This window comes from Arsenicitalea aurantiaca, from assembly GCF_003994485.1.
Lineage (GTDB): Bacteria > Pseudomonadota > Alphaproteobacteria > Rhizobiales > Devosiaceae > Arsenicitalea > Arsenicitalea aurantiaca.
This window is the reverse complement of sequence record NZ_RZNJ01000002.1, coordinates 54,764-169,159: the sequence shown is the minus strand read 5'-3', so window position 1 is coordinate 169,159 and position 114,396 is coordinate 54,764. Positions and strand designations below refer to the sequence as shown.

104 protein-coding genes and 1 pseudogene are annotated in these 114,396 nt (G+C 64.9%); 54 read left to right on the top strand and 51 right to left on the bottom strand.

Translation table 11 applies throughout. The annotated features are described in order from the left end of the window. Positions 1 to 191: 191 nt before the first annotated feature. Positions 192 to 704, bottom strand: a complete 513-nt coding sequence (gene ldtR / locus EMQ25_RS05110) for a transcriptional regulator LdtR (RefSeq protein ID WP_127187493.1) — start codon at positions 702 to 704, stop codon at positions 192 to 194. A 175-nt stretch (positions 705 to 879) separates the two neighbouring features. After that, positions 880 to 1,263: a DUF6163 family protein gene (locus EMQ25_RS05105; RefSeq protein ID WP_127187492.1), complete on the bottom strand. Its 384-nt coding sequence runs from the start codon at positions 1,261 to 1,263 to the stop codon at positions 880 to 882. A gap of 133 nt (positions 1,264 to 1,396) precedes the next feature. Between EMQ25_RS05105 and hemB the strand changes: the two genes are divergently transcribed. The 4 genes from hemB to EMQ25_RS05085 all read left to right on the top strand — a co-directional run bounded on the left by hemB (position 1,397) and on the right by EMQ25_RS05085 (position 4,846). Then, positions 1,397 to 2,410: a porphobilinogen synthase gene (gene hemB / locus EMQ25_RS05100; protein ID WP_127187491.1), complete on the top strand. Its 1,014-nt coding sequence runs from the start codon at positions 1,397 to 1,399 to the stop codon at positions 2,408 to 2,410. Positions 2,411 to 2,480: 70 nt separating this feature from the next. Further along, positions 2,481 to 2,984: an RDD family protein gene (locus tag EMQ25_RS05095; protein WP_127187490.1), complete on the top strand. Its 504-nt coding sequence runs from the start codon at positions 2,481 to 2,483 to the stop codon at positions 2,982 to 2,984. A gap of 106 nt (positions 2,985 to 3,090) precedes the next feature. Continuing rightward, the gene (locus EMQ25_RS05090; protein ID WP_127187489.1) at positions 3,091 to 3,813 is read left to right on the top strand and encodes an arginyltransferase; all 723 of its coding nucleotides are present in this window, start codon (positions 3,091 to 3,093) and stop codon (positions 3,811 to 3,813) included. A 28-nt stretch (positions 3,814 to 3,841) separates the two neighbouring features. Then, on the top strand, positions 3,842 to 4,846 hold the full coding sequence (locus EMQ25_RS05085; protein WP_127187488.1) for an endonuclease/exonuclease/phosphatase family protein: 1,005 nt from the start codon (positions 3,842 to 3,844) through the stop codon (positions 4,844 to 4,846). A 4-nt stretch (positions 4,847 to 4,850) separates the two neighbouring features. Here EMQ25_RS05085 and parC read toward each other — a convergent pair whose 3' ends face one another. The 8 genes from parC to rpoZ all read right to left on the bottom strand — a co-directional run bounded on the left by parC (position 4,851) and on the right by rpoZ (position 13,562). After that, positions 4,851 to 7,151 (bottom strand): DNA topoisomerase IV subunit A, encoded by a 2,301-nt coding sequence (parC, locus tag EMQ25_RS05080; RefSeq protein ID WP_127187487.1) that lies wholly within the window; start codon positions 7,149 to 7,151, stop codon positions 4,851 to 4,853. Between the two features lie 51 nt (positions 7,152 to 7,202). Continuing rightward, positions 7,203 to 7,922 (bottom strand): DNA repair protein RecO, encoded by a 720-nt coding sequence (gene recO, locus EMQ25_RS05075; RefSeq protein ID WP_127187486.1) that lies wholly within the window; start codon positions 7,920 to 7,922, stop codon positions 7,203 to 7,205. A 22-nt stretch (positions 7,923 to 7,944) separates the two neighbouring features. Then, positions 7,945 to 8,862, bottom strand: a complete 918-nt coding sequence (gene era / locus EMQ25_RS05070) for a GTPase Era (RefSeq protein WP_244606494.1) — start codon at positions 8,860 to 8,862, stop codon at positions 7,945 to 7,947. Next, the gene (gene rnc / locus EMQ25_RS05065; RefSeq protein WP_127187485.1) at positions 8,859 to 9,566 is read right to left on the bottom strand and encodes a ribonuclease III; all 708 of its coding nucleotides are present in this window, start codon (positions 9,564 to 9,566) and stop codon (positions 8,859 to 8,861) included. The genes era and rnc overlap by 4 nt, the downstream gene beginning before the upstream one ends. After that, the gene (gene lepB, locus EMQ25_RS05060) at positions 9,566 to 10,324 is read right to left on the bottom strand and encodes a signal peptidase I (RefSeq protein WP_127187484.1); all 759 of its coding nucleotides are present in this window, start codon (positions 10,322 to 10,324) and stop codon (positions 9,566 to 9,568) included. Before lepB ends, rnc begins: the two co-directional genes overlap by 1 nt. Before the next feature lie 68 nt (positions 10,325 to 10,392). After that, positions 10,393 to 10,812, bottom strand: coding sequence for a holo-ACP synthase (gene acpS / locus EMQ25_RS05055; RefSeq protein ID WP_127187483.1), 420 nt, complete (start codon positions 10,810 to 10,812; stop codon positions 10,393 to 10,395). Beyond that, positions 10,809 to 13,088, bottom strand: a complete 2,280-nt coding sequence (locus EMQ25_RS05050; protein WP_127187482.1) for a RelA/SpoT family protein — start codon at positions 13,086 to 13,088, stop codon at positions 10,809 to 10,811. The genes acpS and EMQ25_RS05050 overlap by 4 nt, the downstream gene beginning before the upstream one ends. A gap of 105 nt (positions 13,089 to 13,193) precedes the next feature. After that, a complete protein-coding gene (gene rpoZ / locus EMQ25_RS05045) occupies positions 13,194 to 13,562 on the bottom strand; it encodes a DNA-directed RNA polymerase subunit omega (RefSeq protein WP_127187481.1) in 369 nt (122 codons plus the stop codon). 281 nt (positions 13,563 to 13,843) lie between these two features. Here rpoZ and EMQ25_RS05040 point away from each other — a divergent pair, with 281 nt between their 5' ends. Together EMQ25_RS05040 and EMQ25_RS05035 are read left to right on the top strand one after the other, a co-directional pair. Then, positions 13,844 to 14,413 (top strand): LabA-like NYN domain-containing protein, encoded by a 570-nt coding sequence (locus tag EMQ25_RS05040; protein WP_244606493.1) that lies wholly within the window; start codon positions 13,844 to 13,846, stop codon positions 14,411 to 14,413. 26 nt (positions 14,414 to 14,439) lie between these two features. Then, the gene (locus EMQ25_RS05035) at positions 14,440 to 15,081 is read left to right on the top strand and encodes a uracil-DNA glycosylase (RefSeq protein ID WP_204569896.1); all 642 of its coding nucleotides are present in this window, start codon (positions 14,440 to 14,442) and stop codon (positions 15,079 to 15,081) included. Positions 15,082 to 15,087: 6 nt separating this feature from the next. Here the strand turns inward: EMQ25_RS05035 and smpB are convergent, their stop codons facing one another. Both smpB and dapA read right to left on the bottom strand, forming a co-directional pair. Further along, the gene (gene smpB / locus EMQ25_RS05030) at positions 15,088 to 15,570 is read right to left on the bottom strand and encodes an SsrA-binding protein SmpB (protein WP_127187478.1); all 483 of its coding nucleotides are present in this window, start codon (positions 15,568 to 15,570) and stop codon (positions 15,088 to 15,090) included. Between the two features lie 5 nt (positions 15,571 to 15,575). Further along, a complete protein-coding gene (gene dapA, locus EMQ25_RS05025) occupies positions 15,576 to 16,451 on the bottom strand; it encodes a 4-hydroxy-tetrahydrodipicolinate synthase (RefSeq protein WP_127187477.1) in 876 nt (291 codons plus the stop codon). Between the two features lie 293 nt (positions 16,452 to 16,744). Between dapA and EMQ25_RS05020 the strand changes: the two genes are divergently transcribed. Both EMQ25_RS05020 and EMQ25_RS05015 read left to right on the top strand, forming a co-directional pair. Further along, positions 16,745 to 19,036, top strand: coding sequence for a lytic transglycosylase domain-containing protein (locus tag EMQ25_RS05020; protein ID WP_127187476.1), 2,292 nt, complete (start codon positions 16,745 to 16,747; stop codon positions 19,034 to 19,036). A gap of 42 nt (positions 19,037 to 19,078) precedes the next feature. Further along, on the top strand, positions 19,079 to 20,020 hold the full coding sequence (locus EMQ25_RS05015; protein WP_127187475.1) for an alpha/beta fold hydrolase: 942 nt from the start codon (positions 19,079 to 19,081) through the stop codon (positions 20,018 to 20,020). Positions 20,021 to 20,024: 4 nt separating this feature from the next. Here the strand turns inward: EMQ25_RS05015 and EMQ25_RS05010 are convergent, their stop codons facing one another. Both EMQ25_RS05010 and EMQ25_RS05005 read right to left on the bottom strand, forming a co-directional pair. Further along, positions 20,025 to 20,948 (bottom strand): OmpA family protein, encoded by a 924-nt coding sequence (locus tag EMQ25_RS05010; RefSeq protein ID WP_158625960.1) that lies wholly within the window; start codon positions 20,946 to 20,948, stop codon positions 20,025 to 20,027. Between the two features lie 344 nt (positions 20,949 to 21,292). Continuing rightward, complete coding sequence (locus tag EMQ25_RS05005) at positions 21,293 to 22,828, bottom strand: hypothetical protein (RefSeq protein ID WP_127187473.1); 1,536 nt, start codon at positions 22,826 to 22,828, stop codon at positions 21,293 to 21,295. 402 nt (positions 22,829 to 23,230) lie between these two features. On the opposite strand from EMQ25_RS05005, the gene EMQ25_RS05000 reads away from it, so the two are divergent. Then, positions 23,231 to 23,974, top strand: a complete 744-nt coding sequence (locus EMQ25_RS05000) for an SDR family oxidoreductase (RefSeq protein ID WP_127187472.1) — start codon at positions 23,231 to 23,233, stop codon at positions 23,972 to 23,974. Positions 23,975 to 24,511: 537 nt separating this feature from the next. Here the strand turns inward: EMQ25_RS05000 and nagA are convergent. The 3 genes from nagA to EMQ25_RS04985 are packed head-to-tail and all read right to left on the bottom strand — an operon-like array spanning position 24,512 to position 27,476. Beyond that, complete coding sequence (nagA, locus tag EMQ25_RS04995; RefSeq protein ID WP_127187471.1) at positions 24,512 to 25,672, bottom strand: N-acetylglucosamine-6-phosphate deacetylase; 1,161 nt, start codon at positions 25,670 to 25,672, stop codon at positions 24,512 to 24,514. Continuing rightward, positions 25,669 to 26,697, bottom strand: coding sequence for an SIS domain-containing protein (locus tag EMQ25_RS04990; RefSeq protein ID WP_192895636.1), 1,029 nt, complete (start codon positions 26,695 to 26,697; stop codon positions 25,669 to 25,671). Before EMQ25_RS04990 ends, nagA begins: the two co-directional genes overlap by 4 nt. Further along, entirely contained in the window at positions 26,694 to 27,476 is a 783-nt protein-coding gene (locus EMQ25_RS04985; RefSeq protein ID WP_244606492.1) for a GntR family transcriptional regulator, read from the bottom strand. Before EMQ25_RS04985 ends, EMQ25_RS04990 begins: the two co-directional genes overlap by 4 nt. A gap of 247 nt (positions 27,477 to 27,723) precedes the next feature. On the opposite strand from EMQ25_RS04985, the gene EMQ25_RS04980 reads away from it, so the two are divergent. The 6 genes from EMQ25_RS04980 to EMQ25_RS04955 all read left to right on the top strand — a co-directional run bounded on the left by EMQ25_RS04980 (position 27,724) and on the right by EMQ25_RS04955 (position 33,925). Further along, the gene (locus EMQ25_RS04980; RefSeq protein ID WP_192895635.1) at positions 27,724 to 28,674 is read left to right on the top strand and encodes an N-acetylmuramic acid 6-phosphate etherase; all 951 of its coding nucleotides are present in this window, start codon (positions 27,724 to 27,726) and stop codon (positions 28,672 to 28,674) included. Between the two features lie 63 nt (positions 28,675 to 28,737). Next, entirely contained in the window at positions 28,738 to 30,009 is a 1,272-nt protein-coding gene (locus EMQ25_RS04975; RefSeq protein ID WP_192895634.1) for an ABC transporter substrate-binding protein, read from the top strand. A gap of 71 nt (positions 30,010 to 30,080) precedes the next feature. Beyond that, positions 30,081 to 31,016, top strand: a complete 936-nt coding sequence (locus EMQ25_RS04970; RefSeq protein WP_127187469.1) for a carbohydrate ABC transporter permease — start codon at positions 30,081 to 30,083, stop codon at positions 31,014 to 31,016. After that, positions 31,016 to 31,855, top strand: coding sequence for a carbohydrate ABC transporter permease (locus EMQ25_RS04965; protein ID WP_127187468.1), 840 nt, complete (start codon positions 31,016 to 31,018; stop codon positions 31,853 to 31,855). The genes EMQ25_RS04970 and EMQ25_RS04965 overlap by 1 nt, the downstream gene beginning before the upstream one ends. After that, complete coding sequence (locus EMQ25_RS04960; protein ID WP_127187467.1) at positions 31,852 to 32,907, top strand: Gfo/Idh/MocA family protein; 1,056 nt, start codon at positions 31,852 to 31,854, stop codon at positions 32,905 to 32,907. The genes EMQ25_RS04965 and EMQ25_RS04960 overlap by 4 nt, the downstream gene beginning before the upstream one ends. Before the next feature lie 10 nt (positions 32,908 to 32,917). Further along, on the top strand, positions 32,918 to 33,925 hold the full coding sequence (locus tag EMQ25_RS04955) for an ABC transporter ATP-binding protein (RefSeq protein WP_127187466.1): 1,008 nt from the start codon (positions 32,918 to 32,920) through the stop codon (positions 33,923 to 33,925). Between the two features lie 140 nt (positions 33,926 to 34,065). Here the strand turns inward: EMQ25_RS04955 and EMQ25_RS04950 are convergent, their stop codons facing one another. Then, positions 34,066 to 34,866 carry a DUF4394 domain-containing protein gene (locus EMQ25_RS04950; RefSeq protein WP_127187465.1) on the bottom strand — a complete coding sequence of 267 codons (801 nt, stop codon included), beginning with the start codon at positions 34,864 to 34,866 and terminating at the stop codon, positions 34,066 to 34,068. A gap of 180 nt (positions 34,867 to 35,046) precedes the next feature. On the opposite strand from EMQ25_RS04950, the gene EMQ25_RS04945 reads away from it, so the two are divergent. Together EMQ25_RS04945 and EMQ25_RS04940 are read left to right on the top strand one after the other, a co-directional pair. Beyond that, on the top strand, positions 35,047 to 35,595 hold the full coding sequence (locus EMQ25_RS04945) for a sigma-70 family RNA polymerase sigma factor (protein WP_127187464.1): 549 nt from the start codon (positions 35,047 to 35,049) through the stop codon (positions 35,593 to 35,595). Then, positions 35,592 to 36,314: an anti-sigma factor gene (locus EMQ25_RS04940; protein ID WP_127187463.1), complete on the top strand. Its 723-nt coding sequence runs from the start codon at positions 35,592 to 35,594 to the stop codon at positions 36,312 to 36,314. The genes EMQ25_RS04945 and EMQ25_RS04940 overlap by 4 nt, the downstream gene beginning before the upstream one ends. 55 nt (positions 36,315 to 36,369) lie before the next feature. On the opposite strand, the gene EMQ25_RS04935 is transcribed toward EMQ25_RS04940, so the two are convergent. Continuing rightward, positions 36,370 to 37,101, bottom strand: coding sequence for an SDR family oxidoreductase (locus EMQ25_RS04935; protein WP_425290226.1), 732 nt, complete (start codon positions 37,099 to 37,101; stop codon positions 36,370 to 36,372). A 192-nt stretch (positions 37,102 to 37,293) separates the two neighbouring features. Here EMQ25_RS04935 and EMQ25_RS04930 point away from each other — a divergent pair, with 192 nt between their 5' ends. After that, on the top strand, positions 37,294 to 38,478 hold the full coding sequence (locus EMQ25_RS04930) for an AI-2E family transporter (protein ID WP_244606491.1): 1,185 nt from the start codon (positions 37,294 to 37,296) through the stop codon (positions 38,476 to 38,478). Positions 38,479 to 38,621: 143 nt separating this feature from the next. Here the strand turns inward: EMQ25_RS04930 and EMQ25_RS04925 are convergent, their stop codons facing one another. From EMQ25_RS04925 to EMQ25_RS04885, 9 genes are all read right to left on the bottom strand, one after another. After that, on the bottom strand, positions 38,622 to 39,449 hold the full coding sequence (locus tag EMQ25_RS04925; protein ID WP_127187461.1) for an SMP-30/gluconolactonase/LRE family protein: 828 nt from the start codon (positions 39,447 to 39,449) through the stop codon (positions 38,622 to 38,624). Positions 39,450 to 39,474: 25 nt separating this feature from the next. Then, positions 39,475 to 40,485, bottom strand: a complete 1,011-nt coding sequence (locus EMQ25_RS04920; RefSeq protein ID WP_127187460.1) for an aldose epimerase family protein — start codon at positions 40,483 to 40,485, stop codon at positions 39,475 to 39,477. Between the two features lie 2 nt (positions 40,486 to 40,487). Further along, positions 40,488 to 41,294: an enoyl-CoA hydratase/isomerase family protein gene (locus EMQ25_RS04915; RefSeq protein WP_127187459.1), complete on the bottom strand. Its 807-nt coding sequence runs from the start codon at positions 41,292 to 41,294 to the stop codon at positions 40,488 to 40,490. A 3-nt stretch (positions 41,295 to 41,297) separates the two neighbouring features. After that, positions 41,298 to 42,503 carry a CaiB/BaiF CoA transferase family protein gene (locus tag EMQ25_RS04910; RefSeq protein ID WP_127187458.1) on the bottom strand — a complete coding sequence of 402 codons (1,206 nt, stop codon included), beginning with the start codon at positions 42,501 to 42,503 and terminating at the stop codon, positions 41,298 to 41,300. Positions 42,504 to 42,521: 18 nt separating this feature from the next. Further along, positions 42,522 to 43,307, bottom strand: coding sequence for an SDR family NAD(P)-dependent oxidoreductase (locus EMQ25_RS04905; RefSeq protein ID WP_127187457.1), 786 nt, complete (start codon positions 43,305 to 43,307; stop codon positions 42,522 to 42,524). A 14-nt stretch (positions 43,308 to 43,321) separates the two neighbouring features. Beyond that, complete coding sequence (locus tag EMQ25_RS04900; RefSeq protein WP_127187456.1) at positions 43,322 to 44,320, bottom strand: ABC transporter permease; 999 nt, start codon at positions 44,318 to 44,320, stop codon at positions 43,322 to 43,324. Beyond that, the gene (locus tag EMQ25_RS04895; RefSeq protein ID WP_127187455.1) at positions 44,304 to 45,830 is read right to left on the bottom strand and encodes a sugar ABC transporter ATP-binding protein; all 1,527 of its coding nucleotides are present in this window, start codon (positions 45,828 to 45,830) and stop codon (positions 44,304 to 44,306) included. Before EMQ25_RS04895 ends, EMQ25_RS04900 begins: the two co-directional genes overlap by 17 nt. After that, entirely contained in the window at positions 45,820 to 46,800 is a 981-nt protein-coding gene (locus tag EMQ25_RS04890; protein WP_127187454.1) for an ABC transporter permease, read from the bottom strand. Before EMQ25_RS04890 ends, EMQ25_RS04895 begins: the two co-directional genes overlap by 11 nt. A 69-nt stretch (positions 46,801 to 46,869) precedes the next feature. Continuing rightward, complete coding sequence (locus EMQ25_RS04885) at positions 46,870 to 47,898, bottom strand: sugar ABC transporter substrate-binding protein (RefSeq protein WP_127187453.1); 1,029 nt, start codon at positions 47,896 to 47,898, stop codon at positions 46,870 to 46,872. Positions 47,899 to 48,144: 246 nt separating this feature from the next. On the opposite strand from EMQ25_RS04885, the gene EMQ25_RS04880 reads away from it, so the two are divergent. Further along, entirely contained in the window at positions 48,145 to 48,849 is a 705-nt protein-coding gene (locus EMQ25_RS04880) for a GntR family transcriptional regulator (protein ID WP_127187452.1), read from the top strand. A gap of 16 nt (positions 48,850 to 48,865) precedes the next feature. Continuing rightward, the gene (locus EMQ25_RS04875) at positions 48,866 to 50,089 is read left to right on the top strand and encodes an enolase C-terminal domain-like protein (RefSeq protein WP_244606490.1); all 1,224 of its coding nucleotides are present in this window, start codon (positions 48,866 to 48,868) and stop codon (positions 50,087 to 50,089) included. A gap of 5 nt (positions 50,090 to 50,094) precedes the next feature. Here EMQ25_RS04875 and EMQ25_RS04870 read toward each other — a convergent pair whose 3' ends face one another. From EMQ25_RS04870 to chrA, 3 genes are all read right to left on the bottom strand, one after another. Beyond that, a complete protein-coding gene (locus EMQ25_RS04870) occupies positions 50,095 to 51,873 on the bottom strand; it encodes a CoA-transferase (protein WP_127187450.1) in 1,779 nt (592 codons plus the stop codon). Positions 51,874 to 51,886: 13 nt separating this feature from the next. Then, positions 51,887 to 52,702, bottom strand: coding sequence for an IclR family transcriptional regulator (locus tag EMQ25_RS04865; RefSeq protein WP_158625959.1), 816 nt, complete (start codon positions 52,700 to 52,702; stop codon positions 51,887 to 51,889). 164 nt (positions 52,703 to 52,866) lie between these two features. After that, positions 52,867 to 54,234: a chromate efflux transporter gene (gene chrA / locus EMQ25_RS04860; protein ID WP_127187448.1), complete on the bottom strand. Its 1,368-nt coding sequence runs from the start codon at positions 54,232 to 54,234 to the stop codon at positions 52,867 to 52,869. Positions 54,235 to 54,438: 204 nt separating this feature from the next. Here chrA and treY point away from each other — a divergent pair, with 204 nt between their 5' ends. Continuing rightward, the gene (gene treY / locus EMQ25_RS04855; protein ID WP_158625958.1) at positions 54,439 to 57,153 is read left to right on the top strand and encodes a malto-oligosyltrehalose synthase; all 2,715 of its coding nucleotides are present in this window, start codon (positions 54,439 to 54,441) and stop codon (positions 57,151 to 57,153) included. On the opposite strand, the gene EMQ25_RS04850 is transcribed toward treY, so the two are convergent. After that, a complete protein-coding gene (locus EMQ25_RS04850; RefSeq protein ID WP_127187446.1) occupies positions 57,154 to 58,125 on the bottom strand; it encodes a sensor domain-containing diguanylate cyclase in 972 nt (323 codons plus the stop codon). It abuts the gene before it with no gap. Positions 58,126 to 58,202: 77 nt separating this feature from the next. Further along, positions 58,203 to 59,117: a LysR substrate-binding domain-containing protein gene (locus EMQ25_RS04845; protein ID WP_127187445.1), complete on the bottom strand. Its 915-nt coding sequence runs from the start codon at positions 59,115 to 59,117 to the stop codon at positions 58,203 to 58,205. Positions 59,118 to 59,220: 103 nt separating this feature from the next. Here EMQ25_RS04845 and EMQ25_RS04840 point away from each other — a divergent pair, with 103 nt between their 5' ends. From EMQ25_RS04840 to EMQ25_RS04825, 4 genes are read left to right on the top strand one after another with little or no spacing between them, the layout of a single operon-like run. After that, positions 59,221 to 60,252: an amidohydrolase family protein gene (locus EMQ25_RS04840; RefSeq protein WP_127187444.1), complete on the top strand. Its 1,032-nt coding sequence runs from the start codon at positions 59,221 to 59,223 to the stop codon at positions 60,250 to 60,252. Beyond that, positions 60,249 to 60,749: a TRAP transporter small permease gene (locus EMQ25_RS04835; RefSeq protein WP_127187443.1), complete on the top strand. Its 501-nt coding sequence runs from the start codon at positions 60,249 to 60,251 to the stop codon at positions 60,747 to 60,749. Before EMQ25_RS04840 ends, EMQ25_RS04835 begins: the two co-directional genes overlap by 4 nt. Next, positions 60,746 to 62,023 (top strand): TRAP transporter large permease, encoded by a 1,278-nt coding sequence (locus EMQ25_RS04830; protein WP_127187442.1) that lies wholly within the window; start codon positions 60,746 to 60,748, stop codon positions 62,021 to 62,023. Before EMQ25_RS04835 ends, EMQ25_RS04830 begins: the two co-directional genes overlap by 4 nt. 32 nt (positions 62,024 to 62,055) lie before the next feature. Then, positions 62,056 to 63,051, top strand: coding sequence for a TRAP transporter substrate-binding protein (locus EMQ25_RS04825; RefSeq protein WP_158625957.1), 996 nt, complete (start codon positions 62,056 to 62,058; stop codon positions 63,049 to 63,051). Positions 63,052 to 63,107: 56 nt separating this feature from the next. On the opposite strand, the gene rpiA is transcribed toward EMQ25_RS04825, so the two are convergent. The 7 genes from rpiA to EMQ25_RS04790 form a co-directional block, all read right to left on the bottom strand. After that, on the bottom strand, positions 63,108 to 63,812 hold the full coding sequence (gene rpiA / locus EMQ25_RS04820; RefSeq protein ID WP_127187440.1) for a ribose-5-phosphate isomerase RpiA: 705 nt from the start codon (positions 63,810 to 63,812) through the stop codon (positions 63,108 to 63,110). Between the two features lie 15 nt (positions 63,813 to 63,827). Continuing rightward, entirely contained in the window at positions 63,828 to 64,661 is an 834-nt protein-coding gene (locus EMQ25_RS04815; protein WP_127187439.1) for a MurR/RpiR family transcriptional regulator, read from the bottom strand. Between the two features lie 4 nt (positions 64,662 to 64,665). Next, positions 64,666 to 65,340, bottom strand: a complete 675-nt coding sequence (gene gph / locus EMQ25_RS04810; RefSeq protein WP_127187438.1) for a phosphoglycolate phosphatase — start codon at positions 65,338 to 65,340, stop codon at positions 64,666 to 64,668. After that, positions 65,340 to 66,887 carry a xylulokinase gene (xylB, locus tag EMQ25_RS04805; RefSeq protein WP_244606489.1) on the bottom strand — a complete coding sequence of 516 codons (1,548 nt, stop codon included), beginning with the start codon at positions 66,885 to 66,887 and terminating at the stop codon, positions 65,340 to 65,342. The genes gph and xylB overlap by 1 nt, the downstream gene beginning before the upstream one ends. Continuing rightward, the gene (locus EMQ25_RS04800) at positions 66,884 to 68,347 is read right to left on the bottom strand and encodes an NAD-dependent succinate-semialdehyde dehydrogenase (RefSeq protein WP_127187437.1); all 1,464 of its coding nucleotides are present in this window, start codon (positions 68,345 to 68,347) and stop codon (positions 66,884 to 66,886) included. Before EMQ25_RS04800 ends, xylB begins: the two co-directional genes overlap by 4 nt. 92 nt (positions 68,348 to 68,439) lie before the next feature. Then, a complete protein-coding gene (locus tag EMQ25_RS04795) occupies positions 68,440 to 69,261 on the bottom strand; it encodes a metallophosphoesterase family protein (protein ID WP_127187436.1) in 822 nt (273 codons plus the stop codon). Then, the gene (locus tag EMQ25_RS04790) at positions 69,258 to 70,199 is read right to left on the bottom strand and encodes a diacylglycerol/lipid kinase family protein (protein ID WP_127187435.1); all 942 of its coding nucleotides are present in this window, start codon (positions 70,197 to 70,199) and stop codon (positions 69,258 to 69,260) included. The genes EMQ25_RS04795 and EMQ25_RS04790 overlap by 4 nt, the downstream gene beginning before the upstream one ends. 105 nt (positions 70,200 to 70,304) lie before the next feature. Here EMQ25_RS04790 and EMQ25_RS04785 point away from each other — a divergent pair, with 105 nt between their 5' ends. From EMQ25_RS04785 to hydA, 15 genes are all read left to right on the top strand, one after another. Next, on the top strand, positions 70,305 to 71,051 hold the full coding sequence (locus tag EMQ25_RS04785; RefSeq protein WP_158625956.1) for a phosphatase PAP2 family protein: 747 nt from the start codon (positions 70,305 to 70,307) through the stop codon (positions 71,049 to 71,051). Between the two features lie 88 nt (positions 71,052 to 71,139). Then, positions 71,140 to 72,696 carry an ABC transporter substrate-binding protein gene (locus EMQ25_RS04780; RefSeq protein WP_127187433.1) on the top strand — a complete coding sequence of 519 codons (1,557 nt, stop codon included), beginning with the start codon at positions 71,140 to 71,142 and terminating at the stop codon, positions 72,694 to 72,696. Positions 72,697 to 72,724: 28 nt separating this feature from the next. Further along, positions 72,725 to 73,732, top strand: a complete 1,008-nt coding sequence (locus tag EMQ25_RS04775) for an ABC transporter permease (protein ID WP_127187432.1) — start codon at positions 72,725 to 72,727, stop codon at positions 73,730 to 73,732. Positions 73,733 to 73,735: 3 nt separating this feature from the next. Continuing rightward, positions 73,736 to 74,572, top strand: coding sequence for an ABC transporter permease (locus tag EMQ25_RS04770; protein ID WP_127187431.1), 837 nt, complete (start codon positions 73,736 to 73,738; stop codon positions 74,570 to 74,572). Continuing rightward, positions 74,569 to 75,546 carry an ABC transporter ATP-binding protein gene (locus EMQ25_RS04765; protein WP_127187430.1) on the top strand — a complete coding sequence of 326 codons (978 nt, stop codon included), beginning with the start codon at positions 74,569 to 74,571 and terminating at the stop codon, positions 75,544 to 75,546. Before EMQ25_RS04770 ends, EMQ25_RS04765 begins: the two co-directional genes overlap by 4 nt. Further along, on the top strand, positions 75,543 to 76,319 hold the full coding sequence (locus tag EMQ25_RS04760; protein ID WP_127187429.1) for an ATP-binding cassette domain-containing protein: 777 nt from the start codon (positions 75,543 to 75,545) through the stop codon (positions 76,317 to 76,319). Before EMQ25_RS04765 ends, EMQ25_RS04760 begins: the two co-directional genes overlap by 4 nt. 12 nt (positions 76,320 to 76,331) lie before the next feature. Beyond that, positions 76,332 to 78,368 carry a hydantoinase/oxoprolinase family protein gene (locus EMQ25_RS04755; protein ID WP_127187428.1) on the top strand — a complete coding sequence of 679 codons (2,037 nt, stop codon included), beginning with the start codon at positions 76,332 to 76,334 and terminating at the stop codon, positions 78,366 to 78,368. After that, positions 78,369 to 80,033, top strand: coding sequence for a hydantoinase B/oxoprolinase family protein (locus EMQ25_RS04750; RefSeq protein WP_127187427.1), 1,665 nt, complete (start codon positions 78,369 to 78,371; stop codon positions 80,031 to 80,033). Next, on the top strand, positions 80,030 to 81,274 hold the full coding sequence (locus EMQ25_RS04745) for a metal-dependent hydrolase family protein (protein ID WP_127187426.1): 1,245 nt from the start codon (positions 80,030 to 80,032) through the stop codon (positions 81,272 to 81,274). The genes EMQ25_RS04750 and EMQ25_RS04745 overlap by 4 nt, the downstream gene beginning before the upstream one ends. Before the next feature lie 137 nt (positions 81,275 to 81,411). Beyond that, a complete protein-coding gene (locus EMQ25_RS04740) occupies positions 81,412 to 82,467 on the top strand; it encodes an ABC transporter permease (protein WP_127187425.1) in 1,056 nt (351 codons plus the stop codon). A 3-nt stretch (positions 82,468 to 82,470) separates the two neighbouring features. Continuing rightward, positions 82,471 to 83,343 carry an ABC transporter permease gene (locus EMQ25_RS04735; protein ID WP_127187424.1) on the top strand — a complete coding sequence of 291 codons (873 nt, stop codon included), beginning with the start codon at positions 82,471 to 82,473 and terminating at the stop codon, positions 83,341 to 83,343. Beyond that, positions 83,340 to 84,326, top strand: a complete 987-nt coding sequence (locus tag EMQ25_RS04730) for an ABC transporter ATP-binding protein (RefSeq protein ID WP_127187423.1) — start codon at positions 83,340 to 83,342, stop codon at positions 84,324 to 84,326. The genes EMQ25_RS04735 and EMQ25_RS04730 overlap by 4 nt, the downstream gene beginning before the upstream one ends. Continuing rightward, positions 84,323 to 85,291: an oligopeptide/dipeptide ABC transporter ATP-binding protein gene (locus tag EMQ25_RS04725; protein ID WP_127187422.1), complete on the top strand. Its 969-nt coding sequence runs from the start codon at positions 84,323 to 84,325 to the stop codon at positions 85,289 to 85,291. Before EMQ25_RS04730 ends, EMQ25_RS04725 begins: the two co-directional genes overlap by 4 nt. A 144-nt stretch (positions 85,292 to 85,435) precedes the next feature. After that, complete coding sequence (locus tag EMQ25_RS04720; RefSeq protein ID WP_158625955.1) at positions 85,436 to 87,004, top strand: ABC transporter substrate-binding protein; 1,569 nt, start codon at positions 85,436 to 85,438, stop codon at positions 87,002 to 87,004. Between the two features lie 56 nt (positions 87,005 to 87,060). Next, positions 87,061 to 88,485 carry a dihydropyrimidinase gene (gene hydA, locus EMQ25_RS04715; RefSeq protein ID WP_127187420.1) on the top strand — a complete coding sequence of 475 codons (1,425 nt, stop codon included), beginning with the start codon at positions 87,061 to 87,063 and terminating at the stop codon, positions 88,483 to 88,485. A 15-nt stretch (positions 88,486 to 88,500) separates the two neighbouring features. On the opposite strand, the gene EMQ25_RS04710 is transcribed toward hydA, so the two are convergent. Beyond that, complete coding sequence (locus tag EMQ25_RS04710; protein ID WP_127187419.1) at positions 88,501 to 88,917, bottom strand: DUF3830 family protein; 417 nt, start codon at positions 88,915 to 88,917, stop codon at positions 88,501 to 88,503. A 175-nt stretch (positions 88,918 to 89,092) separates the two neighbouring features. Between EMQ25_RS04710 and EMQ25_RS04705 the strand changes: the two genes are divergently transcribed. The 4 genes from EMQ25_RS04705 to EMQ25_RS04690 are packed head-to-tail and all read left to right on the top strand — an operon-like array spanning position 89,093 to position 95,237. Continuing rightward, the gene (locus EMQ25_RS04705; RefSeq protein WP_127187418.1) at positions 89,093 to 90,373 is read left to right on the top strand and encodes a M20/M25/M40 family metallo-hydrolase; all 1,281 of its coding nucleotides are present in this window, start codon (positions 89,093 to 89,095) and stop codon (positions 90,371 to 90,373) included. Beyond that, entirely contained in the window at positions 90,370 to 91,410 is a 1,041-nt protein-coding gene (locus EMQ25_RS04700; RefSeq protein WP_127187417.1) for a phosphotriesterase family protein, read from the top strand. Before EMQ25_RS04705 ends, EMQ25_RS04700 begins: the two co-directional genes overlap by 4 nt. A gap of 3 nt (positions 91,411 to 91,413) precedes the next feature. Continuing rightward, the gene (locus EMQ25_RS04695) at positions 91,414 to 92,313 is read left to right on the top strand and encodes a dihydrodipicolinate synthase family protein (protein WP_127187416.1); all 900 of its coding nucleotides are present in this window, start codon (positions 91,414 to 91,416) and stop codon (positions 92,311 to 92,313) included. Then, positions 92,310 to 95,237: an FAD-dependent oxidoreductase gene (locus EMQ25_RS04690; protein ID WP_127187415.1), complete on the top strand. Its 2,928-nt coding sequence runs from the start codon at positions 92,310 to 92,312 to the stop codon at positions 95,235 to 95,237. Before EMQ25_RS04695 ends, EMQ25_RS04690 begins: the two co-directional genes overlap by 4 nt. On the opposite strand, the gene EMQ25_RS04685 is transcribed toward EMQ25_RS04690, so the two are convergent. Then, positions 95,238 to 95,882 (bottom strand): GntR family transcriptional regulator, encoded by a 645-nt coding sequence (locus EMQ25_RS04685; RefSeq protein ID WP_127187414.1) that lies wholly within the window; start codon positions 95,880 to 95,882, stop codon positions 95,238 to 95,240. Between the two features lie 138 nt (positions 95,883 to 96,020). Further along, positions 96,021 to 96,923, bottom strand: a complete 903-nt coding sequence (locus EMQ25_RS04680) for a LysR family transcriptional regulator (RefSeq protein ID WP_127187413.1) — start codon at positions 96,921 to 96,923, stop codon at positions 96,021 to 96,023. Between the two features lie 95 nt (positions 96,924 to 97,018). Here EMQ25_RS04680 and EMQ25_RS04675 point away from each other — a divergent pair, with 95 nt between their 5' ends. Next, the gene (locus EMQ25_RS04675) at positions 97,019 to 97,975 is read left to right on the top strand and encodes a sodium-dependent bicarbonate transport family permease (protein WP_127187412.1); all 957 of its coding nucleotides are present in this window, start codon (positions 97,019 to 97,021) and stop codon (positions 97,973 to 97,975) included. Between the two features lie 18 nt (positions 97,976 to 97,993). On the opposite strand, the gene EMQ25_RS04670 is transcribed toward EMQ25_RS04675, so the two are convergent. From EMQ25_RS04670 to EMQ25_RS04660, 3 genes are all read right to left on the bottom strand, one after another. Then, positions 97,994 to 98,626: a trimeric intracellular cation channel family protein gene (locus EMQ25_RS04670; RefSeq protein ID WP_127187411.1), complete on the bottom strand. Its 633-nt coding sequence runs from the start codon at positions 98,624 to 98,626 to the stop codon at positions 97,994 to 97,996. 126 nt (positions 98,627 to 98,752) lie between these two features. Next, positions 98,753 to 99,754, bottom strand: a complete 1,002-nt coding sequence (proX, locus tag EMQ25_RS04665) for a glycine betaine/L-proline ABC transporter substrate-binding protein ProX (RefSeq protein WP_127187410.1) — start codon at positions 99,752 to 99,754, stop codon at positions 98,753 to 98,755. A 19-nt stretch (positions 99,755 to 99,773) separates the two neighbouring features. Next, positions 99,774 to 100,421 carry a cysteine hydrolase family protein gene (locus tag EMQ25_RS04660; protein ID WP_158625954.1) on the bottom strand — a complete coding sequence of 216 codons (648 nt, stop codon included), beginning with the start codon at positions 100,419 to 100,421 and terminating at the stop codon, positions 99,774 to 99,776. Positions 100,422 to 100,776: 355 nt separating this feature from the next. Here EMQ25_RS04660 and EMQ25_RS04655 point away from each other — a divergent pair, with 355 nt between their 5' ends. Next, entirely contained in the window at positions 100,777 to 101,853 is a 1,077-nt protein-coding gene (locus EMQ25_RS04655; protein WP_127187408.1) for an NAD(P)-dependent alcohol dehydrogenase, read from the top strand. Between the two features lie 24 nt (positions 101,854 to 101,877). Continuing rightward, positions 101,878 to 102,603, top strand: a complete 726-nt coding sequence (locus EMQ25_RS04650; RefSeq protein ID WP_127187407.1) for an SDR family oxidoreductase — start codon at positions 101,878 to 101,880, stop codon at positions 102,601 to 102,603. Positions 102,604 to 102,838: 235 nt separating this feature from the next. Here EMQ25_RS04650 and EMQ25_RS04645 read toward each other — a convergent pair whose 3' ends face one another. After that, on the bottom strand, positions 102,839 to 103,459 hold the full coding sequence (locus EMQ25_RS04645) for a TetR/AcrR family transcriptional regulator (RefSeq protein ID WP_127188125.1): 621 nt from the start codon (positions 103,457 to 103,459) through the stop codon (positions 102,839 to 102,841). A gap of 227 nt (positions 103,460 to 103,686) precedes the next feature. On the opposite strand from EMQ25_RS04645, the gene EMQ25_RS04640 reads away from it, so the two are divergent. The 7 genes and pseudogenes from EMQ25_RS04640 (at position 103,687) to EMQ25_RS04615 (ending at position 112,046) form a co-directional block, all read left to right on the top strand. Next, on the top strand, positions 103,687 to 105,000 hold the full coding sequence (locus EMQ25_RS04640) for a tetratricopeptide repeat protein (RefSeq protein ID WP_127187406.1): 1,314 nt from the start codon (positions 103,687 to 103,689) through the stop codon (positions 104,998 to 105,000). After that, entirely contained in the window at positions 104,997 to 105,374 is a 378-nt protein-coding gene (locus EMQ25_RS04635; RefSeq protein WP_127187405.1) for a hypothetical protein, read from the top strand. The genes EMQ25_RS04640 and EMQ25_RS04635 overlap by 4 nt, the downstream gene beginning before the upstream one ends. A gap of 859 nt (positions 105,375 to 106,233) precedes the next feature. After that, positions 106,234 to 106,497: a hypothetical protein gene (locus tag EMQ25_RS04630; RefSeq protein WP_127187404.1), complete on the top strand. Its 264-nt coding sequence runs from the start codon at positions 106,234 to 106,236 to the stop codon at positions 106,495 to 106,497. 82 nt (positions 106,498 to 106,579) lie between these two features. Continuing rightward, positions 106,580 to 107,701, top strand: a pseudogene (locus EMQ25_RS18535) (cache domain-containing protein); the annotation flags it as partial. A 223-nt stretch (positions 107,702 to 107,924) separates the two neighbouring features. Then, on the top strand, positions 107,925 to 108,374 hold the full coding sequence (locus tag EMQ25_RS17980) for a sensor histidine kinase (protein WP_158625952.1): 450 nt from the start codon (positions 107,925 to 107,927) through the stop codon (positions 108,372 to 108,374). A gap of 683 nt (positions 108,375 to 109,057) precedes the next feature. Further along, entirely contained in the window at positions 109,058 to 111,424 is a 2,367-nt protein-coding gene (locus EMQ25_RS04620; protein ID WP_204569893.1) for a heavy metal translocating P-type ATPase, read from the top strand. Between the two features lie 10 nt (positions 111,425 to 111,434). After that, complete coding sequence (locus EMQ25_RS04615; protein ID WP_127187402.1) at positions 111,435 to 112,046, top strand: class I SAM-dependent methyltransferase; 612 nt, start codon at positions 111,435 to 111,437, stop codon at positions 112,044 to 112,046. 17 nt (positions 112,047 to 112,063) lie between these two features. Here the strand turns inward: EMQ25_RS04615 and EMQ25_RS04610 are convergent, their stop codons facing one another. The 4 genes from EMQ25_RS04610 to EMQ25_RS04595 form a co-directional block, all read right to left on the bottom strand. Continuing rightward, positions 112,064 to 112,585 (bottom strand): c-type cytochrome, encoded by a 522-nt coding sequence (locus tag EMQ25_RS04610; RefSeq protein ID WP_244606523.1) that lies wholly within the window; start codon positions 112,583 to 112,585, stop codon positions 112,064 to 112,066. Between the two features lie 22 nt (positions 112,586 to 112,607). Continuing rightward, the gene (gene cueR / locus EMQ25_RS04605) at positions 112,608 to 113,006 is read right to left on the bottom strand and encodes a Cu(I)-responsive transcriptional regulator (protein ID WP_127187401.1); all 399 of its coding nucleotides are present in this window, start codon (positions 113,004 to 113,006) and stop codon (positions 112,608 to 112,610) included. A gap of 121 nt (positions 113,007 to 113,127) precedes the next feature. After that, the gene (copM, locus tag EMQ25_RS04600) at positions 113,128 to 113,622 is read right to left on the bottom strand and encodes a CopM family metallochaperone (RefSeq protein ID WP_127187400.1); all 495 of its coding nucleotides are present in this window, start codon (positions 113,620 to 113,622) and stop codon (positions 113,128 to 113,130) included. A 35-nt stretch (positions 113,623 to 113,657) separates the two neighbouring features. Continuing rightward, entirely contained in the window at positions 113,658 to 114,035 is a 378-nt protein-coding gene (locus EMQ25_RS04595) for a hypothetical protein (RefSeq protein ID WP_127187399.1), read from the bottom strand. Positions 114,036 to 114,396 lie beyond the last annotated feature (361 nt).

Here is a 114,396-nt window from a genome sequence, read left to right as displayed (position 1 = left end):
CACCGCCCGAAAACGTCCACAACGCGCTCGCCGATGCTTGATTGGCGAGTCGCCGCAAAATTCAAGCCCCGCAAGGCTCGACGCTTAGCATCGATCGGCAGGATTCATGGCGCAAATAAGAAAACGCCGGCGGGTTGCCGGCGTTTCTGCAAGGCTGTGGCCGAGCCGCCACAGCCGAAGACCCTGAACGCTCAGAGCTTGTAGAGGATCTGGTCGACCCAGAAGCGCTCCAGCCGTCCGAGCGCCTTGTTGAGCCCCTCGAAGGCCTCGTCGTCGAGACCGCCGACCTTGTCGATCGACTTGAGGTGACGCTCGTAGAGATCGTCGATCACCTCGGCGACCTCCTCCCCCTTGGGGGTGAGGCGAATGCGGACCGAGCGGCGGTCGGTGCGCGAGCGCTCCTGGAAGATGTAGCCGGTCTCGACCAGCTTCTTGAGATTGTAGGAGACGTTCGAGCCGAGATAGTAGCCGCGCGAGCGCAGTTCGCCGGCGGTCAGCTCGGCATCGCCGATATTGAACATCAGGAGCGCCTGGACGGGGTTGATGTCGTCCCACCCCATGCGGTCGAACTCATCCTTGATCAGATCGAGCAGCCGGCGATGGAGCCGTTCGACGCGCGAAACCGCTTCGAGATAGAGCGGCTTCAGGCTGCGCTCGCTGCTTTCGGGGGCCATTGCCTCTGCGGCGTTGGACTTGATTGCCATAATTGCCTCACTGTTCCGTTCGCACGATTTCTTCGCGTCTATGGGGCCAAACTACGGCCACCCGCATAAGATCGCATTAAGCCGCACACTTAAAACTATCTTACTGAAAAAGTTCGGGAATTTGGCTGAACGATTGGTTACGGCAGGTGATAAAGTTGTAACCTTACCAGGCCCTTCACTGCTCGCGGGCGCGATTGGCCCGCCAGCTGAGGACGAAGACGACGACGATCGCGGTCAGCAGCACGAGCCGCACCACGAAGCCGATCGCGGAGAGCTGCACGTCCCGATTGCCGATGAGGTACAAGAAGAGCTCGACCCCCGTGGCACCCACCAGCAGCACGGCGCCCCAGCTCGCGCGGATCCAGAGGCCGACGGCCGCGAAGAGCCGCGCCAGCGCAAAGATCGCCAGATAGGTGAAGCCGGTTGCGCCGAGCGTGGCGAGCGGATCGGGCGACCCGGTCACTCCGAGCAGGCGCGCGGCATCGCTGAGCCCGAGCAGGAGGCTGATGACGGCGACGATGCGGATGTAGCGGCCGGCCAGCTCGCTCTTGAAATCCATGACCCTGTTCCGCTGGGAAGCGATGGCCGACGCTCTACCCGCAAAGCACGCCTGCGACAAGCGCGCGACTTTGAACCGATGGCCCCCGACTGCTAGAAGCGGTGCACTTGTTCACCAAACGGACGGCACCATCATGACCCAGAGCTGGGCGCGGCACGACATGGATTTTCTCGGGGGACGCCGGCTCCGGCGCATGCGTCGCACGCCGTGGAGCCGAGCGCTGGTGCGGGAAACGACGCTGAGCCCTGCCGATCTCATCTGGCCCCTCTTTCTGATCGAGGGGCAGAACGAGCGCAGCGGTGTCCGCACCATGCCCGGGGTGGAACGGCTCAGCGTGGACCTTGCGGTCGAGGCAGCGCGGGAGGCAGCCCGCGAAGGCATCCCTGCCCTGGCGCTCTTTCCCAATACCGCGGCGGACCTGCGCACGGAGGGGGCCGAGGAGGCCTGGAACCCCGACAACCTCACCAATCGCGCCATTCGGGCGATCAAGGATGCGGTGCCCGAAATCGGCCTCATCGCCGACGTTGCGCTCGATCCCTATACGAGCCACGGCCATGACGGGGTGATGGCGGGAGACACCGTGCTCAACGATGAAACGGTGGCGCTGCTCTGCCGGCAGGCCCTCGCACAGGCGGAAGCCGGCGCCGATATCGTCGCGCCTTCGGACATGATGGACGGGCGGGTCGGCGCGATCCGTGCTGCGCTTGACGAGGCCGGACACGAGCACGTCGCCATCATGGCTTATGCCGCCAAATTCGCTTCCGCATTTTACGGCCCGTTCCGCGAGGCGGTGGGATCGGGGGCCCGGCTGCGGGGCGACAAGCGGACCTATCAGCTCGACTATGCCAATGCAGAAGAAGCGCTGCGGGAGGTGGAGCTCGACCTCGCCGAGGGCGCCGACATGGTGATGGTCAAGCCGGGCATGCCCTATCTCGATATCGTGCGGCAGGTGCGAGACAGCTTCAACGTGCCCGTCTTCGCCTATCAGGTGTCCGGGGAATACGCGATGATCGCCATGGCAGGCGAAGCGGGTGCGATCGACCGGCAGGCCGCGATGATGGAAAGCCTCTTTGCCTTCAAGCGGGCGGGCGCCAAGGGGGTGCTCACCTATTTCGCGCTCGAGACGGCGCGCATCCTCAATCGCTGAGGGGTATCCTCGCTGCAATTTCCCCGCGCTGCCCCTTGCAGCGCGGGCCGGCAATGACGATTTTCGTGCCATGAACGAGAATCGCATCCACGCCGCACTCCCCGATCCCGCCACCGCTCCCGAGCTTTTCGAGGGGCTCCTGACGCGCAGGGTGATGGCCTATGTCATCGACTTCTTCATCATCCTCGCCATTGCGATGGGGCTGGGTGTCGTCGGGCTGATCCTCGGCGTTCTGACTTTCGGGCTCGGCTGGCTGCTGCTGCCGGTGGTGCTGCCGCTCGCCATACTCGGCTATTATGTCGTGACGCTGGGATCGCCGAGGCGCTCAACCGTGGGCATGTCCATGATGGACCTCGTTCTGACCCCCACCAGCGGCGCCCCGCTCGATGGCTGGCAGGCCCTCGCCCATCCGATCATTTTCTGGATCACGATCTGGATTTCCTGGCCGCTTTCGCTGCTGATCGCGCTTCTGACCCCACGTCGGCAGATGATCCACGACCTGCTGACCGGCACGCTGATGCTCCGCCTTTCGCCCATGGAGCGGCACTGGCGCACGCTGGGCGAGCCGGCCTGAGGGGCCGCGTCGCTCCCCTCTTTTCCTCAGCGCACAAGGGCGCGATTGTGATTCCAACGCGCCCTGCGTTGGATTATCCTCGTCCGATGCAATCGACAGGGCAGCGATGACGGACCATACGCCCGACAACACCCAGCTCTTCCTCACGGCGGCGAGCCCGTGCCCCTATCTGCCGGATCGGCAGGAGCGCAAGCTCTTCACTCATCTGAGTGGGCGCCGGGCAGGCGTGCTGCACCAGCTCTTGAGCGACAACGGGTTTCGCCGCAGCCAGAACCTGATCTACCGTCCGGCCTGCGACGGGTGCTCGGCCTGTCAGTCGGTGCGGATCGTCGCCGACGCCTTTCGCTTTTCGCCGAGCCACCGGCGCATCCTCAACAAGAATGCCGACATCACCGCGCAGGTGCGCCCTGCCCGTGCCACTCAGGAGCAATACGCGCTCTTCAGGCGCTATCTCGAAGCCCGCCATACTGGCGGGGGCATGACGCAGATGTCCTATCTCGACTACGAGTACATGGTCGAGGACACCCCCGTGCAGACCGTGCTCGTCGAATATCGGCAGGCCCCGTCCGGCCAGCTGGTTGCCGTCGCGTTGTCGGATGTGCTCCCGGACGGCCTTTCGATGGTCTACAGCTTCTACGAGCCGGAGCTTTCTGCGCGGGGTCTCGGCAATCTGCTGATTCTGGACCATGTGCGGCAGGTCACGACCTCGCGCCTGCGCTATGTCTATCTCGGCTATTGGGTCAAGGATTCGCCCAAGATGGCCTACAAGGTGCGGTTTCGGCCGCTCGAAGTGCAAAGAGGGCCTCTGGGCTGGCGCCCCCTCGACTGACCGCCCTCCCCATCGACGCGGACGATAGATGACCATTCTGCTCGGCCTCCTGCGCCTGGCCATTGGGCTCGGAGGCTTCGGGCTCGCGACCATCGCGATCCTGGCGCTCTTCGGCTTTGCCGTCAGCGTGTTCGACCTTTTCAACCATTTCCAGTACCTGCTGTTCTTTGGCCTGCTCGGTGTGACGGGTCTCGCGATACCCCTCTTCTGGGCACGCCGAGCCGGGCTGCCGGTCCTCGCCTATATCCTTATCGGCCTTGCCGCGAGCGGCGCCACCTATCTGCCCGAGGCCGCCTCTGCGCTGTTGCCCCGCCCCGCGCCGGCCGAAGACCGGCGCGTCATCACCCTGATGACGCACAATCTTTTCGGCATGAACTACGAGATGGAGCGGGTGGAGGCGGTGATCGAGCGCGAGGATCCCGACATCGTCGCGCTGCAGGAATATTTCGGCCGGCAGAGCGCAGAACTTCATCCGCTGATCACGGCGCGCTACCCCTATTCGATCAACTGCGTCGGCGGCCAGCGCGCCAATCTCGGGCTCTATTCCAAGATCCCGTTCAGCCGCAGCATGGACGGAGCGTGTGCGGAGGACGCGGAGCGCGGCCTGCGGACGGCCCGCATACTCGGCACCTTTGGGCTCGAGGATGGCTCACGCTTTTCGGTCATCACCACCCACCTCGACTGGCCGGTACCGATCTGGCGGCAGGACGAACAATTGGCCGATCTCGGCCAGTTCCTGGGGACCGTCGAATCCCCGCTCATCCTTGTCGGCGATTTCAACTCGACGCCCTGGTCCTACGCGCTGCGGAATTTCACCTCCGACAGCGGCCTCGTGCGCCATACGCACAACCTCCTCACGTTTCCCACCCGCTTTCTCGTCCGCCGGCGCCTCATCGACACGGTGCCCATCCTGCCGCTCGACCATGTGATGACACGGGGCGACGGCATCGCCGTGCACGAGGTCGGGGTGGCAGCCTATACCGGTAGCGACCACCTGCCGGTGATCGCCCGGTTCTCGATAGCGCCGCAGTGAGCTTTCAGCCGCTGAAGCGATTATTGCGCGGGAAGCCGTTTGGCGGCTGACGGCCGGCCTGGGCCCTGTCGCCGATCCATTCGGTGAGCTCACCGATTGGCCGGGTGAAGGTCCGTCCCGAGCTGTCCGTCCAGGTGAGGCCGGTTACGCCGTCGAAGACCTTGAGGTCCGAAATCCCGCCATCGCGGTAGCGCTGCAGGCGGACGCCCTTGCCACGCGACATGGACGGGATCTGGCTCAGCGGAAAGACCAGCAGCTTGCGGTTCTGCCCGATGGCCGCGACCATGTCGCCGCTCGCGGGAATGGCGAGTCGCGCCTCCTCTGGCGCCGCGACATTCAGCACCTGCCGACCTTTGCGGGTATTGGCGATCAGGTCGTCTTCGCTCACAACGAAGCCGTAGCCGTTGGACGATGCGATGATCCGCCGCTCGCCCGGCCGGTAGACGAAGAGGTCCACGATATCCTGGCCCTCCTCGATATCGACCATGATGCGTACCGGCTCGCCCTGCCCCCGGCCGCCCGGCAATCTGTCCGCTCCGAGCGTATAGACCTTGCCGCCCGTCGTGAGCATCAGGAGCTTGTCGGTCGTCTCCGCCTTGAGCGCGAGCTTCAGCCGGTCGCCGGCCTTGAACCCCTTTTCGTCCACGTCATTGGTGTGGCCGCGCAGGGCGCGGATCCAGCCCTTTTCGGAGAGGATGACCGTGATCGGCTCGCGCTCGATGAACGCGCTCGTGATCTCGCTCGTGTCGGCGGTCGGCATGTCGCCGAGCGTGGTGCGGCGGCCACCCAAGGGGTGGAGCGCGCCGCTGCCATCGAACATGGGATAGGCTTTTTTCAGCGCCTCGACCTGCTTGGTGATCTCGCCCCATTGGCGCTTCTCGGACCCTAAAAGGGTTTCGAGGCGGCCCTTTTCCTCCGAGAGCGTCGTGTGCTCCTTGCGAAGCTCGATCTCCTCGAGCTTGCGCAGCGAGCGCAGGCGCATGTTGAGGATGGCCTCGGCCTGATTGTCGGTGAGCGAGAACGCGGCGATCAGGGACGCCTTGGCGTCGTCCTCCTCGCGGATGATGCGGATCACCTCGTCGAGGTTGAGGAAGGCGATGATGTAGCCTTCGAGCACCTCGAGCCGCGCCTCGATCTGCTCGAGCCTGTGCTGGCTGCGGCGAACGAGCACGATCTTCCGGTGGTCGAGCCACGCCCGAAGCGCATCGGCAAGGCTCATGACGCGGGGTACGGTGCCCTTGTCGAGCACGTTGAGGTTGAGCGGGAAGCGGATTTCGAGATCCGAGACCTTGAACAGCTGCTCCATCAGGATGATTGGATCGACGGTGCCGGCGCGCGGCTCGAGCACGAGGCGCACGTCATCGGCGCTCTCGTCGCGCACGTCCTTGAGCAGCGGCAGTTTCTTGGCGAGCAGCAGTTCGGCGATCTTCTCGACAAGCCGCGATTTCTGCACGCCATAAGGGATCTGGGTGACGACGATCTGGTAGACGCCGCGCCCCTTCTCCTCCTTTTCCCAGATCGCCCGCAGCCGGAAGGCGCCGCGACCCGTCTCATAGGCCTGGACGATCGCCGCGCGCCCCTCGACGAGCTGCCCGCCTGTCGGGAAATCGGGCCCACGCACCAGATCGTCCGGCCCCGGGGGCGCGGAGAGATCGGCGTGCACCAGATCCTCGACGCCTGCGGAGGGATTGTGGATGAGCTTCAGCGCCGCATTGCAGAGTTCGGCGACATTGTGCGGGGGCACCGACGTCGCCATGCCCACCGCGATCCCCGTCGAGCCATTGGCGAGCAGGTTCGGGAAATTCGCCGGCAGCACCACCGGCTCCTCGTCTTCCCCGTCATAGGTCGGCTTGAAGTCGATGGCGTTCTCGGAGATGCCCTCGAGCAGACGCGTCGCGACATCTGTCATCCGGCTTTCGGTGTAGCGCATCGCCGCGGCGTTATCGCCGTCGATATTGCCGAAATTGCCCTGCCCGTCGACGAGCGGATAGCGCAGCGCGAAATCCTGCGCGAGGCGCACCAGCGCATCGTAGATCGACTGGTCGCCATGGGGATGGAACTTGCCGATCACGTCGCCGACAATGCGGGCAGACTTCTTGTAGCCCTGCCCGGGATCGAGCTTCAAAAGCCGCATGGCGTGGATGATGCGCCGATGGACAGGCTTCAGCCCGTCCCGCGCGTCCGGCAGCGCCCGCTGGGTGATCGTGGAGAGCGCATAGGCGAGATAGCGCTCCTCGAGCGCGCTGCGCAGATCCACGATGCGGGTGTCCTCGCCCTCGGGCGGCAGCAGGTCATTGTCGGCCATTGATGTCCGTCTATCGGTATCGAATCACGGGCCAGTATAGCCCGGCTCTGCTCAATTATGGGCGGTGAGGCGCTCGATCAGCGCCTCGCGGGTGGGTGGCGGATCGAGCTTGCGAGGCATCCAGACATGCATGTCGAGGAAATGCCCGGTCAGAACGAAGGCGTCGCGGATATCCTCGGGGCTCGCATTGCCCGGTCCCGTGAGAAAACCGGGAAGGCGCAGCAGGCGATCGCGATAGGGCTCGGCTGCTGCGCGGCTGACCGCGCGTCCGGTCCTGGGGGAGACATGGGTGAGATCCTCGCTTTCCCCCGTCGCCGCACAGGCGGTCAGGTCGAGCCCGAAGCCCAGTTCGTCGAGGAGGAAAAGCTCGTAGCGCGCCAGCGCCACAGCCAGTGCCAGCCCCGTCAGCCCGTCATCGAGCGCGGCGACGGTCAGCGAGAGCAGCCGATCGTGGGGATCGCGCTCGGGCAGCAGGCGCAGGTGCTCACCCAAGAGCTGGATGGCATAGAGCCGCGTCCGGTCGGCGATCAGCTGGGCCGCGCGCGCGTCGAGCAGTTCGACGGCGTAGTGGCCCAGATGATCCTCGAGCCGCGCGCGCCAGGTCAGGAGAAGCGTGTTGCCGGGCTGGAGCGTGGGAGCAAGGCGCGCCGAGCGCCCACCGCGCACGAGGCCGAGATGTCGACCCCGGCCCTCGACCATGGCCTCGAGAATGACGCTTGTCTCGCCATGACGCCGCACCCCGATCACGAGCCCGCGGCCGGTCCATTCCATCAGTGGCCTGCCCGGCTCGCGCTCAAGCCTTGCCGCTGGGATAATCCAGCCCCATCTCGCGATAGCGCTCGGGATCGTCTCCCCATTTCTCGCGCACCTTCACGAAGAGGAAGAGGTGAACGGGGGTCTCGAAGATCTCGATCAGCTCGCGCCTCGCGTCCGCGCCGATCGCCTTGATCGTCTGTCCGCCTGCGCCCAGAACGATCTTCTTGTGCGTATCGCGCGTGACGTACACCACCTGATCGATCTTGTAGGAGCCGTCCTTCTGGATCTGGAACCGCTCGGTCTCGACCGTGACGTTATATGGAATCTCGTCATGGATGCGCAGGAAGAGCTTCTCGCGCGTCACTTCGGCCGCCGTGATCGCAAGACTGAGATCGGTCAGCTGATCCTCAGGAAAATGCCAAGGACCCGGCGGCACGTGACGCGCGCACCAGTCCATCATGTCCTGCACGCCGTCGCCCTTCAGCGCCGAAATCATGAAAGTCTGCTCGAAGCGAAGCCGCTCGTTGAGCGTCTGTGCGAGCGCGAGCAGCGTCTCGCGACGCACCGCATCGATCTTGTTGAGGATCAGGAGGCGGGGGTGGCGGATGTTGGCGAGCCCTTCGCAAAGTGATTCAACCTCTTCGGTCAAACCCCTTTCGGCATCGACGATAAACGCAACGAGGTCGGCATCGCCCGCGCCCGTCCAGGCGGCATCGACCATGGCCCTGTCGAGCCGGCGCTTGGGGGCGAAAATGCCCGGCGTGTCGATGAAGACGATCTGCGTGTCCTCGAGCGTCACGACGCCGCGGATCTGAGCCCGTGTCGTCTGCGCCTTGTGCGTGACGATCGACACCTTGGTGCCCACGAGCGCATTCAGGAGGGTCGACTTGCCCGCATTGGGCGCCCCGACGAGCGCGACGAAACCGCAGCGCGTGTTTTCCGGCTCAATGGTCACAATGCGTCCTTCCAGACTTTCTCGCGGATCAGGAACCGTTCGGCGGCCTTGTGCTCGGCGATCTTTTTCGAATTGCCGGTGGCGGAAACCGGCTCGTAGCCGTCCAGCCGGACGGCGATGGTGAATTGCGGGGCGTGATCGGGGCCCGTTCGCTCGAGCTCGGCATAGACGGGCGGCTCGAGCCCCCTGCCCTGCGCCCATTCCTGAAGCGTCGTCTTGGCATCGGCCCGGTCCGATCCCGCGAGGGCCAGCTGCTGGCCGAACAGGCGCTCGATCAGTTCGAAGGCATGCCCGAGCCCGCCATCGCAGTAGATGGCCCCGATCACCGCTTCGGCGACGTCGCCGAGGATCGCGTCCTTGTTTGCGCCGCCTGTTCGCGCTTCGCTCTCGCCCAGGTTCAATTCGCTGCCGAGGTCGAGTTCGCGCGCGATTGCCGCGCAGGTCTCCTTGCGCACGAGCGTGTTGAGCGTGCGCGAAAGCTCGCCCTCATTGGCCTTGGGAAGCCGACGATAGAGCATGTCGGCGACAACGAGCCCGAGCACCCGGTCGCCGAGAAATTCCAGCCTCTGATAAGAGCGCTCGATGCGCTTGCCCGGCGACACGGCGCTCGAATGGGTCAGGGCCCGCTCGAGCAGCTCTGGATCGGCAAAGCGATACCCGAGCCGCGCCTCGAGCCTTTCGTGGCGCCGCGGCTTGCCGGCCATTACTCGATGCCGGTGAACATGCGGTCGAACCGCACGTTGGCCGGCCACTCCCAGAGCTTCCAGGGGGCTATGTTGTCGGTGATCGAGAAGAAGCGCGCGTCTGCCTTGCCGATCAGGTTCTGTGCCGGCACGTATCCGACCGCGCTCAGCACGCGACTGTCCTGGGAGCGGTCGCGATTGTCACCCATCATGAAGTAGTGACCGGCGGGCACGACATACTCGCCGGTATTGTCGAGCGGCCCCTGGTCGGAGACTTCCTGGATGATATGGCTCGAGCCGTTCGGCAGCGTCTCGCGATAGACCGTGACCGGAACCGACATGCCGAAGCTGTCGCGGTCGGTCGCCTGGCCGATTTCCTCGCGCTCCACCGCCGTGCCGTTGATGTGCAGGATCCCGTCGATCATCTGGACGGTATCGCCCGGCATGCCCACCACGCGCTTGATGTAGTCTTCATTCGCAATCTCGTTGCGGAAGACCGCGACGTCGCCCTGGTTCGGATCGCGACCGAGGATGCGGCCGTTGAACGGCAGCGGCACGGGGAAGGAGTACTTCCCGTAGCCCCAGGTGAATTTCGAGGCGACGAAATAATCCCCAATCATCAGCGTCGACTGCATCGAGGCGGTGGGGATGGAGAACGGCTGGTAGACGAACGTGCGGAACAGGACAGCGATGATCAGCGCCTCGATGATGACGACGATGGTGTCGCGCAACTCGGACCGGCCCGACGTCTTGCCGGCTTTGGGAGTGGACTGGCTCATCTGGTGTTCCTGTTGACCGAAAAGGCCGATATGTGCGCGGAAAGCCCCGCGCCTAGCTCGCCGAGTGGTTAAGCCAGCGCAGGCGCGCGGTCAACCGGCAGCGCCTCGATGATCACGAAGGCCTGAGCCATGCCGCCATCATCGGTGATGGTGATGTGGATGAGGGGCACATGGCCAGGCGGAAGAAGCCGCGCCAGCGCCGCCGCGGCCCCGTTGGTCAGCTTCATCGTGGGCTTGCCCGAGGGCAGGTTCACCACCCCCAGATCCCGCCAGTAGACGCCCTGGCTGAGGCCGGTACCGAGCGCCTTGGCGCACGCTTCCTTGGCCGCAAAGCGCTTGGCATAGGAGGCGGCACGCGCGGCACGACGGTCGGATTTGATCCGCTCGGTCTCGGTGAAGCAGCGATGCGTGAAGCGCTCCCCATAGCGGGCGAGCGTGCGCTCGACGCGCGCGATCTCGCACAGATCATTCCCGAGACCGACGATCATGCTGGTACCTTTTCGCTTTCGGGCTGTCCCCATTCGAGCACGGAGATCGCATCGGCTTCCGAGACCGTCGCGCGCCGGACGCTGGAGAGCCCGTTGATCAGCTTGAGCGCATTCAGCACGTCGTTGAGCTGGCCGACATCGCGCACCTCGATCTCGAAGATGAGCTTGTGGAAGTCGGGGGACGCCATGCGCATCGACACGTTGTGGATGTTCGCGTCATTGGCGGCAATCGTGGTCGCCACCTGCCCCAGCGTGCCGGCACGGTTCACCGCCAGCATGGAGATGATGCATTTGTGGTAGCGGTTCTGGCTCGCCGTCACGTCCCAGCGCACATCCATCCAGGCGACGTCGGAATCATGCAGCTCGATGAGCGCATCCGAATGGATGGGATAGACCGTTATGGGCTTGCCCGGCCGCATGATGCCGACGAGCCGATCGCCGGGCACGACCCCCTCATGGGAAATCCGCACGGGCGTATTGAATTCGAGTTCGGCGAGCGCCGCCTTGGCCGCGACGCCTTCCCGCTGCCCGCCCGGCACGCGAAACTTGAAGAGCGATGTCGAGCGGAGGGCGAACCAGCCTTCCGCCTTGTCGGCGACCGGCAGCTCCAGCTTCTTGCGCTTGCGCCGGCGCAGCCCCTTGACGTCCTGGATCGCTTCTTCGAGTGCTTCGGAGCCGATCTTGCCCTCGCCGATGGCCAGCATCAGCTCGCGCCGGCCAGGGTGCCCGAGCTTTTCGACAAGCGCCTTGATCTCGCGGTCTTCTAGCGTCGTATCCTCGCGCTCGAGCGAAAGGCTGAGCATGTGTTCGCCCAGCGCGACGGCCCGCTGCTGCGCGGCTTGGCGTACGGCCCGGCGGATGGCGGCGCGCGCCTTGCCGGTCGCGGCAATGTTTTCCCAATTGCTGGGCGGGCGATGGTTCTGGTCGCGGATGATCTCGACTTCATCGCCCGAGTGAAGCTGGGTGACCAGGGGCTTGATCGCGCCGTTGATCTTGGCCCCGACGCACGTATCCCCGATGTCGGTATGAAGCGCGTAGGCCATGTCGATCGGCGTTGCGCCCCGGGGCAGCGCGATCAGCCGTCCGCGCGGGGTAAAGCAGAACACCTGGTCCTGGAAGAGCTCGAGCTTGGTATATTCGAGGAAATCCTCGCTCGAGGCGCCCGCCGTGAGGTGTGCGATCGTCGAGCGCAGCCAGAGAAACGCCTTGCTTTCGCTTTCGAGCCTCTCGACGTCCGTCGAAGCGCCCTCCTTGTAGAGAGCGTGCGCCGCGATGCCGAATTCTGCAATCCGGTGCATCTCCTCGGTGCGGATCTGCAATTCGGCACGCTGCCGCCCGAGGCCCACGATCGTCGTGTGGATCGAACGGTAGTCATTGTGCTTGGGGACCGAAATGTAATCCTTGAACCGGCCCGGCACGACCTTCCAGTTGGTGTGCACGACCCCGAGCGTCCGATAGCATTCGGCCACGGTCGGCACGATGATCCGGAAGCCGATGATGTCCGAGAGCTGCTCGAGCGCGATCGACTTGCGTTCGATCTTGGTGAAGATCGACCAGGGCGACTTCACCCGCGCATAGACATGGGCGTCGATGTTCTCGGCCGCGAGTCGCGCCTTCAGCTCCTCGCGGATCGTCTTGATGGTGTCTGCGAATTCGGACTTCATCTCCGACAGCCGGTCGGTGATGGCCTTGTAATTGTCGGGCTGGAGGGCCTTGAAAGCGAGGTCCTCGAGTTCGGAGCGCATGTCCTGCATGCCCATGCGGCCGGCCAGCGGCGCATAGATATCCATCGTCTCGGCAGCGATCCGGCGGCGCTTCTCGGGCGGCACGAAATCGAGCGTCCGCATGTTGTGCAGCCGGTCCGCCAGCTTGACGAGCAACACCCGGATGTCCGCTGAGATCGCCAGCAGCAGCTTGCGCAGGTTCTCGGCCTGCGCCTCTTCGCGCGAGACGAGGTTGAGCCGATCGATCTTGGTCAGCCCCTCGACGATCGCCCCTATCTCCGAGCCGAAAAGCTGATCGATTTCGGCCCGCGTCGCGTCGGTGTCCTCGATCGTGTCGTGCAGCAGCGCCGTCGCAATCGTCGCGTCGTCGAGCTTGAGGTCCGTGAGGATCGCGGCCACTTCGAGCGGATGGGCGAAATAGGGGTCGCCGGATGCGCGCTTCTGCGTGCCATGCTTCTGCATGGCATACACATAGGCCTTGTTGAGCAGCGCCTCGTCGGTATTGGGGTTGTAGGCCTGGACCCGCTCGACGAGTTCGAACTGACGCATCATGGGCTTGGTCGCGCTCCCTGCGGCGCGGTAAAGCTTCGCAACGAAAAGAGAAAGGCGCCCGACACGGCCGGACGCCTCAAGGATATAGGGGTTTTCTTCCCCGGATCAATCGTCGCGGCGTTCGGGCGGCGCGAGGCTCTCGATACCGCGGAGGAGCTCGTCCTCGCTCATGGTGTCGAAGGTGTCCGGATCATCGCCCGTGCTGCCCTCGAGCAGCGGCGCGGCATGACGCTCGGGCTCGTCGACTTCGACATATTTCTGCAGGCTGTGGATCAGGTCCTCGCGCAGATCTTCGGGCGAAATGGTGCCGTCGCCGATCTCGCGCAGCGCAACGACGGGGTTCTTGTCGTTGTCGCGCGACACGGTGATCTCGGTACCGGCGGAGATCATGCGCGCGCGATGGGCCGCGAGCAGAACCAGATCGAAGCGGTTGTCGATCTTTTCAATGCAGTCTTCAACGGTGACGCGGGCCACGTACGTCTCCAATTCCTGTGGGGATCAAATGCGGTGCATACACGAGACCCTGCAACGATTCAACCCGTACGGGCGCCCTTGACCTTCCGACGCGGCGTTTCTTTGCGCGCCTCCCCCCTGCGGGGGATGGCGAACGTCATCACAACGCCACAATGGAGGCGCGTTGAGCATGTGTTCGGCCCGCTGAAAGGGGCATTCCAGCCTGCCGAACCTGCGCGCCCCGCTCTCGTGGGGCATTTCGCTGCACCCGCGTCACCGCAATGCCCGCCGGGAGCACAATCGTGGCCATAGATCCGCGCGAAAAGATCGTCCTGTTCATTGACGGGGCCAATCTCTACGCGACCGCCAAGGCAATCGGCACCGACATCGACTATCGCCGCCTGCTGGCCGAGTTTCAGGGCAAGGCCTATCTGCTGCGCGCCTATTATTACACCGCGCTCGTGGAGGACCAGGAATACTCTTCGATCCGGCCGCTCATCGACTGGCTCGACTACAACGGCTTCTCGGTGATCACCAAGCCCGCAAAGGAGTTCACCGATTCGGCCGGGCGTCGGAAGATCAAGGGCAACATGGACATCGAGATGACCGTGGATGCGCTGGAAATGGCGCCCTATTTCGATCATCTGGTGCTCTTTTCGGGCAATGGCGATTTCACCGCCCTCGTCGCCGCCCTCCAGCGCAAGGGCAAGCGCGTGACCGTCGCCTCGACGCTCACCACGCCGACCCCGATGATCGCTGACGATCTGCGGCGCCAGGCCGATTTCTTTCTCGAGGTTGCGACCCTCGCAAAGACGGTCGGGCGCACACATGCGGTTGACCGGCCCGCGCCGACCACAGAGGATCAGGACTGATCGAATCCTCCTCTTCAGGCCTGCCCTTGCCTTCCGTAAATCCGCCTCCCGACTGCCCGCTTTGTCCGCGGCTCGCTGCGTTTCGCGCCGAGAACCGCCGGCTCTATCCGGATTTCTTCAATGCGCCCGTGCCCAATTGGGGCGATGCCGCGCCGCGTCTGCTGATCGTCGGTCTCGCCCCGGGCCTCAAGGGCGCAAACCGCACCGGCCGCCCGTTCACCGGCGACTACGCGGGCGACCTTCTCTATGCGACGCTCGGGAAGTTCGGGCTTGCCGAGGGCCATTATGCGCAAAGGCCCGATGATGGACTCGAGCTGACCGGCGTGCTGATCGTCAACGGGGTGCGGTGCGTGCCCCCGCAGAACAAGCCGACCGGCCCGGAGATCGTCACCTGCCGCCAGTTTCTGACCGCAACGCTCGAGCAGCATGCCGAAGCGCCGGTGCTCCTCGCGCTTGGTCGGATCGCCCATGACACGCTCTTGTCCGCGCTCGGGGAAAAGCGATCGCGCTACCCGTTCGGACATGGCGCGGAGCACAGGCTCAGCGACGGGCGGCGGCTTTTCGACAGCTATCACTGCTCGCGCTACAACACCAATACGGGCGTGCTGACGACAGAGATGTTCGAAGATGTGGTCGGACGGGCCGCCGAGGCCGCCCGCGCGGGATGACGGGCGCTAGCCGTGCGCCTTCATCAGGCGCGCCTTTTCGCGGTTCCAGTCCCGCTTCTTTTCGGTCTCGCGCTTGTCGTAGTTCTTCTTGCCCTTGGCGATGCCGAGCAGCATCTTGGCGATCCCGCGATCGTTGAAATAGAGCTTCAGCGGCACGATCGTGTTGCCGCTGCGGGCGACGTCCGCCTGAAGCCGGGAGAGATCCTTGCGGTTCACGAGCAGTTTTCGCGGGCGGCGCTCTTCATGGTTGAAGCGGTTGGCCTGCAGATATTCCGGAATATGGGCGTTGATCAGCCAGAGTTCGCCGCGCTCGGGCGAGGCGTAGGATTCGGCGATCTGCGCCTGGCCCTGGCGCAGCGATTTCACTTCTGTGCCGGTCAACACGATGCCGGCCTCGATGGTGTCGAGGATCTCGTAGTCAAAGCGCGCCCGCCGGTTTTCGGCGACCTGCCCGTGGCTGATCAGCGATTTGCGTTCGTGCTGGGGCATGGCGGCTAGACGAGGCCCGCATGGGCGAGCGCAGCGTCGATGGCCTGCTCGGTCTCGCGCGCGATCGGCACCAGCGGCAGGCGCAGCTCGGCTTGGCAGAGCCCGAGCTTTGCTGCGGCATACTTCACGCCCGTCGGGTTGGGCTCGATGAAGAGGGCCTTGTGCAGCGGCACGAGCTTGTCCTGGATTTCGAGGGCGGCGGCGAAATTCCCCTGCTGGCAGGCGTTCTGGAATTGCGCGCAGAGCGCCGGCGCCACATTGGAGGTGACCGAGATGCAGCCATGCCCGCCATGGGCGTTGAAGCCCAGCGCCGTCATGTCTTCGCCCGACAGCAGGATGAAATCCTCGCCGAGCCGCGAGCGTTCGAGGCTGACGCGCTCCATGCTCGCGGTCGCATCCTTGATTGCGACGACGTTGGTATGCGCATCGCGCAGCCGCGCGACGGTCTCGACGCCGATATCGGCAATGGTGCGGCCCGGCACGTTGTACAGAACGATGGGCAGCGAGGTCGCCGCGGCCACGGCCGAGAAGTGCTGGAAGAGCCCCTCCTGATTGGGCTTGTTGTAATAGGGCACGACCGAGAGCACCGCATCGGCGCCGATCTCCTCGGCGAACCGGGCGAGTGAAACCGCCTCTGCGGTGGAATTGGACCCTGCACCGGCGATAACGGGCACCCGGCCCGCCGTCGTCTTGACGCAGATCTCGACCACCCGCCGGTGCTCTTCATGGCTCACGGTCGGGCTTTCGCCCGTGGTGCCGACCGGGACGAGACCATGGCTGCCTTCGGCGATCTGCCAGTCGACGAAGCGCTCGAACGCTTTTTCATCCACCACCCCATCGGCAAAGGGGGTGAGGAGTGCGGTGATCGAGCCTCTCAGCATCTGGGTGTCCTCTTGGCGTACCGCGCCTTGGCCGGCGCGGGCATGGTGTTGTCGTTGTCGTTTCTGCGCCCGTCACCGAAGCGTCACGCGGCGAGTGCCTGCCTTATCATCGAAGCGCCATGATTGGAAAACATAGATTGCGCTGTCGGTGGCGACAAGGCGTGCCTGTCTCACCGCAACTGCAAGGACCGACGCGGAAACCATATGTTCACCCTAAGGTGGCAAGCTTTGGTTAACCGCAAGGGTGGGGGCACCTTGTTGGACTAGTCTCTGGGACCAACAGGATAGTGTTTATGTTTCCGATGAACCGCAAGCCGGGCACCATTGCCACCGGCGTGATGGCAGCCGCATTGACCCTGACCGCCGGGGGCGTGCTGATGCTGTTCGTCGGCCAGAATGGCGAGCGCCCCGTCACGGCGACGGCCGTGATCGAGCCGGCTGCGCCCGCGGTGACCGGCACTGATCTCGGCCCGGTGCAGGCAAAGCCCGAGCGCTCGGCGGCCCTCCCCGATCCCGATCCGATCGTCCCGAGCGCGGACCATCTGGTGTCGGGCGTCTATCCTCCCGAGGCAGAAGTTCGGGTCACCACGGCCGCAATCGATTTTGCGACCGACCCGATCGTGACCGGTTCGCTCGGCTATGCGGCCCAGCCCGCGCGCGTCGATGCCGCTCTCGAGGCCATCGATCGCGCAACGGCGCCGGCCAAGGGCTCCGAACGCTTCGCCGAAGCGCTCGAACTGCTCGACGATGGCAAGCACGCCGAGGCCTTCGCCTTTGCCCAGCGGCTGACCGATCCGGCGGAGCGGCGCACGGTGCAATGGGCCGCTATCCAGTATGGCGCAGGCGCGATCGACTATCGCGAGGTCCTCGCCTTCCGCGACGGCGCGCCGGAGTTCACCTCGACCAGCTTCCGCACGCGGATCGAGCAGGCCATGACGCGCGGCCGCGCCGATCATGACGCGCTGATCGCAGAGCTTGGCGATGGCTTCCCCAATACGCTCGAAGCGCAGATCGCGCTTGCCCGTGCATTCGAGGCGCGCGGCGACGAGGCGCGCGCAAGGGAGATCGCCCGGACCATCTGGACCGAGAACACGCTCGACCAGGCGGGCGAACGCCGCGTGCTCGGTGCGCTCGGCGGCCTGCTCACCGCCGACGACCATTGGGACCGCGCCGTCTTCCTCATGGCGCTCGATCGGGCGCAGGGCGCCGAGCGGCTCGCCGAGCACTTCACAGCAGAGCAGAAGGCACTGATGGAGGCGCGGAACGCGGTTTCGCGCAAGGAGAAGAACGCACGGCAATTGCTCGATGCGCTCGATGCGCGCTGGCACGATCATCCGCTCTACATCCTCTCGCGCGCGCAACGCGCCTTGCAGGCCAATCTGACCGACCAGGCGATCACCTGGTTCGGGCGGGTCGAGGGCGAGCGTCCGGCGGCCACCGAGTGGGGCTTTGCCCAGCGCGATCTCGCGCGACGCCTGCTCAATGCCGGGGATGCGGAGCGGGCCTACAAGGCGATCGCCAATTTCGATTCCGGGCCTGCCGGCCGGGTCGTTGAATCCCAGTTCCTCGCGGGCTGGCTGGCGCTCAACTATCTCAAGGATCCCGAGGCGGCCGCTCGCCATTTCGCGATCCAAGACGAATACGCCACCCTGCCCGACAGCATCACCCAGGCCAATTACTGGCTGGGGCGCGCGCGCCAGCAGCTGGGCGATGCCGACGGCGCCGATGCCGCCTTCGCCAAGGCGGCGCATTTCCACACCGTCTATTACGGTCAGCTGGCGCGGAGCGAACTCGGCCTGCCGGCCGTGCAGCTTCGCGAGATCCCCGACCTCAGGGCGAGCCAGCTCGCCTTTGACGGGCGGGACGTCGTGCGCGGCGTCCGGCTTCTCGCCGAAAACGGCCATCGCACCTGGGCGACGACGCTGCTGCGCGGGTTCGCCGATGGGCTCGAGGACGGTCCGCAGCTGGCGCTGGCCGCAGAGCTCGCCCAGACGCTGGGCGCGGCCAATCTCGCCATCGCCATTGCGGACGGGGCCGAGCGCAAGGGCGTGCCGCTCGATGATTTCAGCTTCCCCGAAGCCGGCATTCCGGCGAACGTGAAGCTCGCCTCGGTGGACAAGGCCGCCGTTTACGCCGTCACCAAGCAGGAAAGCCTCTTCCAGGTCGATGCGGTGTCCCATGCCGGGGCGCGCGGGCTGATGCAGTTGATGCCGGGGACGGCGCGTGAAACCGCTGAGCGGGTGGGCCTGCCCTATTCCCAGAGCCGGCTGACCAGCGACCCGGCCTATAACGCGCTGCTCGGCTCGACCTATCTCAAGGCGCAGCTCGACCGCTACCAGGGCTCGCTGGTGCTGGCGGCGGCGGCTTACAATGCCGGGGCCGGCAACGCCAATCGCTGGATCCGCGCCTATGGCGATCCGCGCACGTCGGGCGTGGACCCCGTCGTCTGGGTCGAGCTCATCCCCTTCCAGGAGACGCGCAAATACGTGCAGCGGGTTCTGGGCAATTATCTCGTCTACCGGGCGCGGCTCGGCAGCGAGCCGATCGACATCAAGCAGGCCCTGCGGCGCATTCCGCACGCCTGAAATCGTTTGTGCGCGCCGCTGGCTCTGCTATGAGCCAGTGCCATGCTCGGACGCCGCCGCACAGTGCCGGACGATTATCGTGCCTTCGCCGGCCTGCCGGTGGAGCACTTCACCGTCGGCCCCGCCGCCGAGCGGATGGCGGTGCATGTCTCGGGCCGGCTGACCGGCGATCGGCTGCCGGTGATCTGCGTGCCCGGCTATCAGCGCAACATGAGCGACTTTGCCGAGTTCACCACCTATTTCCAGCGTCTGATGCGTGAGGACTGGCCGGTGGTGCTGGTCGACCTGCTCGGGCGCGGGCGCTCGACGGACCGGATCGACCGGCAGGCCTATGCCTCGCCCAATGATGCGCATGCGCTTTCCGCGATCGCTTCGGCACTCGGCATCGAGCGGGCGATCTGGTTCGGCCAGGGCTATGGCGGGCAGGTGCTGATGGCGCTCGGCGCGCAGCGGCCGACCGTGATTGCGGGCACGGTGCTCGTCGATGCCGGGCCGGTGACGGATTCGCGCGGGCTCGTGCGGCTGCGCAACAACCTCGCCGAGATCGCGACCATCAAGGGCGCGGCCGGGCTCCGGGTGATGCTGCGGCGCATGCTGACGCCAGACTATCCCGGGCTCGCCGACACCCAGCTCGACCGGCTGGGCGAGCGCACGCATTTCAGCGACCGCCGGGGGCGGACCCGCGCGCTCTTTGATCCGCACCTGCTGAAGCTGCTCGAGCCCTTCGAGCATGACGACGTGCTCGTGCCCCAATGGGGGCTCTTTCACGCGCTCGACCATGCGCCCATGCTGATGATGCGCACCCAGCTGACCCAGCAATTGCGCCGCGAGACCTTCGAGGAAATGATGCGCCGGCGCGAGGACGCTGCCGCCTTCGTCATCGACGGCCAGGGCTCGCCCGCGCTCATGGCGCATGCCGACGACGTGACCCCGATCGTCCATTTCGTGCAGGATATCGCCGTCGGCCGGGGCCGGCGGCGCTGAGCGCCTAGTTCTCGGCGAGCGAGAAGGCGATGCGGCGGTTGGCCTGCTTGTTGGCGGGCGTATCGTTGGGTGCGATGGGCAGGGATTCCCCATAGCCGACCGCATAGAGCCGCTGCAGCGGAATGCCGCGCTCGACGAGGGCGGAGACGACCGCCTCGGCGCGGGAGACAGAAAGGGCGAGGTTCAGATCCTCGGCCCCGTCGCTGTCGGTGTGGCCCTCGACATGGATCGCGGTATTGGGGCAGACGGCGAGATAGCCCGCAAGCTCGTCGAGCGCGGCGTTCGAACCATCGGTGATCCGCGCGCTGCCGGACTGGAAGAGGATGTCGTTGCGCGAGGCGAAGGCGACGAGCTTTTGCAGGCACACTTCGGCTTCGCTCGCGAGGCCGATCTCGGCGGTCCAGAGCGATGCAGTGCGCAAGGATGCGATGGCGCCGGTGACGGCGTCGCGCCCCTCCTCCCCGATCGCATCGCCCGAGAGCCACCAATATTCCCCGTCAAAGCCGAGCTCGCCCACGGCGAGGCCCGATAGCGCGCGGAGGCCCGCGGCGGCGGGGGTGGCGAAATCGGCGGGAAAACCCTGGGCCACCCCGAGCACCGACGCATCGGCCCCGGCGACGGAGCCGAGGAACCGCGCGGCCTCGGGCGACGGCACGCTGCCCGCGAACTCCACCGGATGGCCCGGCGTGCGACTTGCCGAAAAGAGGAAGGTTTCGGGCTTTTCGCGCGGGGTGGCGACGGGCGCCTCGGGCGCTGCGACGGCGAGCGCGGGCGTGCCGGGCAGCGGGACGAGCGCGCCATCGGTCACATTGCCGATGAAGGCGGGCACGGGCCGCGCCGGATCGGGCGCCTGGGCATTGGCGGGGATGGCGGCAAGACAGGCGAGGCCGGCCAGAGAGGCCATGGCGTGGTGGATGGACAGGCGCATGGGCATCTCGGTTGTGCTTCCCCCGGAATCGGCGACCGGCCCGAATCGCCCCGCGCGACGGACCCTGCCCCCCGCATACTGGCCCCGCGCCCCCCTGGCCAGCCTCGGCCCATGCAATTTGGCGTGTTCGACCGCGCGGCGATCTCGGTCGGTGTCTATCGCGCGCCCGTCACCACCGGGCTTGTCCCGGTGGTCCACGCCCCACGCTGGATTGCCGGGGACGCGCCCGGCAATGTTGGATGGTGGGAGTATGGTCCCGCCGCACGCGCCGGGGCGGCAGGCGGCGGGGCAAAAGAAAAGGCCCGGCGTGAGCCGGGCCTTTCCCAAAGTCGTAACCCAAAGGCTTATTCGAAGGACTTCGAAGCCTTGAAGGTCGCGCGGTAGGCTTCCGTGCTGAACACTTCGCCCTTGATGGAGGTCGAGAAGTTGCCGCCCGGGGTCCAGGCTGCCTCGAGAGCACCGTAGTAGATGGCGTCGTCGGTGGTGCTGGTAGTGATGAAACCATCGCCGGTCACATCGGCCGCGGCAAAGCCGCCATCGTTGAAGTAGCCACCGACTTCACCGGTGAGCTTGATGGTCTCGGTAACCGAAGCAACGAGCTGGGCTGCGACGTGGTAGGTGTCTTCAGCGCCGACCTGGTTCTCGTTGTGGACCCAGCGACCAGCCAGGTTCAGAGCGATGCCGTCGGTGACGTTGAAGCCGCCATTGACCGCGAGGCCGTAGATCGGGTCATCAGTGGTCGAGTCCGCACCTTCTTCATCATAGTACTCGCCGGTGAGGGCAAGGGTGAAGATGTCGAGGGTCGCTTCGACGCTGGCGAGAGCGTTCACGCGGCTGCGGTCGAGCGCAACGCCGAACACGTCGGAGGTGAAATCTTCGAAAGCAACAGCGCCGCGGATGCGGAACATGTCGAACGAAGCGGTCGCGCCGGCATGGACGAGCCAGCCATTGACGTCGCCATCGAGGATGCCGAAGGCAGCGCCGGTGACGTGAGCGGTGATGCCGTCACCAGCGTAGCTGACGACACCGACTGCGGTGCCGGCGAGAGCCGGGTTGCCCGGGAAGGTCGGGGAGACGCCCGAGGTGCCGCCATCGATGTTTTCGAGAGCTGCGCCAACCGAGAGACCATTGCCGAGATCGGAAACGACCTGGATCGAAGCGCCACCGAAGCGCGGATCGTCCTTGCCGCCTTCGACGCCGACGCCGCCACCGGTCCACTGCGAGGACACGAAGGGCTGCACCCAGCCGAAGCCAGCGTCGTCACCGATATTGGCGATCGAGCCATTGATGCCGTGACGCTTCAGGCCGGCCATGAGGACGGTCGAGTCGCCGACGGAGACATAGGCTTCGTCGAACTGCAGAGGCATATCGTCGCCGCCACGGACGAAGATCGGATCATCGCTCGAAGGGCCGAAGCCGGGGCCAACGTAGCCAGCGCCGGTGCCGACAACACCCGTGCCGGTGAAGCCGCCATTGCGGGCACGGACGTGCTCGAACTGACGCAGACCGATCACGGCGCGGGCCGGACCAAAATCGCTGTCAGCGGTCGCGACGACACGGAGCCAGGCTTCGATCTCGCTGTCCCAATCGAGGTTCGCGTCTTCGCCGTAGAAGGTCGCGTAATCGGGCGTGATGATGTTCACGTTGCCGTTCGGGCCGAAGTGGACCGGTGTTTCACCGCGCCAGTCACCCCACTCGAACTGATAGTTCACGCCGCCGGTGATCTGCAGGCAGTTGGTGTCGGACGAGATGGTCAGGCCGGACAGGCCCAGGGCATCGCAAACGTCGAGCGACGTGAGAACGCCGAGATCGGCAGCATATGCGCCGGTCGAAAGACCAGCTGCTGCAACAGAACCCAGAAGAAGGCTCCTGATTTTCATTGTTGACCTCCAAAGTCAGTCATCTTGGTAACCGGGTTGATCCGGCGGTTTGTCGTAGCGCGACCACACCTTGCAGTGTGCGTTGTCGTCGCGCTGCGACCGACAAACGATCCCATGCATGGATTCGCAAGACCAACCATAGCCACAACCGCACCCGCCGCAACCGGACAAAGGGGGTTTGGAGGCGGCAGGAATATGGTTGCGAGGTGGATGTTGCAGATTCAGCACAGGTTTGTTTACCTCCCGTTAAGCTTTGCTGACGAGCCGTTAAGATGCCGGGATTTCCGGGCTTTTTTCGCGCGGGTTTCCCCTCGGGCGTACCGGGGCGGGCCGAGCCGGCCTTGCCGCTGCCCGAAAGCCGCCTCCATATAGCCGCCATCAAGGACGCAGCAGGAGGCAGCGATGACGGACAGGAAGATAGCGGTGATCACGGGGGCGAGCTCGGGCATCGGGCGGGCGAGCGCGCTCGGGCTTGCGAAGGCCGGATGGACCATCGCGATTCTGGGGCGGCGGCAGGCGGAGCTCGAAAAGACGCTCGAAATGGCGGGCGGCGGATTCGCCCGCGCCTGCGACGTGACGGACCCCGAGGCGGTCGCCGGCTTCTTTTCGGCGGTGCGGAGCGAACTGGGGCGGGTCGACCTCGTCTTCAACAATGCGGGCATGTTCACCCCCGCGCGCAATTTCGGCGATGTGGACGTCGGGGCCTGGCAGGAGGCGGTGAACGTCAACCTCAATGGCGCCTTCTACGTCGCGCGCGAGGCCTATCGCGCCATGCGCGATCAGGATCCGCAGGGCGGGCGCATCATCAATAACGGGTCGATCTCGGCCTATGTGCCGCGCCCCGGCGCCGCGCCCTACACCGCCACCAAGCACGCCATCACCGGGCTCACCCGGCAGATCTCGCTCGACGGGCGCGCCCACCGCATCGCCTGCGGGCAGATCGATATCGGCAACGCCGCCACCGACATGACCTCGGGCATGAGCTCGGGCTCGCTCCAGGCCGACGGCCAGATGCGCCCGGAGCCGACCTTCGACGTCAAGCACGTGGTGGACGCCGTCGTCTACATGGGCAGCCTGCCGCTCGAGGCCAACGTGCAGTTCATCACCGTAATGGCGAGCGGCATGCCGTATATTGGCCGGGGGTGAGGGGTGGGGGGCGTCCTCCTTCTCCCCTTGTGGGAGAAGGTGGCGCGCAGCGCCGGATGAGGGGACTGAGATGAGGCGGGACGATCACTGACGGCCCGCCAGATCGCAGTCCCCTCACCCGTCTCGCGCTTCGCGCGATCCACCCTCTCCCACAAGGGGAGAGGGAGGCCCGACTGAGAGATAGGGTGTGAGGCCTGCAGTTCGGACCGAACACCCCCCAAAGCCCGCAGTCGTCATCCTTCTCCCCTTGTGGGAGAAGGTGGCGCGCAGCGCCGGATGAGGGGACTGAGATGGCGCGGGACGATCACGAAGGGACCGCCAGACCGCAGTCCCCTCACCCGTCTCGTGCTTCGCGCGATCCACCCTCTCCCACAAGGGGAGAGGGGATCCCGACTGAGAGATTGACGGGGAAGATCGTCTCGCCGCTCCCCGCTTCCTCACCCTCCCCAATGCCCGCAGTCGTCCCCCTTCTCCCCTTGTGGGAGAAGGTGGCGCGCAGCGCCGGATGAGGGGACTGAGATGGCGCGGCTGAAACCCCTACTCCCCCCACACCCGCGTGCCGCCCACCCAGGTGGACCGGCAGGCCAGGCCATCGGAGAGGTGGATGAAATCGGCGCGGGCGCCTTTTTGGAGGTGGCCGCGATGGGGGGCGATGCCGAGGGCGGTGGCGGGGTGGAGGCTGGCCATGCGCAGGGCCTCGGGCAGGTCGAGGCCGACGCCCTCGACCATGAAGCGCACCGCATCGATCATGGTGAGGTCCGCGCCCGCCAGCGTGCCGTCGGCGAGCCGCAGGGCGCCATCGGCGCGATGGACCTCGCGGCCGTTGAGGATGAAGCGGCGCTGGTCGGTGCCGGTGGGGGACATGGCATCGGTGACAAGGAAGATGCGCCCCGGCCCCGCCGCCTTTGCCGCAAGCGCGGTACGAATCGCAGCGGGGTGGACGTGGATGCCGTCGGCGATGAGCCCGGCATGGAGGGCGGGAGAATCGAGCGCCGCCCCGACAAGGCCGGGCTCGCGATGGCCGAGCTGGCTCATCGCGTTGAAAAGATGGGTGACGAGCCCGGCGCCCGCCTCGGCAGCCGCACGCGCCAGCGCATAGGGTGCGTCCGAATGACCGAGCGATACGGTAACGCCGGCCGAAGCCAGGCGCGCGATGCGCTCGGGCGGGACGGTTTCGGGCGCGAGCGTGACGAGAAGCGCCGGCAGTCTGCGCCGGGCCGCGATCAGGGCTGCCTCGTCGGCGTCGGTCATCGGCCGGATCAGCGCGGGATCATGCGCACCCTTGCGCGCAACGGAGAGATGCGGGCCCTCCAGATGCAGCCCGAGGAAGCGGGGATCCCCGGCTTCGGCCACCGCAATGCCGGCGGCAATGGCGAGGGCGGTGGTTTCGGGCGTGTCGGTGACGAGGGTCGGCAGGAGGCCGGTGGTGCCGGTTTTCGCAAAGGTATCGCAGAGGGTGGCGATGGTCCGGGGGGTCGGATCGGCGTTGAACAGCGCGCCGCCCCCGCCATTGACCTGCAGATCGAGGAAGCCGGGGACGATCAGCCCGCCATCGAAGGCCACGCGCTCGGCGGCAAGGGGCGAATCGGCGGCGGCCAGCCCTTCGACGACACCATCGCGCACGAGCAGCGCCGAGCGGTGGTGCATAAGCTCGCCATCGAAGATCGTCGCGCCGGTCAGCGCCAGGAGCGTGCTCATCGGGTCAGCGTCAGCTTGTTGAGGAAGGGCGGGCGATCCGGGTCGAAGCCGCGATGGCGCGACAGCGCTTCGATGAAGCGGTAGAACGAGACGACGAGCACCAGCGCATCGGTCAGCGGATGGCCCGAAGGCGCGAAGGGCAATCTGTGGGCGGCGCGGGCGTGCTCGGAGGTGACGAAGGCGACGCCCCCCTGCCCCGCGAGTTGCTCGGCGATCGCCACCACCGAATCCTCGGCTGCATCGCGCGCGGCAAGCGCCAGAATCGGGTATCCGCCCTCGACGATCCGGGCGGGGCCGTGCAGCACCTCGGCGGCGCTGTAACTTTCTGCATGAATGCTGCAAGTTTCCTTAAATTTTAACGCAGCTTCTGCAGCAATTGCAGCCGAGGGACCCCGCCCCAATACGTAGAGCGACTGATGCCCGTCGAGCGCGGTGACCAGCGCGCTCCAGTCGCAATCGACCGCTTTGGCCAGCGCATCGGGCAGCGTTTCCAGCGCCTTGCGCAGGTCGTCGTCCTGCCTCCAGGCGGCGAGAAGGGCCAGCCCCGCCACCACCGAATTGACGAAAGTCTTTGTTGCGGCAACGCTTTTTTCGACGCCAGCGGCGATGTCGAGGGTGTGGTCGGCCTTCTTCGTCATCGGCGAGCCGGGGGTATTGGTCAGCGCGATCGTCAGCGCACCGCCGCGGCGGACGGCCTCGGTCATCGCCACGATGTCGGGGCTGCCGCCCGATTGCGAGATGGCGATCCCCGCCGCCCGCCCGAGCCGCAGGTCGCGCTTGTAGATCGACCCGAGCGACGGCCCGAGCGATGCGACGGGCAGGCCGGATGTCAATTCGATCGCATATTTGAGGAAGGATGCGGCGTGGTCGGACGAGCCGCGGGCAATGGTGACGAAAAAGAGCGGATCCTTTTCCCTGAGGGCGGCGCCGGCAGCGGTGACGGCCTCCGCGCCCTCGCTCAGAAAGCGGCGGGCGGCATCGGCGCACTCGCTGATCTCGCGTCGCATATGGGTCTGTTCGGTCATCGGGCGAGGCCTGAGGCTGGGTCGCCGATGCGCAATTCGGCAACAAAATCATAGGTATCGCCCCGATAAATGGAGCGGGTGAACTCGATCACGCGGCCTGAGCCGAGATAGGAGGTGCGCTCGATCTGGAGCGCGGGCGTGCCGGGTGCGAGGCCGAGAAGCTCGGCATCCTCGGGCGGGATCCCGGCGGCGCGCAGACGCTGGATGGCGCGGACGGGCCGGCTGCCGCTGCGCTCCAGATGGGCGTAGAGCGAGCGGCCCACTGCCTCGGGATCGGGCAGAATCCGGGCGGAGAGCGCCGCGCGCTCGATCGCCAGCGGCATGTCGTCGGAGATACGCAGGCGCGCGATGCGGGCGACCTGATCGCCGGTCGACAGGCCCAGCACCATGATCTCCTCGGGCGATGGCGGATAAAGCCCCCGGTCCAGCCAGACCGAGCGGACGTCCATGCCACGCCGCGCCATGTCCTCGGCAAAGGAAGTGAGCTCGGAAAGCGATTGCTCCACGCGGTGCGCCGCCGGGGCAACGAATGTGCCAGAGCCATGGCGCTGAACCAGCACGCCATCGGCGACCAAGGACTGCACGGCCTTGCGCACTGTGACACGGGAAAGATCAAACTTGCCGGCAAGGTCCCGCTCCGAGGGCAGTGCCTCGCCGGGGCGGATGGCGCCCGAGCGCACGGCGCCCTCGATCCAGCGCCGCAATTGCAGGTAAAGCGGCCCGCCGGCCGGCAAGGCCACCGGGTCGTCGCCGAAAAGCGTATGCGCCGCTTCGCTCACGACGCGACCTCGTGCAGGACGAGCGATGTCAGGCTGCAAGACGGCATGGGCTGGCTCCTCGGCCGTCATAATACCAATCACATGCCATTTACCAAGCCTGAATCTTCGGGGACGCAATGATCGCCGCCCCACAACCCTCAATCCCCGCAAACCGCCGTGCGAAACGATAGAGATGTCCCCGCCGGTCTGCGTGACCGCCTAGACAAGTGGTATTTTTTTGGCATTAATGTACGCAGAGGAGATTGCGATGCCCAAAACTGGATATGCTCCGGAAAACGCTCGATCGGCGACGCAGCCCACGGGGCTCGCGAGCACCGAGGCCGGAGCTGCCGGGTATGCCGGCCTCGACACCTGGGCAGACGCGCAGATTCTTTCGGCAATCCTTCACGGCCAGCAGCGCGCCATCGCGGCTGTCGGCGCTACCCTCCCCGCCATCGCGGCAGCCGCCGGGCTTGCAGCTGACGCGATTAGTGGAGGCGGGCGCCTCGTCTATCTCGCCTCAGGCAGCCCGGCCCTCGTCTCGCTTGGCGATGCTCTTGAAATCCCGCAGACCTATGGCGTCCCCCGCAACCGGATCGTGCTGATCTTTGCCGGTGGAGATGCGATCTTCCACAATCTGACGGGCGCCGAAGAGGATGATGGCGCCGCAGCCGAGAGGGCTGTGGCCGACGCCGCCTTAGGACCGGCGGACTGCGTCCTCGGGATCTCCGCGAGCGGTTCGACGCCGTTTACCGTTGCCGGTCTGGCGGCCGCAAAGGCCGCGGGCGCCAAAACCGTCGCGATCGCCAGCAATGCGGGATGCCCGCTATTTGCCTCCGGAGACGTGCAGGTGCTTCTCGAGACCGGCGCTGAGGTCATCGCGGGCTCGACCCGGATGGGCGCCGGGACGGCGCAGAAGGCGGCCCTCAACATGATATCCACGCTGATGGGCGTCCGGCTCGGCCACGTCCATGACGGCATGATGGTCAACGTCACCGCGGACAATGACAAATTGCGGGCGCGGGCCGCGCGCATGATCGGGCAGATCGCCCGCGTCGACGATAAGGCCGCTCGCGAAGCGCTTTCGCGCACGGGTGGGGCGGTGAAAACGGCAATTCTCGTTGCGGCGGGTGCGGAGGGGCCGGATGGCGCCCGCGCGCTGCTCGAGGAGACTGGCGACAATTTGCGAAGGGCACTCGACCGGCTTTCCGGCCGGTGACCGGCGCCAGGGCAGGCACGGGACGCCAACGGCGCCCGTAAACGACAACAGAGAGGATGCGACATGGTATTGCAGAAGAGACTGATGCTGGCGAGCGCCGCGCTCGCGATCGCAGCGGGCACGGGCGGCGCCTACGCGCAGGACGTTACGCTGACCATCGAAAGCTGGCGCAATGACGACCTGACCATCTGGCAGCAGACGCTGATCCCTGCCTTCGAGGCAGCCCACCCGGGCATCCGCGTGCAGTTCAATCCGTCCGCGCCGACGGAATACAACGCCGCTCTCAACGCAAAGCTCGAGGCTGGCTCGGCGGGCGACATCATCACCTGTCGGCCATTCGACGCTTCGCTGGCTCTCTATCAGGACGGCTATCTGGCCGACCTTTCCGATCTTGAAGGCATCGCCAATTTCTCGGACGTGGCGAAGTCCGCCTGGTCGACCGACGATGGCGCTCAGACCTTCTGCGTGCCGATGGCTTCGGTGATTCACGGGTTCATCTACAACGCCGACGCCTTTGCCGAGCTTGGCCTCGAAGAGCCGACGACCACCGAAGAGTTCTTCGCGGTCCTCGACGCGATCGAAGCCGACGGGACCTACATCCCGCTCGCGATCGGGTCGGTGGATCAGTGGGAATCCGCCTCGATGGGCTATCACAACATCGGCCCAGCATACTGGGCAGGCGAAGAAGGCCGCCAGGCTCTCATCGCCGGCGAAGCCAAGTTCACCGACGAGGAATGGGTCGAGCCGCTTCGCGTACTTGCCCGCTGGGGCGAATATGCCGGCGACGGGTATCAGGCACAGACCTATCCCGACAGCCAGAACCTCTTCACGCTCGGCCGCGCGGCGATCTTCCCGGCCGGCTCGTGGGAAATCGCGCTGTTCGAGGAGCAGGCCGACTTCGCCCTCGGCGCCTTCCCACCCCCGGTGCCCGCTGAAGGCGACACCTGCTATATTTCGGACCATACCGATATCGGCATCGGCATGAACGCCAACACTGCCAATCCCGAGGCCGCCCGCACCTTCCTCAACTGGGTGGCATCGAGCGAATTCGCTTCGCTCTATTCCAACGCTCTGCCGGGCTTCTTCGCGCTCTCCAGCGAGCCCGTGACGCTCGACAACCCGCTTGCGAACGAATTCGTTTCCTGGCGCGAGACCTGCGAGTCGACCATCCGGCCGACCTACCAGATCCTCTCGCGCGGCACGCCGAACCTCGAGAACGAGAACTGGCTGCACGCCTCCAACGTGCTGTCGGGCGCCGAGACCCCCGAGGACGCCGCAGCGGCGATCCAGTCGGGCCTCGAGAGCTGGTACACGCCGGGCATGTTCGCCGACTGATCGGCCAGGCATAAACCCGATCCGGGCGGAGCGACCGCCCGGATCGCACTCAATACGAGGGGGTCATCATCATGGCGGTCGACGCCGAACCGGTGCAAAGGCGTGCGCGCCGCTGGCATATCGCGGTATTCCTGGCACCGGCGGTGCTGGTCTACACCGCCATCATGATCATCCCGCTGTTCTCGACGCTCTTCCAGTCCCTGTTCAACACTGTGGGCGGTCAGCGAACCTTCGTAGGGCTCGCCAATTTCATGGTGCTTTTCGGCGATCCGCGATGGGCGGCAAGCTTCTGGAACGCACTCTGGAACAACACCTGGTTCTTCATCATCCACATGCTGGTGCAGAACCCGATCGGCGTGGTGCTGGCGGCGATCCTGTCCAACCCCTCGCTGCGCCTGAGGGGGTTCTACCGCACGGCGATCTTCATCCCCACCATCCTCTCCTTCGTGATCGTGGGGTTCGTGTGGAAGCTGATCCTGTCGCCGCTCTGGGGCATCGCGCCCAACATGCTCGACGCCATCGGGCTGCGCTCGCTCTTTGCGCCATGGCTCGGGCAGGAAGGCGCAGCGCTGACCACGCTGGCGCTGGTTTCGGTCTGGCAGTTCGTCGGCATCCCGATGATGCTGATCTATGCGGCGTTGCTCTCGATCCCCGACGAGGTGATCGAGGCGGCCGAGATGGATGGTCTCACCGGTTTCAGCCAGTTCTTCAAGATCCAGCTGCCGCTGATCTTGCCGACCATCGGCATCATCTCGATCCTGACCTTCGTCGGTAATTTCAACGCGTTCGACCTCATCTATGTGAGCCAGGGTGCGCAGGCCGGACCCAATTTCTCCACTGATCTCCTCGGCACGCTGCTCTATCGCACCTTCTTCGGCTTCCAGCTGCAGCAGGGCGACATCAATATGGGCTCGACCATCGCGACCATGATGTTCCTGATCATTCTGGTCGGGGTTTCGATCTACCTCTTCGCGATCCAGACGCGCCTGCGGAGGTACCAGTTCTGATGCGCGCCGCACGGTCCTCCCTGCCCCGTACCATCGCCGCCCATGCGGTGCTGCTGACTTATACGCTGATCGCGCTCTTCCCGGTCTTCGTCGTGGTCGTCAACGCCTTCAAGAACCGGCGCGCGATCTTCAACGAACCGCTCGCGCTTCCGAATGCGGAGACCTTCTCCATGATCGGGTTCGAGACGGTGACGAGCCAGGGCAATTTCCTGCTCTACTTCCAGAACTCCATGATCGTGACGGTCGCATCGCTCATCTGCGTTCTGCTGTTCGGAGCAATGGCGGCGTTTGCCCTTTCGGAATACCGGTTCAAGGGCAACACGCTGATGGGGCTCTATCTAGCGCTCGGGATCATGATCCCGATCCGGCTGGGGACGGTTGCGATCCTGCAGATGATGGTCGCTTCGGGCCTCGTCAACACGCTGACCGCCCTGATCCTCGTCTACACGGCGCAAGGCCTGCCCCTGGCGATCTTCATCCTTTCGGAATTCATGCGCACGGTCTCCGACGACCTCAAGAATGCAGGCCGGATAGACGGGCTATCGGAATACAAGATCTTCTTCCGCCTGGTGCTGCCGCTGGTGCGGCCCGCGCTCGCTACCGTCGCGGTCTTCACGATGATCCCCATCTGGAACGATCTCTGGTTCCCGCTGATCCTGGCGCCGGGCGAATCCACCAAGACGGTGACGCTGGGCGCTCAGATGTTCATCGGCCAGTTCGTCACCAACTGGAACGCTGTGCTGGCGGCACTGAGCCTCGCCATCGTTCCCGTTCTCGTCCTCTATCTCATCTTCTCGCGCCAGCTCATCCGCGGGATCACCTCCGGAGCCGTCAAATGAGCGAAAAACCGATCCGGGTCCTCGTCGCGGGCCTCGGCAATATGGGGCGCTCGCACGCCCTCGCCTATCACAACGAGCCGGGCTACGAGATCGTGGGGCTGGTGAGCCGTGGCGGCTCCGTGCCCGAGGGTCTCGGGGACTATCCACATTTCACCGATTTCCACGCAGCGCTGGCCGAGACCAAGCCCGATCTCGCCTCGATCAACACCTATACCGATACCCATGCGGAATATGCGATTGCCGCGATGGAAGCGGGTGCGCATGTGTTTCTCGAAAAGCCTATCGCGGCCAATGTGGAGGACGCCCGGGCAGTGGTCGACGCCGCGCGCCGCCACAATCGCAAGCTCGTGATCGGCTACATCCTGCGTCACCACCCCTCCTGGATCGATTTCATCGCCAAGGCGCGGGAACTCGGCCCGCCCTATGTGATGCGCATGAACCTCAACCAGCAATCGGCCGGCAAGGAGTGGATGACCCACAAGCGGCTGATGGAGAACACTTCGCCGCTGGTCGATTGCGGGGTGCATTATGTCGACGTGATGTGCCAGATCACCGATGCGCGGCCGGTGCAGGTGCGCGGCATGGGCGTGCGGCTCTCGAGCGAGATCGCCGAGAACCAGGTCAATTACGGCCATTTGCAGGTGCTCTACGAAGACGGCTCAGTGGGCTGGTACGAGGCCGGCTGGGGCCCGATGATTTCCGAGACCGCGTTCTTCGTCAAAGACGTGATGAGCCCGAACGGGGCGGTTTCGATCGTCATGGACGAAGGCGCCAAGAGCGCGGACATGGATACCCATACGCGCACCGCGCGGATCAAGGTGCACCACGCGGCCCTCAAGGCGGACGGCAGCTTTGCGCGCGAGGACCAGTGGTATTCAACCGAGGACGAGCCGGGGCACGATGCGCTCTGTGCGCGCGAGCAGGCGTTCATGCTGAAGGCCATTCGCGAGGACCTCGATCTTTCGCGCCACAATGAAGACGCGGTGCGCTCGCTCGAGATCGTGATCGCAGCGGAGACCAGCGCCCGCGAAGGTCGCGCGGTGGATTTGTGAGGGAAACGGCATGACCGCGCTCAGACTCGAGAACGTCACAAAGGCCTTTGGCGGCACCCAGGTGCTGCACGGCATCGACCTCACGGTGGAAGATGGCGAGTTCGTCATTTTCGTCGGACCTTCGGGCTGCGGAAAGTCGACCCTTCTCCGCATCATTGCCGGCCTCGAGGATGCGAGCGGCGGCAAGGTCTTCATCGGTGACCAGCTGGTCAATGCCACCCCGCCGGCCAAGCGCGGCATCGCCATGGTCTTCCAGACCTACGCGCTCTATCCGCATCTGAGCGTCAAGGACAACATGGCGCTGGGTCTGAAGCAGGCGGGCACGCCAGCGGCCGAAATCGAGGCGAGGGTCGGCAAGGCGTCCTCCATGCTCTCGCTCGACCAATATCTGAAGCGCAGGCCGGCCGAACTGTCTGGCGGGCAGCGCCAGCGCGTCGCCATCGGCCGGGCCATCGTCCGCGAACCGACGCTCTTTCTCTTTGACGAGCCGCTCTCCAATCTCGATGCGGCGCTCCGCGTCAACACGCGTCTCGAGATCGCCAGGCTCCACCGCGAGCTCTCGGCCACCATGGTCTACGTCACCCACGACCAGGTCGAAGCGATGACGCTGGCGGACAAGATCGTGGTGCTCAATGGAGGGCGGATCGAGCAGGTCGGCTCGCCCATGGAACTCTACAACAAGCCGGCCAACATGTTTGTCGCCGGCTTCATCGGCTCGCCTCAGATGAATTTCCTGCCGGCCGACACTTCAGGCCAGGGCGGGGCCACGACGATCGGGGTGCGGCCGGAACATCTCTCGATCAGCACCGAAGCCGGAGACTGGGCCGGACGGCTCGTCCATATCGAGCATCTGGGGGCAGACACCAACCTCTATCTCGAAACCAAGGCCTCCGGGCTGATCACGGCCCGCGTCTTTGGCGAAGTCCACCATGCGCCGGGCACCGAACTCTTCGCCTCGGCGGAGCCAAGGCACCTCTATCGGTTCGACGCCGAGGGGCGGACGATCGCCGCGGTGTAGGTCGCTCCACTTCTCCGCGCCGTCACCGGCCCCGTCCCGTCTGTCCGTGCGCGCAGCGCTGGCTGGACCAGGACATCGCAGACAAAGAAAAGGGCCGGGGTGTTGCCACCCCGGCCCTTCTTGCGCGCTGATCGCCCGGCTTACGGGAGAATGGCGATGTCGCGCAGGCCTGCCTCAAAGCCGTCATAGCCGGCAAGAGCGCCGAGCTCGGTGGTAGCGCCGGACTCGAGATCGACCGTGTAGAGCGTCGAATCGACGACGAGATAGGCGGTGTTGTCGCCCTCGGCCATCGCCTTGATGTCGAAGCCATAGGTCTCGCCGGAGACGCCGAGATCACCACGGGTCTCGATTACGCCGTCATTCGGAGCTGTCTGCTGAAGAAGGATACCGAGACCGGCATCGATGTCGTACTGGGCGGTCGCCTCAGGGGTGCCGATCGAGTTGATGTAGGCGGTCGCCACGACCATGGAATCGGCCGCATCGGCGTTTGCATCGCCTTCAGCGAAATTCAGATCGCCATCGACAAGCGTCTCGCCGGTGTCGACGTTGAGGCGAAGATTAGTGCCATCCGAGCCCATGAAACGCAGGCGGTCGGCGACCGGGTTGAAGTCGACCATGGCGCTGGCGCCGTCCGGAATGGTCTCGGTGATGGTCGAGACGTCGGTGGTCGCGCCGGTCTCCCAATCGATGGTCACGATGCGCTGGTCGGAGGTGATGCCGTAAAGCATGTTGTCGGCCGGACGGATGTCGAAGCCGTGCAGGACATCGACGCCATCAAGGTTCACGGTGCCCGAGACTTCGAGGGTTTCGGTGTCGAACCAGACGAGCGTGTTGTTGCCGGTAAGGCCGACTGCAGGAGCAGCGAGAGCGGCCGACGTGAGTGCCAGGGCACCAGCACCGGCGAGCAGGGTCGTCTTGAGGGTATGGGTAAAGCGGGGCATGGGTATCTCCTCAGTTCTTTTTGTTGCCGGCGGGTCGGGCGGGGGCCCGTTTCGCCTCGTTACGAAGGGACTACCCGCGGGGTCGTGCATCTGGATGCACCGGCACCGAATATTTTTTTAAGTTGCATCGATCGGGGCTTACCGCGTGTAATCCGACCGTGACAGGAACGAGGACACCGCATGCTGGACAGAACGGCCGACGAGGCCAACGCATGGATGGCCAGAGTGGCGAAGGGCGACCGGCAGGCGCTCGAAATGCTGTTCAGAAGCGAAGCGCCGCGGATGATGGCGGTATCCCGCAGGATCGTCCGGCGCACCGATCTTGCCGAAGAAGTGGTTCAGGAGAGCTTTGTGACCGCATGGCAACGCGCGGCCCAGTTCGATCCGGAACGCGGCAATGCGCGGGCGTGGCTCACGACGATCGTGCGCAACAGGTCGCTCAACATGCTGAGAGACGGCGCGCGGGTCGATCATCATGACGGCGAGACGCTCGAGGCGCTTGGTGATCGCGTCGGGGATGCGCATGACGCCTATGATCGCCTGCCCGACCGCGACGCCCTCAAGGCCTGCCTGTCCCGGCTCGACGAGACCAAGCGACGCTCGATCCTCCTCTGCTATGTCGTCGGAATGAGCCATGGCGAAGTGGCCGCGAAGCTCGACGCACCCCTCGGCACGGTCAAGGCCTGGATACGCCGCGGCATGAGCGCCCTTCAGGAGTGCATGGCGTGAGCACCAATGACGAGATGGACCGGATCACCGGCTATGTGCTCGGGACGATGGAAGCAGACGCGCGCGACGCGTTCGAGGCCGAGATGCTGCGCGACGCCGGTCTTCGTGCGCGCGTCGACCGGCTCGCCGGACAGATGTCCGCGCTCGATGACACCGCCCTGCCGGAAGCCGTGCCCGAGGGACTTTGGGCCCAGATCGAAACACGGCTCGGCGCGACCCCGCAACTGGGTCGGGTCACGCCCTTCCCGCCCGCGGCCGCGCGTCGACGCGGCGGATTCGTCGGGCGCCAGGCAGCGCTGATGGCAGCCAGCCTCATCGTTGCGGCTGCGGTCGGCTATTTCGCCGGCGGCCAGGGCACCGGGCTCGGTCCGCGCGATCCGGTCGTGATCGCGGTGCTCGTCAACGAGGCCGACGGGAGCCCCGGCGCCATCGTTGAGGCGTTCGGAGACGACAGCGTCAACATCGTCTCGCTCGAAAACTTCGTCGTTCCCGAAGGCAAGGTGCTCGAAGTGTGGACCCTGCCGGATGCGGACACCGGCCCGGTCTCGCTCGGCCAGCTGCCGCAGGCACAGCGCGCGACGCTGAGCGGGCCCAACCTGCCCCTGCCCGATGCCGGGCAGCTCTACGAAATTACCTTGGAAGATGCGCCCGCATCGCCCACCGGGCGGCCCACCGGGCCGATCCTCGTCAAGGGCTTTGCGCGGGTTCCGGTGCTCTGAGAGCGCCAATGATGATGGTATGGGCGGGGACCCGGTGGGCCCCCGCCGACTTGCCTCAGGCCGTCCAGCCGCCATCGATCACGTGAACCTGGCCGGTCGTATAGGTCGCTGTCGCGAGATAGAGCGCCAGGTCGGCGATTTCGGCCGGGGTTCCGATGCGCCCGATCGGCTGGCGCGCGTTGAACTCGGCACGGGCTTTTTCGTAATTGCCAGTAGCCTTTAGCCGCTCCTGCAGAGACGGAGAATCAACGGTCCCCGGGCAGATGGCGTTGACGCGGATGCCCTTGGTTACGAAATCGGCCGCCACGGATTTCGTGAGCCCGATCACGGCCGCCTTGGTGGCCGAATAGACGAAGCGGTTGGGCACGCCCTTCACCGAGGACGCAACCGTCGCCATGTTGATGATGGCGCCGTCGCCGCGCTCGACCATGCCTGGCAGAATGGCCTTGATGGCGCGGATCTGCGCCTTCACGTTCAGGTTGAAGGCGAAATCCAGATCGGCCTCGGTGGCTTCGAGGATCGTGCCGCCATGAACCACGCCAGCGCAGTTGAACAGCACGTCGATGCGGCCGATTTCGGCGACGAGCGCGTTGACCGCTGCGTCGTCGAGCACGTTCAGGATACGCGTCTCGACATTCGGCAGGCCTTCGAGCTCGGCAAGCTTTTCAGCGTTGATGTCGGTCGCGATGACCCGCGAGCCGGCGGCGGCGAACGCCTCCACCGAGGCCCGGCCGATGCCTTGTGCCGCTGCGGTGATGAGGCTCACCTTGCCGTCCAGACGTCCCATAATTCCTCCAATACTCTTTGGCGCGGCGGACTATAGGGGAGCCCGCCCCCGCACGGAACGTGAAATGCGCGTGCCGACGCGCAATGCCCTGATATTTCCTTGGGCTCTTCGGAAGCGCCTGCCTCGCCACTGCGCTTGGCGCGCAGGGCGACGCCTGCTACGATTCGCTTCCGTTCGAGGAGCAGAACCGCGTTGAGTGACATCGTCAGCCCTCCGCCTCCCCCACATCCCCAGCAGGAGCCGAGGCTTCTCGGCCTCGCGGCGCCGGCGCGTTCGGCGCTCGTGACGCCGATCTCTGCCGCACGCTGGCTGTTGCTGGCGGTGCTCATTGCCTTCGTCTATTTCTTCCACAGCTTCCTCGCACCGGTCCTCGCTGCGCTCGTCATCGGATTTGCCAGCTGGCCGATCTACCGACGGGTCCTTGCCGCGATGAACGGCAACCGGACGCTGGCCGCGAGCCTGATGCTGGCGGCGATCGTCACCTTCCTCGTCGTGCCGGTTCTGATCGCAGTCTTTTATGCCGTGGCCGAAATCCGGGAGCTGGTGAACTGGGGCCTCGCGGCCAATGCGCAGGGCGCGCCGGCGCCCGAGTGGTTCCTCACGACGCCGCTCATCGGGGAATGGCTGGTCGAGCAGTGGATGGTCTATGTCGGCCAGCCGGGCGCGATCGGACAGCTGCTGCAAATCGTGGGCGGGAATAATCTGGGCAACATCTATCGCGGTGTGCTCGCGACGGGCGCCAATGCGCTCAACCTGCTGCTGGCGCTGCTTTTCATGCTGGTTGCGCTGCTCTTCGTCTATCGCGACGGGGCGCATTTCGCGAGCCAGCTCGACCGGTTCGGCGAGCGCATCCTGCCGACCCGCTGGAGCCGGATTTCGCGTGTCGTTCCTGCCACCATTAGTTCGACGGTAACCGGCATGACGCTGATCGCGATCGGCGAAGGCATCATCCTGGGCATCGCCTATGCCATAGCCGGGGCGCCCTCGCCCGTGCTGCTCGGGGTGATCACCGGCATCGCCGCGCTGATCCCCGGCGGCGCCCCGCTCTCGTTCACCCTGGTGTCGCTCTATCTCGTCGCCAGCGGCTCGCCCGTTGCAGGGCTTGCACTCTTTGTCTGGGGATCGGTCGAACTCTTCATCGTCGACAAGACGCTTCGGCCCAAGCTCGTCGGCGGACCGATCAAGCTGCCTTTCCTCCCGACGTTCTTCGGGCTTATCGGCGGCGTCAAGACCATGGGGTTTCTCGGGCTCTTCATCGGCCCGGTGCTGATGGCGCTCCTAGTCTCGATCTGGCGCGAGTGGGTCCGCGAACTCGATATCGCGGACGCGAAGACGACCGAAGAAAGCCGGATTAGCACGAAGCTGAACGCAGGCTGAACCGGTCGTTCAAGGCCTCTTCACGCAATCGCCGCTATCACGGCAATGCGATCGGCGACGACTGCCCGTCCCAGCCGATCCCCAGCCGCCGTGTCGGGGGCAAGAGACCTGCCGTGTCCCCGCGACGCGGCAGGTTTTCGGGCTCAGAGTCCTTCGAGATCGATCTCCGTGATGTGCCATCGCCCGAGATTGGCCGTGTACATGCGGTTGCCTTTGAGCGCCACATTGGTGGGATGCGCCATGGTCGTGGCATGCGGGTCCTCGATGAAGATTTCGGGGGCGCCGCCGGGCTTCAGCCGGTAGATGCGGCTGGGCTCGTAGCACGAGACATAGAGCGTGCCATCGGGCGCGAGCGCGACACCATCGGGAACATTGTCGAGGTTCTCCGCAATTGCGCGCGGCTCGCCCGCACGACCGTCGGCTTCGATCGGGACATAGCTCAGCAGTTGAACGTCGGACTGGACGACGTAGAGGCCCCTGCCCTCGGCGTCCATGCACATCCCGTTGGCGAAGTCGAAATCGGCATCGCACCAGACACCGCCTTTGCCGGTGGCGAGATCATAGCGATAGATGCCCGGGCCGATATTGCCATTGCCGCGGCTGTCCGAGACGTAGAGATGGCTATTCGCCTCGTCGAGGACGGGGAAGTTGGGAACGAGAATGCCCGGTTCGGTGAACCGCTCCATGGCGCCTGAGCCTGCGTCGTAGCGGAAGACGGCCTTGTGCCGGAGATCGCAGGCGTAGCAATTGCCGGCAAGATCGAAGGCGATGCCGAGCAGGAACCCGCCGGTCTCGGCCATCAGTTCGACCCGCGACCCGTCGGCCGGGATCCGCAGGAGCTGGCCGATCTCGTTGCCGCACCAGATGGAGCCATCCGAATGAACCGCAACGCCCTCAGGGTGAGCAACGCGCGGATCGGTAAAGGTGCCATCGAAGAAAACGCGCGCGGCGCTCATGGGCAAGACTGGCATCGGTTTCCTCCCGAGAAATGTGAGCTCAGATCGGCTCGGCTTCGATCCGGTAGCGGGTGACGAAGGTTTCGCCTGCGACGAAATCGCGCGCGGTGGGCGTGCCGGAAGCCGCGACGGGGTTGTCGGCCTGAGCCGTGTCTATGCCGAGCCCGAAGGGCGAGCAGATGGGCTCTATGCCCAGCGAGACGTTGCGGCCGCTCCACGGGGCCATCTTGCGCCCGCGATTGGAGTACCAAAGCAGCACCGAGGGGAAATGCTCGGGCTGCCAAGAGAGGCGAACGCGATAGCCTTCGGCGCGGTTGGCGAGCGCCATGGTGCCGGCGACGCCGTTGAGCTGGAGCAGTTCCTCGATGTCCTCGGCGAAGGGGAGCGTCGTTGCATCGCGCGTGCCGCCGGCGCGGCCGGGGACGGCTGAAAGATCGGCGAAAGTTTCGTCCATAGCAAAGAGCGTCGCGCCCGGCTCCACGGTGCCGGGATAGGTCCGGCCGTGGTCGAACTTGCCGGGCTCAAGAGTGGCGCCACCGGCTTCGGCTGGCAGGTGGAAGGTGGGGTGAAGCCCGATCGGCAGGCGGCAATCGTGCCGGATCTCGATGCGAAGCTCAACGTCGACAGCGGGCGCGGAGGGATCGGGCGTGACGATGCGCTCGAGGCGGCGAACCGGATCGGCCTCGGGATAATCGAGGGACAGGCGGAGCGTTTCAGCGTCACAATCGCCCCAGGTCCATGGGACGTTGGAGCTCAGGCCATGGACCTCTTCATCGGGCGCGGGCGGCGTCATGTGGCGGGCCCAGGCCTCGGGAGCGTCGTCCCCCGGCACGGCATAGCCGAACGGCACGCAGGGCCATTCGCCGCGCAAGCGCCTGAGAATCCCCGGAAGCGCCTCCATTCCCGCTTCCTCGGCCCAGGGGCCGACATGCATGGGGCTGACCTGCGCGCCATTGGCGAGAAGGAAGGTGATCGGCGCGAGCATCGCGCCCTGGCGCTGGACCACCAGCGCGCCGTGCTTCCAGCCCAGACCGCGATACTCCTCGCCCATTTCTACTCTCCCGATGCTGCGGCCGCTTTCGCCTTTTCGGCGGCGCGGGCGGCGCTCTTGGCGGCAAACTCCTGGACGCGTTGCTGTCCGATCTGACTGCGATAAAGAGCGGTGACGAGGTCGCGCTCGTGCACGAGCCCGCTCTCGAGATCACCCTCGAGCGCCAGCGCGGTCAGCGCCTTCATGCCCTCTATGGCGGCGGGCGGCTCGTCGGCGATGAGGCCGGCGATCTCGATAGCGCGCGGCAGCACGGCATCGGGGGCAAGCAGTTCATTGACGAGGCCGGGCACGACGAATTCGGCGGCAGGCATGATCGCGCCGGTCATTAAAAGCATGTGGGCGCGGTTGCGACCGAGCTTGCCGACACTGCGCTGTGTGCCGCCGCCGCCGGGGATCAGTCCGAGCTTGATCTCGGGCAGGCCCATCTTGGCGGTTTCGGATGCGATCACGATGTCGCAGCAGAGGACGAGCTCGAACCCGCCCCCGAGCGCGAAGCCGTTGACCGCCGCGATCACCGGTTTGGCGTTGTTCTCGATGGCAGCGTACATCCGCCCGCCATTCTGCTGGAAGGCATCGAATTCGGGGCCAGTCTGGGCGGCGTATTCCTTGATGTCGGCACCGGCCATGAAGCCCCGCCCCTCGCCCGTGACGACGATGGCCCCAATGCCGGGATCGAGCGAGAGCGCTTCGAACGCCGTCGTGATCTCGGACTGCATGAGCCGGTTCATGGCGTTGAGCTGGTCGGCCCGGCGGAAGGTGACGAGCGCGACGCGGCCGCGCTGCTCGACAGTCAGGGTTTCATAGGCCACGGATCAGGCCTCCGAGACGGTCATGTCGCCGCCTTCTTCGAGCCTCGCGATCGTTTCGGCAGAAATGCCGAATTCGGCGAGAATTTCGCGGCCGTGCTGGCCGACCAGTGGCGCCGGCCGGTCAATGGTCGGCTGCGTCTCGCTCATGCGGATGGCAGGCCCGACGACGCGCACGGTACCGGCGCGCGGATGCTCATAGCTGGTGATGAGCCCCAGGTGGGTGACCTGCGGGTCTTCGGCGGCCTTGCGGATGTCCTTGACCTCGGCGCACCAGATGTCGGCTGCGAGCAGGCGATCGAGAAGGTCGGCCGTGCCGAACTTCTTGGTCTCCGCGTTGACCTTCTCCCACACCTCGTCGCGCTTTTCGAAGAGCGTGCCCAGATCATCGTAGACAGCAAGCGCAGGCGCTTCGAGGGTTTCGTAGAGAGTCTTAAAGGGACTCATGGCGATGGTGACGTAGCCGCCATCGGCGGTCTCGTAAACGCCGAACGGCGCCTGCATGCCCGGATGGCCGATGCCCGAATTGGGCCGGACGAAATCCTCGCCGAGATTAAGGACACCGACATATTCCTGATTGAGGTGGGCGATGAGCCCGGCGAGCAGGTTGACCTCGATCTTCTGGCCGATGCCCGTCTTCTCGCGATAGTAGAGCGCCGAGAGGATGCCATAGACCATGTTCATGGCGCCGATCTGGTCGGCGAGGCCAGCGCCGACCGGCACCGGGTTCTGGTCGCCGCGGCCGGTATTGGCCATGAGGCCCGACAGCCCCTGGATCAGCATGTCCTGGCCGGGGCGGGTGACGTAGGGGCCGTCCTCGCCATAGCCTGAGCCCGAGCAATAGATAATGCCGGGATTGACCGCCTTGAAGTCCTCATACCCGTAGCCGAGCTTGGCGAGGACGCCGGGGCGGAAATTCTGCACCACGACATCGGCCTTTTTCGCCATCTCCATGATGATGGCATGGACTTCGGGGCTCTTGAGGTTAAGGGCGAGCGAGCGCTTGTTGCGGTTCCAGGCCAGAAAGTTCGGGCTCTCCGAGCCGCCGACCCATTTGGCGAAAAAGGTCATCGACCGGAACATGTCGCCCGAGCCGGCGCGCTCGATCTTGATGACGTTGGCGCCCATGTCGGCCAGAAGCTGGGTGGCGAACGGCCCCTGCAGCAGATGGCTGAAATCGAGGATGGTGACGCCGTTGAGGGCCTTGTTCATGAAAGACTTTCCGTTCGGTTAGACGAGGTCGGGCACGTAGCGCGGGGCGGCGGTGAGGCCGCCATCGACGCGCAGATCCGTGCCGGTGGTGAAGCCGGCCGCGTCCGACGCGAGATAGATCGCGGCCTCGGCGACTTCGGAAGGTTTGCCGATGCGCCCGATAGGGTGCATCTTGACCCACGCGCGAGCGACCTGATCGCCGAGCTCGGCAACGATCTTCTCGTTCATGGGCGTATTGATCGTGCCCGGCGAAATCGAGTTGACGCGAATGTTGTGCGGGCCGAATTCGACGGCCATCTGGCGCGTCATGGCCATCACGGCCCCCTTGGCGCCGGCATAGGCGGTCCAGCCATCGAGCCCGATATGGCCCTGCGCGGAGGCCATGTTGATGATGGAGCCCGAATTCTGGGCGATCATCTGTGGCAGCGCGAACTTGCAGCCGCGAAAGACCGAGGTCAGGTTGACCGCGATCAGGCGGTGCCATTGCTCGTCCGTCATCTCGTGGACCGGCATGCCACCAATGGCGATGGCGGCATTGTTGACGAGAATGTCGAGCCGGCCGTGCTCGGCGATTGCGCCTTCGACCAGCGCCCTGATATCGGCCTCCTCGGCGACGTCACAATGGCGATAGCGGGCCTTGCCGCCAGCATCGGTGAGGCGTCGGACGGCGGCCTCGCCCTTTTCATCGTCGACATCGGAGAGCCAGACCGTCGCGCCCTCGCGGGCAAACCCCTCGGAGATCGCGAAGCCGATGCCGTCCGCGCCGCCGGTGACGATTGCAATCTTGCTTTCAAGCCGTCCCATGGCCCTGCCCTCCCTCACTGCTTCTGGTTGCGGCGCTTGAACTCATCGAACGCGACCGCCGCGATGATGATGCCCCCGGTGACGACGAGCTGCCACTCCGTGGCAAGGTTCAGCATGCCCAGCCCGTTCGACAGAAATGAGAGGATGAGCACGCCGAGCGCAACCCCCACCAGGCTACCGACACCGCCAGCGAGGCTCACCCCGCCAAGGACGACTGCAGCGACGACCTGGAACTCGAAGCCTAGCCCCGCGACATGGACGGCTGAACCGAGCCGCGAAGAGAGCAGGATGCCTGCGACCCCCGCGAGCAGCGCCGAGATCACGAGGCAGATGAACTTCACACGCCTGACATCGAAGCCGGCAAGCCGGGCCACTTCGGGATTGCCGCCGACCGCGTAGATCTGCCGGCCGAAGGGCCGCATGCGCATCACATAGATGAAGATGGCGAGGATGATCAGCGAGATCAGCGCAGGATAGGGCAGGAAGTCGAAGAACCGGCCGTTGCCGAGCTGGAAGAACTCCTCGAGATAGGCGGTGTCCGGGATCGAGCGCTGGCCGGTGTAGAGATAAATGCCACCCCGGATGATGAACATGGTTCCCAGGGTCGCAATCAGAGAATTGATGCCAAGATAAGCGACGAGATAGCCATTCACCACGCCCACCACGAGCGCCAGCAGGAGCGCGCCGGCAATCCCCAGCGGCAGGGATTCGGTCATGTTCATGATGGTGACGAGCGGAATGCCGACGGCGCCCGCAAGCGAGCCGATCGAGACGTCGATCTCGCCAGACATGACGACGATGGCGACCCCCACCCCGGCGACCATGGCAAGCGAGGCCTGCCCGAGCACGTTGGTGAGGTTGCGGGGCGTCAGGAAGCTCGAGGACGCGAGCGAGAAGAAGATGATCAGCGCGAGCAGGCAGATCAGCAGCGCAACCTCGTTGCGGCGCGCAAGCGTTGCAAGGATGCTCGGGGCCGGGCGCGGAGCGAGGGCAAGGTCAGGCGATTGCGGCATTGAGGATCTTCTCCTGAGTGGCCTCGTCCCGGCCCATGGTGGCTGTGATGCGGCCCTCGGCCATCACCATGATCCGGTCGCTGAGCCCGAGCAGCTCGGGCATTTCCGAAGTCATCATGATGACTGCCAGTCCTTCGGCGGCCAGCCTGTCGATGAGCGCGAAGATTTCCGATTTCGCGCCGACATCGATACCGCGCGTGGGTTCGTCGACGACGATGACCTTGAGCCCGCGCATCAGCCAGCGGGCGAGCAGCACCTTTTGCTGGTTGCCGCCCGAGAGGTTCTTGATGTGCTGCTCGAGGCTCGGGGTCTTGACCCGGAAGCGGTCGACGAATTCCTGTACGGCCGAGCGCTCACGCTTCTCGTCGAGAAAGCTCATATTGGCGAACCGGCCGAGCGAGGCGAGGCTCATATTGTGCATGACGGGGAGCTCGAGCATGAGCCCCTCGGTTTTCCGGTCCTCGGTCAGCAACCCGATGCCGAGCGACACGGCAGTGCGGGTGTCGTGCGGACAGAGCGGGCTGCCGCCGATCGTGATGGTGCCTGTGCGGATGGGGTCGTAGCCGACGAGCGCCTTGGCAAGCTCGGTGCGGCCGGCGCCCATGAGCCCGAAAACGCCCAGCACCTCCCCTGCCCTCGCCTCGAAGGCGATGTCTGCAAGCTTTGCAGTGCTTAGACCGCTGACGCCGACGACCACATCGCCAGTGCCCGCGCCGCGCGAGCGGGGAAAGAGGTCGCCGATCTGGCGCCCGATCATGTCCCGGATGAGCGTATCGCTGGTGTGCGCGGTCTTGGGCTGAGTGGAGATGTGACGCCCGTCGCGGAGGACCGTGACCGTGTCGGCGATCTCGAAGATCTCGTCGAGCTTGTGGCTGACATAGAGGATAGCGATGCCGAGGCTCGTCAGCCGCCGGATGACGCTGAAGAGCATCTCCACTTCGGTCGGCGTGAGCGAGGAGGTCGGCTCGTCCATGACGACGATGCGCGCTTCGGACGCCAGCGCGCGAGCGATCTCGACCATCTGCTGCTGGCTGACGGGCAGGTCGCCGGTGCGCGCATCGGGATTGACCTTGAAGCCTATGCGATCAAAGAGCGCCGCAGCATCGTCCCGGATCTTGCGCCAGCGGATGTTGCCGGCGCCGGAGGTCGGATAATCCTCGAGGAAAATGTTCTCGGCGACGGTGAACTCCGGGATCAGGGCGATCTCCTGAAACACCACCTTGATGCCCTGGCTCAGGGCATCGCGCGGGGTGCGGATTTCGACTTCGCGGCCGGCAATGCGGATGGTGCCGACATCCTTTTCATAGACGCCGGCGAGGATCTTGATCAGCGTGGACTTGCCCGCGCCGTTCTCGCCCATGAGCGCGTGGACCTTGCCCGGCTCGAGCCGGAGATCGACGTTTTCGAGCGCAAGGACGCCGGGAAACCGCTTGCCGATCCCGACCATCTCGAGGGCCGGGATGGAGGTGTCGATGGCCGCTGCATGTCCGGTCCGGGCTTCATCGAGCATCGGATTTCCTCCGCACGAGATCGAGCCAGGTGGCTCCGATGATGACGAGGCCGGGCACGATCATCTGAAGGTCCTGGTTCCAGCGCAGGATGATGATGCCGTTGTCAATGACCTTGAGGACGAGCACGGCCAGCAGCGTTCCGATAAGCGTGCCGCGCCCGCCCATCAGGCTCGTCCCCCCGAGGATGACGGCCGCGATGACCTGCAGTTCGAACCCGCGTCCGGCGGTCGGCTGGCCCGTGTTCATCAGTGATGCAAGCAGCAGCCCGGCGAGCCCGACAAGCATGCCGGTGAAGACGAATACGCCGAGCTTCAGCCGTTCCGAGCGCAGGCCCGAGAGCCGCGCCGCCTTCTCGTTGGCCCCCACGGCGTAGATGTAGCGGCCGACCATGGTGTGGCGGAGAACGACATAGCAGGCGATGAAAACGAGCGCCGCTATGATCACCGGGACCGGAACCGGCCCGACATAGCCCGTGGAAAGATCGGTGAAGAGCCGGATCGAGTGCCGGTTCTGGACGGCTTCGCGGGTGTAAAGATAGATGCCGCCCTGCAGGATCATCATGGTGGCGATGGTCGCGATCAGCGAGTTGACCCTGAGCCGCGTGACGACGAGCCCGTTGAAGAGCCCCACCGAAGCGCCGAATGCGATACCGGCCAGTCCGCCGAGCAGCACGCTATTGGTCTTGTTGGTAACATCCATCGCGACGACGCCGGAAAAGGCGAGCGAGGCGCCTACCGAAAGGTCGACCTCAGCCGCGATCAGCAGCATCGTCATGCCCGAGGCGACGATCAGCACCAGCGCGCATTGGCGCAGGATCGCGACGACATTCTCGACGGAATAGAATTGCGGGGCGCCGATCGATATCAGGACGCAGAGCACGGCCAGAATGACGATCAGTACGATCTCGTTGTTACCCGTCAAGGCGCGTAGCCGGCTCGGCGGCGCGACGGAACTTGCGGTCTCGGTCATGGAACGCGGATCCGGCTATGAACGATGAAAGGTGCCGGAGCCCGAAGGCCCCGGCAGGTTCGAAGGCGCCTAGAGGTCGGCAGCCGTCTTCATGCAGGCGTCGGCAGCCGGTACGGCGTTGACGTTTTCCCAGTTGATGCTGCGCGTCGTGCCTTCGACCGAGTAGTACTGCTGCCACTCGTCGCCAATCATGGTGGCGGTGGGGCTGACGATGTGCTCGGGAACTTCCTCGCCGTTGAAGAGGCTGACGGCAGCGTCGATCGTGGTGTAACCGACCTTCTCGGGGAACATTGCAGCTTCGATCTGGTAGGCCGGCTCGGTGGCCATCAGATTGATGAAGCCGAGGCCCTCGCCGCCCGTACCAACGACGAGCAGGCCATCCTGGGACCGACCAGAGGCTTTCCAGGCCTGCAGGCCGCCCTGGGCGGAGTTGTCGTTGATGCCATAGATGATGTTGATGTCGCTGTTCTGCGCGAGCGCTGCAGAGGAGACTTCGAGCGCGCGGTCGGGGTTACCGCCACCGTCGAGATCGTGAACCATCTCAGCCTCGGGCAGGATGGTGCGCAGCCCGTCCATGAAGCCTTCAGAACGCAGGACGGTCGCCGAAAGCAGCGGCAGTCCGACATTCATGACGCGTGCCTGGCCGTCGAAATTGTCCCGCGCATACTCACCAGCGGCGACGCCGGCGTGGTAGCCCGTATCATAGTCGCAGATGGCGACCATGGTGGTCATGCCGCGCACGGGATTGCCCTCGAGCACGACCGGAATGTCATCCTGGGCGGCACGGCGCAGCAGCGGCACGACGCCATCTTCGTTGACCGGGGTGATGATCAGCACGTCGACGCCCTGGGACATGAAGTCCTCGGCAGCGGAAACCTGACGGGCCGCATCCTGGTTGGCGTCGCGAACCTCGAGCTCGATCCCGAGTTCGTTGGCCCGGTCGGTCATCCCCTTGATGACGTTCTGATACCATTCATGGGTCGCATAATTGACCACATAGCCGATCCGCTCCGGGATCTCCTGAGCCTGAACCGCCGTAGCGGACATGACGGCGATGGTGGCCGTGGCGGCGAGCAGTGTGACGGGGATCCTGAACATCCCGTTTCCTCCCTTTGATGAACCCTTGGCGCTCTCCTCGCCGTGCGCGGACCCTGTCCACTGCCCCGGCGGCGCCCCCGGCCATTGACCGGGTTGGGACACTAATATATTAGTACGTTTTAGTTGTCCAGTGTCGCCGCCAAGGCGCTTTGGACGGGGTAGCGGAGTTGATGGCGCGGCCGGTCAGGCTTTACCCGGAGCTGTGTGAAACCGAATCGGTGCAGTTGGCCCGAGCAGAGGCAGTAGATGTTCGCTACCGACCCCGCGCCGCAGGTAAAGACCCGCTCGACGGCCCAGAACGTGTTCGAACTGCTGCGCCAGGACATCGTGATGGGCGTCCTGCGCCCCACCGAACCCATCCGCGAGGCAGAGATCGCCGCACGCCTGGGCGTATCCCGCACCCCGGTGCGCGAAGCCTTGCTGCGCCTTGCCGGCCTTGGGCTCGTTGAAATCTACCCCCAGAGCGGCACGCGCGTCGCCCCCATCCGTATCGAGAAGGTGAAGGCCGCTCAGCTGATCCGAGAGGTCGTCGAGGTTGAAGTCGTGCGCCGCGCCGCCCTCAAGGCCAGTGCCAGCGACATTGCGGCTCTGCGCGAGATCGTGGAGGACCAGGCGGTCGCCGCGCGCCGGAACGACGCACCATGGTTCTTCGATCGCGACGAAGCCTTTCACAACAGGCTCCACGTCATTGCGGGCCTCGAAAGCGTCGCGGAAGAACTCGAGGACCTCAAGGTCCACCTCAACAGGCTGCGCTACGTCACCCTCAACTGGCCGCGACGGAGCCAGGACATCATCTCCGACCATGCGTCCATGATCGATGCGGTCGAGAGGGGTGACGGAGACGGGGCAGCGCGCGCCATGCAGGATCATCTGAGAACGGTGCTCGGCGCGATGCAGGCCGCCATGGCGAGTGCCGCAAGCGAAACAGCAGCGCCGGAGCCGCGCTCATAATGAAGGATTGACGCAAGTGAAGATCGTCGACGTCCGCGCCACCACGGTTGCCATGCCGCTGGAGGCCCCGCTGCGCCACGCCATCGGCGCGCATTGGGGGCGCTTTATCCGCACCGTCGTCGAGGTCGAGACCGACAATGGCATCATCGGTCTCGGGGAGCTCGGCGGCGGTGGAGAATCCGCCGAGGCCGCTGTTCGCGGCCTCCTGCCCTATCTCAAGGGTCATGATCCCCTGCAGCTCGAGCAGATGCGCTGGAAGATCATGAACCCCACCGCGTCGCTCTACAACAACCGGATGCAGATCCATGCCGCGCTCGAAATGGCGTGCATGGATGCGGCGGGCAAACATCTGGGGATCCGCGCCTGCGATCTGCTGGGCGGCGCGATGCGCGAGCGCGTCCCCTTTGCGAGCTATCTTTTCTACCGCCTGCCCGACGAGAAGACCGGCCGCGGGGGCGAGGTGGACCCCGAGGAGATCGTCGCGCATGCCCGCGCGCTAAAAGCCGAGCATGGCTTCAAGGCGCACAAGCTCAAGGGCGGCGTGTTCGCGCCCGACCATGACGTCGAGGTGACGCGGGCGCTCGGCGCAGCGTTTCCCAATGACGGGCTGAGGCTTGATCCCAATGCCGCCTGGTCCGTCGAGGAGGCGATCCGGGTTGGGCGCGCCATCGAGGATTTGCGCAACGACTATTTCGAAGATCCGACCTGGGGGCTCGAGGGCATGCGCCGGGTGCGTAACTTCGTCCGCATCCCGACCGCGACGAACACCGTGGTCGTCAACTTTGAGCAACTTGCAACAAATATACGCCTCGAAGCCATCGATGTCGTCCTCCTCGACACGACCTTCTGGGGCGGCCTTCGCCAGGCGCACAAGGCCGGGCAGGTTCTCGAAACCTTCCAGTACGGGGCCTCGGTGCATTCATCCGGCGAACTTGGCATCCAGCTCGCCTCCATGCTGCACCTGGGCGCCGCCCTCTCCAACCTCTCCTTTGCGGCCGATGCCCACTACCATCACCTCGTCGACGACGTCATCGTCGGGGGGAAGATGAAGTATGTCGATGGGTCCATCGCCGTGCCTCAGGGGCCCGGGCTGGGGGTGGAGCTCGACCGCGAAAAGCTCGCCCAGTATGCCGAGCACTATCGCGAAGTCGGCGGCTACACCTATGACCGCGACCCGACCCGACCGGACTGGTACGCCGTGCTGCCCGAGCAGCGCTGGGCGGATCCTCGGGCACGCTGACCACTTCAGGCGCGACGGGCGATCAGCGCGGCCGTGCCTTTGCGGTCACGTTCGAGAATTTCGGCAAGCAGTGGCGCGCGGTCCCGGGCGCCTACGAATTCGAGCCGGCGCAGGCCGAGCGGATCGATCTCCTCGCGCAGGAGGCGCAACTGCTCCAAATCCGGCCCGGACCAGGTGACGCAGTCCGGATCGAAAACGATCGGGAAGCCGGTCTCGGCGACGATCTCCTCTCGGCTGGCGCCCGGCATGATCTCGACCACAGCGAAATGCCCCGTTTCGGGATCGAGCCTGAAGAGGCAGAGATTGGTAAGCAGGAGCACGGTGCCCTGGCGGTACCCGGCCGCCTCGCGGTCGTCTGCGGACAGCACGCCGCGCGCCGAGCTGATGGTTTCGACCTCGCGCACCAGCGCCGAAGGGCTGTGGCGGGGCACGTAGACGATATAATTGGCATGCATGTTGGCGACGTCGGACATGCCGCCCTGCCCGGGAAGCCGCAGCTTGCCGCCAGAGGGTTTGGTGAGCTCGAGATTGTTGGTTCGGCCCGCCCCGTCGACCTGGGCCGCCCCGATGATCTCGTGGGTGACGAGACCCGCCTGATAATAGGCGAAGTAGGTGTCGTCGCCGCCGCAATGAGCGACGGCACTCGCGGCATCCATGGGCTCGAGGAGGCTCAGCGTCATCGTGCCCGGGGCGATGTCGACATGGCCGCAGGTGAAGGTGGTGAGTAGCGCGCGGGGGGCGTGGCTGGCCTTGGCCAACCGATAGGCAACATTGGCGAGCGGCGACACTGCCCCGCTGCTGGCAAAGCTTTCGTTATCCAGCAGCATCGCGATCCGCGTGGCCATGATCTCGTCGATGGTTGCCGGGCGAGCCGCATCCAAAGCTGGAGCACGGAAGGGCTCCGGATCGACTGCGCTCAGGAGCGCCGCGTTGCACAGATACGCCCCCGGTTCGCCCTGCGGGCAGGCAAGCCTATCGAGAAGTGAGCCCGCACTCTCCCCCAGCGCGCTTGCGATCGCGGCATAGTCGGTGACGTAGTGCGGGAGACAGGAGGTCGGCCAAGCACCGCCCGGCACTTCGGCGATCGCCGTCACCAGATTGCGGGTAATGATCGCATGGCGGCCAGACTGCCCGAGGCTACCGTCCTCAACGATCTCGTCGACCGTGACGAGCACCTGCCGGGCAGCGCCGACGATGGCGAGATCGAGTGCCCGGGCGCCGACGATTTCAACATTGCCGGAACGGTCCGCGCGCGGTGCGTGGATGAGCACCGTGTCGAGTTCCTGCGCAGCCACGAGCCCGACAAGACGCCCCGACTGCGGATCGCGATGAAAGGAAAGCGCGGGGCAGCGCTCGGCCATGGTCGAGCCGGCAGGAATCTGGACCGGCATGAAGGGCAGGTTCTGCCGTCGGGCGTTGAACGCCTCGATCATCGCGAGGGCCGGCCAGTCCGTGACCGGGATGGTGCCCGTTTCCGCGGCGACGCGGAAGCGTGGGGCAAGCCCGAAAATGTCGAGACTGGAAAAGCAGAGGTCGATCGCGCGAACCGCATCAGCTTCGAGCAGCATTTCGAGCGGCAAACCGCCAGCCCACGCAAAATAGTGAAGGTCGCGCGCGCCGTTCCCGATCACCTCGCGCAAGAGTGCCATCGGCAGTCGGGCAAAATGGTGCCCCCCAATCCCAAGACGCGAGCCACTCTTTACGCGGGCGGCAAGGCACTGGAGCGTTTCGAACGCAGGCGTGTTCGATCTGGCAAGCGAGCGTGAGGCGGACGAAAGGGTCATGGGCAGGATCCGCCTATTGCGGGGGAAGCGGAGGCAGCCGGTTGGCCGCTCCGAGCTCGATTGATATGGCGCGGCCCGCCTGGATCACCTGTCCCACGACGGCGTCCAGCGGCACGAGGGCAGCGCGTTGCGGCATGTAGGGGACCGTGAGTGCTGCGACGACGTGGCCGAGATAATCGAACACCGGCACGGAGATGTTGGTCACGCCCCCGACAGCGAGAGACGTCCTCACCTCGTAGCCATCGGCTGCGATGGCTTCAGCGCGGAGCCGGATGCTCTCGATGTCGGCCCGGTCCCGCCCCTCGGCCTCGAGCTTCGAAAGCAGCGTCTCGCGCTGCTCTGGGGGCGAAAACGCGAAGACGACGACGCCGGAACTCGTCTCCTCGAACTGGAACTTGGCGCCGAGCATCACCGAATAGCGCATGGGCAGGGGTGAATCGATCTGCAGCACGATCAGCGCGTCCCGATCCGAGAGCACTGCGAGGTGGCAGGACTGCATTGTTGCGGGCGCCAGCGTCTGCATGACCGGCAGCGCGGCGTCGGTGAGCTGGCGGACCGAGCTCATCTCGTGGGCCATTTCGAAGATCTTGAGCGAGACCCGATACCTGTCGGATTGGGCCGGGCGGTAGAGATACCCGCGCGCCTCCAACACCAGTATGATCCGGTAGACCTCATGCACGCTACGCCCGAGGCCGACTGCAAGCTCGGTTATCGTCATGCCAGCGGGCTGTCGGACCATGAACTCGAGAATGTCGAGGGTCTTTTCGGCAGCAGGAACGGAATAGGCGCGACGCGTCGCGGCTCCGTCTTCGGCTTCGTTTGCGATCATGGCCCGAGCCATCAGCGACCGGCCACCGGGTCGTTCGCAACTTGCTTCACCGTGGGGCTCCTCCGGTTCTCACCGACAGGAACCTATCAGCCGTTTTCATTCCTGCAAACGCTTTTCACACTAGAAAACGCCGCGCTACGCCGGGGCCCGCAGGCCGACCGATCTCAAATAAAGCCGAGAGCGCCGAGCAGTAGCCCGAGGCCACCGCAAATTGCGAGCGTCGGCAGAAGGCCGAGCTTGTAGAGAAACAGCGTCATCGCCGCGATGATCCCAAGGGCCAGAGCCAGAGGGTCGAGGGTCTCTAGCGCGGGAAGCGGCATCGAGATTGGTCCGAAACTGGCCGTCCCCACCTCGGCAAAGATCACATGGAGCGCGAACCAGATCGCGAGGTTGAGGATGACGCCCACGACCGCTGCAGTGATGGTGGCAAGGGCTCCTGCAAGGGCGGGGCTCGAGCGCAGTCGCTCGATGTGAGGTGCGCCGAGGAAGATCCAGAGGAAGCACGGAATGAAGGTTACCCAGGTCGCCAGGCCGGCCCCCAGAACTCCAGACAGCAACGGATCGAGACCGCCCGCCTCGCGGAAAGCAGCGAGGAAGCCGACATAGGTCAGCACGAGAACCAGCGGACCGGGCGTGGTTTCGGCGAGGGCCAGCCCATCCAGCATCTCTCCAGGCGCAAGCCACCCATAGGTTTCGACTGCCTGCTGGGCGACATAGGCGAGGACGGCATAAGCACCGCCAAAGCTGACAACGGCCATCTGGGAGAAAAAGCCCATGATCGAGGTCCAGACGTTGGCCGGTCCGGCCAAGGGCAGGATGAGGAGAAGCGGAGCGGCCCAAAGGCCTCCCCAGATCAAGAGGATCCGCCCCGCCCTCGCCCACCCTGCCCCGCGTCGATCTTCCGGTCCATCCTGGATGACGGCGCTCTCGTCCCCGATCGGAGCCTTGGTCGCGATCATGTCCGGACGCCAGCGTGCCGCGATATATCCGGCCAGCCCTGCGGAGAGGACGACGACAGGGAACGGCACTGAAAAGGCAAAAAGCGCAAGGAACGCGAAAAGCGCGACCAGGCGATTGAAAGGTGTGGTGAGCGCCCGTTTTCCGATCCGCAGGACGGCCTCGACGACGATCGCGAGAATGGCGGCCTTCAAGCCGAAGAAGAGGCTTGCCAACACGTCCGACGACTGGAACATCGCATAAGTCGCCGCGAGCACGACGATGCAGAGAAAGCCCGGCAGGACGAAAAGCGCGCCGGCCACGATGCCTCCCCGCGTGCCATGCAGAAGCCAGCCGACATAGGTGGCGAGCTGCATCGCTTCGGGACCCGGCAGCAACATGCAATAGTTGAGCGCGTGCAGGAAACGGCGCTCCGAGATCCAGCGCTTCTCCTCGACGAGCGTACGGTGCATCAGGGCGATCTGCCCGGCAGGACCGCCGAAGCTGAGGAGCCCGATGCGGGCCCACACCTTGAGCGCCTCGAGAAAACTGGGATGGTCGGGCGCTTCGGAATCGCGTGTGCTGGGGGCTACCATGGTCTCTGTCTCCGTGCGGACAAGAGTGGGAGTGGACAGACAGCGGGCCGGAGTCAATGCACTGGCCGAACTATGACATTTGCGACATGAAGCGCCATGCAAAACGTGCATGGGAGGCTCATGTCATAGATTGACGAGCAACCCCTGGCCGATTGGGGCCGTTTGGTGGCAAGCAATCGCATCCAGCGACCCCGGAGAGCCTTTTTGTCCGCACCGTCGAACCCGCCCCGCGCCACCTACCGCCTACAGCTGAACAAGGCTTTCACCTTCAACGACGCGGCGCGGCTCGCGCCCTATCTCGCCGAACTGGGCGTCAGCCACGCTTACCTCTCGCCAGTGCTGAAGTCCCGGCCGGGAAGTACCCATGGCTATGACACCGTCGATCACGACATGCTCGACCCCGAACTCGGCACCCGTGAAGACTTCGAGGCGATGGCAGAACGCTTCGCCGAGCGGGGCATCGGCATCATCCTGGATATCGTGCCGAACCATATGGGGGTGGGCGGCGCCGACAATGCGCTTTGGCTGGACGTCCTCGAATGGGGACGTCACAGCCTCTACGCGGACTGGTTCGACATCGACTGGACGCCGCCCGAGACGATGCTGCACGACAAGGTGCTGGTCCCATTTCTCGGACAGACCTATGGGGAAGCTCTTTCCGCCGGTGCACTCGTCGTACGCTTCGAACCCGAAGACGGTACGCTGTCGGTCTGGTCGGATGACGCTCACCGGTTGCCGCTGGCGCCGAAGACCTATGGCCTCCTGCTCGATGGTGCCGACGGTGCCCTCGGGCTTCTGGCCCAGCGCTTCCTGGCGCTCGACCCGATGGCGGCGGATGCCCGTGACGCCGGAGAGGCGCTGAAAGCCGAGCTTGCCGCGCTGAGCGCCGAGGACGAAGCTGTCATTCTGGCCGTGGAGGAAAGGCTTGCCCGATTTCATGGTCCCGACGGCGACCATGCCGCTTTCGACCAGCTCATCGGCCAGCAGAACTGGCGGCTGGCGCATTATTCGGTCGCAGCTGACGACATCAATTATCGCCGCTTCTTCATTGTCAGTGACCTCGCCGGCGTCCGCGTCGAGCGGGAAATTGTCTTCGATCATGTGCACCGGCTGATCTTCGAACTCGTCGAGAAGGGTCTCGTGCAAGGGTTGCGGATCGACCACATTGACGGGCTGATCGACCCCAAGGGGTATTGCGAGGCCCTGCGGGCGAAATGCCCGCGGCCGATTTATCTCGTCGTTGAGAAGATCCTCGCGCCGCACGAAGCCCTGCGCCAGGACTGGAACGTGGACGGTACGACCGGGTATGAGTTTGCAACTCGGGTAAACCTGCTACTTGCAGATCCCGAAGGCGAAGCGCCGATGGATCCGGCCTACCGCTCGTTCATCGGCGACCATGAGCCGTTCGAGGCCATCGAGCGCGCCGCCAAGCTCACCATGCTGGACGCCGAAATGGCGGCCGAGCTCAACGCACTGACCGGCCGGCTACGGCAAATCGCGATGGCGCGTCCCGAAACCGTCGACCTCACGGCCAATCGGCTGCGGGAAACACTGAGGGCGGTACTGGCGGAAATGCCGGTTTATCGCAGCTATGTCGACGCCAACGGCGCCACTGCGCCCGATCGCCGGAATATCGGGGTTGCTATCGCACGCGCGCGTCGCAGTGAACCGACGCTGGAAGAGCATTACCTCGATTTCGTCTGCAAGGTGATGTCGGCTGACCCACTGGGCGAAGACGAGCATCCGGGCGACGAGGTGATCGAGGCCGCGATGCGCATCCAGCAGGTCAGCGGTCCGGTCATGGCCAAGGGCCTCGAGGACACCGCCCTCTATCGCTACAACCGGCTGATCGCGCTCAACGATGTGGGCTCTCCGCCCGATCGCTTCCACGCCGGCATCGAGAGTTTTCACGACTTCAACCGGATGCGCGCGCGGACCATGCCACAGGGCATGATCACGACATCAAGCCATGACAGCAAGCGCGGTGAGGACACCCGCCTTCGCATTCTAACCCTTTCGGGCCGGGCCGACGAATGGGCGGCACACGTGGCGCGTTGGCGGGAAATGCTCGACGGCGGCGAAACGCCCGAGATTGCTGCCGATGATTTCTGGCTGATGATGCAGATGCTGCTTGGTGCCTGGCCTGCTGAATGGCCGCTCGAGGGTCCGCTTTCATCCAATGAGACCGACCGCTTCGCCGAGCGCCTTGAAGGCGCGATGGTGAAGTCGCTGCGCGAAGCCCGCCTGCGGACGCGCTGGAGTGCGCCCGACGAGGCCTATGAGGGCGCGATCGGCGAGTTGATCCGCCGCATATTCACATCGGAGTGTGCGGACTTCCTCGAGGAGTTCCGGACATTTTCCGCGAGGATCGGATGCGAAGGTCTTGCGAACGCCCTCATCGAGACGACGCTGAAGCTTACCGTGCCAGGTGTGCCTGACATCTACCAGGGCGCCGAACTCTGGGAGCAGAGCATGGTGGATCCGGACAACCGGCGGAGTGTCGATTATGAGAGACGGCACTCCATGCTGGCCGAAGCGGCAGGCGCCCAGGGGCCGATCGATCTGCTCGACTGGCAGGACGGGCTGCCCAAGCTGACGCTCATTCACCGTCTTCTGGCCCTCCGGGCAGAGTTTCCGGAGCTCTTTTCACGCGGCGACTATCTGCCGATAAAAGTCACGGGAGCAGACGCGGGCCGGGTGCTGGCCTTCACTCGCCAGGTGGATGGTGTGACGATGCTCGTCCTCACCTCTCTCTGGCCGTGGCGGGGTGAAGTTTTGGCAAGCCTCGTCCTCCCGGAACTGCCGAGCGGTCGATGCACCTCGATTCTCGGTGACAACGTGCCAGAGCCGGAATCGGATCGGCTGGACGTCGGTAGCATGCTGAGCGGCCTGCCGGTTGGCGTCTTCCTCTACCGATAGTCAGGCAATACGAGGCAGGTCGAGAGTTTCCTTTTCGTGCACCGGCGCGAGCCGGACGCAGTCTCGGCCGTCCCCCTTTGCCCGGTAAAGACCGCGGTCTGCCCGCGCCATGACGTCATCGACCGAACGGTCATCCGCCAGGAACTCCGTCACGCCCACGCTGATTGAAACCGAAAAACGCGTTTCGGCGCCCTCTATGGCAACCTGACCCATGGCCGCGCGCAGGCGCTCCGCCGTCATGACGGCGCCCCAGGCATCCGTCCCGGGGAGGATGACCGCAAACTCCTCGCCGCCGAGCCGGGCGATGAGATCGTTCTCGCGCAACACCGATCGGCATGCGGCACCGATCGCGACCAGCGCGCGATCTCCCCCGGCATGCCCGTGGGTGTCGTTCACCTCCTTGAAGTGATCCGCGTCGATGAGCAGAAAGCTGGCTCGACTGCCGGCGCGGGTCGCCGCCAAGGTTTCAGTCGCGCGGTCGATCAATGCCCGTCGGTTCGGCAGGCCCGTCAGCTGATCGGTATAGGCGAGCCTGTCGAGTTCGATCTCGAGGTGTTTGCGCTCGGTCACATCCGCATGCGAGACGACGGCGCCATAAATGCCGCGCCCGCCCTTGCGACCCCAGGGTCGACGGAGCGGGCTGACGCGCAGGAAGCTCCAGCGCGGATCGCCGTCGCCGGTGCATTCATATTCGCATGTGTAGAGGTCGATCTCGCCCGCGAGCACAGCGGCGATGCCGTCATGGACGTCCTCAGCGTGCCCCTCTCCCGCATGGGCGGCAACGCTGCAGAGTTCGAGATAGTTGACCCCGATATCGGAACGCGCGGTGTCGCGACCGTTCGATCGACCGAAATCCCGCCATGCGGCATTGACCGCCACGATGAACCCCTCGGAGTCCAGCACGCAGATCTGGGATGTCAGGGCATCGATGACGGCGACTGCAAGATCGGCATTGCGCAAAGCACCTGCCATTCCGGCCTCCTCGGGACTTGTTGGGACTTTAGACCCGATGCGCTAAGCAGTGGTGAAGATTGCTTCGCGATTGCCCGCTAACGACGTGGTGCCGGTTCTTCCCCTTCGGCACATTCGCGCAGGATCCAGTCCCGAAAAAGCCGGACCTTCTGGATTTCTCCATAGACGGGCGGATAGACGAGGGTGTGGGCGCCGGCGATCGTGTCGCCGGTCTCCCGCGGGAAGAGCCGAACGAGCGCCCCGCTCTCAAGATATTGTCCAGCGAACACGAGGCTTTCGAGCGCGATGCCCAGCCCCGATGCCGCCGCCTGCAGGGCAAGGTAACCACGGTCGAAGCGCAGACCGCGCTGAGGTTGTGAGCGAACGCCTCGCGCGCGGAACCATTGCTCCCATTCAAGAGGCGCACGCTCCGAAAAGATGAGAGGGGCCCGCAGCAGGTCCTCAGGGCGAAGATCGGGCCCCAGGGCATCCCTCAAGGCAGGCGGACAGAGGGGCGTCAGCGTGTCGGCCATCAGCGGGGTGACGACCAGCCCCGCCCAGTCCGAATTGCCTGATCGGATCTCCACGTCGGTATCTGTACGAAAGAAATCGACGGGCGTCGGCGAGGCATGGATGCGCAGGTCGATCTCGGGATGTGGCGCCAGAAACCGGCCGATACGAGGGACGAGCCATGCGGGCGCGAAGCTCGGTGGACAGTGGACGGTCAGGACGTCGCTCGCCATGCCGCCAGCAAGCCGCTGGCTTGCCCGCTCGATGCGATCGAAGGCACTTTCGATCGACTGCAGATAGTCGCGGCCAGCATCGCTCAGTGTCATGCGCCGCTGTGCGCGATGGAAGAGGCTGATGCCCAGATGCGCCTCGAGATTGCGCAGCCGGTGGCTGACGGCCGAAGGGGTGATCGACAACTCGCCTGCCGCCGCGGTGACACTGCGTGTGCGCGCGACAGCCTCGAAGGCCTGGAGCGCGCGCAGCGGAGGAAGGTGACGGGACAATTGATGAATCCATTTCAGTCGTCTTGTGCAGATTAATCAATTGCCGTCTTTTAATTCAAGCGCCATGATCGAGTTGCCGTGACTTGAGGGAGGAGATGGCGGAATGACCTTCGACGCGAAGGCGATGGCGCTCGTGCAGACGCGCCTCGCCCATATGCAGCGCCATCGCGACACGCTCGTGATCGACGGGGACGTGCATCCGACCCAGTTCGAAGCCCTGCCACCGGCGATGGCTGAGCAGGTGACGACAGATCCCAACTACTTCCATGGTCGCCCGCTGCTTGCCGACCGCCTGCTGCATCGAATGGCAATGGCCGGGGTGGACATGTCGCTCTGCTGGCAGAACCCGGCCGCCCTGCCCTATGTCGAGGATCGGGCTGAAAACTTCGAGCGCCTCGCCGGCGCAAATGCCCGCATCGCCGAGCTCGCCCACGCGCATCCGGAGCGTGTGATCCCGGCGGGCTGGACCGATCCCAAGGCGCTCGGCGTCGAAGGCGCGATCGCCATGGCCGAGAAATGCGTACGGGAGTTCGGCATGCCCATCGTCAAGATGAACCCGGCGCAGAATTCCTACCCGATCGATGACGAAATGGTGGGGCTCGTCCTCGACAGGATCGTCGCGCTCGGGGCGGTGCCGGCCTTCCATTTTGGCTCCGACACCCCTTTCACGCCTCCCGAAGGTCTGCGGCGCGTGGCGCAGCGGCATCCCGACCATCCCGTCATCGGGGTGCATATGGGCGGTGGCGGCGGTAATTTCGTGGAAGCCGAACCGATCTATCAAGGCGCACGACAGATGGGGCTCGAACAGAGCAACGTCTTCTATGTCCTGAGCGCCATTCGCGACGCCCATATCGAGAGTGCCTTGCTCAGCTATGCTGAAGCGGGTGCCCCGTGGAGCGGCAATCTCGCTGTGGGCAGCGACGCCCCCTATTGCGATGCGGTCTATCATTTCGGCGCCTTCCGGGCGCTCTTTGCCGCGCTGAAGGATGGCGCCCATTATGGAGACCCGCGGCTCGATGCACGGCCGAACCTTTTCGACGACGAGATGATCGCCGGCTTCATGGGCCGCAATCTCGCCGACCTCGTCATTGCCGCGGACCTGCGCATAGCCAGCCTCGCACGAGCGGCTGCATGATCGGCGCCCTGAAACGCGTCGCGGGGTTGGTGAATACGGCCACGGAGTGGGCGGCCGGGCTCCTCGCAATGTTCTTCACCGGCCTTCTGATCGTTTCGGTCTTCTCGCGCTACGTGTTCGATATCTCCATCGTGACGGGCGTGGAGATGACGCGGATCGCATTCTGCTGGTCCGCATTTCTCGCCGCTGCGGCAGTCGTGGCGCGCGGCGGACATATCAGGATCGTGGTCGGCGTTTCGATGCTGCCGCCCATGGGACGGCTCGTCATCCACCGCTTCGTCTGCCTCGTCATCATTGCCTTCGGGCTCACCATGACCTGGTACGGCTATTCGCTGACCATGCGGATGATGCCGACTTTCCTCCCCGCGATGCAGGTGTCGCAGGCCTGGCTCTATGCGGCGCTCCCGGTCAGCGGGGTGCTGATCGTCCTGCACGGGCTTGTGCAGCTTTTCGAGCCGGCGCCGGACTTCAACCCGGTCGAGGAGCACCTGTCATGATCGTGGCGGTGCTCGTCATCTTCGCAGTTCTCAGCATGCTGAGCGTGCCGATTGCGATTGCCACGGGGATCGCGGTGGCGCTCGGGCTCGTCTTTTTCGGCTCGTTTCCGCCCGAGCTGATGTTCCAGAAGATGGTCACGGGGATCGACAATTTCACCCTCGTTGCCATCCCGCTCTTCGTGCTCACAGGCAATCTGATGAATTCGGGCGGCATCACTGAGCGCATCTTCACCTTCGTCCGGAAGTGCCTCGGCCATCGCAATGGCGGCCTCGCCCATGCGAATGTCGGGGCGAGCGTGCTGTTTGCCGGCATGTCGGGGTCGGCCGTGGCCGATGCCGCCGGGCTTGGCGCGGTCGAGATCAAGGCTATGCGCGACCAGGGGTATGATGTCGGCTTTTCTGCCGGCATCACAGCGGCTTCATCGGTCATCGGACCGATCATCCCGCCCTCGATCCCGCTCGTCATCTATGGCGCGATCGCGCAGGTCTCGGTCGGACAGCTCTTCGTTGCGGGGCTCGTGCCGGGCCTGCTGCTGGCGCTTTCCCTGAGCATGATGATTGTCTGGATGGGGCGCGGCGGAAGGTTTCCCCGCGAGCCACGGGCCAATTATCGCGAGCGGTTTTCGGCACTGGGGCGCGCGGGTCTGTCGCTGGCAACGCCCGCCATCATTCTGGTGGGACTGATCGGGGGCGTCTTCACCCCGACCGAAGCAGGCGCGGTGGCTGCGCTCTACGCGCTCGTCATCAGCCTCGTCGTCTACCGGACGATCAGGCTGCGCGACCTGCCGAAGATCTTCATCGAAACGATGATCACCACGGCCATCGTCACCTTCATCATCTCGAACGTTTCCGCGTTTTCCTGGATCCTCGCGGTGAGCCAGGCCGGCAGTGCGTTCGTCGAGGGCGTGAGGGGCCTGACTGACAATCCGATCATCGTCCTGCTGATCATCAATCTCTGCCTACTGGTCCTCGGCTGCCTCATCGAGGCCGGCGCGGTGCTCATCATCATGACGCCGATCCTGCTGCCGCTCGCCGTGTCGGTGGGCGTCGATCCGCTCCATTTCGGCATCATCATCGTGCTCAACCTGATGATCGGGGTGGCAACGCCGCCGGTCGGCATGTCGCTTTTCGTAACGGCACATGTGGCGGGCATACCCATCGAGAAGATGATGCGCGCCATCCTGCCGTTTCTCGTCCCGCTCTTTGCCGCGCTGCTTGTCGTCACCTACGTGCCTGAGGTGGTGATGTTCCTGCCGCGGCTGCTCTTTCCCTGAAACCGGATCATGAACATGAGGAGGATATGATCATGACGACGACCCTGAAGACCGCTTTTGGAGGTGGCCTGCGTGTGACGCTCGCTGCTGCCTTGCTCGCCTGCAGCAGCGTTGCGGCTCTGGCGGCCACCGAGCTCAAGATCGGCCATGGCCACTCCGAGCAGCACAGCTTCCACCTCGCGCTCGAGAAGTTCGCAGAGCTCCTTGAAGAGAAGGCGCCCGGCACGTTCGACGTCAGCATCTTTGCCAATGCCCAGCTCGGGTCCGAGCGCGAGATGCAGGAGCAGCTGACGTTTGGCGGTCTCGAAATGACGGTGACGGGCGTGCTCGGCATCTATGAGCCCAAGCTCGCTCTGATGGAACTGCCCTTCCTGTTCCGAGACCGCGACCATGTGCTCGCCGCCCAGCACAGCGAGCCGGTGACCAATCTCGTCGCCGACCTCCCCTCGAAGGGCCTGCGGCTCGTCGGCTTCCTCGAGAACGGGTTCCGCAACATCACCAACAGCGTTCGCCCAATCAACGCACCGGGCGACGTCAACGGGCTCAAGATCCGCACACCGGAAAACCAGGCGCAGATCGAGACCTTCCGCGCTCTCGGAGCACAGCCGACCCCGATGCCGTTCTCCGAACTCTATGCGGCCTTGCGGCAGGGGGTCGTCGACGGGCAGGAGAATCCGCTTCAGAACATCCATGACGGCAAGCTCTACGAGGCGCAGGCGCACCTTGCGCTGACCGGGCACATCTACAACTCGGCCTATGTCGTTGTGTCGGAAGCTTTCTTCCAGGGACTGCCCGCAGATGCTCAGGAGGCTCTGCTGGCCGCGGCGGACGAGGCCGGCGAATGGCAGCTCTACTACATGGCCGAACGCGACGGCGAACTGCTCCAGATGCTGCGCGACGAGGGCATGGAAGTGAGCGAACCCGACAAGGACGCATTCCTCGAGGCGACGGCGCCCGCCTACGACGTCTTCTACCAGCAGTATGGAGACGAAGCCCGCGACTTCGTCACCGCAATCCAGGGCCTCTGAGAGCTCACGCGACGGGGCGGCTTCGGCCGCCCCGCACCTCCACCTGACCGACGCCTTCAGCGCATCTTCACATATCCCGTGCCATCGAGGCGCCCCACCACCATGCCGGCGCTTTCGCGGGTGAAGAGCCCGTTCTCGACGACGCCCGGGATCTGATTGAGCGCGATCTCGAGGCCTTCGGGATCGCCGATCGCCTCGCAATGGCAATCGATGATGAAGTGCCCGCTATCGGTAATGACGGGGCGTCCGTCACGCATGCGGCGGCTGGTCCGGATGGTCGGCACCCCATGGCTGCCGAGGATCTCCTCGATGGCGCGCACGCTGTGCGTCCACCCGAACTGAACGACCTCCACGGGCAGCGGAAACCGTCCGAGGCGATCAACGATCTTGGTCTCATCGCAGATCGTGATCATTCGGCTCGACGCATGCGCGACGATCTTCTCCCAGAGCAGGCACGCCCCACCCCCCTTGATCATCCGGAACTGCCTGTCGATTTCGTCCGGGCCGTCGATGGTGAGGTCGATCCTGTCAATCTGGTCGATGTCGGTCACCGCAATGCCGACTTCCTCGGCGACGGCGGTCGTGCTTCGGGATGTCGTCGTGCAGGTCACCCTCAAGCCTTGCGCAACTCGAAGCCCGAGCTCGCGGACGAAGAAATGCGAGGTTGTGCCGGAGCCCAGGCCCAGCACCATGCCATCCTCGATGAAATCGTTGATCACCAGCCGTCCGGCCGTCTTCTTGGCCTCGTCCTGAGCGCTCATCTCGCAAAGTCTCCTCTAGAGTTTCTCGGTCGCCCAGGCATCTAGCGCCGGAAGCTGATCTGGAAAGGGGTGGCCCGTGCGGGCCGCGATCGCGGACACCAGCATGTTGACCACGAGCTGATGTGCCGTGCGCGATGACAGAGGGGTGAGGAGTTCGGTGTGCTCGAAGGGGGTCAGCGCAATGACTTGGTTGCTTGCGCTCGCCAGGGGGCTTCCCGCCGCGGTGACCGAGAGCACCGTCCCTCCCCGCGCCCTTACGGACGAAGCGACTGTCACGAGCTGGCGGGTTGCGCCCGATTGCGAAAAGAAGAGGCCGATCTCGCCTTTGCCGGGCAGGCTGGCCGGGACCCTGCCCGCCTGGGCGGTCATGGCGAGGCAGCGCAGGCCAAGCCTCTGCAGCTTGTGCTGTGCATCAAATGCTGTGAGCTCGGACATGCCGGTGGCAAAGATCGCCGTCCAGTTTGCAGATGCGAGGGCAGAGGCCGCCGCGTCGATGTCGTCCGGGACGATTTCCTCGAGCGCGCGCTGGATTGCCCCCAGCGCATTGCGCCCCGTCTTGCCGATGATTGCGTCGACCGGGTCGCTCGCCAGGACCGGCTCATAGGCGAAAGGGGCCGCCGGGACGATCGACTGGGCCAGATGGACCTTGAAATCCTGATAGCCCTCGAAACCCAGCCGACGGCAGAAGCGGACGATGGTGGGGTCGCTCACCCTGCAGCGCGCGGCGAGCATGCCCATGCTCATATGGATGATCTCGTCCGGCCGCTCCTGCACGCAATCGGCGACCCGACGCTCGGCCTGCCCCAGGGCCGGCGCAGCGTCGCGGATCCGCCTGAGAAGGGGCGTCATCGGATCAGGCCGGGCTCGGCACGGCAAGGCGCTCGATGAGATCGGCGAGCCGCCCGAGGCGTTGTGCATCGTTCACCGGGAGCGCGGCCCCCGTGCCCCAGCTCACGGCATAAAACGCAATCCCCGCGCGCTCGGCAGTCTCGAGGTCGACCGTGCTGTCGCCCACATAGGCGATGGCGTCCGGGTTGAGTTCCATTTCGTCCACGACGGCGAGGAGGTGACCCGGATCGGGCTTGCTGACGGGAACGGCATCGCCCCCGATTGCACTTTCGAAGAAACGCCCGATATCGAGAATTTCCAGGATCTCGCCGGTAAGGCCGTGGGGCTTGTTGGTGCAGATCCCGAGCCGATACCCCGCCGCGATCAGCGCCTCGAGATCGTCGCGGACGTGGGCGAAGAACTCGGTTCGGCTCGCGGGATCCCTGCCGTAGTTGTCGAGATAGGCTGCGACCGCCGTCGATACCGTCTCCTCATCATGGGGCAGGCCCTGATCGACGAGAATATCGAGAAGGAGGCGTCGCGGACCCTTGCCGATGAAGCCCGCGACGTATTCGGTCGTGAGGCTCGGCCAGCCAGATGCTGCGAAGTGGGCGTTGACGGCCGCCGCGATGTCGGGCGCGCTGTCGATGAGCGTCCCGTCAAGATCGAAGATGATGGCGGCGATGGGCGACTGGGGCATCAGGCCTCCGGCTGGTCGAAAATGGGATCGGAAAGTCCCGCAAAGGTCGTCTCGAGTGCGGGATAGAGACCCTGATAGAGCCCGAAAAGCTTGTCGTAGACGGGCAGGAGCGAAGGATCGGGCAGATCCCGCGTTGCAGGGCGGCAGACGGCAGCCGCGGATGCGGCGTCAGGCCAGACGCCGATGCCGATGCCGGCTACCAGCGCTGCGCCATAGGCGCCGCCCTCCGAAGCGCCTTCTGTCGTCGCGACTTCGCAGCCGAACATGTCAGCCTGTATCTGCCGCCAGAGCGCCGAACGTGCACCGCCGCCTGAAGCGCGAATGCGATTGCGGGCGATGCCCATCTGCTCCATCAGCGCGTGGATGTCGCGCAGCGAGAGCACGACACCTTCGAGAAGCGCGCGAACGAGGTCCGCGTCCCGGTGCCGCCAGGTGAGGCCGACGAACCCGCCCCTCGCCTCCGGGTCCGGGTGCGGGCACCGCTCGCCATTCAGATAAGGGAGGAAAAGAAGGCCGCGCGCACCGGCCGGGCTGCGTGCAGCCTTCTCAACGAGCGCTGCGAAATCGAGCTCTGCTGCACCGCCCTCTGCATGACCGAGGTTTGCCGCCAGGGTGCGGAACCAGCTCAGAGCTCCGCCCGCATTGAGGGACACACCCATGCAGTGCCACCTGTCGGGCGCCACGTTGCAGAAGACCTGCAGGCGACCTTCCGGATTGGGCGCCGCCCGATCCAGAGAGGAGGCGAGGATGCCGGCCGTGCCGATTGTGGTTTGCAGATCCCCGGGGTCGATCACGCCGGAGCCCAGCGTCTGCACGACCGCGTCGCCGCCGCCCCCGACGACCGGAATACCCTCCGCAAGGCCGAAGAGTGCCGCGGCCTCTGCACCGACGTGTCCGGTTACGATGTGGGATTCCGCGCAATCGGGCAGTGCCGCACGGTCGATCCCGACCGCCTCGATCACCGCGTCTGACCATTTGCGCGCGGCGACATCGAACATGCCGGTGCCGGAAGCGTCGGACACCTCGGTCGCGAGCGTTCCCGTCATGCGGTAGCGCAGATAGTCCTTGGGATTGAGGCAGTGGCGCAGGCGCGCGAAATTTTCCGGTTCATGCGCACGCATCCACGCGATCTTGCCACCTGTATAGCCGATCAGCATCCGGTTGTTGGTGGCCGCGAGCATCGCTGCCTCGCCACCGATCGCGGCGGTGATCTCGGCGCATTCGGCAGCGTTGCGCTGGTCGTTCCAGAGTATGGCAGGCCGAATGACCTCGAGCGCGTCATCCAGCGGGGTCAGCCCATGCATCTGGCCAGAAAGGCCGATGGCGAGGATCTCGATGCCCGGGGCTTTCGCACGGAGCCCGGCGATGGCCTTTCGCGCGCCCTCGATCCAGCTCTGCGGATCCTGCTCGGACCAGAAGGGCCGCGGCGTCGAGACCGGATAGGCCACGGTCTCGCTCGCCAGCACTGTCCCCTCTGCGTCCAGCAGCAGCGCCTTACAGCTCGACGTGCCGATATCGACGCCCAGTAGCGCGGTTCTTGCCATCATGCCCCCTCCGGCAGGTCGTAGCGGACCCGAACGTGCTTGAGATTGAAGTATTCGAACATGCCCTCCCGACCATGCTCGTAGCCGATGCCGGACTGCTTGCGCCCGCCATAGGGCGCGTTGATGATTCCGGCATCCACAGTGTTGATCGCGACCGAGCCGAAGTCGAGGCGTCGCGAGAGGTGGCGCATCTCGTCCATCAGCTTGGTGTAGGCATAGGCGGCCAGCCCAAAGGGGCTGTCATTTGCGAGGGCAACCGCGTCCGCAAGCGTATCGAACGGAGCAACGCCGACGAGCGGACCGAAGGTCTCCTCCGTCATGACCTGCATTTCGTGCGTGCAGTCGGCGAGCACGGTCGGGCGGAAGAAGTGCCCACGGGCGAACTTCTCGCCCTGTGGTGCGCTGCCGCCGGCAACGAGCCGAGCCCCCTTGCCGAGCGCATCGGCCAGATGGCGCTTGGTTTTTTCTAGCGGTGCGCCCGAGGCCATGGCACCGAGATCAGCAGCAGGATTGTCGAGGCCGTTGTCGATTACGAGCGCATCGGCGGCAGCGCCGAGGCGTGTGACGAATTCCTCATACATGGGACGCGCAACGTAGATCCGGTTCACCGCGATACAGATCTGGCCCATGTTGCGGAAGGAGCGCCGCGCCGCCCCTTTCACCGCCGCGTCCATATCGGCTGAAGCCGTTACGATCATCGGGCAGTTGCCGCCCAGTTCGAGCGAGAGCCGCTTGATCGTCGTCGCGCTCTTCTGGATGGCAAGCCCCACGCGGTTCGAGCCGGTAAATGCGATTTTGTCGACAAGCGGGCTTTCCACCAGAGCCTGACCGACCGTCTCTCCCGAGCCGGTCAATACGCTGACGACCCCCGGAGGCACCCCGCCCTCCTCGACCGCTCGCGCGATGGCGAGGGCGGTGAATGGGGTCAATTCGGGCGGCTTCACGACGACCGTGCATCCGGCCGCGAGTGCAGCGGCGAGTTTCCAGCCGATGAGTTCAGCCGGATAATTCCAGGGCGAAATGGCGGCGACCACCCCGATGGGTTCGCGAAAGACGAAGCTCTGAAAGTCCTCCGTGTCGTTGGGGATGATCTCCCCGTGAACGCGCACGGCCTCCTCTGCATAAAAAACGAAAGTCTGCGCGAGCTTTTCGATCTCGCCGCGCGCTTCGTTCAGCGGCTTGCCCTGCTCCATCGTCATGATGGTCGCGATCTCAACCGCGCGCTGGGAGAGTATCGCCCCGATGCGCTTGAGGTGCTGGGCGCGAACCGGTGCCGGCAAATTCGCCCAGACTGGAAAGGCAGTGCGGGCGGCGGCGAGCGCCTCTGCGATCTGGCTGGTGGAGGCTTCGCTGATCGTGCCGATCGTTTCAGCGGTCGCCGGGTTTTCAACACGGATGTCCGGCCCCTGCCCGCGTTCCCAGCGTCCCGCGAGATACATGGCGCCCTCGAAGGCGTTCGTCATCTTTCATCCTCCCCGACCCGCGTGGAAGATATAGCTGAACTACGCAGTGGCAAGCTTCTTCAGGATTATCCGCGCAATTTGGCGGAGTTTTCCTACAGTGGCTCGCTGGCCTTCTCGCGCGTTACCCAGCGGTCCTCGCGCCATTCACGCACGGTGATGCCGATCTGCTCGTTGGCTATGTCGATGAGATTATAGGCGTTGGGCTCGCCGCGGAGACGGGTCGAAATGGTGGACGAGGCCTGTGCAACGAGAATGGGGGCCGATGCCGCCGCGCGCACGCCCGTCGGCGCGCCCTCTGCGACCCCCGGCTCGTGCTTGCGCACGTATGAAAGATGGAAGTGCCCGGAGAGGACGAGCCTCACATCGAGTTCGGCGAAGGCTGCGAGCGCCTCGTCGGCACGCTTCACCCGCTTGGTGCGCTGCAGCATCGGCTCGGTCGGAAAGAGCAAGGGGTGGTGCGCGACGACGACACGAACCGCACCCTCTGGGGCCTGCTCGAAGCGCTCTTCGAGGCGGCGCAATTGACTGCGCGATATGGTGCCGTGGCCCCAGTTCCATTCGAGCCGGGCACGGCGAGCGGTTCGCATGCCCGAGAACGCCACCCCCTTCATGACGAGGAAAGGCTCGAGATCATCGGCGATATGGCGACGGTAGAGCCCATAGGGATCAAAGAAGCGCCTGATGACATTGACGGCAGGTACGTCATGATTGCCTGGAACCGCGAAAACCGGCGCATCCAAGGTCTTCAGAAATGCTTCGGCCGCCTCGAACTCGACCGTCGACCCGACCTGGGTGAAATCCCCGCTGATGACGATGAGATCTGCGCCTTGGGCATTAACGTCGTCCGCCAATCCTTCGGCAAGTCTCGGATCATGCCGGCCGAAATGGAGGTCGGAAAGATGAACGAGCTTCACGAGGCGGCCCTCACCTCGAGATCTTCGGTGGCGTCCTGCGGCGGCGGGGTCAGCACGGAAAGCGCGAGCGGGCGCATCGTGAAGACAAGCGGGGTTTCCATGATCTGCACCTCTCCGTCGAGCATGACACTGACCGAAGGCTTGCGCGATTCGATCGTGACGCCCGACACTTTTTCCACCTGAAGCGCCTCATCTTCCTGCCAGCGCCCAAGAAACATCTCGGTCGTCAGCCTGACGACATCCGCCATGGTCAGATGCTTGAGCACGTACAGCGTCAGATGCCCGGCATCGAGCCGCTCACGCGAAAAGAAGCGGCCGAATGCTTCGTCATAGGCATTGTTGGCGACGGCAAGAGCCTGGACGCGCTCGACCCGCCGATCACCAGAATCGGTGGTAATGGCAACTGCGAGCCGCCGTGCACGGGCAAGGCGCCGAGAGAAGTATCGCAGCATGCCGAGCACCGCACCGAGATCACGCCGCCCGCGCAGATGTTCGCGTCCGGCAGCAACACCGGGAATGACACCGACGACGACCTTGTGCAGGAAGGCCTCGCCGTTGACGAGGCCGACATCGATCCGGCGCGGCTCGCCCTGCGCGAGGAGATCGACGGCTGCTTCGAGTTCGAGCGGGATGCCGAGATCCCGCGCAAGGGCGTTAACGGTTCCGAGGGGGAGGACGGCGAGGGTCTTTTCGGTCCCCATGAGCGCATTGCTGAGCCCGGTAATGGTGCCGTCGCCGCCGCCGGCGACGATAATCTCTGCGGGACCAGCGAGCGCTTCGGCGATACGTTCGGCAAATGGGTGATCAGCGCGGGCATCGATCACGGCTTCCATGCCACGCGTAGCGAACATTTCCGCGAGCGCTTCTGCGGTAATGCCAGTGGCGTCTGCCGTTCCGGCGCTCGAATTCAGAATGACGTGGTAGCGGGGCGTCGACATGCGGGCGCGTCTCCGGGGCGGGCTTGCCCGACATGGAACGAGGCGACGCCTCAAAAGTTCATCCCGCGGCTCCCGTCTATCGGGATTGGCACCGGGGAAATGACTGTGGAAAAGCTCTTCGACCATCCACTCTATCGCCGTTTCGGCAGCTTCGTCAGGGGCGAAGCGCCGGTTCTTGCGGCCGTCGCCATTATCGGCGGTCTGGTTCTGGCCTTTTTGGGCGTTGCGGAACTGGTCCACGAGGGTGAGATCGAGGCGTTCGATCACGCGGTGCTGGCGATGTTCCACCAGGGCAACGCTGCAGGCGGCATCGCGGCGACCGGCTGGTTTGCCGAGATGGTTCGCGACATCACGGCACTAGGCAGCTTTGTACTGCTGACCCTAATCTTCATAGGGGTCGTGGGCTATCTCTGGATGGCGCGGATTCGGGGCGCGGCCATACTCGTGGCGGTCTCGGTCCTGGGGGGCTCGCTACTCAGCAATCTATTAAAGGCGGGCTATAATCGTCCGCGCCCCGACATCGCCTATGCCGCAGAACAGTTCACCGCAAGCTTCCCGAGCGGGCACGCGCTTCTGTCTGCGGTGACTTATCTGACCCTCGGGGCGCTGCTGGCGCGTTTCGCGCCCTCGCGACGGCTACGCTATTTCAGCCTTGGCGCAGCGATCTTCATCACGCTCATCGTGGGCCTAAGTCGGCTCTATCTCGGCGTCCATTACCCCAGCGACGTCATCGCCGGATGGAGCCTTGGGGCCGCCTGGGCGCTGCTCTGCAGCACCGTCGCTCTCGTGATGCAGCGGCGAGGGACCGTAGAGACTCCGACCGATGAAAAGGAGGTGGGGCCGACCCGGTAGGTGCCCTCGAGCCGACCGTTGACATGTCCAGACCATGTGTTAGCCTGCAATACATATCGTATACAGAGCTAATCCACGGAGGTCTCCTATGCGGTCGTTTCGCACCTACGTTTCTTTGATCCCCCTTGCCCTCGCAGGTGTGCTGCTTCCCGGCGCCGCCTTCGCCCAGCCCAGCGGCGTGCTGGTGATCGCCGAAAACGAGACGCCGGAGAACCTTGACCCGGCCAATGCCACCAACTCCACGGTCAACCAGCTGCTGATCGGCGCTTATGACACGCTGGTGCAGTTCACTGCCGGGGAAACGCAGGTCTCCCCGCGCATTGCCACGGCCTGGGAGATTTCCGAGGATGGCCTCGCCTACACCTTCACCCTGCGCGAGGACGTGACGTTCCATGACGGAACGCCGCTGACCGCCGAGGACGTGAAGTTCACACTCGACCGGCTGCAGGCAGCTTCGGCAAACGTGCTCAATGACATGGGGCCGTTCGCCGGCGCCGAAGTGGTGGATGAGAAGACGGTGGTGCTGCGGCTCTCGGAGCCTTTCGGCCCCTTCATCTCCGCTCTGTCGCGCATCTATATCGTCAACAAGGCGCTCGTCGAACCGCATATGGGTGAAGACAATGCGCGCCAATTCCTTGCGGTCAACGGCGCCGGTTCGGGGCCCTACCAGATCACCGGATACAGCCCCACCGAAGCGGTCACCCTGCGGGCCTTCCCCGATTACTGGGGCGGGTGGGATGGCAGCCATGTCGAGGAAGTCGTCTTCCGCTACGTCTCGGAGCCCTCGACCCAACTCAGCCTCTTGCAGCGCGGCGAGGTGCACATCGCGCCCGACCTGACGGTCGAGGACAAGCTCGCGCTCATGGACACGCCGGGCTTCAAGGTCGACATCGGCGCTGCCGCCACCCCGCTCTTCTTTGCCTTCAACACCGCGGGCGAAGGCCCGACCAGCGATCCCGAATTCCGTCGCATGCTCGCGATGACCTTTGATCGCGAATTGCACCTCGAACAGGTCCTGATGGGGTTCGGCAATCTGCCGGACGGCCCCCTCCCCGTCGGCTGGCTCGGACATGAGCCCGGCACGGAAGCCGAGTTCGATCTCGAAGCCGCCCGTGCCCTTGTCGACGAGAACGGCTGGGCCGGCACCAACCTTCTCGTGCGCTATCTGCCAGCCATCCAAGAAGAGCAGCGCGCCGTCGAGCAGCTGCAGTCCAACCTCTCCCAGATCGGCATCAACCTGCAGGCGGAGGGCATGACCTGGCCGGCGCAGGCTGCGACCGTCACGAGCATCGAGACGACCTCTGACATCAACATGCTCTACAACTTCCCGTCTTTCCCCGATCCGCATGCGGTGCTGAACACGACGTTCAACAGCGCTCTGAGCGGCGCTAACGGCGGGTACAACTGGTCCCAGTACAGCAATCCGGAAGTAGACGAATTGCTGAATGCCGCAGCGACGTCGTCAGATCCCGAGGAACGCGCCGAGCTCTACCGGCAGGTGCAGCGCCTCGTGGGCGAGGATCACGTCGTGATCACCGTGTCCAATCCGGGGTCAGTGGTCGCCATGGCCGAGAACGTCTCGGGCTACGTCTACAACGCCGCTCACCACCAGACCTTCAACTACATGGATATCAGCCTCGACTAGTCGAGGCGGGTTCGGGCGGGGACAGGTCATGAGTTATGTCGTGCAGCGGATCGCGTTCTCGATCCTGTCCCTGTTCATCCTCCTGTTCGTCACCTTCCTGCTCAGCCAGGTGGTGGCGGGCGACCCGGCGCTGATCGCCGCAGGCCCCAATGCCGGGGCCGCAAAAATCGCCGAGCTCCGCCAGCAGATGGGCCTCGACCAGCCGATCTTCGTTCAGTTCGGCATTTACGTGGGCAACATTCTGCAGGGCAATCTGGGGACATCCTGGTTTACCCAGCAGCCCATTGCCCGAGACCTCATGCGCGAGCTTCCTCCTTCGCTCGAACTCGTATTCCTCGCCATGCTCATCAACCTCGCAGTATCCATGCCGATGGGGCTGCTGACGGCGCGGTTCGCCCATACCAAGTTCGATGACGCAGTGCGGCTCGTCGTGCTCGCCGGCGCCGGCCTTCCTGTCTTCTGGATCGCGATCATCCTGCAGCAGGTCGTAGCCGGAAATTGGGGCATCCTGCCGATCGCCGGTCGGCTGAGCTTTTCCAACCGCGACTTTTCGGGCGCAACCGGCTTCTACCTCCTCGACAGCCTGATGCAGGGCAATCTCAACGTCTTCATCGACACCCTTGCGCATCTGGCGCTCCCGGCATTTGCGCTGTCGCTGCTCTTTACCGCGGTAGGCGTGCGCATCACCCGCACCTCGATGATCAACGAGTTTCGCAAGGACTACGTCACGCTCGCCCGCGCAAAGGGGGCCGGCGAAGGCCGGGTGATGTTCCGGCACGTCTTTGCCAATGGCGCCACCCCTGCCCTCACCGTCTTCGGCATGCAGTTCGGCTGGATGCTGGGCGCAACGGTGCTCGTCGAGGAGATCTTCGGGCGTCCCGGCATCGGACGCTACGCGATCAAGGCGGTGACGCAGTCCGACATCCATGCCGTCGTCGCCGTGGTGTTCGTCGTCGGCGTCGTCTTCCTCATCGCCAATCTGATCGTCGATATGCTGGTCTACGCGCTCAGCCCCCGCAAGCAGAGGGCCGGCTGAACGATGCGCACCCTCTGGACCTATGCGCGTACCAATGTCGAGCGCACCGCTCTCATCCTCGCGGCCATCGTCATCCTGCTCGCAATCTTCGGGGCATGGCTCGCGCCGTTCGATCCAACCCAGATCGATTTTCGGGCCCGGCTGCAGGCGCCATCCTGGGAGCATCTGCTCGGCACAGACGGCTCGGGTCGGGACGTACTGAGCCGCCTCCTCCACGGCGCGCAGATCACCATTCTTTCCACCCTTGCTGTTCTCTCGGTGGTGGTGGTTTTCGGCTGCGCAGTCGGGATGTTCTCGGCTTTCGTCGGCGGACCGATCGACAACATGCTGATGCGGCTCGCTGATGTGTGGCTCGGCTTTCCCCCGCTCATCCTGGCGCTGGGTTTTGCCTCGGCCCTCGGCGCGAGCCTGGAGGCGGCGATCTGGGCACTGATCTTCAGCTGGTGGCCCAATTACGCGCGCCTCACGCGCATGGTGACGGTCGACATCCTGTCCCGCAAATTCATCGCGAGCGCGGACGCTCTGGGTGTCCCGACGCATGCGAAAGTCACACGCTATGTCATCCCGAACGCATTCGATGTGCTGATCGTGCAGGTCACGCTCGACATCTCGGCGATCATGCTCGCGATCTCCGGCCTTTCCTTCATCGGCGTCGGCGCACAGATCCCCATGCCGGAATGGGGCGCGATGATTGCGGATGGTCGCTCCTACGTCGCCAACGGCTGGTGGATCGTGCTTGCTCCGGGGCTGATGATCTTCCTGACCGCGTTCAGCTTCAACGTCATCGGGGACATGCTGCGGCGTGAACTCGACCCCACCTCGCGGCGCCGCCAGCCATGACCGAAGCCCTTTTCGCGATGGATGACGTCACGGTCGCGCTGCGCAGCAACGGTCGGAAGATGGTGACCGGGGTCGGGCTTTCGGTGAAGCCGGGCGAGGCCTTTGGGGTCGTCGGAGAATCGGGGTCTGGCAAGACGCTGCTGACGCGGACCGTCTTCGGCCTTCAAGACGATGCCGAGCTCGTCTCTGGGCGCGTTCGGTTCGACGGGCAGCTCTTGCCGGAACAAGGGTATGCGCGGGCCGCGCGCAAGCTCCTCGGCGGGCGGATCGGTTTCGTGCCGCAGGATCCATTCTCCTCGCTCAACCCGACCATGCGGGTGGGCAAGCAGATTACCGAAGCGCTTTACCTCGCGCGCGGCATGCCCATGGGCGCACAGCGCACGAAAGCTAGGGCGATCGAAGTGCTGGGCGAAGTCGGCATCCCCGAACCCGAGCTCGCCTTCAACCAGTTTCCCGACCAGTTCTCGGGCGGAATGCGGCAGCGCATCGTCTTTGCCATCGCGCTCGCGCAGGAGCCCAAGCTGCTGATTGCCGACGAGCCGACGACTGCGCTCGACGCGATCACCCAGCGCAGAGTCATCGAACTCATGCTCGGGCGCTGCCGGAGCCATGGCATGGCGCTGATCCTGATCAGTCACAATCTGGAGCTGTTGCGCCAGAGCGTCGATCGGATTGCGGTGCTCTATGGCGGGCAGTTACACAACATCACGCACGCTGACGATATCGGCAGCCGCACGGTGCATCCTTATACCGAAGCGCTCTTCGAGTGCATTCCGAGCAAGGAGAAGACCCTGGCCGATATCCGCGCCATTCCGGGGGAGCCGGTCGGCGCCGGCTTCGGGACCAAGGGCTGCGCCTTCGCCTCTCGTTGCCGCTATGCCGAGCCCATCTGTCGGGAGACCCAGCTGCCGCTCAACGGCGACCAGCCCGGGCGCTTCAGTGCGTGCCTGCTCGGACGGGGAGCTGACGCATGAGCGGGCATCCCATCGTATCCCTGAAAGGCGTGGCCAAGACCTTCGGCAAACGCCTCCTCGTCCAGAACCGGAGCTTTGCGCTGTCGGACATCGACATCACGGTCGGCCGTGGCGAGGTCGTCGGCATTCTCGGGGAGTCGGGAAGCGGCAAGTCGACCGTCGCAAACATCGTGACCCGCCTGACCGGGTTCGATGCCGGCACCTATCTCTTCGACGGGGCGGACGTCTCCGCTTTCGACAAGAAAGAGGGTTTCCGCTTCAAGTCCCGCGTCCAGATCGTCTTCCAGGACCCCTATGGGAGCCTCAATCCCCGCGCGACGGTGGCTGCGAGCATCATGGAAGGGCTCGTTCTGCACCGGCCCGAAATGGACAAGGCGACGAGGCGCGCGCGCGTGGCGCAACTGCTTGACGAAGTGGGCCTGCCTGCCGACTGCGGAGACCGCTATCCCCACGAGTTCTCAGGCGGACAACGCCAGCGCATCGCGATTGCGCGGGCGCTCGCCGTCGAACCGGAACTGCTCGTTCTGGACGAACCCCTCTCATCGCTCGACGTCTCCATCCAGGCCCAGGTGCTGGAGCTATTCGTCAAGCTGATCGGGGAGCGGGACCTCACCATCATCTTCATTTCGCACGACGTGAACGTGGTGCGGCTGATCTGCGACCGGGTCTACGTGATGCACCAGGGTCGCATCGTGGAGGAGGGCAGCGCGGAGGACGTGCTGACCCATCCTCGAAACGCCTACACCGAGCGCCTCCTGGCCGCGGTCTATTGAATTGAGGTTTTCATGAGCCGCTACAAGCTCTCCATCGACATCGGGGGCACCTTCATCGACGTGGTCGCGTTCGATGTGGACAGCAAGGTCCTCAAGGCCTTCAAGCTGCCCACCACGCCCCACGACCCCGCACAGGGCGTGATCGCATCCATCGGCGCGCTGGATGCGCCGGCCGAGGCGATCTCGGACTTCATCCACGGCACGACGCTGGGGCTCAACGCCATCCTCGAGCGGAAGGGCGCCAAGGTCGGCATCATCACCAATGAGGGCTTCCGCGACATCTTCGAGATCGCGCGCGGCAGCCTCGATTTCGTGCACATGTACCGGTTCGATTATGAGACGCCGAAACCCCTCGTGGAGCGGCACCTGATCAGGGGCGTGCCGGGACGCATGGATTTCGAGGGAACCGAGGTCACGCCGCTCGACGAGACCGCCGTCATCGAAGCCGCGCGATCGCTCCATGAAGGGCACGGGTGCGCTGCCATCGCGGTGAGCTTCCTGCATGCCTATGCCAATTCCGATCACGAGAAACGCGCTGTCGAGCTCATCCGCCAGCACGTGCCCGGCGTCGAGGTTTCGGCCGGAGCGCTGATCGCAAACGAGTACCGCGAGTATGAGCGCACCAGCACGGCAGTGCTCGACGCCTATATCAAGCCGGTGCTCAAGAACTATCTGGGACGGGTCTCAGACGGGCTCGAGAGCCAGGGGTTCGCGGGCCGCAAATACGTGATGAACTCGTCGGGGGGCGCACTGACCTTCAGCCTCGCCGAATCCGAGCCGATCGCCACCGTCCTCTCTGGACCAGCCGGCGGCGTCTCTGGCGCGCTCTATGTCGCACGCGCGACGGAGCGTCCGAACGTGCTTTCGGTCGACGTCGGCGGCACGAGCCTCGATGCGTGCCTTATCGTCGGTTCCCAGCCGCTCGACGTCTTCGAGGCCAGCATCGAGAACTTCCCCATGCTCCAGCCGATCTTCGACCTGCGCACGCTGGGCGCGGGCGGTGGATCGATCGCGTGGATCGATAACAAGCTGCTCCGGGTCGGACCGCACAGCGCCGGGGCCGTACCGGGTCCTGCCTGCTATGGCCGCGGCGGCACGGACGCCACGGTGACAGATGCCGCCGTCATCCTCGGCTATATCGACACGACCAATTTCATGGGCGGCCAGATGAGCGTCGCCACCGACCTCGCGACCGCGGCGCTGAAGACAAGTATCGCCGATCCGCTCGGGATTTCGGTCGAGGACGCGGCGCGCTCGATGTTCAGCGTTCTGATTTCGCGCACCGCATCCTCGATCAAGGAGATGATGCTGGAGCGCGGGCTAGACCCTTCCGAATTCGCCATGCTGGGCTTCGGCGGCTGCGGCCCGCTGCTCGCCCCGATGCTGCAGAACGAACTGGAAATGCCCGAACTGGTCATCCCGCCCCTGCCCTCGGTCTTCTCGGCCTGGGGCATGATGGCGGGCGATCTCACCTTTTCGGACGCCGCGTCCGTCCTCAGCGTGATCTCGCCGGATACCATGATCCGCTTCCGCGATCAGGCCGATGCGCTCGAGCGGTCGAGCGTTACGCAGCTGCGCGAGAAAGTCGGGGAGGCCGTCAGCCCGGAGGTCTCATTCCTTGCCCGCATCCGCTTCGTGGGACAGGAGCACACGCTGTCGGTGCCCTATCTCCGTGACGACAGCGCCGAGACCTTTTTCCAACGCTTCTCGCAGGCGCACCTCGAGCGCTTCGGCCACACTTTCGAGAACGAAGCCGAAGTCGTCTCAATCCTTGCGCGGCTCGTCGTGCCGACCGAAAAGCCCGACCTTGCGACCCCGATCGCTCCGAGCACGACCCTTGCCGCATCGCGGCCGCATCGCATGTTCGATCAGGCCAGCGGCCAGATGGTCGATTGCGAGAAAGTGAGCCGCGACGCACTGGTTCCGGGCGAAGCGCGGCGGGGCCCTCTCCTCGTCATCGACGAAGGCTCGTCCCTCGCCATCCACGGCAACCAGACGCTGGTCGTGGATGGGTATGGCATGATCAGCGTGCGCCGGGTGGAGGCATAAATGAGCATCAGCAAAGCAGCCGAAATCGAGATCATCTCGGCGCTATTCCTGTCGGCGGCCGAACAGATGCGCCGCACCCTCGTGCGCACCGCGTTCAATGCCGTCATCTACGAAGTTCTCGATTTCGGCATCTCGATCGCCGACGCCAAGGGCCGGATGGTCGCCGAAGCGGCGGGGATCACCTCGTTCATCGGCGGCAATGACTATGCCCTCAAGATGCTGCTCGAAAACATGGACATGAAGAGCCTGCGCCCCGGCGACGTGGTGATGCTCAACTATCCATACTGGAACTCTGCGCATTTGGCGGACGCGCTTCTGATGACCCCCGTCTTCATCGACGGAGAGAACATCGACATGTTCCTCTGCGTGCGCGCGCACTGGCTCGACCTGGGGGCCAAGGATGCCGGCTACGTTATCGACAGCACCGATGTGCACCAGGAAGGGATCATCTTCCCGGGGGTACGGGTGATCAAGGAAGGCAAGCTCGATCAGGATCTGTGGCGGATCCTGGAAGCCAATTCGCGACTGCCAGAGGCGATCAAGGGTGATTTCGGCGCGCAGGTGGCATGCCTCAGAACCGGCGAGGCCTCGGTCCGCGAGATCTACGCCAAGTTCGGCCGCGAGCGCGTGCTCGGCGCGATCGATGCATTCTTCGCCCACTCCCACGAAAAGACCCGAGAAGCCCTGAAGAGCCTGCCCAAAGGCAGCTGGTCCGCGGTGGAGTGGCTGGACGATGACGGCGTGACGGACGACAAAATCCGCATGGAGGTCAAGGTCACGATCACCGAGGACCAGTTCATCGTCGACTACAATGGTTCGGATCCCATGGTCAGGGGGCCTGTGAACGTCCCCTATGGCGCGACGGTCTCGATGGCCAAAACCTATTTCAAGTTCCTGACGTCGGCCGACACCCCGAGCAATCACGGGAACTACATGGCCCTCGATGTGAAGGCCGACCCGGGCAATCTTTTTCACGCGGTCTACCCCGCCGCGACCTATATGCCCTGGACGCACATGGTGGCCTTCGAATTGATCGCCAAGGCGTTGGCGCCGGTGATCGACTGGCTGCCGGCGGCCTCTGGCGGGGATGAGCCCGGCTTCATGGCACTGGGCGCGCACCACCGGACGGGCAAGCGCTACGTCGTTTCGAACAATGAGGGGATCGGCTGGGGCGGAACCCATCGACACGATGGGGCCAACTGCCTGCAGCATCCATCGACGAGCACCGTCCGGAATACCCCAATCGAGGTGCTGGAGCGCCAGTCGAACCTTTTCCATGAGGCGCTTGAGCTCATCCCGGATTCGGGCGGTCGCGGAAAGCACCGGGGCGGTGTGGGGGTCCGCCGCCGGGTCAGGGCTGTCGGGGACATCGAGATCATCTCGATGAAGAAGAAGTCCAAGACCGGCGGATGGGGCCTCAAGGGCGGCGAACCTTCGCCCGTGCACAACCGCATGGTCTTCTGGCCCGGGGAGGACCGGGAGAAGTCGGTGGGCATGTATCGCCAGCACCTCAAGGCAGGCGAATGCTTCGAGAATTTCAGTGCGGGCGGATCCGGCTGGGGCGCTCCTGAGGAGCGGGACAAAGCCGCCATCGAGTATGATCTGCGCAATGGATACGTGACGGCCGAGGGGCTGCACGCAAAGTCAGAAACGAGCGAGAAATGACACAGCAGCAGGACTACGCCATCACCGGGGGCAAAATCGTCGACGTCGTCGCCGGCGACATCGTCGCGGGCAAGGCGGTGGTGATCGCGGGCGGGAAGATCTCCGCGATCGTCGAGGAGACCGCCGTCCCCGCCGATACGCGGCGCGTCGACGTCGGAGGGCGCTACCTCTCTCCGGGCCTCATCGACTGCCATTCGCATGTCTTCATCGGCCAGTTCCACGACAACGGACAGATCCTGGCGTCGGAGATGACGGCGAGGTCCGGCATTCATCTGCGCGGGATGCTGCAGCGTGGCTTCACGACGGTCCGAGACGCCGGTGGCGCCGACCAGGGGCACAAGGCAGCCCTGGAGAAGGGCCTCTTCGAGGGGCCGCGGATGTTCGTTGCGGGGCGGATCCTGTCCCAGACGGGTGGGCATGGCGATCATCGCGGGCGCGCCGATACCTGCGCCTGCTCGTCCCAGATCGGCGGCATCTCGATGATCGCCGACGGCGTGGACCAGGTGCGCTGGGCCGTACGCGAAAACGTTCGCCAGGGCGCCGACCAGATCAAGATCATGGCAGGCGGCGGCGTGAGCTCGCCGGGCGACAAGCTTATTCACCCGCAGTATTCGCTCGAGGAAATTTCCACCATCGTCGAGGAAGCGACGCGGGTCGATCGCTATGTCATGGCTCACGTCTATGCCGATCTGGGCATTAGGCGGGCCGTGGAATGTGGCGTGCGCACCATCGAGCACGGCAACTTCCTCACCCCCGACACAGCAAAGATCATGGTCGAACGCGACGCGCATCTGGTGCCGACGCTGATCACCTATGAAGCCGACGCCAAGTATGGCCTCAGCTTTGGCTGGGCCCCGGAGAACGCCGAGAAGAATGCCGAGGTGCTGGCAAGCGGGCTCAAATCGCTCGAGGTCGCACTCGAGGCCGGCGTCAATGTCGGCTATGGCACCGATCTGTGCTGGTCGCCCAAGACCTATCAGGGCGACGGGCTCATGATCCACGAAACGGTCTGCGGTTCGGTCGAGGCGCTGCGCCATGCGACCGTCAACAATGCCAAGGTCGTCCGCATGGAGGGCCTTGTCGGCCAGATCATCGAGGGCGCCTACGCCGATATCGTGATCGTGGATGCCAACCCTTATGACGGGCTCGCCTGCTTCGGGCAGACCGACAACAAAGTCGTCGGCGTGATCCAATCGGGACGTGCGGTGCGGGACGACCTATCCCTCTTCGCGGCGGCCTGACCCAGGGGAACGCCCGGCCCGCCTCCGGCCGGGCGTTCCACAACCAGCGCGGACCCCGCTCTCCCGCTTGCGCTGTACTCCGATTGCATACATATTACATTCATTGCACATGAGCGGTTTGGGGAGACGGTTCGCAGATGGGTAATGTCGTGAGGCAGAGCTGGTATGCGCTGCCAAGCCTGCTGCGCTTCGTGCTGCGCCGCCTTGCCATCGGGATCCTCCTCTGCGTGGGGGTGACGCTCGTCTCCTTTTCCCTGACACAGGTCGTACCGGGCGACCCCGTCGCCGCCAGCCTCGGCGATTATGCCTCCTCAGATCCGGCGACGGTCGAGGCTTTCCGCCAGCGCTTCGGGCTCGACAAGCCCCTGCCCGAGCAATATTTCATCTACGTCACCAACCTCCTCCAGGGCGATTTCGGCCAATCGCTGCAGACGCGCCGCCCGGTGGCGGCCGACCTCGCACAGTATATGAGCGCCACTATCGAACTCGCCATCGTCGCCATGACCGTGGCGATGATTGGAGGGGTCGGGCTTGGCATCATCGCTGCGGTGAACCGCGACCGCTGGCCCGATCAGGTGATCCGCGTGGTCTCGCTCGCGGGCGTATCGGTACCGACATTCTGGCTTTCGCTCGTCTGCCTCTACGTCTTCTTCTTCCAGCTCGGCTGGTCGCCGGGCGTCGGCAGGCTTCCGCCCGGCGCCTCAGGGCCCATGACGATCACGGGCCTCTATACGATCGATGCCATGATCACCGGAAACTGGCGTGTCCTCGGACAAGCCCTCTCACACATCGCGCTGCCGGCAATGGTACTCGCGATCTATACCATTGGCGCCATCACCCGGTTCACGCGCGCCGCGATGCTCGAGGCGTTCGACCAGGAATATATTCGCGCTGCCCGCGCCAAGGGGATGCCCGAGCGCGTCGTCGTCATGCGCCACGTTCTGCGTCCGGCCCTTGCTGCAATCATCACGGTCTCGGGCATGGCGTTCGGGCGGATGCTTGGCGGCGCAGTGCTGGTGGAGTCGGTGTTTTCCTGGCCCGGCCTCGGCGAATACGCCTACCGGAGCGCGCTTGCGCTCGACCTCCGCGCTATCATGGGCGTCAGCCTCGTGATCGCGGCGGTCTACATTCTCGTCAATCTCGTGGTCGACATCCTCTATGCGGTCGTCGACCCGCGCATTCGGCTGGGCTAGCAGATGACGGTCTCTCCGCTTTCTACCCTCGACATCCATCGCCCTGCAGGCCGCATGCGTTCGGCGTGGCTTCAACCCCTCGGCATCATCGGCGCCGGCATGCTGACGATCATCGTGATGCTCGCCATTCTCGCCCCCTGGATCATCCCCTTCGATCCCAATGCACAAGCCTTCGGCCGGTTCCTGCCGCCCAACGGCGAGAACTGGTTCGGCACGGACCAACTCGGCCGCGACATCTTCAGTCGCGTCGTCCATGGTGCCCGGGTTTCATTGCCCTATGCCGCGCAGCTGGTGGTGCTCTCGGCCGTCATCGGCACCATCCTGGGTGCGATCGCGGGATATTTCGGGGGCTGGATCGACGGGCTCATCATGCGCGCGGCGGACCTCGTGATGGCGTTTCCCGATATCATCCTCGCCATGGCGGTGGTCGCGGCGCTCGGCCCCAACCTCTTCAATGCGGTCCTTGCGGTCGTCATCGTCAGCTGGCCAATCTATGCGCGCGTCGTCCGCTCGATGATCCTCACGCTTCGCGACGAGCCCTATGTGCAATCGAGCCGGCTGCTCGGCGCATCGTCGGGACGCGCGCTCTGGCGCGACATCCGGCCGAACGTCGCCGGTCCGGTCGTAGTGCTCGCCGCGCTCGAATATGGCCATGCGGTGCTCATCCTCTCGGGCCTCTCTTTCCTCGGGCTGGGCGCCCAGCCCCCCACTGCCGAATGGGGATCCATGGTCTCCGAAGGGTCAAAATATTTCGACAAGTGGTGGATGAGCGTCTTCCCGGGCCTCGCCATTCTCGCCGTCGTTCTGGCCGCCAATTTCTTGGGCGACACGTTGCGGGACGCCTTCGATCCCAAATCCACCAAGGCTTTCCGATGAGCGCCGCGCCGCTGGTTGCGATCGATACGCTGACGATCAGCCTGCCCTCGGCGGACGGGCAGCGGCTCTTTCCCGTGCGCGAGGTCAGCCTCGAAATCGGGCGCGGGGACATCGTGGGACTTGCCGGCGAAAGCGGCAGCGGCAAGACCATCACGGCGCTGAGCCTCTTGGGTCTCCTCCCTCCCGGCGGTCGGATGAGCGGCCGGATCGACTTCGAAGGCCGCGACCTCGTTGGGCTTGGGCCCGCAGAAATTTCGGCCGTACGCGGGCGCGACATCGCCATGGTGTTCCAGGACCCGATGACCGCGCTCCACCCGATGCTGTCCATCGAGCGACAGCTGACCGAACACCTGCGCCACCATCGCGGTGTCGATGCCAAGGCGGCGCGCGAACGCGCTATCGAACTTCTGGAACTGGTGCGCATCCCCGACGCCGCCACCGCGCTGAGGCGTTACCCGCATCAGTTCTCGGGCGGCATGCGGCAGCGGATCGCCATCGCCATGGCGCTTTGCTGCGGGCCCAAGCTGCTGATCGCCGACGAACCCACGACCGCGCTCGACGTTACCGTGCAGGCGGGAATCCTGCGGCTGCTGCAGCGCCTGCGGACCGAGCTTGGCCTCTCGGTATTGCTGATCACCCATGACATGGGCGTGATGTCCGCGCTCACCGACCGCGTTGCCGTGATGTATGCCGGCCGCATCGTCGAGCAGGGCATGCGCGGCGACGTACTGGGGCGCCCGCGCCATCCCTACACCTATGGGTTGCTCGGCGCCCTGCCCCATGATCGGGGCGAGGAAATGGTCCTGCGCCCTCTCGAAGGCACGCCGCCTGCGATCGGCGCACTCCCTCAGGGCTGCCCCTTCCATCCCCGCTGCCAGTTCGCCCAGCCGGTCTGCCGGACGGCCGAACCGGCCCTTCGCACGGTCGCGCCGGGCCGAGCGATTGCCTGCACGATCGATCCGCTTGGGGAGATGGCCGCGTGAGCCTCCTGTCGATCCGCAATCTCGAAGTCAGCTATGCCGGGCATGCCGGCACCACGGTTCGCGCCGTCGCGGGCGCCGATATCGACGTCGAGGCCGGCCAGATCGTTGCCCTTGTCGGCGAATCGGGCTGCGGCAAGTCCTCGCTGGGCAAGGCCGCCGTCGGTCTCGTCCCGGCATCGGGCGGCACCATCACCTTTGCCGGTGCGCCCCTGACGCCGCTTCGGCGCGGCGCTCGGCCAAAGGCAGAACGCAAGCTGCAGATGGTGTTCCAGGACCCGTTCTCATCGCTCAACCCACGGCGACGCGTCGGCGAGCTCATCGCCGAAGGTGGCCAGGTTGCGACCGAGGCAGGCGATACCGCCATGAGCGTTGGCGAATGCCTCGAGCGTGTCGGCCTCAGCGCTGCCTTCGCCGACCGTTATCCCCACCAGTTCTCCGGCGGACAACGGCAGCGCATCGCCATCGCGCGCGCCCTCGCCGCGCGCCCGCGCTGCATCGTCGCCGACGAACCGATCTCGGCGCTCGATGCATCGGCGCAGGCGGCGATCGCGAACCTGCTCGTTACGCTCGTCCGCGAGCTCGACATGGGCCTTCTCTTTATCTCGCACGACCTTGCCATCGTTCGCACCATCGCGGACGTGACGACGGTGATGTATCTCGGCAAGATCGTGGAATCCGGCCCGAGCGCGTCCGTCTGGCGCGATCCACTTCACCCCTATACGCGCAGCCTCATCGGCGCCATTCCGCGGCCGGACGGGCTCGGCATGCTGCCAGCCGACCTGCCCGGTGATGTGCCCAATCCGGCTCGCCCACCTGCTGGATGCCGTTTCCATCCTCGCTGCCCTACAGCGATTGCCGAATGCCGGACCGTGGAGCCCCTGCGCGAGAGGCTCCGGCCCGAGCGCAGCGTCGCCTGCCACGTGGCCGCGGCAATGGAACAGAGAGTGCGGGCCGACGCCTACTGACTGTGCACGACGCAAGCCTGCCCACACGATCGCCATTGCACAGCGCCTGTATGTATGCTGTACTACATTTGTATGCACTGCTTATGCCGATCGCCGGGCAGCAGCCGGGCGGGGCCAGTTGCAGCATAGATCAGGGGAGTCATGATGGTGCAGAAACTAATCGGAGCGCTGGCTTTGGCCGCGCTCGGCAGCGTATCGACGATAGCGATGACACAGGCGCAGGAATCGCTAGTCGTCGACACGGTCTTCCAGCTCAAGACGGCCGATCCGGCCCGCGCCTTCGAGCCGACCGCCAGCCTCTTCCTGCACGCGGTCTACCAGACGCTCGTCACCTTCGAGGAAGGGGACGCCACCACGATCGTTCCGGGCCTCGCAGAACTGCCGACGGCCAACGAGGACGCGACCGTCTTCACCTTCAAGCTGCGCGAGGGCGCGACGTTCTCGGACGGCTCGCCCGTTACCCGCGACGACGTGCTCTTCTCGCTCAACCGGGCCAAGAACGTCAAAGGCAGTGCCGCCTTCATGCTGGCCGAGATCAGCTTCTCGGCAGGCGAGGCCGATGACGAGATCGTCGCCACGTCGACGTTCTCCGACCCCGGCCTGCCCGCCCGCCTCACCTACCCCGCCTTCGCCATCCTCAATGCCGATGTGATGAAGGAAAATGGCGGCCTCGATACCGAGGAAGCGAGCCAGTCCGACACAGCCGACGCCTTCCTCGCGGGCACGTCGCTCGGCTCGGGCCCCTACATCCTCACCAAGTTCGACATTGCCTCCGAGGTCGTCCTCGAGCGCAACGACAATTATTGGGGCGAAGCCCCTGCCTTCGAGCAAATCGTCATCCGCAACGTGGCCAACACCGCTCAGCAGATGAACATCATGCGCGGGGTCAGCCATATCGCGATCGACCTGCGGCCCGACCAGGTGGGTTCGCTCGGCGACGACGCAGCCGTCATTTCCCAGCCGGGATCGGACATGGGCTTCGTCTTCCTCAACGCCAACCCGGAAGTCTCAGAGACGACGAGCAATCCTGATTTCGTTGAAGCCGTCCGCTACGCGATCGACTTCGATGGCATCATGAATATCGTCGGCGAAGGCGCCGGACGTCCCGGGGGCATCGTCCCCTCCATCCTCCTCGGCACGGTGCCGGGCGAAGAGGCTCCGGTGCGCGATCTCGACCGGGCCCGCGAGGCGCTTGCGCGTAGCGGCATCGAGAACCCGACCGTCGAGATGGCCTACGCTTCGGACATTGCCAAGCACGGCATTTCGTTCGGCGATCTGGGCGCCAAGATCCAGGCTGACCTGGCCGAGATCGGCGTCACCGTGAATCTCGTGCCGCAGCCGGTCGCGACCAATCTCGATGGCTATCGCGCCGGCTCACTCGAGATGAGCGTGCAGTGGTGGGGCCCCGCCTTCCCCGACCCGAGCTATTACCTCGCCTTCAACCCGGGCAAGCTCGTCGGTCTGCGCGTCGGCTGGGCCGAGGGCAGCAACGAGGTCATCGAGGAGATCGCGGCCCGTGCCGCGCTCGCGCTCGATCCGGCCGAACGCGACGCCATCTACAAGGAATGGCAGATGGCGCTGAACGAGACCGGCCCCTACATTCCCCTCTTCCAGCCGCCGACAACGCTGGTAAGCTCGGCTGCAGTCGAGAATGTCTCGTACCATCCCACCTGGACGGTCGATCTGGCGGCGGTGAGACCCGCCGCGGACTGACCCAAGACCCCCGGGGCGGCTCATCGAGCCGCCCCAATAGCTTGAAGTGTAGCGCAATGGCCCATTACGACCTCATCATCTCCAACGGCACCGTGGCGACCGCCGATCAGGTGCGCCAGTGCGACATCGCCGTGAAAGACGGGCTGATCGCCGCGCTCGGCACGGATCTCGGTTCCGCGGACCGGACCATCGACGCGACCGGAAAGATCGTCGTGCCCGGGGGCATCGATAGCCACGTGCACATTTCCCAGCCATCGGGCGACGGCATCGTGATGGCGGATGATTTTGAGAGCGGCACGCTCTCGGCGGTCTGCGGGGGAACGACGACGATCCTGCCCTTCGCACTGCAGCAGAAGGGACAGAGCCTCCGGGACGTCGTGAAGGCCTACCACGCTCTTGCAGACGGCAAATGTCACGCCGATGTCAGCTTCCATCTGATCGTCAGCGACCCTACCCCGCAGGTGCTGGGCCAGGACCTGCCGGCACTCGTCGCCGACGGCTACACCTCGTTCAAGGTCTTCATGACCTATGAGGGACTGAAGCTGAACGATCGGGAAATCCTTGAAACCATGGATGTCGCGCGCGAGACCGGCGCACTCGTCATGGTCCATTGCGAGAACGAGGACGCCATCCGCTTCCTCATCGACAGGCATGTCGCCCGCGGCGACGTCGAGCCGCGCCATCACGCGAGCACCCGGCCTGCAATCGCCGAGCGCGAAGCCACCCATCGCGCCATCTCGCTTGCGGAAATCATCGAGACGCCGGTGGTCATCGTACATGTGTCGAACCGCCAGGCGATGGACGAAATCGCCCGCGCCCGCTCGCGCGGCCGTCCGGTGGTGGGCGAGACCTGCCCGCAATATCTGGTCCTGACCGCGGACGACCTCGACAAGACCAATTGGGAGGGCGCGAAATTCGTCTGCTCCCCGCCCCCGCGCGATACGGACAGCCAGATCGCCTGCTGGGAAGGCATAGAGGGCGGCGTATTCGACCTTTTTTCCTCCGATCACTGCCCGTTCCGCTATGACGACGAGGCCGGAAAGCTCAACGCCCGCGGACGGACGGACTTCCGGTGGATCCCGAATGGCATTCCCGGCGTGGAAACGCGGCTGCCGATCCTTTTTTCGGAGGGCGTGAGCAAGGGTCGGATCAGCCTCGAACGGTTCGTCGCACTGGGCTCGACCAATCACGCCAAGACCTATGGGCTCTATCCGCAAAAGGGCCAGATCGCCGAAGGTTCGGACGCGGATCTCGTCATCTGGGATCCGGAACTGGAGCGCCCGATCAGCCAGGAGCGGCTCCACCACGGTGCCGACTACACCCCCTATGAGGGGCTGATGATCAAGGGCTGGCCGGTGGAGGTCATTCTTCGCGGTACCCAGGTCGTCGCGGGCGGAGAGCCGACCGGGGCGGCTCCAGGAGGCCGGCATCTGGCGCGCGGAAAGTCGGCACTCGTGACCGAGCAGGAAAGGCGGGCCTGAGGCCCGCCTAAGAGCTCAGTCGATCAACTCGAAGCGGATATCCTGCGCGCCTTCCCAAAGCACTTTCTTGCCGAGTGCGGGAAGGTTTTCGAGGCCGCTGGTGAGCGTCAGGAAGTGATTGCCGGCGAGTTGCCCCATCTTGCTCGAGAAGTCGACGCCGCCATAGGCGAGCAGGATTTCGGTCTCGCTGATGCCGCCGGGATAGAGCAGGAAATGCCCGGGCGCGGGATGGCTCGTGTGGTTCTCGTAGGTCACGCCGAAATCGGTGTCGCCCAAAGGCACCCAGACCCCTTCACCGCTCCAGCGCACATGCACGATCTGACTCTTGTAAGGCAGGCGTGCGGCAAAGGCGGCACACGTCTTGGGGGCGAGTTCCTCTTCGAGATGCCCCTCGAAGGTGTAAGGGCCGGCGGTGACGCGAAGTTTCTTCATGCTCTTCTCCATTTGCGGTTTCGGACGGGCGGCGAGCGCATCCAGTCGTGAGTACGCATTACCATTGCATTGAAGTTGTATGCAGAATGTGTAACTCTCCTGTCAATGTAGAGCATAGCGCAGGCGAATTGGAGTGCAGGGCGTGACAGGCGCGGCGGCAGCGGAGATATTCCGCGTGATCGATGAGGCAGAGGGCGACGTGATCGGCCTTCTGCAGGCGCTGGTCGGACTTCAGCACGACGGCGAAGAAGCCGTGCAGAGCCTCGTCATCCAGCGTCTGTCGGCAGCCGGAGCTGATGTCGAGGCGCTACGCTATGAACCCCGCGACGTGCCGCTCGTCGACGAGTTCGCCGCAGGTGCCGCCGACGCCCGCGGCGAACGACGCTCGATCGTCGGCCGATTCGACGGGCAGGCTGCCGAAGGTCGCAGCCTCATCATCTTTGCCCACCCCGACAGTGAACCTACCGCAAGCGCGCGACATTGGTCCCGTCCGCCATTCAGCGCCTCCATCCACGATGGCCGCGTGTACGGGTGGGGCATCGCGGATGATCTGGCCGGCGTTGCTACGGGCATTGCGGCGATGGAGATGATCGCACGCGCCGGCATAAGGCTCGCCGGGGACGTGATCTTTGCAAGCACACCCAGCAAGAACAATGCGCGCGGCGTCGCAGCAGTGCTCCATCAAGGCTATGACGCCGACGCTGCGCTTTATCTGCATCCCGCCGAATCGGGCGTCGGCATGCACGAGATCAAGGCGCTGACATCCGGCCAGCTCGAATTCGCGATCACCGTAAGCGGCATGCCGCCCGAGACCCATGAACCGGGCCAGACCGCCTTTTCCCATCTCGGCGTCAATCCCCTCGACAAGGCACTGGCGCTCATCTGGGCGCTGAAGGCGCTCGATGCCGAACGCGCCACGCGCGTGACCCACAGGTTGCTCGACGCGGCCGTAGGCCGCTCCACCAACCTCATGATCTCCTCGATTGACTTTGGTGGCACGGCCCCGCTCTGGCGCATGCCGGAGACGTTGACCTTTTCGGGCGCCATCTCCTTTCCACCGGGCGAAAAGCTCGAAGCGGTGCAGAAGGAGGTCGAGGCGGCCCTTCATGCTGCGATAGCAGCAGACCCGTTCCTGACCGAAAACCCGCCGCGCCTTGATTGGCTGTCGGGGGTCACGGGCATCGAGGTCGCGGCCACACATCCCCTTTACCAGACGCTCTCTGACGCGATTGCGGAGGTCTGCGGGTTCGAACCCGAAGTGAACCCGATGCACACCTCCTCGGACATTCGCAATCCCATCGTTCAGAAGGGCATTCCCACGCTCGGTTTCGGCCCGCTCTGCGGGGACCTCACCCATGCCGGCGGCATCGACGAGTGGGTGGACCGCGAGGACTATCTGCGGGCGGTCAAGGTTACGGCGGCCAGCATCATCGGCTGGTGCGGGGTCGTCCAATGAGCGGGATGGTCAGGACGGTAAGAGGCGACGTGCCTGCCGAGACCATCGGCCGGATCGTTTTTCACGAGCATCTGCTCTACGACCTCGTTCGTCCGGCCGAGCGCGCCGCGGTCGATGACGCGCCGATCACCCTCGCCAATCGCTGGCAGGTCGATTATCGCTCGAACGAGAACCGCAATAATGCCCGCCAGACGGACCCGCAGATCGCGGCGACTGAGCTCGAGCGCTTCTCGCAGGACGGCGGCAGCCTGCTCGTCGACCAGAGCACCTTCGGCATTGGCCGGGATCCGGAAGGTCTTCGCGCGGCATCCGGCGCCTCGGGCGTCCATGTGGTGGCAGCGGCCGGGACTTATGTTGCCGACTATCTCGATGCCGAAACCCTGGCCCTCGATATCGATGGGCTCGAGGCACGGTTCATCGCCGAGGTCGAGAGCGGGCTCGATGGCACGATGGTCCGTGCCGGGCTCATCGGGGAAATAGGAACATCCTATCCGATCCTTCCGGTCGAGCGGCGGGCCCTCGTGGCGGCTGCACGGGCGAGCCGACGCACCGGCGCTGCGATCAGCGTGCACCCTGGCCGACATCGCGATGCGCCCTTCGAGATCGTTTCGATCCTGTCGGAAGCCGGTGCGGACCTCTCTCGGGTCGTCATCTGCCATATGGACCGCACTTACCCCGACGGCTCTGGCGTTCGGGAGCTGCTTGCCACCGGTGTCTGCGTGGAGTGGGACTTCTTCGGCATCGAGCAGTCCCACTACTGGTTCGGCGAGGTCGAGCTGCCTACCGACCTCCAGCGGCTGCACCTGATCCGGCGCCTTTTCGATGAGGGATGGGCCGACCGCATCCTCGTCAGTCACGACATCTGCACCTGCACCCGCATGACGCACTGGGGCGGGCATGGCTACGGTCACCTCTTGAGAAACGGACCCGACCTCATGGCACGGGCAGGCTTTTCGCCCGAGCAGATCGACATATTGCTGAGACGCACGCCCTTGCGCCTACTGACGCTCGACGTGCCGACGTTCAACCAGGAATAGAGAATGAGCAAGAGCTTCCGCGGCACCTACACCGTCATGATCACCCCGTTCGACGCACGCGGTGCGGTCGATCTCGCCGCGACCGGCGATTTCGTGGATTGGCAGATCCGCTCCGGCATCCACGGCCTCGTGCCCCTCGGCTCGACCGGCGAATTCCTCTCGCTCACCGATGACGAACGCAGCGCCGTGGCGCAGACGGTGATCGATAGTGCGGCCGGGCGCGTACCCGTTCTGGTCGGCACCGGCGCTGAATCGACCGACGACGTCATCCGCTATTCGCGGGAGGCGGAAGCGATGGGGGCAGACGGCGTCATGATCATTCCGCCCTTCTACTCGACACCCACCGAGGACGAGCTTTTCGAGCATTTCCGTCGGATCGGCGAGGCGATCTCGATCCCGATCATGATCTACAACAACCCCGCGACCGCCAATGTGGACCTGACCCCGCAGATCGTCGAACGCCTCTCGCGCATCGACACCGTCAGTTACATCAAGGAATCGACGATGGATGTGACGCGCATCCGCGACATCCTCGAACTCTGTGGGGAGCGGATGACGGTCTTCGGCGGGATTATGGGTTTTGAATCCTTCCTCGCCGGGGCGGAAGGCTGGGTCGCCGTCGGCTCGAACATCATGCCGGGCGAGATGGCCGACATCTTCACCCTTTGCGCCGATCGCCGGGACATCGAAGGCGCCCGCGCCGTCTACAAGCGCGTCCTGCCCGTCATCAGGCTCGTTGGTGGCCATCGCTATGTTTCGGCGTCCAAGGCGGCGCTCGCAGCGATGGGCCGCAATGTGGGCGATCCGCGGCCCCCTCGCCTGCCGCTTCCGGGCAATGAAATCCCCGCCATGCGGGAGGCGTTGCGCAAGGCCGGCGCCGAACTGGCGAGCGTGCCGGCGTGACCAGCATTGGCGGGCTGCGGCTCGTTTCGCCGGGCATAGCGACGGCAGCCGAAACGATCGGCTTTACCTTCGAAGGCGATGATCTGACGGGGCTTGAAGGCGAGACGATCGGGGCCGCGCTTGCGGCATCGGGCGTGCTCGACCTGCGCCAGGCCGGTGTCGGGGATCGGCGCGGCCTCTTCTGCGGCATGGGCGCATGCCAGGATTGCCTCGTCGAAATCGACGGCAAGGGTGGGCAGCGGGCCTGCATGACCAAGCTCGCTCCGGGCATGCAGATCAAGCGCCACGACCCGGACCGCAATGCACTCGCCGCGCTCGCGAGCCGGCCCGAGGCGGAGGCGCCCCTTGAGGAAAGGGATGTCGCGATCGTCGGGGCTGGCCCGGCGGCGCTTGCGGCAGCTGAAATCCTTGCCCGCGGCGGCGCGCGGGTCGTTCTGCTCGACGAGCGCGACGCGCCGGGCGGGCAGTATTTCAAACCCCTGGCGCCCTCGCACACATTCGCTGACCAGCCGACGGACAAGCAGTTTGCAGACGGGTTGCAACGGCGCGAAGCCGCGCTCGCGGCCGGTGCCGAAATCCGAACAGGTGCGATGGTCTGGCAGGCCGCCATCGGTAGCGCCGGACACCCCGAGCTCGCCGTTCTGTCGAACGGGACCGCAGGCCGGATCGCGGCCAAGGCCGTCTTGATCGCGACGGGCGCTTATGAAGCGCCGCACCATGTGCCGGGCTGGACGCTTCCCGGCGTGATGACGGCCGGTGCCGCCCAGACCCTCGCCCGCGCCTATCGCGTCAGCCCCGGCCATCGCGTGCTCGTCGCCGGCAATGGCCCGCTGAACTGGCAGGTCGCGCTTGAGCTCGCACGAGGCGGTGCGACAGTCGTTGCGGTTCTCGAGAGCGCGCGGCCGAGCCGGCTCGGAACGCTTCCTCACCTGCTCGGCATGGCGAGGGCAGCGCCAGCGCTCGCATTCGAGGGGGTGCGCATGCGGGCCGAACTGATGCGCCATGGCGTGCCCATCCATGAGGGCATGATCGTCACCGCGCTACTGGGTGAAGGCCGTGTGCAGACGGTGGAAGCCAGGGGTGCCAATGGTCGAGTCCGGCGCTTTGAAGCCGACGCGGTCAGTCTCGGTTATGGCTTTCTGCCATCGCTCGAGGTGCTGCGCATGCTGGGCGGCGCGGTGGAGGTCGATCCGGCAACCGGCAGTGCAAGGCCGCGGCGCGACGAGAAGGGCAGGACCACGCGGTCCGGCGTGTGGGTCGCCGGCGACGGCGCCGGGATCGCCGGTAGCCAGGCCGCTCTTGCCGCAGGTGAAATCGCCGCTCGCGACATCCTGACCGCCTTGAGACGGGATGGCGGGGATGACGCGCCGGCGCGGGCAAGGCGTTCGCAGGCGCTCGATTTCCAGCGCCATCTCTGGACGCTTTTCGAGCCCGCGGTCAAAGCTCCGGAACCGAAACCGGACACCGTAATCTGCCGCTGCGAGAACGTCACCGCGTACCAGATCGCGGCCATGCGAGACGAGGGTGTCGAGGATCTGGGCAGCCTCAAGCGACGGACGCGGCTCGGCATGGGCCGCTGCCAGGGGCGCTATTGTGCCGGACGGGCCCTGAAGATGTTGCGGGGCGATCTCTCCGGGGCGAGCGAAGCGGACCTGTTCGCGCCGCAGGCGCCGGCCCGACCGGTTCCGGTCGCGGCGCTGGCGGTGGAGAAGGGCGAATGGGGCGGCCATCGCGAGGTCCCGACGGACCGCATCCCGCGCGGCGCCCATCGCTCCGATGCACTGCCGGCACGCGCCGATCTCGTCGTCATCGGCGGCGGCGTCACGGGCGCAGCCACGGCGCTTTATGCGGCCCGGGCGGGCATGGACGTTGTCGTGGTCGACCGCAGCGCGCCCAATAGTCAGGCCTCTGGCGGCAATGCGGGAAGCCTCCACGTCCAGCTCCTGAGCTGGGATTTCGGCAGCAAGGCCATGGCGGGGGGCAGCCCCGCCCAGAAGACGCTCTCGCTCCAGCGCGACTCCGTCGCGCTCTGGAAGGCGCTCGAAGTCGAGCTCAGTTCGGATTTCGAGATCGTGACGACCGGTGGTCTGATGGTCGCCGAGGACGAGGCGCAGGCCGTGTTCCTCCGTCAGAAGGCTGCTGCCGAGCGCGCGGTGGGCATCGATACTCAAGTGATCGGCCGAGAGGAGCTGGCTGCGCTCGCGCCGGCAATATCGCAGCGCATGGTGGTTGCGGCCTATTGCGCAGCCGAGGGCAAGATCAATCCGCTGAAGGGCACGCCGGCGATCGTGGCAGCGGCAAAGGCTGCGGGGGCACGGTTCATCGCGGGCCATCAGATCACGCGGATCGAAGCGTCGGGGGCCGACTATGCGATCTCCAGCGCCGCCGGTGGAGAGATCACGGCTACCCGCGTGGTCCTCGCCGCCGGCGGCTGGACGCGGCACCTTGGGCAGATGCTGGGCACGAACCTGCCGATCTCCGGCGCGCCACTGCAGATGCTGGTCACCGAACCGACACGGCCGATCCTCAAGCAGCTCGTCGCCCATGCCGACCGGCACCTGACCATGAAGCAGGCGAGCAATGGCAATCTCATAATCGGCGGCGCGTGGACGGCCGGGATACATGAGGAAACAGGCTATAGCCGCGTTTTGCGCGAAAGTATCGAGGGCAATCTGTGGGTTGCGGAGCGCACGGTTCCTGCGATGGCAGGCCTGCATCTGCTTCGGAGCTGGGCGGCGATGAACATCAACATCGATGGAGCGCCGCTGCTGGGCGCCCTCCCCGGCCATCCGAACGTCCTCGTTGCGGCGACGGCCAATGGCTACACGCTTGGCCCAATGATGGGGCAGATCACGGCTGCGCTCGCGGCCGGACAGGATCCGGGCCGGGCGATCGAATACTTCACGCTGTCGCGTTTCGGCTGATCAGATCGAGGCGCGGTAGAGGCTGCGCAGGTGCGACTGGACCTTCTGCCGGGCCTGCTCGCCATCGCCGCTCTCGAGCCCCGCGATCATCTCGAGGTGCTCGGTCGCATCGGGAACGAGCCTGTCGGCGAGGTTCAGCGTCTCGTATAGACGCGTGACCATGCGCAGATGCCGGATCATGGTCGCCAGCACCGGGTTGCCCGCATAGTCCGAGACGAGCGCATGCACCTCGTCATCAGACTGCCAGTGCGCCTCCGGCAGATAGGTGGGCGCGGCAAGAAGCTTGTCGATGTTCTCGCGGACGGTCTTGATCGCGGCTGCGGGCACGCGGCCGGCCCCGAGGCTGGCCGCCTCGCCTTCGAGCAGTTCGCGCACCTTGAGGCTCTGCAGGTATTCGGCCAGCCCCACCGCGCGGACGACGAAGGATCGACCATTCTTGACGACGAGACCCTCGCCCTCGAGCTTCTGAAGAGCCTCGCGCAGCGGCGTACGGGACACACCGAGCAGCTCGGCGAGCCGCGACTCCACGATGATGTCGCCCCCATGCAGCTGCTGGGACTTGATCAGCTTCGACACCGCCGCATGGACTCGATCCGAAAGCGCATCATCTGCAAGCTTTGCACCCGGGCGTTGAGCCTCCTGCACGGTCTTCCCTCACTGCAAATCACATCATTACCACCGTATCGCATACAACCTGCATGCGAACAATTGCGTTCGGCGGCATTTGTCAGCTCGACGTCAGTCCTGCCGGCCGCTCATGTACTATTTGCGCGTCCTATCAGGTCAGCCGCCTCGCGTCGTTCCTTGCTCGCTCCAAGCTGATGCCCGGTGGATCAACTCCTGGGCCACAGGATTCGGGAACTGCCGCGTCACCGTCAGCGCGTAGAAGGTTTCGCGGATCGAAGGAAGCGTCACCACTTCCCGAAGGATACCCGCTTCAAGCTCGTCGCGAACGACGATGGGCGGCAGTGGGGCGAGCCCGATCCCCTCGCGTGCCATGAGGCGGAGCATCGCCATGTCGTCGACTTCGGCAACGACGTTCGGCACGACCCCGAGTCGAGCGCAGAGCCCGTCGAATTCCGCCCTGATGGCGCTGGCGCCGGTGGGCAGGATCACCGGATGCACTCTCAAGACATGCTCTGCCGACTGCAGCTCGGGAGACGGATCGATGGCTCCGAAGAGGCTGATCGTCTGCTGCGCGAGCCGATGGGATATGATGCCCTCGGCCGCCTCCTGCTGCGGCGCGTTGCAGAGGACGACGTCGAGCTCGAGCCTGCGCAGAAGGCCCGCGAGTTCGGCCAGACTGCCCGACGTCAGGATCACCTCGACGTCGGGCCGCCCCAGAACTGGACGCAGGAAGTCGATCTGGAAATTCCGCGAAAGGGTGGCCAGCGCGCCGATCCTCAGATGCCGTCGGGCCGTACCCACACGGAGCGTCGCGAGCAGATCCTCGCCGGCCGCGAAGATCGCATCGGCATGGTCCCGGGCGATGCGTCCGGCCTCCGTCAGCACGAGCCGCCGCCCGACCCGCTCGAAGAGAGGATGCCCGAGCCGGTCTTCCAGCGTGCGGATCTGCGTAGAGAGAGCGGACTGCGACGTGGCGAGCCGGCGCGCGGCACGCGTCAAATTCCCCTCGCGGGCGACCTCCCAGAAATACCGCAGATGACTGAAATTCAGTTCGCTCATACTTCTTTTATAGAGAACGGTTCATTCCGAACAATGAATTTTTCAGAACGGACGCCAGACGCTACATCGCCGCGACATCAATCGGCGAAGATCCAATGGACATCCTGCTTTCCCCCATCATCCTCTTCTTCCTCCTCGGCGCGGTCGCGGCCCTCATCCGCAGCGACCTTGCGGTGCCCGAAGTGGTCGGCAAGGCGCTGGCGCTCTATCTGATGGCGGCGATCGGCCTCAAAGGCGGTGTGCAGGTCTCCGAAACCGGCTTCACACAAGATCTGCTGGTCGCCGGACTTGCCGGCGTTGCGCTCAGCTTCCTCCTGCCGCTGCCGGCATTTTTCTGTCTCACGCGATTTGGCCGGCTGGGGCCGGTCGACGCTGGGGCCGTCTCGGCCCATTACGGCTCGGTGTCGGTGGTCACCTTCGTTGCCGGCGCAGAAATCCTGACCGGCGGGCAAATGCCCCCCGCGGGGTACATGGTGGCGGTGCTGGCGCTCATGGAGACACCGGGCATCCTGACCGGGCTGTGGCTTGCCGGGCGGGCAGGACGGACCGCTCCGTCCAGTGCCGCTCATGCAGAGGGCCATTTGCGTGAGGCGCTGACCAATGGCTCGGTCGTTCTTCTGGTCGGCAGCTTCATTGTCGGTCTCGTGGTTGGCTCGGAGGGCTTTGCGCCCGTCGCACCGGTCTTCGAGGGCGCCTTCCGCGGCATGCTTTGCCTGTTCCTGCTGGACATGGGGCTCGTGGCCGCCCGGCACCTCATGCGCTCGCGCAGCCTCACGCCGGCGCTAATCGGTCTCGCCATCGGCTTTCCGCTCGTCAATGGCACGATCGGCGTTGCCATCGGGACGCTTGTGGGACTCGACACCGGCTCGGCTGCGGCCCTCGGTGTTCTTGCCGGCAGCGCAAGTTACATTGCAGCACCGGCCGCCATTCGCCTTGCGCTGCCATCGGCCGATATCGGCCTGCCTCTCGCCATGTCGCTCGGCATCACCTTCCCCTTCAACGTGCTCGTGGGGATCCCGACCTTTGCGGCCCTTGCGCGCTGGATGGCCTGATCAAGGCAATAGCGCCCATCACGGAATGGGCCGGCCGGGGCGCGGACGATATCGCGGGAGCGACCAGTGCCATTGGAGGGCCCCCAGCCTTAACGCGAGTGCCGCCGCGAAGCCTACAAAGAGCGCAATGCTGCGCTCGACGCCGAAAGATTGGAGGGTCACGAAGAGGCTGGCCCCGAGGAGCGCCGCGGTGACGTAGATCTCCTGGCGAAGGACCGCCGGACTCTCGCCCGCCAGGACGTCGCGGATGATTCCGCCAAACGTGGCGGTAACGACGCCCATGGCAATGGCGACCACGGGATCGGCACCCGCCAGGAGTGCAGTTTCCGCGCCGATCACCGCAAAGAGTGCGAGGCCTACGGCATCGAGCCGCAGCAGCAGGGCGTAGCGCGACTGGGGGATGTGGGCGAGAAAGAACGTGACGCTCGAAACGATGCAGCAGGTCAGCAGGTAGCGTGGATCGGCAACCCAGAAGACCGGGACGTTGCCGAGCAGCGCATCCCGGACCGACCCGCCCCCTATGCCGGTGACCGTGCCGAGGAGGATGAAGCCGACGAGATCCATCTGCTTGCGCGAGGCAGCAAGCGCCCCTGTGATCGCGAAGACCGCGACGCCGAACCAGTCGAGCCAGAACGTCAAGATATCGATCATGCCCGCACGCCCCGGCCTATCCATCGCAAGACCGGCAGTAGCACATCGAAACTCAGCCTGCGCAAGTGCCCTACGCGGGGGACTTGAGGGGACGGATGCGCCAGGCAACCGCCCCCCCAACGCCGGTCAGTCGACCGCGGCGCGCGCTTCGGCAATCCAGGCATCGAACTGCGCCTGGTTCGCCTCGATCCATTCGCGGGCGTGCCGGGTGATGTCTGCGGGGGTGTCTTCCCCCGCCCGCATCCGCACGTTCTGTTCGGCGACCGGATCGAGCGACAGTTCCATCACCTCGAAGAGCCGGCGAATGTCGGGGTTCTCGTCCAGAAAATCCGAATGCGCAACCGGCCGGATATCATTGGCGGGAAAGCCGAGCTCGCAGGGATCACTTGCACACCCCACGACGCCAGAAATTGCCGTCTGACCGATCAGCGCTGACTGTGCCTCGGGAAGAGTGGAATGTGGTACTTCGAGCCAAACGACATCTTCGCCGGGCACGAGTTCCCCGAGCACCCAGTTTGGCGTCCATGTATAGAACAGCACGGACTCGCCCGCCTGCTTGGCTGCGATGACATCGGCCATCGCCGCGTCATAGGCCGCGGAGATCAGATCGATGCTGCCCTCGAGCCCGAACTCGGACATATGATGGTCGATGACCACCCCGCAATCCCAGCCTGGCGGACAGGCCACCATATCAGCGATGCCGTTGCCGCTGCGATCAAAGAGAGCCGAAATTTCGGGGTCCGCGAGGTCCGCGATGTTGTCGATGCCATGGGCATCGGCCGTCGCCTTGTCGATGAGGTAGCCTTCGCGGGCCCCGCCGCGAATGACGTAGCCGACCTGTTCGAGCTCATCGAATGCCGAGAAGCGTTCATTGAAGAGCGGAAACCACTCCATCACCGAAAAATCGGCATCGCGCTGGCTCAGCGCCTGGTAACGCACGGCATCGTCTAGGGTCACGGGCTCATTGACCGTATGGCCGAGAGCCTCGATGGCAGCAATATAGATCTCGGTGTTGAACCAACCGGAATCCCATGTGCCGCGGGCCGGCGTCACTTCGGCTGCGTGGGCGAGACCGCCCGCGAGCGCTGCGGTGAGAAATGTGGTCGTCGCTAAGATTGAACGTGTCATATGTCGGTGGTTTTCCTTTTCAGATCTGCTCGTAGAGTGTGTCGATGGTGTCGGCCTCGAAGAGAAACTGTGAGGGCTTGGTGAACCTCCAGCTCTTATGGTCCCGACCTGCCAGCGCTTCGACGGCGGCATGCGCGGTCAGGATTTCGCCGCCATAGAGCCAGTTGGCCATGCTCAGGATCGCGCTCTTGTGCATGGTGGCGGTCGCCGTGGTCGCGGCGTCCTTGACAAGGGTCACGCGATACCCCCGCCACACCGCATCGTTGACGGTGGTTTCGAGGCAGGCATCCGTCCATACGCCCAGAATGATCAGGCGCTCGATGCCGAGGCGCTGCAGCACGATTTCGAGGCGCGTCGCGAAGAAGGCCGAGTAGCGCGTCTTGTCGATGATGATGTCGCCTGGCTGGGCCGACACGGCCGCGCTGAGCTCGGCCCCTTTACTGCCCGCCATGCAGTGCGGCGGCAGGCCCTCTTCGTTCAGGGGCTCGTAACGCAGAAGGTCGGATCCGTCAGGAGAGTGCCATTGCCGCGTAAAGATGACTGGCACGCCCGCCTCTCGCGCCGCACCGATCACCATCGCCGAGCGTTCGAGGACGCCGTTGAAGTCATGGACCGGCCAATCGCCCCCCGGCCAGTTTGCTTCCTGTAGGTCGATGGCCAGAACCACCACCTTTCCCCTTTCGGCATTGATTTCCAAATTATTACTCCAGACTATTTCAGTTCTTTTCGCCTATCCCGCGTCTTATTTTCCGTCTGTATTAGCCGCGGCGACTGGCATGCCGGCACTATCGTCATCCCATGCACTATGTCAAATCTCGCCAAAAGGCATATTATACGTACATTTACTGTCTCCTCTTCTAAAAAACCTCGGCGGTCGAGCGTCCGCGCCGCCTGCCCGCGCGTGCACGGCAGCGGCTGAGGCATCTGGCGAAAAACCCCGCTCGCGCTTAGACTTCCACCCGATCCGATCGGGTGCCGGGATGGGGTGCAGGTCGGGCGCGATGATGTCAGGGAGGACGATCATGGCTTATGCCGATGCTGCGCGGAGCGCGGCTGGGGACGAACGCGCTTTGGTACTGGAGGAGAAGGGTCGGCTCTCGCTCCGGCCGTTCGAAATCGTGGAAAACCTCGGGCCCCGTGATGTCCGGATCGCCATTCACACCGTAGGCATCTGCGGCTCCGACGTTCATTACTACACCCATGGCGCCATCGGACCCTTTGTGGTCCGCGCGCCGATGGTGCTCGGGCATGAAGCCTCGGGCATCGTTACCGAAACGGGCAGCGAAGTGACGAATCTGGCGGTGGGCGACCGGGTCTGCATGGAGCCGGGGATCCCCGACCCATCCGGGCGGGCGACGCGGCTCGGGCTCTATAACCTCGACCCCAACGTCCGTTTCTGGGCGACGCCGCCAGTTCACGGCGTTCTTCGGAAAAGCGTGGTGCACCCGGGGGACTTCACCTTCAAGCTGCCCGACACCGTCTCTTTTGCTGCCGGCGCAATGGTCGAGCCCCTGGCCGTCGGCGTTCACGCCGTGACCAAGGCCAAAGCTGCGCCGGGTCATGTCGCCGTGGTGATGGGCGCCGGACCGATCGGCCTCGTCACCGTACTCGCGGCCCTTGCAGCAGGCGCCGCCCGGGTCATCGTCTCGGATATCGATGCGGGCAAGCTGGCGCTGGCCGAAAGCCTTGGTGCAGTCACGCCCGTCGACGTGCGCTCGACCTCGCTCGTCGAGGCCGTCTCGGCAGCGACCGGCGGCTGGGGGGCGGACGTCGTCTATGAATGCTCAGGCAATGAAAAGGCAGCGGCCGGCGTCTTCGCGCCATTGGCGCCCGGTGGGGTCGTTGTCCTCGTCGGCATCCCGCTTGCTCCGGTCGGCTATGACGTCGCGGCGGCGCAGATCAAGGAGGCACGGGTCGAGCACGTCTTCCGTTACGCCCATGTGTTCGAGCGCTGCGTCAACATGCTGGCCTCCGGCGCCATCGATGTGGGCCCGCTCCTCACCCGTACCTTCTCGTTCGAGGACAGCGTCCGCGCCTTTGAAATCGCGGCAAAAGCGCCGGCAGGCGAGGTGAAGATGCAGATCGAGATGGGGATCTAGATGACGCAGCGCGGAGGCTTGGAGATGGAGTTCGCTGGCAAGACCGTCATGATCACGGGAGCCGGCAAGGGGATCGGTCGGGAGACGGCGCGCCTGCTCGCCGCGCGCGGTGCGCATGTCATCGCCATCACGCGCAGCCAGGGCGACCTCGATACGCTTGAGGCCGAAATCGGGTGCACCAGCCTGGCGGTCGACCTCGCCGATGCGGATGCGACTAAAGCGGCGGCAGAAGCTGGCCCCCTGCCCGACTACCTCGTCAACTGCGCGGGCATCAACGTTCTCGAACCCTTTCTAGAGGTGACGGTCGAAGGCTTCGACCTCGTTCACGCAGTCAACACCCGCGCTGCCATGCTGATGGCGCAGGGTTTCGCGCGCCGGCGCATCGCTGCAGGCGGCGGCGGCGCGATCGTCCACGTCTCGAGCATCTCGTCCTTCATCGGGTTCGACGACCACGCCTCTTACTGCGCGTCAAAGGGCGCGCTCGATGCGATGAGCCGGGTGATGGCCAACGAGCTGGGCCGTCACGGCATCAGGGTGAACTGCATCAACCCGATCGTCACCATGACCGAACTCGCCGCCCGCGCCTGGAGCGACCCGGCCAAATCCGGCCCCGTGCTCGCGCGCATCCCGAGCGGCCGGTTCGCCGAAACCGCCGACATCGCCGGGATCATCGCCTTCCTCCTCAGCGACGCATCCGCAATGATGAACGGCCTCGCCATCCCGATCGATGGCGGATTTCTCGTGCGCTAGCACGACTGGAACTGCGCTCGACTGAGCACGAACGCTGGTCAGTTCATCATGTTCTGGGAATGGCGGAGGGGACGCCCCTAGGATCCAACGTTCTCCACCAGATAAGCCATTGTTTTTTATGGCAGGACTGACGTTTGGATGCTCGTCTGCTTCTATCGCCACTGGCATCGACCTGCACTAACGGCTCTAGTTCAGTTCCTCTCCCCCACAGCGGGGCGGCGACTTTGGGTCCGCGTCAGCCCTCCGGGATCCGCACGAACAACGCCTGGACCATCGCCCGAAAGGTCAGGATCTGCCGCTTCAGTGACACCGGATCGTGCAGCGCCTTGGCCATCACGATGCCACCCTCAAGCACGCTCGAGACCAGGTCGGCCAGCTCGTCCAAGTCGACCGGCTCTCGAGGGCGGTAGCGGGTGCCGATCTCGTCCAGAATCGCCCGGAACCGCCGACGCCATTGCAGCGCCGCCTCGGTGTTGATGTCGCGCAGCTCACGGTCGAACATCCGCTCATAGTAGGTCGAGACGGCGACCATGCAGCCCGGATGGCCGTTCGGCATGTCACCCATCACGTCGGCCAGCAGTTTTAGCCCGAGTAGGAACACCTGAAGGGGGTCGTCCACGAGATCTCGTGCCTGGCTGAAGATGCGGTCATATACCTCCTCATCCTCGGCGATGTAGCGGCGCAGGAGCGCCTTCGCGAGATCGTTCTTGTCCTTGAAGTGGTAGAAGAAGCCACCCTTTGTCAGGCCGCATTCGGCAATCAGTTCGTCGATCGATGTGGCGGTGAACCCCTTCTCGAGGATCGAGCGTTGGGCGGCGTCGAGCAAGCGCTGCCGTGTCGCGTCTCCCTTGGACATACGTGCGCCGGTCATCGGAACTGTACCTCTGGTCGGTTTTCGGGTGCGCCGGGGCGCGCCCTGCGGCTCCCCATGCTCGGCCGCTGCACGATAGCACCCTGACAGGATTGAGGAAATCGCTTTCGACCGGAACCTGACCGTCCCGCCAGTAGAAGCCGAACCGTCTCCGGGGCACACCCAGCAGCGATCGGGCCAGCCGGCCCGTTGTCTCAGTTAGGAGCCTTTTCATGATCACCGATTCACAATCAAATGCGCTCGCCGGGGCCACGCCTGCGGCCCGCGACCTCTTCGACGCGGCCTGCGAGGCCTTCGCCACCTATTCCGGTGACCCCGTCAGCCTGTTGGATGCAGCGGCCGCCGAGGCGCCCGACTGCCTGATGATCCATCTCGCCCGCGCTTGGTGCTTCACGCTCGCCACCGAGCCCGAGGCCGCCGCCGCGGCCCGCGCGTCGCTGGTCGAGGTCGCCCATCTCGCTGCAGACGACCGCACTGCGGGGCATCTCGCCGGACTGCGGGCCGCGCGTGCCGGCAACTGGACCGAGGCCGCCCGCGCGATGGAGCACCATTCGCTGCGCTTCCCGCGCGATCTGATAGCGCTGCAGGCCGGGCACCTCATCGACTTCCTGAGGGCCGACGCGCGCACGCTGCGCGACCGCATCGCCCGCGCATTGCCGCAGTGGGACGGCGTTCCCGGTCAGTCGCTCGTCCTTGGCATGCACGCCTTTGGCCTTGAGGAGACCGGCTCATATGCGCGGGCCGAGGCCGCCGGACGCGCGGCAGTCGAAGCCGACCCTCGCGATTGCTGGGCGCACCACGCAGTCGCGCATGTGATGGAGATGGAGGGCCGGCCCGCCGATGGCCTCGCCTGGATCACCGGGCGTGAGGCCCACTGGTCCAGCGAGAGCAACTTCCTCAAGGTCCACAATTGGTGGCACCGGGCGCTCTGCCACATCGAGCTGGGCGAGCCGCAGGCCGCGCTCGCGCTCTATGACGGACCGATCCGCGAAGGGGCGGCCGCGATGGATCTCGTGGACGCCTCTGCGCTCCTGTGGCGGCTCGACCTCATGGGCATGGATGTCTGCGACCGGTTCGAGGCGCTGTCGGCGCGCTGGGATGCGCTGTCGGATGGCCGGCTCTACCCGTTCAACGACCTGCACGCCGCCATGGCTCATCTCGGCGCCGGGCGGGAGGACGAGGTTGACCGGCTGCTGGCGCGGATGGCGGGCGCAGACGGCAATGAGACCGCCGACTGGGTCCACCGCATCGGCCGGCCCCTTGTCGAGGGTTTCCGCGCCTTCCGCCGGGGCGACCTTGGGAGGGCGGCCGATCGGCTCTGGTCGGCGCGGCACATCGTCAACGCCTTCGGTGGGAGCCACGCCCAGCGGGACGTGATCGACTGGACGCTGACCGAGGCCGCGCTCCGCGGCGGCCAGTCAGGCATGGCCGAGGCGTTGGTGGCCGAACGGCAGGCGCTGCGGCCGCACAGCCCGGTGAACCTCGCCTTCCGCGACCGGCTGAACCAGAAAAGGGTCGCCGCATGACCTACCACCCCGATCTGGCTGCCGCCCATCTCGGGGGCGCCAGCCTCGCCGAGGGCGAGGCCATCGAACGGCCGGCGCTCAGGAGCCTGCACGAGGCCGCGACGCCGAAACAGCGCCGCAACCTGCGGCTCGACTGGCACGAGACAACACGGGCCGTCGCGTCGGTTGTCGGCGCGCTGCCCGCCTCCGACGTTTTGGTGAACCGCGCCTTCCCGTCGGAGGGCGCCAAGGTCTCCGCGGCAGCCGAAGCATATCGCAGGGCGGGTGTTGCGCGTTACTTCCTGCACGTCCCGCAAGACAGCGAGTCCACCGCGCCGGCGGGCTTCACGAAGGCCCGCCCTTGGCAGAAGTTCCTGCGCCTCCGTGGCGCGTAGCTTCCCGATGCCCCCGGGGTTGCCATCAAGCCGGTCGCTCCCGGCCCGACTGCCGAGGCAGCCGCCCGGATCGTCTGCGCCGCCTTGACCTCGGGCCCGCCGCCGAGAGCTGGCTAGACCGCCTTTGCATGGACGAACGCTGGCACGTCTTCATCGCCCGCATCGACAGCGTCGCCACCGGCACCGGCGCGCTGTTCGTTTCAGGCGGCATCGGTTGGTGCGACTGGGGCGCCCCCGCCTTCCGCGGACGCGGTATCCAGCGGGCGCTCCTGCCACCGCCTTGCCAAAGCCGATACGCTCGGCCTCCCCCGGGTCCACACCTGCACGGGCGGCCCCGCCCCGTGCGACCCGCAGCATTCCTACCGGAACATCCTGCGCTGCGGCTTTACAGAAACGATCCTCCGGCGAAACCTGAACTGAGTCAGCAATAAGGGAGATCTCCAGATGGGGGCCGAGACGGCTCTTGCCCCCGGCGCGTGCGTTCTGGGAAGACTACGTGGCCAGTGAGGTCGCGGCGGGGCATCCGGTGCCGCACCTCTACGATACGATGGTGATCGGCGCTGACGCGGCCGCGGCGGATGTCGGTGCCCAGTTGATCCTGTCGGGTCGCAAGACGACGACCTCCGCCTTGCCAACGGCGCTTCGAAGGCCCCGGCCAGGGCCGTGCACACGCTGGTGGATCGAGAGGCGAAAAAGAAGATGCCCGGAAGCGGGCTAGTTTGGCGCGGACGCCGCCACTAACGTTCTCGTGTGGGCAGACGCCGGTCAAGACGTACGCCCGTCTTGGTCGCCCCCGTGGATGGGCGCTCGTGCTATCCTGGTGCGTAGCCGTTCGAGCGAATTGGCGCGGAGCCATCCTATGCTTTACAAGATCGTCAAGTGCGACTGCCGCGGTGAACCTATTGCGCCAGCGATCTCCATCATTGCCCAATCCCCAGATCAGGCTGCGAAACTCATTCTTGCCGAAGAGGTGACCAGGCGCGGCCGAGCAATCGATCTGGCGGCAAAGGTGTACTTTGCCAGCCGTGAGGGGGTGCCGACGATGGTCGAACTGTACCGCTCCCAGGTGACGGGTCAACCTGATGAGCATTCGACAAGAAGGCGAGGCCCTGCTAACGCGTAGGCATTAGAGAAATCCAAATTCTCACGCTTCTGCTGCGCACTGGTCGTATCAATTCCTGACTGCCCGGAGCGAGACCAAACTCATGAAGTCCTTGCCTGCTCATCTGCGGCTGACGACGGCGCGTCAGGCGGCTGGACTAATGATCGCCTTTCTCACGCTGTTCGTCGGCCTGTTCGCCTATTTCGTGAACGCTGGGGCTAACCAGAACCAGATCAGATTAGAGGAGCAGTCATTCTCTGGCGCTCAAGTCGTGGCGACCAATGCATATTGGATTGTGGAACTTGCTACCCAGACACTTGCCCGGGTAGACGCAGCCCTCGGCCCTAGTCTACTCGGAGTGGAAGAGGATTTTTTCGCCGTGCTAGAGGGGATCCCCTCAATTGCTGATGTCTACGTCATTGATGCGGCCGCCAGCACGCTATACAGCACCGTGGCGGGTGCGTCGATGGTCTCGGTGGCTGACCGCGAATACTTCACCGCCCTGCGGGACGGCGCGGATTTCTATATCTCTGGCGTCCTGACAAGCCGGATCACGGGCGAACAGATTTTCGTTTTCAGCAGGCGGGTGGATCGCGCTGGCGAATTCGCTGGCGCGATCATGATCTCATTCCCCCAGACGCTTCTCACCGATCTGTGGGAGACGCTTGATCTGGACAGGGGCTCGTCCATCAGCCTCGTCAGAGATGATGGTCAGTTGATGGCTCGCCATCCACCTACAGACGGGCCACTTGATCTGTCTGGGCTCCCATTGTTCCAGCAATACTTGCTCAGCGGTGACTCCGGCACCTACACCTCGGCAGCGTCCCCGGTGGACGGCATCGCGCGCGTCGTGAGCTTCAGAAGGGTTGCTGATTATCCGGTCATCGCTTTGGCTTCGGTGGCGAGCGACGAAATCTGGGACAACTTTCATCGGGCGATCTGGACGGTCATCCTGATTGTCTCACCTATACTCGTTGCTCTGATCGCGGGGTGCATTTGGCTCGTCAGGCTCCTTGTTCGGGATGAGGCCTATTCGCGGCAGTTGAAGGAGGCTGTCGATCTCAACACCATGCTGTTTCGTGAGATACACCACCGGGTCAAAAACAATCTTCAGTCCATTCAGGGCCTTGTGCGCATGCAGCATATGCCCGAGGCGATCAAACTGGACCTCCAGAGCCGTCTCGCTGCGATGGCAGCGATGCACGAACACATCTACAAGTACGACCGATACCAGGACATCGACGCTCACGACTTCATTCCTGCCGTGGTCGAGCAGGTCCGGCTGGCCTACGGCTCCAATGCAGCGATCCACTACGACATCGAGCATATCCCGGTAGACAGAGATCATGCGACGCCGCTCGCCCTTCTGCTGAGCGAGCTCACAACGAATGCCTTCAAGTACGCCTTCGCAGACGGCCGTCCGGCAGTGNCTCGCTGCGATGGCAGCGATGCACGAACACATCTACAAGTACGACCGATACCAGGACATCGACGCTCACGACTTCATTCCTGCCGTGGTCGAGCAGGTCCGGCTGGCCTACGGCTCCAATGCAGCGATCCACTACGACATCGAGCATATCCCGGTAGACAGAGATCATGCGACGCCGCTCGCCCTTCTGCTGAGCGAGCTCACAACGAATGCCTTCAAGTACGCCTTCGCAGACGGCCGTCCGGCAGTGATCGACATCCAACTCTCCGAGCAGCACGACGGCCGCGCACACCTTATCGTGCGAGACAACGGAACCGGGATGACAGAGGAAGAGAGCCCCAAGAGCATGGGCATGCGACTGGTGAAAGGAATCGTGGCGCAGATGGGAGGTGAGTACGAATTCAGGAACGAGGACGGGCTTGTCTTCGATGCCAAAGTGGCACTCTCTGTTGCCGCGCGCACGGTCTGAGATCTCTTTGGCTATGGTTGAATTGGCTCCAGGTTGTTCTCCTAAGTGGAAGAGGCCCCAGCCAAAGCTNTTATCGTGCGAGACAACGGAACCGGGATGACAGAGGAAGAGAGCCCCAAGAGCATGGGCATGCGACTGGTGAAAGGAATCGTGGCGCAGATGGGAGGTGAGTACGAATTCAGGAACGAGGACGGGCTTGTCTTCGATGCCAAAGTGGCACTCTCTGTTGCCGCGCGCACGGTCTGAGATCTCTTTGGCTATGGTTGAATTGGCTCCAGGTTGTTCTCCTAAGTGGAAGAGGCCCCAGCCAAAGCTGGGACCTCGAGGGGTAAGTGAGCGCGATCAGCCTAGGTTCCAGAACTGACCGATCTGCTCGTCCTGCTGGGCGAAGCTGGCGGGATCCCCGAATGCCCTCTTGTTTCTCTTGTGACTTCAGCATCACAAGCTTGGAGCATTGTGACGCCGTTGGGGAGAGAGCGGCACCCACCCCATCTCCACATTAAGTTATTGATTCCAGACGGGCGTCCTCGGGCATTGGTATCGGGCTTCGGTCATTGCTTCGATGCGCCATGACGGCGTTTGGTTTAATCGGCGCTTGACCTTCCAGTGACAGGAAGGAGCACATTGATCCTGGGGGCCCGTGCACCGGCTTCACGCCGCTGAGCCCGCGAAAGGAGAATGCCATGTCCACCGTCGATCGCCACACAGGTCACGCCCACCCCGACAACGAGATGCCGACGCACCACGATGCGCCTGCAACTGGCCCAACGGCCATCGATCCTGTCTGCGGCATGACGGTGCCCCTGAAGCCGGAGACCCCATCGGAAACGTTCGGTGGAAAGGACTTCCATTTCTGTTCGGGCAAGTGCCAGACGAAGTTCCAGGCCGATCCATGGTTCTACGCTTCTGGTCGTGCCGCAGGCCGCAAGAAGACTGCTCCGACCAATGTCCAGTACACTTGTCCGATGCATCCGGAGATCGTCCGCGATGCGCCGGGTAGTTGCCCGATCTGCGGCATGGCGCTGGAGCCGATGGTTCCATCGGACGAGCCGAGCGAGGAGCTGACCGACTTCACCCGCCGGATGTGGGTCTCGGCGGCGGCGGCGGTGCCGCTCATCGTGCTGACGATGGGCGAAATGGTGGCGCTGCCGGTGCGCGACTGGGTCGGTCACCAGACGGCAAGCTATCTGGAGTTCGTGCTGGCGACGCCGATCATCCTCTGGGCGGCCCTGCCATTCTTCCGGCGTGGCTGGGATTCGGTGCTGAACAGGTCGCCCAACATGTGGACGCTGATCAGCCTCGGCGTGGGAGCGGCGTATCTCTATTCGCTGGTCGCGACCTTCCTGCCTGGCGTGTTTCCGGATGCCTACCGGATGAGCCATGGCGTCGGCACCTACTACGAGGCGGCCGTGGTGATCGTGGCGTTGGTCTTCGTGGGCCAGGTGCTGGAACTGCGGGCACGCGAACGCACCGGGGACGCGATCCGCGCGCTTCTGGACCTGGCGCCCAAGATGGCACGGCGCATCCTGCCGGACGGCACCGAATACGACGCGCCGCTCGAGAACATCATGGAGGGCGACAGGCTGCGGGTCCGTCCCGGCGACGCCGTTCCGGTCGACGGCGCGGTGATCGAGGGCCGCTCGTCGCTGGACGAAAGCATGCTGACCGGCGAGTCGATGCCGGTCGAAAAGGGCCCGGGCGATGCTGTGACCGGGGCCACGATCAACAAGAACGGCTCTCTGGTCATCGAGGCGGGCAAGGTCGGGTCCGACACCGTGCTGGCGCAGATCGTCGCGATGGTATCGAACGCGCGGCGGTCCCGCGCGCCGATCCAGGGTCTGGCCGACCGTGTGTCAGCGGTGTTCGTGCCGACGGTGGTCGTCATTGCCATTGTCGCCTTCATCGTCTGGTTCACCGTCGGCCCCGAGCCCGCGTTGGTCTTTGCCATCGCCTCGGCGGTCTCGGTGCTGATCATCGCCTGTCCCTGCGCGCTGGGGCTGGCGACGCCGATCTCCATCACTACGGCGGCGGGGCGCGGCGCGCAGGCGGGCGTGCTGATCAAGGACGCAGAGGCGCTGGAGCGCATGGCAAGCGTCGACACGCTGATCGTGGACAAGACCGGGACCTTGACCATGGGCAAGCCGAAGCTGACCGATACGGTTGCGCTCGGGGACGTCACCGAGACCGACCTGCTGTCGCTGGCCGCAGCCTTGGAGCTTGGTTCGGAACACCCGCTGGCCGAAGCCATCGTTGAGGGCGCCGGGACAAAGGGTGCGCCGCGTCAGGAGGCGACCGACTTCGAGGCCGTCACCGGCAAGGGCGTACGCGGCCAGGTCCGTGGACGCGCCGTGTCGCTCGGCAACGCCGCGATGATGCGGGAGATGGGGCTGGACACTGGCGCCGCCGAAGCAAATGCGGACGCCCTGCGTGCAGACGGCAAGACGGCGATGTTCATCGCTGTCGATGGCGCGCTTGCCGGGATCGTGGCCGTGGCCGACCCGATCAAGGGCTCGACCGCACAGGCGATCCGGGAACTGCACGCCCAGGGTCTGCGGGTGATCATGGCAACCGGCGACAACGAGCGCACGGCGCAGGCGGTGGCGGGCAAGCTCGGAATCGACGAGGTGCGCGCTGGCGTCCTGCCCGAAGCCAAGAGGGATCTGATCGACCAGTTGCGCCGCGACGGCCACAAGATCGCGATGGCGGGGGACGGGGTAAACGACGCGCCCGCGCTCGCTGCCGCCGATGTCGGCATCGCGATGGGCACGGGGGCCGATGTGGCGATGGAAAGCGCCGGGATCACCCTGCTGGGCGGCGACCTGATGGGCATCGTCCGGGCGCGCAAGCTGGCCCGCGCCACCCTGCGCAACATCAAACAGAACCTGTTCTTCGCCTTCGCCTATAATGCCCTCGGGGTGCCGGTCGCCGCCGGGCTGCTCTACCCCTTCACCGGGATGCTACTCTCGCCGATGATCGCCGCCGCGGCGATGAGCCTGTCTTCCGTCTCGGTGATCACGAACGCACTGCGACTGCGGCGGATCGAGTTGTGAGGGATTGACGATGGCCGAAGAACCGAACCGCTGGGAAAGCGTCCACCGAAGCAAGGATGAGGAGGAGACAAGCTGGTTCGAGGAACATCCGCAGGTATCGCTCGAATTCATAGCGGAGACAGGCGCGGGCCAGGACGCGGCCATCGTGGATGTCGGTGCCGGCTCATCGAGGCTGGTGGATTGCCTTCTGGAACAAGGGTTCCGCCGTATAACGGTTCTCGATCTCTCCGAAACCGCCTTGCGCACGGCGCGCGCGCGGCTGTCGCTAGATGCGTCAGTTGAATGGGTGGTGGCGAACGTCCTGCACTGGCGGCCCTCCGGCCGCTTTGACGTCTGGCATGATCGGGCCGCGTTCCATTTCCTGACCGAGGCTTCCGATCAGGACGCCTATCTGCGGGTCATGGATCGGGCCCTTGTCCCCGGCGGCCACGCCATCATCGGAACGTTCGCGCTCGATGGCCCGACCTCGTGCAGCGGTTTGCCGGTCGCTCGCTACGATGCGGCCTTGCTTTCGGAACGGCTAGGTAGCGCCTATCGGCTCGTCCGATCGCTGAGCCACGAACACCGCACGCCGTGGGGCAGCGTGCAGCGGTTCCATTTCGGGCTCTTTCGGAAGGTCTGACGGGTGTCGGGAAATCGTCAATCTGCGGCCGCGTTGGACCGCTGCGCCTGCGCGTCGCGAATGTGTTCGGGCCAAGTGGACTTGATATAGTCCAGGATGGCTTCGATCTCGCCTTGGCCCAGCACGGAGCCGAAGCCCGGCATACCCGACGTGAAGGTCACGCCCATGTCGTCCAGCACGGCCTGACCGCCGCGGGCGATGTAGTCGATGAGCATGGCGTCATCGTGATGCCAGGTGTGGCCCGTCTCGTCATGGGGCGGCGCCGGATAGAGGCCGTTGGCGTCGGGGCTGTGCCAGTCGGGTTGTCCCTCGAGATCGACGCCGTGGCAGGCCGCGCAGTGCTCGACGTAAAGCGCGCGGCCGGAGTCAGTGCCCGTCTGGGACGCGTGCAGGAACGCCGCAGCCGGAACCGGCATGAGCCCGATCAACAGAGAGAATGCAGCAAATAGGCTTCGACCGGGTAAGGGCGATTTGACAGGCACCCGATGACCCAATCTGCACCACCGCCCCTCCATCAGCGAAAGCAAGCCATTGCCCATCACCTAGCCGATCTCCTGGGTCTTAGTGGTCGCTCGTCAAATCCGAGAGCCCGTCTATGATCGGGCATTCGGGGCGGGCGTCTCCGTAGCAGTTCTCGACCAAATGGCCGAGCATCGCCCGCAAGCCGGTCAGTTCAGCGATCTTGCGGTCGATCTCGCCCAACTTCTCGGTGGCGATCGCCTTCACATCTGCGCTGGCCCGGTCGCGGTCGGTATAGAGGGAGAGCAACTGCCGGCATTCCTCGACCGAAAACCCAAGGCTGCGGGACCGCTGGACGAAGCGCAGCCGGTGGACGTCCTCGTTGGAATAGTCGCGGTACCCGTTGGCAGCCCGGTCGGCGGTCAGTAGACCGATGTCCTCGTAGTAGCGGATCGTCTTGGGCGGAAGGCCCGATTGCCTGGCGGCTGTTCCGATGTTCATTGCGGCCTCTCCGAAGCTTCTCCCGCCAGTATAGGGGTTCCAGCCGCTGGAAGCTCAAGTAATTTCGAGGCGAGCGAGCAGAAGTGGCCGCGCGGGTGCGCACCGCGCGGCCACTGTGGTCTCAGTTGGCGTTCTCAGCCAGCCATGTGGTCATCCGCTCGATCTCGGGGCCCTGTGCCGCGATGATCTCTTCGGCGAGCGCGCGCATCTGCGGATCGTCGCCGTGCTCGAGCACAACTTCAGCCATGTCGATGGCGCCCTGATGGTGGGCGATCATTCCACAGGCGAAGGCCACGTCGGCATCCTCCATCATCATGCCTTCGTGCATGGCCGGCATGGTGATCATCATCTTGCGCATGTTCTCCTGCACATGCTCGGGCATGGATTCGAGGTCCATGCCTGCCATGCCCATCATTTCCATCATGCCCGCGTTCATGCCGCCGCCCTGATTGCCGTGCATGCCACCGTGGCCCATGGCCGAGCGGTCCATGCCACCCGAGGCGGCTGCTGTCGTGCACTGCTCGGGCAGCTGGAATTCTGCGTCTTGCGCCAAAGCGGGCGCCGAGACGGCGGTTGCGGCGACAGCCGCTGCGAGGATCGTCTTAGCGATAGTCATCTTGAGTTCTCCTGAGTGTATGATTTGTCGAGCGATCAGAGCCACAGACGTCGCGGAGGGGGGAGGATCACCCCAGGATCGCTTCCCAAGCCCGGCACCGGCGTCGCAGCCGTCGTCTCGTCGCTGGCCGAAACGGTGGTAATTTCATGCGCTCCGACTGAAATCCCCGGACAGCAATGAGCCATCATGCAACAGCCTATTGTCGCAGCATCACAGTCGGCATCCATTTGAACTGTGAGAAGGCTGTGCTGGCCGCTCGGTTTGGCATGAGCCTGGTGAGTATGGGCTTCAGCTTGCGCTGCTTGATCATAGGATGATGGGGAGCCAAAGTTGGCAGGCGGCCAGATGAAGGCGAATGCCAGCGCCAGTAACGCTGCCATTGCCATGTTCCAAATCCGCGCTGATGTTTTCATCAATGGTTATCCACCAAGGAAGACGCTGACTCAGGAGTTACAACCCGCTTCAAGTAAGCGCGCTCCTCTTGGCGCTGCTTCTAACTATTGGCCGAGCGTCATGCCGCAGGGCGAGGCGAGAACCCCGCGTCCTCGAGCACGGACGCAACAGCAGATCGATCGACGCCCGACTCCACGGTCACCCGCTTCTGGGGCAAATCGATGTCGACCTTCGCCTGCGGATCGACCGAATGGATCGCCTTGTGTGACGCTCCTGGCGCAGCCGCCGCACGTCATGTTGTCGATCTGGAACTGCATGGCACTCTCCTGAAGGGTTCTGCTTACCATTCAAGATGGGGCTTCCAGTTGGTGGAAGGTCAAG

Coding starts and splice junctions, on each gene's coding strand:
- ldtR (WP_127187493.1), bottom strand. CDS start 704: ATGGCAATCAAGTCCAACGCCGCAGAGGCAATGGCCCCCGAAAGCAGC.
- EMQ25_RS05105 (WP_127187492.1), bottom strand. CDS start 1,263: ATGGATTTCAAGAGCGAGCTGGCCGGCCGCTACATCCGCATCGTCGCC.
- hemB (WP_127187491.1), top strand. CDS start 1,397: ATGACCCAGAGCTGGGCGCGGCACGACATGGATTTTCTCGGGGGACGC.
- EMQ25_RS05095 (WP_127187490.1), top strand. CDS start 2,481: ATGAACGAGAATCGCATCCACGCCGCACTCCCCGATCCCGCCACCGCT.
- EMQ25_RS05090 (WP_127187489.1), top strand. CDS start 3,091: ATGACGGACCATACGCCCGACAACACCCAGCTCTTCCTCACGGCGGCG.
- EMQ25_RS05085 (WP_127187488.1), top strand. CDS start 3,842: ATGACCATTCTGCTCGGCCTCCTGCGCCTGGCCATTGGGCTCGGAGGC.
- parC (WP_127187487.1), bottom strand. CDS start 7,151: ATGGCCGACAATGACCTGCTGCCGCCCGAGGGCGAGGACACCCGCATC.
- recO (WP_127187486.1), bottom strand. CDS start 7,922: ATGGAATGGACCGGCCGCGGGCTCGTGATCGGGGTGCGGCGTCATGGC.
- rnc (WP_127187485.1), bottom strand. CDS start 9,566: ATGGCCGGCAAGCCGCGGCGCCACGAAAGGCTCGAGGCGCGGCTCGGG.
- lepB (WP_127187484.1), bottom strand. CDS start 10,324: ATGAGCCAGTCCACTCCCAAAGCCGGCAAGACGTCGGGCCGGTCCGAG.
- acpS (WP_127187483.1), bottom strand. CDS start 10,812: ATGATCGTCGGTCTCGGGAATGATCTGTGCGAGATCGCGCGCGTCGAG.
- EMQ25_RS05050 (WP_127187482.1), bottom strand. CDS start 13,088: ATGATGCGTCAGTTCGAACTCGTCGAGCGGGTCCAGGCCTACAACCCC.
- smpB (WP_127187478.1), bottom strand. CDS start 15,570: ATGCCCCAGCACGAACGCAAATCGCTGATCAGCCACGGGCAGGTCGCC.
- dapA (WP_127187477.1), bottom strand. CDS start 16,451: ATGCTGAGAGGCTCGATCACCGCACTCCTCACCCCCTTTGCCGATGGG.
- EMQ25_RS05020 (WP_127187476.1), top strand. CDS start 16,745: ATGTTTCCGATGAACCGCAAGCCGGGCACCATTGCCACCGGCGTGATG.
- EMQ25_RS05015 (WP_127187475.1), top strand. CDS start 19,079: ATGCTCGGACGCCGCCGCACAGTGCCGGACGATTATCGTGCCTTCGCC.
- EMQ25_RS05010 (WP_158625960.1), bottom strand. CDS start 20,948: ATGCGCCTGTCCATCCACCACGCCATGGCCTCTCTGGCCGGCCTCGCC.
- EMQ25_RS05005 (WP_127187473.1), bottom strand. CDS start 22,828: ATGAAAATCAGGAGCCTTCTTCTGGGTTCTGTTGCAGCAGCTGGTCTT.
- EMQ25_RS05000 (WP_127187472.1), top strand. CDS start 23,231: ATGACGGACAGGAAGATAGCGGTGATCACGGGGGCGAGCTCGGGCATC.
- nagA (WP_127187471.1), bottom strand. CDS start 25,672: ATGAGCACGCTCCTGGCGCTGACCGGCGCGACGATCTTCGATGGCGAG.
- EMQ25_RS04990 (WP_192895636.1), bottom strand. CDS start 26,697: ATGACCGAACAGACCCATATGCGACGCGAGATCAGCGAGTGCGCCGAT.
- EMQ25_RS04980 (WP_192895635.1), top strand. CDS start 27,724: ATGCCCAAAACTGGATATGCTCCGGAAAACGCTCGATCGGCGACGCAG.
- EMQ25_RS04975 (WP_192895634.1), top strand. CDS start 28,738: ATGGTATTGCAGAAGAGACTGATGCTGGCGAGCGCCGCGCTCGCGATC.
- EMQ25_RS04970 (WP_127187469.1), top strand. CDS start 30,081: ATGGCGGTCGACGCCGAACCGGTGCAAAGGCGTGCGCGCCGCTGGCAT.
- EMQ25_RS04965 (WP_127187468.1), top strand. CDS start 31,016: ATGCGCGCCGCACGGTCCTCCCTGCCCCGTACCATCGCCGCCCATGCG.
- EMQ25_RS04960 (WP_127187467.1), top strand. CDS start 31,852: ATGAGCGAAAAACCGATCCGGGTCCTCGTCGCGGGCCTCGGCAATATG.
- EMQ25_RS04955 (WP_127187466.1), top strand. CDS start 32,918: ATGACCGCGCTCAGACTCGAGAACGTCACAAAGGCCTTTGGCGGCACC.
- EMQ25_RS04950 (WP_127187465.1), bottom strand. CDS start 34,866: ATGCCCCGCTTTACCCATACCCTCAAGACGACCCTGCTCGCCGGTGCT.
- EMQ25_RS04945 (WP_127187464.1), top strand. CDS start 35,047: ATGCTGGACAGAACGGCCGACGAGGCCAACGCATGGATGGCCAGAGTG.
- EMQ25_RS04935 (WP_425290226.1), bottom strand. CDS start 37,101: ATGGGACGTCTGGACGGCAAGGTGAGCCTCATCACCGCAGCGGCACAA.
- EMQ25_RS04925 (WP_127187461.1), bottom strand. CDS start 39,449: ATGCCAGTCTTGCCCATGAGCGCCGCGCGCGTTTTCTTCGATGGCACC.
- EMQ25_RS04920 (WP_127187460.1), bottom strand. CDS start 40,485: ATGGGCGAGGAGTATCGCGGTCTGGGCTGGAAGCACGGCGCGCTGGTG.
- EMQ25_RS04910 (WP_127187458.1), bottom strand. CDS start 42,503: ATGAACAAGGCCCTCAACGGCGTCACCATCCTCGATTTCAGCCATCTG.
- EMQ25_RS04905 (WP_127187457.1), bottom strand. CDS start 43,307: ATGGGACGGCTTGAAAGCAAGATTGCAATCGTCACCGGCGGCGCGGAC.
- EMQ25_RS04900 (WP_127187456.1), bottom strand. CDS start 44,320: ATGCCGCAATCGCCTGACCTTGCCCTCGCTCCGCGCCCGGCCCCGAGC.
- EMQ25_RS04895 (WP_127187455.1), bottom strand. CDS start 45,830: ATGCTCGATGAAGCCCGGACCGGACATGCAGCGGCCATCGACACCTCC.
- EMQ25_RS04890 (WP_127187454.1), bottom strand. CDS start 46,800: ATGACCGAGACCGCAAGTTCCGTCGCGCCGCCGAGCCGGCTACGCGCC.
- EMQ25_RS04885 (WP_127187453.1), bottom strand. CDS start 47,898: ATGTTCAGGATCCCCGTCACACTGCTCGCCGCCACGGCCACCATCGCC.
- EMQ25_RS04880 (WP_127187452.1), top strand. CDS start 48,145: ATGTTCGCTACCGACCCCGCGCCGCAGGTAAAGACCCGCTCGACGGCC.
- EMQ25_RS04870 (WP_127187450.1), bottom strand. CDS start 51,873: ATGACCCTTTCGTCCGCCTCACGCTCGCTTGCCAGATCGAACACGCCT.
- EMQ25_RS04865 (WP_158625959.1), bottom strand. CDS start 52,702: ATGATCGCAAACGAAGCCGAAGACGGAGCCGCGACGCGTCGCGCCTAT.
- chrA (WP_127187448.1), bottom strand. CDS start 54,234: ATGGTAGCCCCCAGCACACGCGATTCCGAAGCGCCCGACCATCCCAGT.
- EMQ25_RS04850 (WP_127187446.1), bottom strand. CDS start 58,125: ATGGCAGGTGCTTTGCGCAATGCCGATCTTGCAGTCGCCGTCATCGAT.
- EMQ25_RS04840 (WP_127187444.1), top strand. CDS start 59,221: ATGACCTTCGACGCGAAGGCGATGGCGCTCGTGCAGACGCGCCTCGCC.
- EMQ25_RS04835 (WP_127187443.1), top strand. CDS start 60,249: ATGATCGGCGCCCTGAAACGCGTCGCGGGGTTGGTGAATACGGCCACG.
- EMQ25_RS04830 (WP_127187442.1), top strand. CDS start 60,746: ATGATCGTGGCGGTGCTCGTCATCTTCGCAGTTCTCAGCATGCTGAGC.
- EMQ25_RS04825 (WP_158625957.1), top strand. CDS start 62,056: ATGACGACGACCCTGAAGACCGCTTTTGGAGGTGGCCTGCGTGTGACG.
- rpiA (WP_127187440.1), bottom strand. CDS start 63,812: ATGAGCGCTCAGGACGAGGCCAAGAAGACGGCCGGACGGCTGGTGATC.
- EMQ25_RS04815 (WP_127187439.1), bottom strand. CDS start 64,661: ATGACGCCCCTTCTCAGGCGGATCCGCGACGCTGCGCCGGCCCTGGGG.
- gph (WP_127187438.1), bottom strand. CDS start 65,340: ATGCCCCAGTCGCCCATCGCCGCCATCATCTTCGATCTTGACGGGACG.
- xylB (WP_244606489.1), bottom strand. CDS start 66,887: ATGATGGCAAGAACCGCGCTACTGGGCGTCGATATCGGCACGTCGAGC.
- EMQ25_RS04800 (WP_127187437.1), bottom strand. CDS start 68,347: ATGACGAACGCCTTCGAGGGCGCCATGTATCTCGCGGGACGCTGGGAA.
- EMQ25_RS04790 (WP_127187435.1), bottom strand. CDS start 70,199: ATGTCGACGCCCCGCTACCACGTCATTCTGAATTCGAGCGCCGGAACG.
- EMQ25_RS04780 (WP_127187433.1), top strand. CDS start 71,140: ATGCGGTCGTTTCGCACCTACGTTTCTTTGATCCCCCTTGCCCTCGCA.
- EMQ25_RS04775 (WP_127187432.1), top strand. CDS start 72,725: ATGAGTTATGTCGTGCAGCGGATCGCGTTCTCGATCCTGTCCCTGTTC.
- EMQ25_RS04770 (WP_127187431.1), top strand. CDS start 73,736: ATGCGCACCCTCTGGACCTATGCGCGTACCAATGTCGAGCGCACCGCT.
- EMQ25_RS04765 (WP_127187430.1), top strand. CDS start 74,569: ATGACCGAAGCCCTTTTCGCGATGGATGACGTCACGGTCGCGCTGCGC.
- EMQ25_RS04760 (WP_127187429.1), top strand. CDS start 75,543: ATGAGCGGGCATCCCATCGTATCCCTGAAAGGCGTGGCCAAGACCTTC.
- EMQ25_RS04755 (WP_127187428.1), top strand. CDS start 76,332: ATGAGCCGCTACAAGCTCTCCATCGACATCGGGGGCACCTTCATCGAC.
- EMQ25_RS04750 (WP_127187427.1), top strand. CDS start 78,369: ATGAGCATCAGCAAAGCAGCCGAAATCGAGATCATCTCGGCGCTATTC.
- EMQ25_RS04745 (WP_127187426.1), top strand. CDS start 80,030: ATGACACAGCAGCAGGACTACGCCATCACCGGGGGCAAAATCGTCGAC.
- EMQ25_RS04740 (WP_127187425.1), top strand. CDS start 81,412: ATGGGTAATGTCGTGAGGCAGAGCTGGTATGCGCTGCCAAGCCTGCTG.
- EMQ25_RS04735 (WP_127187424.1), top strand. CDS start 82,471: ATGACGGTCTCTCCGCTTTCTACCCTCGACATCCATCGCCCTGCAGGC.
- EMQ25_RS04730 (WP_127187423.1), top strand. CDS start 83,340: ATGAGCGCCGCGCCGCTGGTTGCGATCGATACGCTGACGATCAGCCTG.
- EMQ25_RS04720 (WP_158625955.1), top strand. CDS start 85,436: ATGGTGCAGAAACTAATCGGAGCGCTGGCTTTGGCCGCGCTCGGCAGC.
- hydA (WP_127187420.1), top strand. CDS start 87,061: ATGGCCCATTACGACCTCATCATCTCCAACGGCACCGTGGCGACCGCC.
- EMQ25_RS04710 (WP_127187419.1), bottom strand. CDS start 88,917: ATGAAGAAACTTCGCGTCACCGCCGGCCCTTACACCTTCGAGGGGCAT.
- EMQ25_RS04700 (WP_127187417.1), top strand. CDS start 90,370: ATGAGCGGGATGGTCAGGACGGTAAGAGGCGACGTGCCTGCCGAGACC.
- EMQ25_RS04695 (WP_127187416.1), top strand. CDS start 91,414: ATGAGCAAGAGCTTCCGCGGCACCTACACCGTCATGATCACCCCGTTC.
- EMQ25_RS04680 (WP_127187413.1), bottom strand. CDS start 96,923: ATGAGCGAACTGAATTTCAGTCATCTGCGGTATTTCTGGGAGGTCGCC.
- EMQ25_RS04675 (WP_127187412.1), top strand. CDS start 97,019: ATGGACATCCTGCTTTCCCCCATCATCCTCTTCTTCCTCCTCGGCGCG.
- EMQ25_RS04670 (WP_127187411.1), bottom strand. CDS start 98,626: ATGATCGATATCTTGACGTTCTGGCTCGACTGGTTCGGCGTCGCGGTC.
- proX (WP_127187410.1), bottom strand. CDS start 99,754: ATGACACGTTCAATCTTAGCGACGACCACATTTCTCACCGCAGCGCTC.
- EMQ25_RS04655 (WP_127187408.1), top strand. CDS start 100,777: ATGGCTTATGCCGATGCTGCGCGGAGCGCGGCTGGGGACGAACGCGCT.
- EMQ25_RS04650 (WP_127187407.1), top strand. CDS start 101,878: ATGGAGTTCGCTGGCAAGACCGTCATGATCACGGGAGCCGGCAAGGGG.
- EMQ25_RS04645 (WP_127188125.1), bottom strand. CDS start 103,459: ATGTCCAAGGGAGACGCGACACGGCAGCGCTTGCTCGACGCCGCCCAA.
- EMQ25_RS04640 (WP_127187406.1), top strand. CDS start 103,687: ATGATCACCGATTCACAATCAAATGCGCTCGCCGGGGCCACGCCTGCG.
- EMQ25_RS04635 (WP_127187405.1), top strand. CDS start 104,997: ATGACCTACCACCCCGATCTGGCTGCCGCCCATCTCGGGGGCGCCAGC.
- EMQ25_RS04630 (WP_127187404.1), top strand. CDS start 106,234: ATGCTTTACAAGATCGTCAAGTGCGACTGCCGCGGTGAACCTATTGCG.
- EMQ25_RS17980 (WP_158625952.1), top strand. CDS start 107,925: ATGCACGAACACATCTACAAGTACGACCGATACCAGGACATCGACGCT.
- EMQ25_RS04620 (WP_204569893.1), top strand. CDS start 109,058: ATGTCCACCGTCGATCGCCACACAGGTCACGCCCACCCCGACAACGAG.
- EMQ25_RS04615 (WP_127187402.1), top strand. CDS start 111,435: ATGGCCGAAGAACCGAACCGCTGGGAAAGCGTCCACCGAAGCAAGGAT.
- EMQ25_RS04610 (WP_244606523.1), bottom strand. CDS start 112,585: ATGGGCAATGGCTTGCTTTCGCTGATGGAGGGGCGGTGGTGCAGATTG.
- cueR (WP_127187401.1), bottom strand. CDS start 113,006: ATGAACATCGGAACAGCCGCCAGGCAATCGGGCCTTCCGCCCAAGACG.
- copM (WP_127187400.1), bottom strand. CDS start 113,622: ATGACTATCGCTAAGACGATCCTCGCAGCGGCTGTCGCCGCAACCGCC.
- EMQ25_RS04595 (WP_127187399.1), bottom strand. CDS start 114,035: ATGAAAACATCAGCGCGGATTTGGAACATGGCAATGGCAGCGTTACTG.